The organism is Planomonospora antibiotica (assembly GCF_014647955.1).
Classification (GTDB): Bacteria; Actinomycetota; Actinomycetes; order Streptosporangiales; family Streptosporangiaceae; genus Planomonospora; species Planomonospora parontospora.
On record NZ_BMQE01000025.1, the window covers coordinates 1 to 112,831 of the forward strand.

The 112,831-nt window shown below is 73.3% G+C and carries 97 protein-coding genes (1 of these 97 cut by a window edge); 43 read left to right on the forward strand and 54 right to left on the reverse strand.

What is annotated here, in order from left to right; all coding sequences use genetic code 11:
- Positions 1-103 precede the first annotated feature (103 nt).
- Complete coding sequence (locus IEZ06_RS21780) at positions 104-538, forward strand: pyridoxamine 5'-phosphate oxidase family protein (RefSeq protein ID WP_189238553.1); 435 nt, start codon at positions 104-106, stop codon at positions 536-538.
- A 171-nt stretch (positions 539-709) separates the two neighbouring features.
- Here IEZ06_RS21780 and IEZ06_RS21785 read toward each other — a convergent pair whose 3' ends face one another.
- The 3 genes from IEZ06_RS21785 to IEZ06_RS21795 all read right to left on the reverse strand — a co-directional run bounded on the left by IEZ06_RS21785 (position 710) and on the right by IEZ06_RS21795 (position 4,689).
- A complete protein-coding gene (locus IEZ06_RS21785; RefSeq protein ID WP_189238554.1) occupies positions 710-955 on the reverse strand; it encodes a hypothetical protein in 246 nt (81 codons plus the stop codon).
- Between the two features lie 656 nt (positions 956-1,611).
- Complete coding sequence (locus IEZ06_RS21790; RefSeq protein ID WP_189238555.1) at positions 1,612-3,927, reverse strand: phosphoketolase family protein; 2,316 nt, start codon at positions 3,925-3,927, stop codon at positions 1,612-1,614.
- A 201-nt stretch (positions 3,928-4,128) separates the two neighbouring features.
- A complete protein-coding gene (locus IEZ06_RS21795; RefSeq protein WP_189238556.1) occupies positions 4,129-4,689 on the reverse strand; it encodes a DoxX family membrane protein in 561 nt (186 codons plus the stop codon).
- 169 nt (positions 4,690-4,858) lie between these two features.
- Here IEZ06_RS21795 and IEZ06_RS21800 point away from each other — a divergent pair, with 169 nt between their 5' ends.
- Positions 4,859-5,074, forward strand: coding sequence for a hypothetical protein (locus IEZ06_RS21800; protein ID WP_189238645.1), 216 nt, complete (start codon positions 4,859-4,861; stop codon positions 5,072-5,074).
- A gap of 15 nt (positions 5,075-5,089) precedes the next feature.
- On the opposite strand, the gene IEZ06_RS21805 is transcribed toward IEZ06_RS21800, so the two are convergent.
- Positions 5,090-5,806 (reverse strand): hypothetical protein, encoded by a 717-nt coding sequence (locus IEZ06_RS21805; protein WP_189238646.1) that lies wholly within the window; start codon positions 5,804-5,806, stop codon positions 5,090-5,092.
- On the opposite strand from IEZ06_RS21805, the gene IEZ06_RS36505 reads away from it, so the two are divergent.
- Positions 5,805-5,945: a hypothetical protein gene (locus IEZ06_RS36505; RefSeq protein WP_373293905.1), complete on the forward strand. Its 141-nt coding sequence runs from the start codon at positions 5,805-5,807 to the stop codon at positions 5,943-5,945. The genes IEZ06_RS21805 and IEZ06_RS36505 overlap by 2 nt on opposite strands.
- Positions 5,938-6,408: a hypothetical protein gene (locus IEZ06_RS21815; RefSeq protein ID WP_189238558.1), complete on the forward strand. Its 471-nt coding sequence runs from the start codon at positions 5,938-5,940 to the stop codon at positions 6,406-6,408. Before IEZ06_RS36505 ends, IEZ06_RS21815 begins: the two co-directional genes overlap by 8 nt.
- A 102-nt stretch (positions 6,409-6,510) precedes the next feature.
- Here IEZ06_RS21815 and IEZ06_RS21820 read toward each other — a convergent pair whose 3' ends face one another.
- Entirely contained in the window at positions 6,511-8,517 is a 2,007-nt protein-coding gene (locus IEZ06_RS21820; RefSeq protein ID WP_203872066.1) for an ABC transporter ATP-binding protein, read from the reverse strand.
- Positions 8,514-10,280, reverse strand: a complete 1,767-nt coding sequence (locus IEZ06_RS21825) for an ABC transporter ATP-binding protein (RefSeq protein ID WP_189238559.1) — start codon at positions 10,278-10,280, stop codon at positions 8,514-8,516. The genes IEZ06_RS21820 and IEZ06_RS21825 overlap by 4 nt, the downstream gene beginning before the upstream one ends.
- Before the next feature lie 299 nt (positions 10,281-10,579).
- Here IEZ06_RS21825 and IEZ06_RS21830 point away from each other — a divergent pair, with 299 nt between their 5' ends.
- Both IEZ06_RS21830 and IEZ06_RS21835 read left to right on the forward strand, forming a co-directional pair.
- Positions 10,580-11,653: an ATP-grasp domain-containing protein gene (locus IEZ06_RS21830; protein ID WP_189238560.1), complete on the forward strand. Its 1,074-nt coding sequence runs from the start codon at positions 10,580-10,582 to the stop codon at positions 11,651-11,653.
- 32 nt (positions 11,654-11,685) lie between these two features.
- Positions 11,686-13,140 (forward strand): carboxylesterase/lipase family protein, encoded by a 1,455-nt coding sequence (locus IEZ06_RS21835; protein WP_189238561.1) that lies wholly within the window; start codon positions 11,686-11,688, stop codon positions 13,138-13,140.
- A gap of 10 nt (positions 13,141-13,150) precedes the next feature.
- On the opposite strand, the gene chrA is transcribed toward IEZ06_RS21835, so the two are convergent.
- The 6 genes from chrA to fxsA all read right to left on the reverse strand — a co-directional run bounded on the left by chrA (position 13,151) and on the right by fxsA (position 22,759).
- On the reverse strand, positions 13,151-14,335 hold the full coding sequence (gene chrA, locus IEZ06_RS21840) for a chromate efflux transporter (RefSeq protein WP_189238562.1): 1,185 nt from the start codon (positions 14,333-14,335) through the stop codon (positions 13,151-13,153).
- A gap of 201 nt (positions 14,336-14,536) precedes the next feature.
- The gene (locus IEZ06_RS21845) at positions 14,537-18,775 is read right to left on the reverse strand and encodes a HAMP domain-containing protein (RefSeq protein WP_444544041.1); all 4,239 of its coding nucleotides are present in this window, start codon (positions 18,773-18,775) and stop codon (positions 14,537-14,539) included.
- Positions 18,776-18,798: 23 nt separating this feature from the next.
- Positions 18,799-19,545: a hypothetical protein gene (locus tag IEZ06_RS21850; RefSeq protein ID WP_189238563.1), complete on the reverse strand. Its 747-nt coding sequence runs from the start codon at positions 19,543-19,545 to the stop codon at positions 18,799-18,801.
- 101 nt (positions 19,546-19,646) lie between these two features.
- Positions 19,647-21,632 (reverse strand): nSTAND1 domain-containing NTPase, encoded by a 1,986-nt coding sequence (locus tag IEZ06_RS21855; protein ID WP_229798550.1) that lies wholly within the window; start codon positions 21,630-21,632, stop codon positions 19,647-19,649.
- Between the two features lie 5 nt (positions 21,633-21,637).
- A complete protein-coding gene (locus tag IEZ06_RS21860; protein WP_189238565.1) occupies positions 21,638-22,504 on the reverse strand; it encodes an SIR2 family NAD-dependent protein deacylase in 867 nt (288 codons plus the stop codon).
- A gap of 78 nt (positions 22,505-22,582) precedes the next feature.
- A complete protein-coding gene (gene fxsA, locus IEZ06_RS21865) occupies positions 22,583-22,759 on the reverse strand; it encodes an FxSxx-COOH cyclophane-containing RiPP peptide (protein ID WP_189238566.1) in 177 nt (58 codons plus the stop codon).
- Between the two features lie 305 nt (positions 22,760-23,064).
- On the opposite strand from fxsA, the gene fxsT (IEZ06_RS21870) reads away from it, so the two are divergent.
- Positions 23,065-25,560 carry an FxSxx-COOH system tetratricopeptide repeat protein gene (fxsT, locus tag IEZ06_RS21870; protein ID WP_229798524.1) on the forward strand — a complete coding sequence of 832 codons (2,496 nt, stop codon included), beginning with the start codon at positions 23,065-23,067 and terminating at the stop codon, positions 25,558-25,560.
- 39 nt (positions 25,561-25,599) lie between these two features.
- On the opposite strand, the gene IEZ06_RS21875 is transcribed toward fxsT (IEZ06_RS21870), so the two are convergent.
- Entirely contained in the window at positions 25,600-28,143 is a 2,544-nt protein-coding gene (locus tag IEZ06_RS21875; RefSeq protein ID WP_189238568.1) for an FxsB family cyclophane-forming radical SAM/SPASM peptide maturase, read from the reverse strand.
- A 244-nt stretch (positions 28,144-28,387) separates the two neighbouring features.
- Here IEZ06_RS21875 and IEZ06_RS21880 point away from each other — a divergent pair, with 244 nt between their 5' ends.
- Entirely contained in the window at positions 28,388-29,572 is a 1,185-nt protein-coding gene (locus IEZ06_RS21880) for an FxsB family cyclophane-forming radical SAM/SPASM peptide maturase (RefSeq protein ID WP_229798526.1), read from the forward strand.
- On the forward strand, positions 29,569-30,900 hold the full coding sequence (locus IEZ06_RS21885; RefSeq protein ID WP_189238570.1) for an HEXXH motif domain-containing protein: 1,332 nt from the start codon (positions 29,569-29,571) through the stop codon (positions 30,898-30,900). The genes IEZ06_RS21880 and IEZ06_RS21885 overlap by 4 nt, the downstream gene beginning before the upstream one ends.
- 13 nt (positions 30,901-30,913) lie before the next feature.
- On the opposite strand, the gene fxsT (IEZ06_RS21890) is transcribed toward IEZ06_RS21885, so the two are convergent.
- Positions 30,914-33,472: an FxSxx-COOH system tetratricopeptide repeat protein gene (fxsT, locus tag IEZ06_RS21890; RefSeq protein WP_229798528.1), complete on the reverse strand. Its 2,559-nt coding sequence runs from the start codon at positions 33,470-33,472 to the stop codon at positions 30,914-30,916.
- A gap of 186 nt (positions 33,473-33,658) precedes the next feature.
- On the opposite strand from fxsT (IEZ06_RS21890), the gene IEZ06_RS21895 reads away from it, so the two are divergent.
- The 3 genes from IEZ06_RS21895 to IEZ06_RS21905 all read left to right on the forward strand — a co-directional run bounded on the left by IEZ06_RS21895 (position 33,659) and on the right by IEZ06_RS21905 (position 36,841).
- Positions 33,659-33,847, forward strand: a complete 189-nt coding sequence (locus IEZ06_RS21895) for an FxSxx-COOH-like cyclophane-containing RiPP peptide (protein ID WP_189238572.1) — start codon at positions 33,659-33,661, stop codon at positions 33,845-33,847.
- Positions 33,848-33,944: 97 nt separating this feature from the next.
- On the forward strand, positions 33,945-34,835 hold the full coding sequence (locus IEZ06_RS21900; protein ID WP_229798552.1) for an SIR2 family NAD-dependent protein deacylase: 891 nt from the start codon (positions 33,945-33,947) through the stop codon (positions 34,833-34,835).
- The gene (locus IEZ06_RS21905) at positions 34,832-36,841 is read left to right on the forward strand and encodes a tetratricopeptide repeat protein (protein WP_189238574.1); all 2,010 of its coding nucleotides are present in this window, start codon (positions 34,832-34,834) and stop codon (positions 36,839-36,841) included. Before IEZ06_RS21900 ends, IEZ06_RS21905 begins: the two co-directional genes overlap by 4 nt.
- Here IEZ06_RS21905 and IEZ06_RS21910 read toward each other — a convergent pair.
- The 4 genes from IEZ06_RS21910 to IEZ06_RS21925 all read right to left on the reverse strand — a co-directional run bounded on the left by IEZ06_RS21910 (position 36,743) and on the right by IEZ06_RS21925 (position 41,941).
- Entirely contained in the window at positions 36,743-38,128 is a 1,386-nt protein-coding gene (locus IEZ06_RS21910; protein WP_189238575.1) for an MFS transporter, read from the reverse strand. The two genes, IEZ06_RS21905 and IEZ06_RS21910, sit on opposite strands and share 99 nt — an antisense overlap.
- 435 nt (positions 38,129-38,563) lie before the next feature.
- A complete protein-coding gene (locus IEZ06_RS21915; RefSeq protein WP_189238576.1) occupies positions 38,564-39,976 on the reverse strand; it encodes a dihydrolipoyl dehydrogenase family protein in 1,413 nt (470 codons plus the stop codon).
- 160 nt (positions 39,977-40,136) lie between these two features.
- Positions 40,137-41,240 carry a cellulose binding domain-containing protein gene (locus IEZ06_RS21920; RefSeq protein WP_189238577.1) on the reverse strand — a complete coding sequence of 368 codons (1,104 nt, stop codon included), beginning with the start codon at positions 41,238-41,240 and terminating at the stop codon, positions 40,137-40,139.
- A gap of 140 nt (positions 41,241-41,380) precedes the next feature.
- Positions 41,381-41,941 carry a TspO/MBR family protein gene (locus IEZ06_RS21925; RefSeq protein WP_189238578.1) on the reverse strand — a complete coding sequence of 187 codons (561 nt, stop codon included), beginning with the start codon at positions 41,939-41,941 and terminating at the stop codon, positions 41,381-41,383.
- Positions 41,942-42,204: 263 nt separating this feature from the next.
- Between IEZ06_RS21925 and IEZ06_RS21930 the strand changes: the two genes are divergently transcribed.
- Together IEZ06_RS21930 and IEZ06_RS21935 are read left to right on the forward strand one after the other, a co-directional pair.
- Positions 42,205-42,789, forward strand: a complete 585-nt coding sequence (locus IEZ06_RS21930; RefSeq protein ID WP_189238579.1) for a MarR family winged helix-turn-helix transcriptional regulator — start codon at positions 42,205-42,207, stop codon at positions 42,787-42,789.
- A 162-nt stretch (positions 42,790-42,951) separates the two neighbouring features.
- Positions 42,952-43,674: an NADPH-dependent FMN reductase gene (locus IEZ06_RS21935; protein WP_189238580.1), complete on the forward strand. Its 723-nt coding sequence runs from the start codon at positions 42,952-42,954 to the stop codon at positions 43,672-43,674.
- Positions 43,675-43,732: 58 nt separating this feature from the next.
- Here the strand turns inward: IEZ06_RS21935 and pgm are convergent, their stop codons facing one another.
- A complete protein-coding gene (pgm, locus tag IEZ06_RS21940; protein WP_189238581.1) occupies positions 43,733-45,370 on the reverse strand; it encodes a phosphoglucomutase (alpha-D-glucose-1,6-bisphosphate-dependent) in 1,638 nt (545 codons plus the stop codon).
- Positions 45,371-45,439: 69 nt separating this feature from the next.
- On the opposite strand from pgm, the gene IEZ06_RS37270 reads away from it, so the two are divergent.
- The 4 genes from IEZ06_RS37270 (at position 45,440) to IEZ06_RS21955 (ending at position 47,921) form a co-directional block, all read left to right on the forward strand.
- On the forward strand, positions 45,440-45,571 hold the full coding sequence (locus IEZ06_RS37270; protein ID WP_268245620.1) for a hypothetical protein: 132 nt from the start codon (positions 45,440-45,442) through the stop codon (positions 45,569-45,571).
- A 75-nt stretch (positions 45,572-45,646) separates the two neighbouring features.
- Positions 45,647-46,564, forward strand: a complete 918-nt coding sequence (locus tag IEZ06_RS21945; protein ID WP_189238582.1) for a diacylglycerol/lipid kinase family protein — start codon at positions 45,647-45,649, stop codon at positions 46,562-46,564.
- 53 nt (positions 46,565-46,617) lie between these two features.
- On the forward strand, positions 46,618-47,229 hold the full coding sequence (locus IEZ06_RS21950) for a TetR/AcrR family transcriptional regulator (protein WP_203872069.1): 612 nt from the start codon (positions 46,618-46,620) through the stop codon (positions 47,227-47,229).
- The gene (locus IEZ06_RS21955; protein ID WP_189238583.1) at positions 47,226-47,921 is read left to right on the forward strand and encodes a VC0807 family protein; all 696 of its coding nucleotides are present in this window, start codon (positions 47,226-47,228) and stop codon (positions 47,919-47,921) included. Before IEZ06_RS21950 ends, IEZ06_RS21955 begins: the two co-directional genes overlap by 4 nt.
- 93 nt (positions 47,922-48,014) lie before the next feature.
- Here IEZ06_RS21955 and IEZ06_RS21960 read toward each other — a convergent pair whose 3' ends face one another.
- Positions 48,015-48,200, reverse strand: coding sequence for a hypothetical protein (locus tag IEZ06_RS21960; protein WP_189238584.1), 186 nt, complete (start codon positions 48,198-48,200; stop codon positions 48,015-48,017).
- Between the two features lie 17 nt (positions 48,201-48,217).
- Between IEZ06_RS21960 and IEZ06_RS21965 the strand changes: the two genes are divergently transcribed.
- Positions 48,218-48,853 carry a hypothetical protein gene (locus IEZ06_RS21965; protein WP_189238585.1) on the forward strand — a complete coding sequence of 212 codons (636 nt, stop codon included), beginning with the start codon at positions 48,218-48,220 and terminating at the stop codon, positions 48,851-48,853.
- On the opposite strand, the gene IEZ06_RS21970 is transcribed toward IEZ06_RS21965, so the two are convergent.
- Entirely contained in the window at positions 48,840-49,427 is a 588-nt protein-coding gene (locus IEZ06_RS21970; RefSeq protein WP_203872070.1) for an ATP-binding protein, read from the reverse strand. The genes IEZ06_RS21965 and IEZ06_RS21970 overlap by 14 nt on opposite strands.
- A gap of 160 nt (positions 49,428-49,587) precedes the next feature.
- On the opposite strand from IEZ06_RS21970, the gene IEZ06_RS21975 reads away from it, so the two are divergent.
- The 4 genes from IEZ06_RS21975 (at position 49,588) to IEZ06_RS21990 (ending at position 53,205) form a co-directional block, all read left to right on the forward strand.
- A complete protein-coding gene (locus tag IEZ06_RS21975) occupies positions 49,588-49,824 on the forward strand; it encodes a DUF397 domain-containing protein (protein WP_068903031.1) in 237 nt (78 codons plus the stop codon).
- A gap of 116 nt (positions 49,825-49,940) precedes the next feature.
- A complete protein-coding gene (locus IEZ06_RS21980) occupies positions 49,941-50,846 on the forward strand; it encodes a Sco1979 family transcriptional regulator (protein WP_189238586.1) in 906 nt (301 codons plus the stop codon).
- A 203-nt stretch (positions 50,847-51,049) separates the two neighbouring features.
- Entirely contained in the window at positions 51,050-51,589 is a 540-nt protein-coding gene (locus IEZ06_RS21985; protein ID WP_189238587.1) for a DinB family protein, read from the forward strand.
- A gap of 125 nt (positions 51,590-51,714) precedes the next feature.
- Positions 51,715-53,205, forward strand: a complete 1,491-nt coding sequence (locus IEZ06_RS21990) for an SDR family oxidoreductase (protein WP_189238588.1) — start codon at positions 51,715-51,717, stop codon at positions 53,203-53,205.
- Positions 53,206-53,245: 40 nt separating this feature from the next.
- Here the strand turns inward: IEZ06_RS21990 and IEZ06_RS21995 are convergent, their stop codons facing one another.
- Positions 53,246-53,881, reverse strand: coding sequence for a TetR/AcrR family transcriptional regulator (locus tag IEZ06_RS21995; protein WP_189238589.1), 636 nt, complete (start codon positions 53,879-53,881; stop codon positions 53,246-53,248).
- 74 nt (positions 53,882-53,955) lie between these two features.
- On the opposite strand from IEZ06_RS21995, the gene IEZ06_RS22000 reads away from it, so the two are divergent.
- A complete protein-coding gene (locus IEZ06_RS22000; protein WP_189238590.1) occupies positions 53,956-54,861 on the forward strand; it encodes an SDR family NAD(P)-dependent oxidoreductase in 906 nt (301 codons plus the stop codon).
- Positions 54,862-54,918: 57 nt separating this feature from the next.
- On the opposite strand, the gene glyA is transcribed toward IEZ06_RS22000, so the two are convergent.
- From glyA to IEZ06_RS22015, 3 genes are all read right to left on the reverse strand, one after another.
- On the reverse strand, positions 54,919-56,229 hold the full coding sequence (glyA, locus tag IEZ06_RS22005) for a serine hydroxymethyltransferase (RefSeq protein ID WP_229798530.1): 1,311 nt from the start codon (positions 56,227-56,229) through the stop codon (positions 54,919-54,921).
- 151 nt (positions 56,230-56,380) lie between these two features.
- A complete protein-coding gene (locus IEZ06_RS22010; RefSeq protein WP_189238592.1) occupies positions 56,381-56,989 on the reverse strand; it encodes a dihydrofolate reductase family protein in 609 nt (202 codons plus the stop codon).
- A gap of 122 nt (positions 56,990-57,111) precedes the next feature.
- Complete coding sequence (locus tag IEZ06_RS22015) at positions 57,112-58,569, reverse strand: RNA polymerase subunit sigma-70 (RefSeq protein WP_189238593.1); 1,458 nt, start codon at positions 58,567-58,569, stop codon at positions 57,112-57,114.
- Positions 58,570-58,684: 115 nt separating this feature from the next.
- Between IEZ06_RS22015 and IEZ06_RS22020 the strand changes: the two genes are divergently transcribed.
- Together IEZ06_RS22020 and IEZ06_RS22025 are read left to right on the forward strand one after the other, a co-directional pair.
- Positions 58,685-58,876, forward strand: coding sequence for a hypothetical protein (locus tag IEZ06_RS22020; protein WP_189238594.1), 192 nt, complete (start codon positions 58,685-58,687; stop codon positions 58,874-58,876).
- Between the two features lie 3 nt (positions 58,877-58,879).
- Positions 58,880-60,316, forward strand: coding sequence for a WS/DGAT/MGAT family O-acyltransferase (locus IEZ06_RS22025; RefSeq protein ID WP_189238595.1), 1,437 nt, complete (start codon positions 58,880-58,882; stop codon positions 60,314-60,316).
- Here IEZ06_RS22025 and IEZ06_RS22030 read toward each other — a convergent pair.
- The 4 genes from IEZ06_RS22030 to IEZ06_RS37275 all read right to left on the reverse strand — a co-directional run bounded on the left by IEZ06_RS22030 (position 60,281) and on the right by IEZ06_RS37275 (position 62,107).
- Complete coding sequence (locus IEZ06_RS22030) at positions 60,281-60,733, reverse strand: ATP-binding protein (RefSeq protein WP_189238596.1); 453 nt, start codon at positions 60,731-60,733, stop codon at positions 60,281-60,283. The two genes, IEZ06_RS22025 and IEZ06_RS22030, sit on opposite strands and share 36 nt — an antisense overlap.
- A 142-nt stretch (positions 60,734-60,875) precedes the next feature.
- Positions 60,876-61,097: a DJ-1/PfpI family protein gene (locus IEZ06_RS22035; RefSeq protein WP_229798532.1), complete on the reverse strand. Its 222-nt coding sequence runs from the start codon at positions 61,095-61,097 to the stop codon at positions 60,876-60,878.
- Between the two features lie 67 nt (positions 61,098-61,164).
- Positions 61,165-61,449, reverse strand: a complete 285-nt coding sequence (locus IEZ06_RS22040; protein WP_189238597.1) for a DUF4031 domain-containing protein — start codon at positions 61,447-61,449, stop codon at positions 61,165-61,167.
- Between the two features lie 106 nt (positions 61,450-61,555).
- Positions 61,556-62,107 carry a TetR/AcrR family transcriptional regulator gene (locus tag IEZ06_RS37275; protein WP_189238598.1) on the reverse strand — a complete coding sequence of 184 codons (552 nt, stop codon included), beginning with the start codon at positions 62,105-62,107 and terminating at the stop codon, positions 61,556-61,558.
- Positions 62,108-62,239: 132 nt separating this feature from the next.
- Between IEZ06_RS37275 and IEZ06_RS22050 the strand changes: the two genes are divergently transcribed.
- Positions 62,240-63,832, forward strand: coding sequence for an MDR family MFS transporter (locus IEZ06_RS22050; RefSeq protein ID WP_203872071.1), 1,593 nt, complete (start codon positions 62,240-62,242; stop codon positions 63,830-63,832).
- Positions 63,833-63,941: 109 nt separating this feature from the next.
- Here the strand turns inward: IEZ06_RS22050 and IEZ06_RS22055 are convergent, their stop codons facing one another.
- Positions 63,942-69,317 (reverse strand): non-ribosomal peptide synthetase/MFS transporter, encoded by a 5,376-nt coding sequence (locus tag IEZ06_RS22055; RefSeq protein ID WP_189238599.1) that lies wholly within the window; start codon positions 69,315-69,317, stop codon positions 63,942-63,944.
- Between the two features lie 55 nt (positions 69,318-69,372).
- A complete protein-coding gene (locus IEZ06_RS22060) occupies positions 69,373-74,292 on the reverse strand; it encodes a non-ribosomal peptide synthetase (protein WP_189238600.1) in 4,920 nt (1,639 codons plus the stop codon).
- A 229-nt stretch (positions 74,293-74,521) separates the two neighbouring features.
- On the opposite strand from IEZ06_RS22060, the gene IEZ06_RS22065 reads away from it, so the two are divergent.
- Positions 74,522-74,665: a GNAT family N-acetyltransferase gene (locus IEZ06_RS22065; protein ID WP_229798534.1), complete on the forward strand. Its 144-nt coding sequence runs from the start codon at positions 74,522-74,524 to the stop codon at positions 74,663-74,665.
- Positions 74,666-74,759: 94 nt separating this feature from the next.
- Here IEZ06_RS22065 and IEZ06_RS22070 read toward each other — a convergent pair whose 3' ends face one another.
- Positions 74,760-75,023, reverse strand: coding sequence for a hypothetical protein (locus IEZ06_RS22070; protein ID WP_189238601.1), 264 nt, complete (start codon positions 75,021-75,023; stop codon positions 74,760-74,762).
- Positions 75,024-75,194: 171 nt separating this feature from the next.
- On the opposite strand from IEZ06_RS22070, the gene IEZ06_RS22075 reads away from it, so the two are divergent.
- The gene (locus IEZ06_RS22075) at positions 75,195-75,452 is read left to right on the forward strand and encodes a hypothetical protein (RefSeq protein WP_189238602.1); all 258 of its coding nucleotides are present in this window, start codon (positions 75,195-75,197) and stop codon (positions 75,450-75,452) included.
- Between the two features lie 206 nt (positions 75,453-75,658).
- Here the strand turns inward: IEZ06_RS22075 and IEZ06_RS37900 are convergent, their stop codons facing one another.
- The gene (locus tag IEZ06_RS37900) at positions 75,659-75,760 is read right to left on the reverse strand and encodes a YwqG family protein (RefSeq protein WP_189238603.1); all 102 of its coding nucleotides are present in this window, start codon (positions 75,758-75,760) and stop codon (positions 75,659-75,661) included.
- A 306-nt stretch (positions 75,761-76,066) separates the two neighbouring features.
- Here IEZ06_RS37900 and IEZ06_RS22085 point away from each other — a divergent pair, with 306 nt between their 5' ends.
- From IEZ06_RS22085 to IEZ06_RS22095, 3 genes are read left to right on the forward strand one after another with little or no spacing between them, the layout of a single operon-like run.
- Entirely contained in the window at positions 76,067-76,408 is a 342-nt protein-coding gene (locus tag IEZ06_RS22085) for an ArsR/SmtB family transcription factor (RefSeq protein WP_189238604.1), read from the forward strand.
- A gap of 3 nt (positions 76,409-76,411) precedes the next feature.
- Complete coding sequence (locus IEZ06_RS22090; protein ID WP_189238605.1) at positions 76,412-76,918, forward strand: SRPBCC family protein; 507 nt, start codon at positions 76,412-76,414, stop codon at positions 76,916-76,918.
- The gene (locus IEZ06_RS22095; RefSeq protein WP_189238606.1) at positions 76,918-77,538 is read left to right on the forward strand and encodes a dihydrofolate reductase family protein; all 621 of its coding nucleotides are present in this window, start codon (positions 76,918-76,920) and stop codon (positions 77,536-77,538) included. The genes IEZ06_RS22090 and IEZ06_RS22095 overlap by 1 nt, the downstream gene beginning before the upstream one ends.
- A 742-nt stretch (positions 77,539-78,280) precedes the next feature.
- Here IEZ06_RS22095 and IEZ06_RS22100 read toward each other — a convergent pair.
- Positions 78,281-78,856 (reverse strand): ArsR/SmtB family transcription factor, encoded by a 576-nt coding sequence (locus tag IEZ06_RS22100; protein ID WP_229798536.1) that lies wholly within the window; start codon positions 78,854-78,856, stop codon positions 78,281-78,283.
- 74 nt (positions 78,857-78,930) lie between these two features.
- On the opposite strand from IEZ06_RS22100, the gene IEZ06_RS22105 reads away from it, so the two are divergent.
- Entirely contained in the window at positions 78,931-80,193 is a 1,263-nt protein-coding gene (locus IEZ06_RS22105; RefSeq protein ID WP_189238607.1) for an MFS transporter, read from the forward strand.
- Positions 80,194-80,529: 336 nt separating this feature from the next.
- Here IEZ06_RS22105 and IEZ06_RS22110 read toward each other — a convergent pair whose 3' ends face one another.
- Positions 80,530-80,937 carry a YkvA family protein gene (locus tag IEZ06_RS22110; RefSeq protein ID WP_189238608.1) on the reverse strand — a complete coding sequence of 136 codons (408 nt, stop codon included), beginning with the start codon at positions 80,935-80,937 and terminating at the stop codon, positions 80,530-80,532.
- A 246-nt stretch (positions 80,938-81,183) separates the two neighbouring features.
- On the opposite strand from IEZ06_RS22110, the gene IEZ06_RS22115 reads away from it, so the two are divergent.
- Positions 81,184-82,170, forward strand: a complete 987-nt coding sequence (locus tag IEZ06_RS22115; RefSeq protein ID WP_189238609.1) for a GNAT family N-acetyltransferase — start codon at positions 81,184-81,186, stop codon at positions 82,168-82,170.
- A gap of 206 nt (positions 82,171-82,376) precedes the next feature.
- On the opposite strand, the gene IEZ06_RS22120 is transcribed toward IEZ06_RS22115, so the two are convergent.
- Positions 82,377-83,762: an MFS transporter gene (locus IEZ06_RS22120; RefSeq protein ID WP_189238610.1), complete on the reverse strand. Its 1,386-nt coding sequence runs from the start codon at positions 83,760-83,762 to the stop codon at positions 82,377-82,379.
- Between the two features lie 101 nt (positions 83,763-83,863).
- On the opposite strand from IEZ06_RS22120, the gene IEZ06_RS22125 reads away from it, so the two are divergent.
- Positions 83,864-84,871: a helix-turn-helix transcriptional regulator gene (locus tag IEZ06_RS22125; RefSeq protein WP_229798539.1), complete on the forward strand. Its 1,008-nt coding sequence runs from the start codon at positions 83,864-83,866 to the stop codon at positions 84,869-84,871.
- Positions 84,872-84,950: 79 nt separating this feature from the next.
- On the opposite strand, the gene IEZ06_RS22130 is transcribed toward IEZ06_RS22125, so the two are convergent.
- The 4 genes from IEZ06_RS22130 to IEZ06_RS22145 all read right to left on the reverse strand — a co-directional run bounded on the left by IEZ06_RS22130 (position 84,951) and on the right by IEZ06_RS22145 (position 89,958).
- Positions 84,951-86,321 (reverse strand): AAA family ATPase, encoded by a 1,371-nt coding sequence (locus IEZ06_RS22130; protein ID WP_229798541.1) that lies wholly within the window; start codon positions 86,319-86,321, stop codon positions 84,951-84,953.
- Entirely contained in the window at positions 86,318-87,868 is a 1,551-nt protein-coding gene (locus IEZ06_RS22135; protein ID WP_189238611.1) for a hypothetical protein, read from the reverse strand. Before IEZ06_RS22135 ends, IEZ06_RS22130 begins: the two co-directional genes overlap by 4 nt.
- 115 nt (positions 87,869-87,983) lie before the next feature.
- Positions 87,984-89,084 carry a hypothetical protein gene (locus IEZ06_RS22140; protein WP_189238612.1) on the reverse strand — a complete coding sequence of 367 codons (1,101 nt, stop codon included), beginning with the start codon at positions 89,082-89,084 and terminating at the stop codon, positions 87,984-87,986.
- Between the two features lie 70 nt (positions 89,085-89,154).
- Positions 89,155-89,958, reverse strand: coding sequence for a hypothetical protein (locus tag IEZ06_RS22145; RefSeq protein WP_189238613.1), 804 nt, complete (start codon positions 89,956-89,958; stop codon positions 89,155-89,157).
- A gap of 104 nt (positions 89,959-90,062) precedes the next feature.
- Here IEZ06_RS22145 and IEZ06_RS22150 point away from each other — a divergent pair, with 104 nt between their 5' ends.
- Both IEZ06_RS22150 and IEZ06_RS22155 read left to right on the forward strand, forming a co-directional pair.
- Positions 90,063-90,521, forward strand: coding sequence for an NYN domain-containing protein (locus IEZ06_RS22150; protein ID WP_189238614.1), 459 nt, complete (start codon positions 90,063-90,065; stop codon positions 90,519-90,521).
- Positions 90,522-90,681: 160 nt separating this feature from the next.
- Positions 90,682-91,584, forward strand: a complete 903-nt coding sequence (locus IEZ06_RS22155) for a hypothetical protein (protein WP_189238615.1) — start codon at positions 90,682-90,684, stop codon at positions 91,582-91,584.
- A gap of 50 nt (positions 91,585-91,634) precedes the next feature.
- Here IEZ06_RS22155 and IEZ06_RS22165 read toward each other — a convergent pair whose 3' ends face one another.
- Positions 91,635-92,594, reverse strand: a complete 960-nt coding sequence (locus IEZ06_RS22165) for a hypothetical protein (protein ID WP_203872072.1) — start codon at positions 92,592-92,594, stop codon at positions 91,635-91,637.
- Positions 92,591-93,013, reverse strand: coding sequence for a DUF4291 family protein (locus IEZ06_RS22170; protein WP_189238616.1), 423 nt, complete (start codon positions 93,011-93,013; stop codon positions 92,591-92,593). The genes IEZ06_RS22165 and IEZ06_RS22170 overlap by 4 nt, the downstream gene beginning before the upstream one ends.
- Before the next feature lie 222 nt (positions 93,014-93,235).
- Between IEZ06_RS22170 and IEZ06_RS22175 the strand changes: the two genes are divergently transcribed.
- Positions 93,236-94,030, forward strand: coding sequence for an endonuclease/exonuclease/phosphatase family protein (locus tag IEZ06_RS22175; protein ID WP_189238617.1), 795 nt, complete (start codon positions 93,236-93,238; stop codon positions 94,028-94,030).
- 131 nt (positions 94,031-94,161) lie between these two features.
- Here the strand turns inward: IEZ06_RS22175 and IEZ06_RS22180 are convergent, their stop codons facing one another.
- The 9 genes from IEZ06_RS22180 to IEZ06_RS22220 all read right to left on the reverse strand — a co-directional run bounded on the left by IEZ06_RS22180 (position 94,162) and on the right by IEZ06_RS22220 (position 103,865).
- A complete protein-coding gene (locus IEZ06_RS22180; RefSeq protein ID WP_189238618.1) occupies positions 94,162-95,424 on the reverse strand; it encodes a glycosyltransferase family 4 protein in 1,263 nt (420 codons plus the stop codon).
- Positions 95,421-96,743 carry a lipopolysaccharide biosynthesis protein gene (locus IEZ06_RS22185; protein WP_189238619.1) on the reverse strand — a complete coding sequence of 441 codons (1,323 nt, stop codon included), beginning with the start codon at positions 96,741-96,743 and terminating at the stop codon, positions 95,421-95,423. Before IEZ06_RS22185 ends, IEZ06_RS22180 begins: the two co-directional genes overlap by 4 nt.
- Positions 96,744-96,810: 67 nt before the next feature.
- Complete coding sequence (locus tag IEZ06_RS22190; protein WP_189238620.1) at positions 96,811-98,067, reverse strand: glycosyltransferase family 4 protein; 1,257 nt, start codon at positions 98,065-98,067, stop codon at positions 96,811-96,813.
- On the reverse strand, positions 98,064-98,837 hold the full coding sequence (locus IEZ06_RS22195) for an NTP transferase domain-containing protein (protein WP_229798543.1): 774 nt from the start codon (positions 98,835-98,837) through the stop codon (positions 98,064-98,066). The genes IEZ06_RS22190 and IEZ06_RS22195 overlap by 4 nt, the downstream gene beginning before the upstream one ends.
- Positions 98,830-99,525, reverse strand: a complete 696-nt coding sequence (locus IEZ06_RS22200) for an HAD family hydrolase (RefSeq protein WP_189238621.1) — start codon at positions 99,523-99,525, stop codon at positions 98,830-98,832. The genes IEZ06_RS22195 and IEZ06_RS22200 overlap by 8 nt, the downstream gene beginning before the upstream one ends.
- Complete coding sequence (locus IEZ06_RS22205; RefSeq protein ID WP_189238622.1) at positions 99,522-100,790, reverse strand: 2-phospho-L-lactate transferase CofD family protein; 1,269 nt, start codon at positions 100,788-100,790, stop codon at positions 99,522-99,524. The genes IEZ06_RS22200 and IEZ06_RS22205 overlap by 4 nt, the downstream gene beginning before the upstream one ends.
- Positions 100,787-101,701: a glycosyltransferase family 2 protein gene (locus IEZ06_RS22210; protein ID WP_229798545.1), complete on the reverse strand. Its 915-nt coding sequence runs from the start codon at positions 101,699-101,701 to the stop codon at positions 100,787-100,789. Before IEZ06_RS22210 ends, IEZ06_RS22205 begins: the two co-directional genes overlap by 4 nt.
- 26 nt (positions 101,702-101,727) lie before the next feature.
- Positions 101,728-102,465 carry a hypothetical protein gene (locus IEZ06_RS22215; RefSeq protein WP_229798547.1) on the reverse strand — a complete coding sequence of 246 codons (738 nt, stop codon included), beginning with the start codon at positions 102,463-102,465 and terminating at the stop codon, positions 101,728-101,730.
- Between the two features lie 386 nt (positions 102,466-102,851).
- Positions 102,852-103,865, reverse strand: a complete 1,014-nt coding sequence (locus tag IEZ06_RS22220) for a glycosyltransferase family 2 protein (RefSeq protein ID WP_189238623.1) — start codon at positions 103,863-103,865, stop codon at positions 102,852-102,854.
- A gap of 557 nt (positions 103,866-104,422) precedes the next feature.
- On the opposite strand from IEZ06_RS22220, the gene IEZ06_RS22225 reads away from it, so the two are divergent.
- Both IEZ06_RS22225 and IEZ06_RS22230 read left to right on the forward strand, forming a co-directional pair.
- The gene (locus IEZ06_RS22225) at positions 104,423-105,574 is read left to right on the forward strand and encodes an epoxide hydrolase family protein (protein ID WP_189238624.1); all 1,152 of its coding nucleotides are present in this window, start codon (positions 104,423-104,425) and stop codon (positions 105,572-105,574) included.
- 73 nt (positions 105,575-105,647) lie between these two features.
- Positions 105,648-106,670 (forward strand): TerC/Alx family metal homeostasis membrane protein, encoded by a 1,023-nt coding sequence (locus IEZ06_RS22230; RefSeq protein WP_189238625.1) that lies wholly within the window; start codon positions 105,648-105,650, stop codon positions 106,668-106,670.
- 91 nt (positions 106,671-106,761) lie between these two features.
- On the opposite strand, the gene IEZ06_RS22235 is transcribed toward IEZ06_RS22230, so the two are convergent.
- Positions 106,762-107,388 (reverse strand): nucleoside/nucleotide kinase family protein, encoded by a 627-nt coding sequence (locus tag IEZ06_RS22235; protein ID WP_189238626.1) that lies wholly within the window; start codon positions 107,386-107,388, stop codon positions 106,762-106,764.
- 185 nt (positions 107,389-107,573) lie between these two features.
- On the opposite strand from IEZ06_RS22235, the gene IEZ06_RS22240 reads away from it, so the two are divergent.
- Both IEZ06_RS22240 and IEZ06_RS22245 read left to right on the forward strand, forming a co-directional pair.
- Positions 107,574-108,191, forward strand: coding sequence for an RNA polymerase sigma factor (locus IEZ06_RS22240; RefSeq protein ID WP_373293906.1), 618 nt, complete (start codon positions 107,574-107,576; stop codon positions 108,189-108,191).
- Positions 108,184-109,221: a CU044_5270 family protein gene (locus IEZ06_RS22245; RefSeq protein ID WP_189238627.1), complete on the forward strand. Its 1,038-nt coding sequence runs from the start codon at positions 108,184-108,186 to the stop codon at positions 109,219-109,221. Before IEZ06_RS22240 ends, IEZ06_RS22245 begins: the two co-directional genes overlap by 8 nt.
- Before the next feature lie 49 nt (positions 109,222-109,270).
- On the opposite strand, the gene IEZ06_RS22250 is transcribed toward IEZ06_RS22245, so the two are convergent.
- Together IEZ06_RS22250 and IEZ06_RS22255 are read right to left on the reverse strand one after the other, a co-directional pair.
- The gene (locus IEZ06_RS22250; protein WP_203872073.1) at positions 109,271-111,019 is read right to left on the reverse strand and encodes a serine/threonine-protein kinase; all 1,749 of its coding nucleotides are present in this window, start codon (positions 111,017-111,019) and stop codon (positions 109,271-109,273) included.
- Positions 111,020-111,047: 28 nt separating this feature from the next.
- A complete protein-coding gene (locus tag IEZ06_RS22255) occupies positions 111,048-112,346 on the reverse strand; it encodes a glycosyltransferase family 4 protein (protein ID WP_229798548.1) in 1,299 nt (432 codons plus the stop codon).
- Positions 112,347-112,589: 243 nt separating this feature from the next.
- Between IEZ06_RS22255 and IEZ06_RS22260 the strand changes: the two genes are divergently transcribed.
- Positions 112,590-112,831, forward strand: partial view of a TetR family transcriptional regulator gene (locus tag IEZ06_RS22260; RefSeq protein ID WP_189238628.1) — the 5' end (the start) only. It continues 358 nt past the right edge of the window; the window shows 242 of its 600 coding nt (coding positions 1-242); its start codon is at positions 112,590-112,592; its stop codon lies beyond the right edge, outside the window.

The window sequence follows — 112,831 nt, forward strand, 5'->3', positions numbered from 1 at the left end:
GTACCCAGGCCGCGGCTCTGGTCACCCGGCTCAAGGCCGAACGCGGCGAGCGGGGAGACCTTCGTCCCTGGTGAAGGGGAGTGGCCAGGCCGATGCTGGAGACATGAAAGTCGATTCCACGGGCCTGCGGGTGCTCTCACGGGCCGAATGCATGCAACTGCTCGCCTCGGCGCCGCTGGGGCGCATCGTCTTCACCGACCGCGCGCTGCCGGCCATCCAGCCGGTCAACTACGCGCTGGACGGAGAACGGCTGGTGATCCGCACCAGGGCCGGGTCCAAGCTGGCGGCCGCGGTGCGCGATGCGGTCGTAGCCCTGGAGGCCGACGCGTTCGACCCGGCTGGCCGGACCGGCTGGTCGGTGACCGTCATCGGGCACGCACGCGCCGTGCAGGAGGGCCGCGAGGAGTTCAGCCGGCTGGCCCACCTGCCCCTGGCGCCCTGGACGCCCCGGGACGGGCAGCGGCCGGAGCACCAGGACCACTACATCGTGCTCCCGGTAGAGCAGATCTCCGGCCGCCGGGTCGAGGCCTATTCCTGATCCGGGACGGACGCCCGGCACCGTCCACGATCGCCGGTGCGGCACACCGCGCTGACGGCGGGCGGGTCTTGGCGGCGTAGTACGTCGAGGGCGCTCCAGTTCGGCGATCTTCTGGGCGTCGCTGGTGGAGGTGCCGCGCCGCTGCCCGTCGTCGATCTCGGCCTGGCGCACTCAGCCGCGCAGGGCCTTACGGTACACGCCGAGTTGGTCGGCTACGCGGGCGATGGTGCCGGGTGCGCCGCCGGTCTTCCGGCGGCACAGCAGCCTCGACATGCTGACCCCGATAGAGTTCGAGAACATGACCATCGTGGCATGACAATCCAGAAACGCGACTCCACAGGGCCCAGGGCAGACCAGCGTCCACCGACGCCACATGAGGCGGCGAGGTCCGAAGCGGTAGGTGATCGCCATCTCCATACGGGCGACGATGCGATCTACCCTGTAGAGGCCTACATCGCCAAAGACGATTCCTGCGGCTGTGGCCACGGTCGGTGACTGTCAGACGGCTACGCATGCCGGTGCGACGCGGGTGCTGAGTTCCTGCAAGCAAGAGTCGAAGATCTTGCTGACGGTCTGGCTCTCGGCGGCGACCCAGGCTTCGGAATTACGCGGAACGCCGGTCTGGAGGCCGGGCCAGCGTTCCGCACCGTGAAAATGACCTTGGACCTGCAGCCCGTCTACCACCGTCAAAGATGGGCGGCCTCCACGCCTCCGAATAGCCGTTGACCTGAAAAACACTCCACGGAGGCGTGGGCACACGTCCCTGACGGCACGAAATGCCGTGACCCGGCCATGCTGCCGGGGAAGCTGTCGAGCGGGACGAGGCAGCCATAAACACGCAAACGACGATGAGACCAAGCAGACCGTTACGACGCGTCCCAGCGCGCAGCTGCGGCTGGGAGCCGAAGGGAAGGCCTTCCTCCAACTCCCAGCCGCTCCAGCCGCAGGTCTCCGCATAAGCCGGACAGGGGTCACGATGCCCCATCTCCCCGGACTCGTCTCGCCCCGGTCGAGGAGAAGTCAGCTCCCGCGACCGACCATCCGCAGGGCGTAGTCGGAGAGGCTGCTGTCGTTCACTGCGTCCAGGTCCAGTCGCGGATCTCGGGGAGGTCTTCGCCGTGCTCGCGGGTGTGGGCGCGGGCGCGCAGGCGGGCGTCGGACATCTGCTGGCGCAGGTGGGCGGCGCGGGTGCCCAGGCCGGGGACGCGGTCGATGACGTCCATGACCAGGTGGTAGCGGTCGATGTCGTTGAGCATGGCCATGTCGAAGGGGGTGGTGGTGGTGCCTTCCTCCTTGTAGCCGCGCACATGGATGTTGTGGTGGCCGCTGCGGCGGTAGGTGAGGCGGTGGATGAGCCAGGGGTAGCCGTGGAAGTTGAAGATGACCGGCTTGTCGGTGGTGAACAAGGCGTTGAACTCGGCGTCGGGCATGCCGTGCGGGTGCTCGGTGGGCTGCTGCAGGCGCATCAGGTCCACCACGTTGATGACCCTGACCTTGAGGTCGGGCAGGTGGCGGCGGAGCAGCTCGACGGCGGCGAGGGTCTCCAGGGTCGGCACGTCGCCGGCGCAGGCCAGGACGACGTCGGGCTCGCCTCCGGCGTCGTTGCTGGCCCATTCGATGATGCCCAGGCCGCGGGTGCAGTGCACGATCGCCTCGTCCATGGTGAACAGGTCCAGGACGGGTTGCTTGCCCGCGACGACGACGTTGACGTAGTCGTGGGAGCGCAGGCAGTGGTCGCCGACCGAGAGCAGGGTGTTGGCGTCCGGCGGCAGGTAGACGCGCACCACGTCGGCCTTCTTGTTGACCACGACGTCGAGGAAGCCGGGGTCCTGGTGGCTGAAGCCGTTGTGGTCCTGGCGCCAGACGTGGGAGGAGAGCAGGTAGTTGAGCGAGGCGACGGGGCGGCGCCAGGGGATCTTCTTGGAGGCCTGCAACCACTTGGCGTGCTGGTTGAACATGGCGTCGACGATGTGGATGAAGGCCTCGTAGCAGTTGAACAGGCCGTGGCGGCCGGTCAGCAGGTAGCCCTCCAGCCAGCCCTGGCACAGGTGCTCCGACAGCACCTCCATGACGCGGCCGCCGGCGGCCAGGCCGGTGTCGGTCGGCAGGATCTCGGCGTTCCAGGCACGGCCGGTGGTCTCGAAGACCGCGCCGAGCCGGTTGGAGGCGGTCTCGTCCGGGCCCATCAAGCGGAAGGTCTGCGGGTTGGCGGCCATGACGTCGCGCAGGAACGCGCCGAGCACGCGGGTGGGCTCGGTCAGTTGCGCGGCCGGGGCCTTGACCTCCACGGCGTAGGTGCGGAAATCCGGGATCGCCAGCGGGCGCAGGATTTCCCCGCCGTTGGCGTGCGGGCTGGCACTCATCCGGCGCGGACCCTCGGGCACCAGTTGCAGGATCTCCGGCAGCGGGCGGCCGTCGGCGTCGAAGAGCTCCTCGGGCCGGTAGGAGCGCATCCACTCTTCGAGCAGGCGGCGGTATTCGTCGTTGCCGCGGACGTTGGACAGGGGGACCTGGTGGGAGCGCCAGGTCCCCTCCACCGGCACGCCGTCGACCTCGCGGGGCCCGGTCCAGCCCTTGGGCGACCGCAGGATGATCATCGGCAGGCGGTCGGCACGGCCGTCCTTGAACTCGGCGATCTGGTCGAAGACCGTGCTCAGCGTGTTCTGCATGAGCTCGTGCATGACGGCGGGGTCGTCGCCGGAGACGATGTGCGGGCGGTAGCCGTAGCCCTCCATGAGCTTGAGGAGTTCTTCTTCGGGGATGCGGGCCAGCACCGTCGGGTTGGCGATTTTGTAGCCGTTGAGGTGCAGGATGGGCAGGACGACGCCGTCCCGGTAGGGGTCGAGGAACTTGTTGGAGTGCCAGCTGGCGGCCAGTGGTCCGGTCTCGGCCTCGCCGTCTCCGACGATGCAGGCCACCACCAGGTTCGGATTGTCGAAGGCCGCGCCGTAGGCGTGGGCCAGGGCGTATCCCAGCTCGCCGCCCTCGTGGATGGAGCCGGGGGTCTCGGGAGCGACGTGGCTGGGCACGCCGCCGGGGAAGGAGAACTGCCGGAACAACTGGCGCATCCCGGCCGCGTCCTGCGGAATGTCGGGGTATTTGTCGGTGTAGGAGCCCTCCAACCAGGCGTGCGCGACCGCGGCGGGGCCACCGTGCCCGGGACCGGCAATGTAGATCATCTCCTGGTCACGCTCGATGATGACCTGGTTCAAGTGGGCGAAGCAGAAGTTCAGTCCCGGTGTGGTGCCCCAGTGCCCGAGCAGGCGCGGTTTGACATGCCCGGCGGCCAGGGGTTCGGTGAGCAGGGGGTTGTCCAGCAGATAGATCTGCCCCACCGAAAGGTAGTTGGCCGCTCTCCAGTACGCGTCGATCCGCTGCAGTTTCTCCATGAATCCGACTCTTCCCGCATCTTTCTTGATCATCTAGGGGATTTGGTCCCCACCCCGGATGCCATGGGGCCCATGACATCTCCGACGTGCTTTCCGATCGGTCTCCCGGTCTCGCCCGAGGCTCCCGCCGCACGGCGGCCCTTTCCGAAAAAAGCGAACGCCCGCCCCCGGTCTTTCAGGGGACGGGCGTGGTGCGGGCGGTCACTTCAGGATGGGGAATCGCTTGACCAGGGCGGTCTTGCCCCACCGGGCGCCGATGCCCAGGGTGTCGCCAGCGTGGGCGGCGGCCAGGCCGATCAGGACGATGGCGTAGACGATGTGGTCGTCCATGAACGGGTTGGTCTCCAGCGGCAGCTGGGCCGCCCACATCAGCAGCATCATCGTCGCGCCCGCGCCGGCCGCGATCCGCAGGCCCGCGCCGAGGATGAGGGCGGCGCCGACGCCGAGCAGGCCGAGCATGAACAGCCAGTCCACCCAGGCCTGCCCGGCCAGGCCGCTGAAGAAGCCGCCGAGGGCGTTCTCGCCGCTGCCCTTGAGGAAGCCGGTGGTCGGGCTGCCTCCGTTGACCCACGCCTTGGCGGCGGGGGTGGCGAAGCCGAGGCCGAACATCTTGTCGACGAAGGCCCACAGGAACACCCAGCCCAGAGCGATACGGGCGGCGGCCCAGGCGTAGACGACGGGGGTACGGTCCTGTACGGCGGGGGTGGTGATGGGGGTGGTGACGTGGCCGTTGACCGGCTTGCGTCCGTGGATGACGGCCATGACTGGCTCCTGTTCCGCTTTCTTTTCTCTGTTACGTCACCCAGTACATCGGCTGGCCCCGCCCTTTCCGCAGAGCCGTACGGCTCGTGTCCACGTCTCCAAGGTCTTGCGGCCGGTGGGACTTCCGTCCCGGTCCCGCCCGCAGGGATTACCGGTGCCCTGACGCGGCATGCGTTACGTGCTGGAGAAGCCGCCGGTGCGCGCTGACCAGCTCGCCCACCCGGAACCCCGTTACTACATCACCAGGATGAAGAGCTACGGCCGCGCCTCGACCTTCCTGATGGCTACCGGCTATGAGCAGGTCCGCTCCGTCGGCGTTCCCGCTCGGCTGGAGGTCATGGCTGGTCATGGTCGCTGCGTTTCATATCCATTCTCGCCCTATTAAGTCCTATTTAGGAAGTTAATCCCTGTTCGTCTCAGTTGGGCCTGGCATAGAGGGGAGCGGCTGCGAGGCGACATCCCGGCCACCCGGATCCTGCTGGGCCTGCGTTATCCGTTCCATCCTGTTCCTGATGTCGTGCTCTTTCCCGAGGCTGTCGATCTGGCCGGGATCATCGGCGATCTCGCTTGGCGCCGTCACGTCGCCATGGTCGATTGCAATGCGCAACTCGGCATGTTCTACCGCTACGTTGGCCGTCGGCTTGGCCAGCCGGACATCTTCGCTCAGAAGCTGCTCAACCCCTACATCAGAGACGACCCGCTCCGTCACTGGGTCAGGCGTCATCGTAAAAGTCACGCCGAGATGCGTGTTGAGCTCTGGCAACGGCATCACGCGAACCCTGACCTGCGGTTGCCCTTCCCGGAAATCCGCCACTTCAAATGAGAAACGGCGCGCGGCGATCCACGGGATCGAGGTGGCGAACCGCAGGTCAGGTAGGTAGCGGTACGACAGGTCAAGTGAGAACCCACAGATGTCGAGGGACGGGCCGGCCGCGGTCCTCTCGAAAGCCCGCGGCCGCGCCGAAAATTCGGCGCGTACAGTGGGAAATGTGTGAAAAATAGGAACGGGTGCACATGGAGCCGAATTGACGCCACCGCCACCACCAGGGAAGCTCGCCGGGACGGCGAAAGTCGGGGATCGCGGCCAGATCGTCATCCCTAAGGACATGCGGGACATGTTCGGGATCGTTCCCGGAGACACGTTGCTGCTGCTGGCGGATGTGGGGCGCGGTATCGCGGTGCTGCGCAACGACGACTTCGTCCACCTCGCCGAGACCGTGCTCGACGCGCGGAAGGACCGGAACGACGATGCGTGAAGACGCCGTCCCGACCACAGCGGGGAATCCTCGGCGGAGCCGCGCACCATGGCATCTGTGGGTCGCCGGGCTGTTCATGCTCGCGCTCTACATCGGCGGTGCGCGGGACCAGGTGCTCACGCTCACGCTGAACCCGGACTACCTGGCCGCCCAGGGCTACGCCGAGCCCCAGATCGGCTACTTCGCCGACTATCCGTTCGCTCTCGGCGTCCTGTGGACCCTCAACATCGTCGGAGGCCTCGCCTCGGCGACGGCTTCGATCCTGCGCTCCCGCCGGGCGGTGCCGCTGGCCCTGACGACCGCGCTGGCTCAGCTGGTGCTGCTGATCCTCACGTTCGCCTTCCGGGACCGGTGGGACATCCTCGGGCCGTCGATGAGCCTGTTCGACATCGGCGTCGGCGTCCTGTCCCTCGCGTTCTGGTGGTACTGCCGGGTGATGCTGAGCCGGGCCGTTCTGCGGTGAGCCGGGCGGTGGGACCCGTCCGGCTCACCGGCGGGGCCACGGCCTCCTGGCCCGACCCCGCACCCTGCAGCCTGCGGGGTTCGGACCAGGTCCCCGTCCTTCCTACCAGCGGTCACCGCCGGGTGACGCCTGATCCTCGCTGATGCTGTCCAGCCAGGCCCGGTGCAGGCCGGCGAAGCGGCCGGCCCGCGCGATGAGCACCTCCGGCGGGCCGTCCTCCACGATCGCCCCGCCGTCCATCACGAGCACCCGGTCGGCGGTCTCGATGGTCGACAGCCGGTGCGCGATGACCAGGGCGGTCCGGCCCGACAGGATCGTCCGCATGGCCCGCTGCACCAGCCGCTCGCCGGGGACGTCCAGGCTGGAGGTCGCCTCGTCCAGGACCAGCACGGCAGGGTCGGCGAGGAAGGCGCGGGCGAACGCCACCAGCTGCCGCTGCCCCGCCGACAGCCGCCCGCCCTGCTTGCCGACGGGCGTGTCGTAGCCCTGGGGGAGCGCCGAGACGAAGTCGTGGGCGCCGACGGACCGGGCGGCCTCGACGACCTCGTCCATGGTGGCGTCCGGCCGGCCGAACCTGACGTTGTCCGCGACCGTGCCGCTGAACAGGAAGTTCTCCTGCGTCACCACGACCACCGCGGCGCGCAGCGCGTCCTCGCCGAGGTCGCGCAGGTCGACCCCGTCCAGCAGCACGCGGCCGGAGACCGGGTCGTAGAACCTGGCGACCAGCTTGGCCAGCGTGGTCTTGCCGGCCCCGGTCGCGCCGACCAGCGCCACGACCTGCCCCGCCGGGATCTCCAGGTCCATCCGGGACAGCACCGGGGTGCCGTCCCGGTAGGAGAACTCCACCCCCTCGAACCGGATGGCGCCCGCCGGGCGCTCCAGCGGGACCGGGTCGCGCGGCTCGGCCACCGCGGGCCGCTCCTCCAGCACGCCGGAGAGCTTCTCCAGCGCCGCCCCGGCGGACTGGAAGGTGTTGTAGAACTGGCTGATCTCCTGCATCGGCTCGTAGAACTGGCGCAGGTAGAGCAGGAACGCGGCGAGCACGCCCACCGTCACCGAGCCGCCGGAGGCCAGCAGGCCGCCGTAGAAGAGCACGGCGGCGGTCGTGACGTTCCCGATCAGCTTGACGCCGGGCATGAAGACCGCGATCAGGCGCATGCTCCGCACGTTGGCGTCCCGGTAGTCGGCGTTGAGCCGGGAGAAGATCTCCTGGTTGCGGGGCTCCCCGCGGAACGCCTGGACCGCCCGGATGCCGGTCATCGACTCCACGAAGTGGACGATCACCAGCGCCACGGTCTCCCGGGTCCGGCGGTAGGCCAGGCTCGACTGCCGCCGGAACCAGCGGGTGAACAGCAGCAGGACCGGCATCGGGAGGAGGGCGACCAGCCCGAGGCGCACGTCCAGGAAGAGCAGCACGACCGCGGTGCCGACGAGGGTCAGCACGGCCGTGACGAGGCCGTCGAAGCCCGACTGCAGCATCTCGGAGATGGCGTCGATGTCGGAGGTCAGCCGGGAGACCACCCGTCCGGAGGTGTAGTCGTCGTGGAACGACAGCGACAGCCGCTGGAAGTGGCGGAAGACCCGCCGCCGCAGCTCCAGGATGATGCGCTGGCCGATCCGGCCGGACATCCCGAGGAACGCCTGCCGGGTCACCGCCTGCACGACCGCCGCGGTCAGCAGCGCCGCGACGACCGTCACCAGCACGGCCGGCCCCTCGCCCGCGACCATGGGCGGGATGCCGTCGTCGATGCCCACCTTGACCAGGTAGGGGATGGCGAGCGAGGCCGCGGTGCCGACCACGATGAGCGCGACCAGCACCGCGATCCGCCTGCGGTACGGCCGGAGCAGCTCGCCGAGCAGCCGCCGGGAGCGGTCCCGGAGCAGGAGCGACACCTGCTCCGGGATCTCGTCCCGGTCCTCCGAGGCGACGCCGCGCCAGTCCCGCACCGTGCCCGCGGCGCCCACGGTGCCCGCCGTACTCGTCGCGCGGGCCGGGTCCGTCGTGCCTGCCGGGTCCGTCGCGCGGGCCGGGTGCGCCGTGCCTGCCGGGTCCGTCGCGCGGGCCGGGTGCGCCGTGCCTGCCGGGTCCGCCGTGTCCTGTCCGCTCATCGCAGTGCCCCCTCCGCGTCCACGTCGTCGTCGAAGTCGTCATCGAGACCGGCCCGCCCGCCCGGGTCCTCCTCCAGGTCGGCGGAGAGCAGCGCGCGGTACTCCGGCACGGCCGCCATCAGCTCCTGGTGGCGGCCGACGTGCGCGATCGTGCCGCCGGACAGCAGGGCGACCCGGTCGGCGAGCAGCACGGTGGAGGCGCGGTGCGCGACCACGATCCCGGTGGTGTCCCGCAGCACGTGCCGGAGGGCCTCCTCCACCAGGGCCTCGGTCTCGACGTCGAGCGCCGAGAGGGTGTCGTCCAGCACGAGGACCCGCGGCCGGGACAGCACCGCGCGGGCCAGGGCGAGGCGCTGGCGCTGGCCGCCGGACAGGGACATGCCCTGCTCGCCGATCCTGGTCTCCAGCCCCCACGGCAGCCGGTGGACGAACTCCGCCTGGGCGACCCGCAGGGCCGCCTCGACCTCCTCCTCTGTGGCGTCCGGCCGCCCGAGCGTGAGGTTCTCCCGGACGCTCATGGAGAACAGGGTCGGCTCCTCGAAGGCGGTGGCGACCATCGAGCGCAGCGCGGGCAGCGACAGGTCGCGCACGTCGTGGCCGTCGATCGTGACCCGGCCCGCGGTGACGTCGTGCAGCCGGGGGACCAGAGCGGTCAGCGTGGTCTTGCCCGAGCCCGTCGCGCCCACGACCGCGACCGTCTCACCCGGCCGCACCTCCAGCCAGACGTCGCGCAGCACCGGCTCCGCGGCGCCCGGGAAACGGAACTCCACGCCCTCGAAGCGCAGGTGCCCGCTCGGCCGCCCGACCGTCCGGACGCCCCCGACGATGGCGGGCTCGACGTCCAGGACCTCCATCACCCGGTCCGCCGCGGTCATCGCCTCCTGCGCCATCGCCAGGATGAAGCCGAGGGCCGAGATGGGCCACACCAGCTGGAGCATGAGCGTGGTGAAGGCCACCAGCGTGCCCAGCGACAGCGCGCCCGAGCCGACCGCCAGCGCGCCGAGCAGCAGCACGGCGGCGAGGGTGACGTTCGGGATCACCTCCAGGAAGGTGAAGAACCTGGCCGAGAGCCGCACCTTCTCCATCGCGGTCCGGTAGACCTCGCCGGCCCCGGCGTCGAAGGCGCCGTAGACGTGGCGGCCGCGGCCGAAGGCCTTGATCGTGCGGATGCCGGCCGCCGACTCCTCGACGACGGTGGCCAGGTCGCCCTGCTGGTCCTGCACCCGGCGCGAGACGTCGATGTAGCGGCGCTCGAAGCGCAGCGAGGTGACCACGACCGGCACCGCCGACGCGGCGACCAGCAGGCCGAGCGGCCAGTACATCTGCAGCAGCAGGACGGTCACCGTGAGGATCTGCACGGTGATCAGCACGAGGAAGAGCATGCCGAAGCCGAGGAACCGCCGGATCGTCGACAGGTCGGTCGTCGCGCGCGAGAGCAGCTGGCCGGACTGCCAGGCTCCGTGGAAGGCCATCGGCAACCGCTGCAGGTGCCGGTAGAGGTCGTCGCGGATCCGGGTCTCCAGGCCGATGACGGCGTCGGCCAGCAGCCAGCGGCGCACCAGGATGAGCAGCGCCTCGACCGCGCCCAGCGCGAGGGCGAGCAGCGCCAGGGGGAGCAGGCCCGAGTCGTCGCCCCGGGCGACGGGGCCGTCGACGACCTCCCTGCCGACGAGCGGGATGACGATCCCGATCCCGGTTCCGAGGAAGGAGGCCGCCCAGATGACGGCCAGGCGGGTGGAGTAGGGGCGGAGATAGGACTTCATCCGCCACAGCGAGCGCATCCCGGCGAGGGGCCGGTTGCGGGGTCGTGGCCGCCGGGTCGCGGTTTCCGGCTGGGGGGCGGCGGTATCCGGAGGTTCGGGGGACATCGTCAGGCAGCACGCTCCTCACGGGTCTCGGTTGACGCCGGTCACCACGGACGGTGAAGGGCCCGTTAAGGCTAAGCACCTCGTCAACAGGTTTTCCGCAGGAGAAAAGGGTCCATGCCCGACAATGAGTGACTTTATGTAATCAGGGAACTACATAGAGTATGAAAAACGGGGTGAACGGTTCGGGACTCCGCTTGTTGATCATAATTGGCGAAGGTCCCGCGAACGATGACATCAAGTATCTGGAGGAGGGGGCGCGGCAGCGGGGGCACCTGCCGCTCGTCGTCTCCTGGCACGAACTGAGCGTGGCCCTCGACGATCGGGGACCGAGGCTCTGCGCCGGCGGGCTCCCGCTGGCGGTGGACGGGATCATCCACCAGCTGTCCACCGACGCGCTGCCGGGCCTCACCGTCCTCGGCGCGGTGGAGGACGGGATCGCGCACCTGAACTCCACCGCCGCCGTGCTGCGCTCGGCCGACAAGTTCGCCACGCACGTGCGCCTGGCCGCCTGCGGCGTCCCGACGCCCGCCACCGCCTTCTGCCCGGGGGACCGCGAGCTCAGGATCTTCGCCCGGGCCTACGGCTACCCCGTCGTGCTCAAGCAGCCGGACGGGGCGCGGGGCTCGGAGGTCGCCCTCGCCGGAGGGGAGGACGACCTGATCGCCAGGGCGGAGTCGATCCGGGGCCGGGGGAGGCCGCTGCTCGTCCAGCGGTTCGTCGCCGAGGCGGCCGGGCGCAACCACCGGGTGGTCGTCGTCGGCGGGAGGTTCGTCGCCGCGGTCGAGCAGACGGGCCGGCCGGGAGATTTCCGCTCCAACGGGCCGGGGGACGTGTGCCGCCCGGTGGCCCTCACCGACGAGGAGGTGGCCGTCGTGGAGCGTACGGCCCGCGCGGCGGGGCTCGACCTGATGAGCGCCGACCTGCTGCGCGGCCGCAGCGGCCCGGTCATCCTGGAGACCAACTCCTTCCCCGCCTTCGGCGGGTTCGGCCACGTGGACCTGCGGGACCCGATCCTGGACCTGATCGAGCGTAAAGTGGCCGCCCGCCGGGCCGGAACGGGCGTCCCGGTCGCGGTGCCGGGGCACCGGCCGCTCGCGCGGGAGGACCTCGCATCGTTCGTTCCCCCGGTGCCCTCCGCGACCTTCGTGGAGGAGCGTCCGGCCGCGGTGGAGGCGCCCCTCGCAGCGGACGGGCTCCGCGTGCCGGACGGAGCCCCCGCGGCCGGGAGGTCCCCCGCGGGAGAGGAACCCGTCACCGCCCCGAACTGATCCGCCGCCCGCCGGGCGGGTAGACAGCGGGCATGGACCCCCAGGCGGTGACCACGAGCGGGCGGGTGCGCGGGCGCTGGAGCGGCGGGGTGGCCGAGTTCCTCGGCGTGCCCTACGCCGCACCCCCCGTCGGCGCGCTGCGCTTCGCGCCCCCGGTCCCCCCGCCGCGCTGGGACGGGGTGCGGTCCTGCCGGACCTGCGGGCCGACCGCCCCCCAGCCGCAGGACGGCGCGGGCGACGTGCCCGAACCGCTCGTCGAGGGCGACGGCTTCCTCAACCTCAACGTCCGCACGCCCGACCCCGGGGCCGCCGGACTGCCGGTGCTGGTGTGGATCCACGGCGGGGCCTTCAACATGGGCGGCAACGCCGGCCCGTGGTACCGCGGCGCCTCCTTCGCCCGAGACGGCCTGGTGTTCGTCGCGATCAACTACCGCCTGGGCGTGGAGGGGTTCCTGCCCCTGGACGACGCCCCGGCCAACCTCGGCGTGCTCGACTGGATCCGGGCGCTCACCTGGGTCCACGACAACATCGCCGCCTTCGGCGGCGACCCCGGCGACGTGACCGTCGGCGGGCAGTCCGCCGGCGGCCAGGCGAGCGTGACCCTGCTCGCGGCGCCCGCCGCCGCCGGGCTCCTGCACCGCGTGATCGACATGAGCGGCGGATCGGTGACCTGGGAGCCGGTCGAGCCCGCCCGGGAGGCGGCCCGCGCGCTCGCCCGCCGCCTCGGCGCGCCGCCCACGCGCGAGGCGTTCTCGGCGTTCACCCCGGCGGAGCTCGCCGCGGCGTACCGCTCGCTCGGCTCGGGCGAGCCGGATCCCGGGCCCCTCGGCGCGGTCTTCGGACCGGGACCCAAGGGGTTCAACCCGGTCAACGACGGCGAGATCGTGGCGCGCAGCCCGTACGACATGATCCGCGACGGCTCGGCCCACCCGGCCGCGCTGCTCGTCGGCACCACCCGGGAGGAGTTCAACGCGCTGGTGCGCTCACGGCCCGGCCCCCTCGGCGAGCGGGAGTACGGCGACGCCCTGCGCGCGCTCGGCGCCGGCCCCGACGCCCGGCGGTTCTACGAGGAGCGGCTGCCCGCCGGCCCCGAGGTGCTCGGGCAGATCCTGACCGACCGGCTCTTCCGGGTGCCGGCCCTGCGCCTGGCCCGGGCCTGCGCGGCCGCCGGCAGGTCCGTCCACGCCTACGAGTTCCGCTGGCGCTCGCCCGCGCGCGGCGGCGCCGTCGGGGCCGGCCACTGCGTGGACCTGCCGTTCGTCTTCGACGACCTGGACGCGGAGGGGGTGGAGCGCGTGTGCGGGCCCGCGCCCCCGCCCGGCCTGGCCCGCGCCATGCACGCGGCCTGGACGGGGTTCGCGGCCACCGGCGATCCCGGCTGGCCGCCGTACGGCGGGCCCGGCGGACCGGTCCGGGTCTTCGACGACCCCGGGGGTGTCGCCTGCGATCCGCTCGCGGCCGAGGGGCGCCTGTGGCGGGAGTCGTGAGCCCGCGGCGTCATCCGGTGACGAGCGCGTGGACCAGGCCGACCGCGGCGGCGGCGGCGATGAACCAGGCGGTGTTGAGCCTGGTGCGCCACTGCAGGAGCAGGGCCGCCCCGGCCAGGCCGACGGTGAGCGGGTCGACGAACGCCTCGCCCGCCAGCTCGACCGTGACCCCCGCCATCAGGGCCAGCGCCGTCGCGTTGACCCCGTCCAGGAACGCCGAGGACCAGACGCGGTCGCGGATGCGGTCGACGATCCGGGTCAGCAGGGCGACGAAGGCGAACGAGGGCGCGAAGATCGCCACGGTCGCCAGGACCGCGCCGGGCAGCCCGGCGATCACGTATCCGAGGAAGGTCGCGGTGGTGAAGACCGGCCCGGGGGTGACCTGCCCGATGGAGACGGCGTCGAGCAGCTGCGTCCGGGTGATCCATCCGAGCCGCTCCGCGAAGTCGCCCTCCAGGAAGGCCAGCAGCACGTAGCCGCTGCCGTACAGCACCGAGCCGATCTTCAGGAAGGTCAGGAAGAGCTGCGCGAGCTGGCCGCCGGTCGGGTCGGGGAAGTACGGCCCCGCGGGCAGCAGGGCGATCCCGCCGAGGCCGGTCCGCCCGCCGCCCGGCGGGCGGACCGGCAGGGTGCGCACGGCCATGACGAGCACCCCGCCGGCCGCCAGCACCAGGAGCTCGTCGGCCCCGAGCAGGTAGGCCGCGAACGCGGCCGCGGCGGCGGCCGCCGTCAGCGGGCCCTTGACCGCGGTCCGCAGCAGGCCGACCAGGGCCCACACCACGATCGCCACGACCACGGGCTTGATCCCGTAGAGCAGCCCCTCGACCGCCGGGGCCCGCCCGTGGCGGACGTACGCCCAGACCAGGGCGAGCACGACGGCGAACGCCGGGAGGATGAAGCAGACCCCGGCCACGACCAGCCCCTTCCCGCGGGCCCGCTCGTGGCCGAGGTGGATGGCCAGCTCGGTGGAGTTCGGGCCGGGGATGAGGTTGGTCGCGCCCATCAGGTCGACGAAGCGCTCGTCGGAGACCCAGCCGCGCCGCCGTACCAGCTCCTCGCGCATCATCGCGATGTGCGCGGCCGGCCCGCCGAACCCGATCACGCCCAGCTTCAGGAAGACGGCGGCCACCTCGGCGAGCCGCCGGCCCCGCCGCCCGCCGTCACCCTGACCGGGCCCGCCGGCCGGTCCGTCCATCCGCACTCCTCACCGGCAGACCACCTGATCGGGGCAGTGTCCAGCACCCGGATGAACGGCGTGCGGACACAGGGGAAACGGCGCGGGGCGGGCTCCCTCCCCGCTCACCGGCCGCCCCGCTCACCGGCCGCCGCGCTCACCGGCCGCCGGGCCCGCCGGCCGGCCGGTGTAGTGCGCCGGCCCCGTCCACCGGCGGCCGGCTCACACGCCGACCCAGCGCTGCATGCGCGTGAGCAGGTCCTCGGCGTCGACCGGCTTGGTCACGTAGTCGGTCGCCCCCGCCGCCAGCGCCTTCTCCCGGTCGCCCTGCATCGCCTTGGCGGTCACCGCGATGATCGGCAGGTCCGCGAAGCGCGGCATCTTCCGGATGGCCGCGGTGGCCGCGTAGCCGTCCATCTCCGGCATCATGATGTCCATCAGCACCAGGTCGACGTCCTCGTTGCGGGACAGCACCTCGATGCCCTTGCGCCCGTTCTCGGCGTAGAGCACCTGCATGCCGTGCAGCTCCAGGATGTTGGTCAGCGCGAACACGTTGCGGACGTCGTCGTCGACGACCAGGACCTTTCGGGTCGACAGGGCCGTGTCCGGCTCGCCGGGCTCCTGGGGGCGGACGTCCGGGCTGGACTGGACCAGGGGGAGCACGTCGCCGGGCTGCTGCGCCGACAGGTGCAGGGTGATGCGTTCGCGCAGCTCGTCGAGGCTGGGCAGGCGCTCCAGCGGCTGGGTGGCCGAACGCCCCTGGAGCAGGTCCTCCTGCGGGCGCGAGAGCGTGCGGCTGTGGTGGGCGAGCACCGGCACCCCGCGCAGCGCCGGGCTCCGGTCGAGCCCGCGCAGGAACTCCGCCGCGGCGTCCTGCCGCATGCCCAGGTCGAGCACGATGCAGTGGTGGTCCTCCCGGGCCAGCGCCGCCAGGGCGGTGGCCGGGTCGTCCGTGGTGGACACCCGGACCTGCCCGTGCGTCTCGGGCAGGTCCGCCACCACGCTCTCGGCCAGCTGGGACAGGAGCCCGTTGACGCGGGACTCCACGACGAGCAGGCGGCGCACGTCCCCGCCGCCCGGACGCTCGGCCTCCCCGGCGAACCGGACGGATTCGGCCGGGGCGCTCGGCGGCGCCGCGGCGGCGCCGGCGCGGCCCGCCGCGGCGGTCGCGTTCTCCGGAAGCGGCAGGTAGAGGGTGAAGGTGCTGCCCTTGCCGACGGAGCTGACCGCGCGGATCTCGCCGTTGAACAGCGCGGCGATCTCCCGGCTGATGGACAGCCCCAGCCCGGTCCCGCCGTACCTGCGGCTGGTGGTCCCGTCGGCCTGCTGGAACGCGTCGAAGATCTGCGAGAGGTTCTCCTCGGCGATGCCGATGCCGGTGTCCACCACGTGGAAGACGATCACATCCTGGCCTTCCGCGCCGGGCAGCTCCACCCCGGCGGCGCGCTCGATGCGCAGCCCGACCGAGCCCTCCTCGGTGAACTTCACCGCGTTGGACAGCAGGTTCCGCAGCACCTGCCGGAGGCGCTGCTCGTCGACGAGCAGCTCGGCGGGCACGTCGGAGTCGACGGTGACGTCGAACCTGAGACCCTTCTCCGTGGTCAGCGGGCGGAAGGTCGCCTCGACGTAGTCCAGGAGCTGCCGCAGCGGCAGCGGCTCCAGGCTGAGGTTCATCTTCCCCGCCTCGATCTTGGACAGGTCGAGGATGTCGTTGATCAGCTGGAGCAGGTCGGTGCCGGCCGAATGGATGACGTTGGCGTACTCGACCTGCTTGGCGGTGAGGTTGCGGGTGGGGTTCTGGGCCAGCAGCTGGGCCAGGATGAGCAGCGAGTTGAGCGGGGTGCGGAGCTCGTGGCTCATGTTGGCCAGGAACTCGCTCTTGTACTTGGAGGCCAGGGCGAGCTGCTGGGCCCGGTCCTCCAGCTCCTGGCGCGCCTGCTCGATCTCCCGGTTCTTCGTCTCGATGTCGTGGTTCTGCCGGGCCAGCAGCTCAGCCTTGTCCTCCAGCTCGGCGTTGGAGCGCTGCAGCTCCTCCTGGCGGACCTGGAGCTCGGTGGCCAGCCGCTGCGACTCGGTCAGCAGGGCGTCGGTGCGGGCGTTGGCGACGATGGTGTTGACGTTGACGCCGATGGTCTCCACCAGCATCTCCAGGAAGGCCCGGTGCACCTGGGTGAAGCGGTTGAGACTGGCCAGCTCGATCACGCCGAGCACCTGGTCCTCGAAGACGATCGGCAGCACGATCAGGTTGACCGGCGCGGCCCCGCCGAGGCTGGAGGAGACGGTGATGTAGCCGGCGGAGACGTCCTCGGCGAGGATGGGGCGCCGGGCGAGCGCGGCCTGCCCGACCAGCGAGTCGCCGAAGCCGTGGCGGCGGGCGGTCTCCCGGTGGCCGTAGGTCCCGACCACCTGCAGCTCGGGTCCCGCCGGACCCTCCTCGGCCAGCAGGAACGTGCCGTACTGGGCGGAGACCAGCGGGGCCAGCTCGTTCATCACCAGCTCGGCCACGACGGCCAGGTCCCGGTGGCCCTGCATCAGCCCGGAGATGCGCGCCAGGTTGGACTTGAGCCAGTCCTGCTCCTGGTTGGCCAGGGTGGTCTCGCGCAGGGACTTCACCATCGAGTTGATGTTGTCCTTGAGGTCGGCGAGCTCGCCCTCGGCGTCGACGGTGATCGAGCGGGTCAGGTCGCCCGAGGTCACGGCGCTGGTCACCTCGGCGATCGCGCGGACCTGGCGGGTCAGGTTGCCCGCCAGCTCGTTGACGTTCTCCGTCAGCCGCTTCCAGGTGCCCGAGACGCCCTCGACCTCGGCCTGGCCGCCCAGCCGGCCCTCGCTGCCGACCTCCCGGGCCACCCGGGTGACCTCCGCGGCGAAGGACGAGAGCTGGTCGACCATCGTGTTGATCGTCGTCTTCAGCGCCAGGATCTCGCCCCGGGCGTCCACGTCGATCTTCTTGTTCAGGTCGCCCTGGGCGACCGCGGTGGTGACCTGGGCGATGGAGCGCACCTGGCTGGTCAGGTTGTCGGCCATGGAGTTGACGTTGTCGGTGAGGTCCTTCCACGTCCCGGCCACGTTGGGCACGCGGGCCTGGCCGCCCAGCTGCCCCTCGGTGCCGACCTCGCGGGCCACCCGGGTGACCTCGTCGGCGAAGGCGCTGAGCGTGTCGACCATCGTGTTGATGGTCTGCGCCAGCGCGGCGACCTCGCCCTTGGCCTCGACGGTGATCTTCTGGGAGAGGTCGCCGCGGGCGACCGCCGTGGCCACCTGGGCGATGGAGCGCACCTGGCTGGTCAGGTTGGAGGCCATGACGTTGACGTTGTCGGTGAGGTCCTTCCAGGTGCCGGAGACCCCGCGGACGGTCGCCTGGCCGCCGAGGTTGCCCTCGGTGCCGACCTCGCGGGCCACCCGGGTGACCTCGTCGGCGAAGGCCGACAGCTGGTCGACCATCGTGTTGATGGTCTCCTTCAGCTCCAGGATCTCGCCGCGCGCGTCCACCCGGATCTTCTGCGACAGGTCGCCCTTGGCCACCGCCGTGGTCACCTCGGCGATGCTGCGGACCTGGGCGGTGAGGTTGTCGGCCATCACGTTCACCGACTCGGTGAGCGCCTTCCAGGTGCCGGATACGCCCTTGACGTCGGCCTGGCCGCCCAGCCGGCCCTCGGTGCCGACCTCGCGGGCCACCCGGGTGACCTCGTCGGCGAAGGAGGACAGCTGGTCGACCATCGTGTTGATGGTGTTCTTCAGCTCCAGGATCTCACCGCGCGCCGAGACCGTGATCCGCTGGGAGAGGTCGCCGCGGGCCACGGCGGTGGCCACCTGGGAGATGTTGCGGACCTGGTCGGTGAGGTTGCCCGCCATGTAGTTCACCGAGTCGGTGAGGTCGCGCCAGGTGCCGGAGACGCCCTTGACGTCGGCCTGGCCGCCGAGGTTGCCCTCGGTGCCGACCTCGCGGGCCACCCGGGTGACCTCGTCGGCGAAGGAGGACAGCTGGTCGACCATCGTGTTGATGGTGTTCTTCAGCTCCAGGATCTCGCCGCGGGCGTCCACGGTGATCTTCTGCGAGAGGTCGCCCTTGGCCACCGCGGTGGTGACCTGGGCGATGGAGCGCACCTGGCCGGTGAGGTTGCCCGCCATGGCGTTGACCGAGTCGGTGAGGTCCTTCCACGTGCCCGAGACGCCGGGCACGTCGGCCTGGCCGCCGAGCTGCCCCTCGGTGCCGACCTCGCGGGCGACGCGCGTCACCTCGGAGGTGAACAGGGAGAGCTGGTCCACCATGCCGTTGAAGACCGTGGCGATCTCCTGCAGCAGGCCGTCGCCCTCACCGGGCAGGCGGGTGCCGAAGTCGCCGTCGCGCACGGCCGTGAGCCCGGCGAGGAGCCGGCGCAGGTCCAGCTCGTCCACGCCCGAAGCGGTCGCGGTCCCGTTCCTCACGGGACCGTCGGCGATCTCAACCATGTCCACCATCGCTTGTCTCGACCGGCAGGAGGTCAGGCAATGGTAAGGCCGGAACGGTCCGGGCGGGGGTCCGCCCCCGCCGCCCCCGCCCGTTCCCGGGTCCGGGCGCGACCGCGCCGCGAACCGGCGTAGGCCGCCTCGCGCACCCGCAGGAACGGCCTGGGGAGGCTCAGTGCCGGATGGCGGTTCAGCATCGGGTCGAACGCGGCGAACTCCCCGTCCGGGAGCACGGTGTGCAGGCTCAGCCGCGCGAGCGGCCGCCGGTAGCCCTCGACGCCGAGGACGAAGTCCAGCGGGGCCGCCGCGACCGACTCCGCGATCTCGTCGGGGTCGGCGGAGCGGGCGCGGCCCCGGTCGGCCGCCACGGCCAGGAACCGGATCCGCCCGGCCGCGTGCCGGTAGGGGATCAGCGTGGAGAAGACCCCGGAGCCGAACCCCGCGCTCGGGAAGGGCAGCCACCGGGGCCAGCCCATCGTGGCCAGCAGCAGGTCGAGGTCGCCGCCGGGCGCCTGGTCGCAGGGGAGCCGGACGGCCAGGCCGAGCACGTCGGGCAGGGCGCCGGGCAGGGAGGCCCCCTTGGAGAGCCGTACCAGGACCTCCCGCTCGCCGGGCTCGTCGAGCACGGGGATGCCGAGGTAGGGGTCGGTGCGGCCGAGGACGCGGAAGGCGGCGTGGAAGAACCGCCCGCGGGTGTGGACCGCGCGGCCGCCGCGCAGCGCCGCCACCCGGCGGAACAGCGAGGGGACGGGGCCGCTCTGATCAGGCGAGGAAGATGTCATGCCCTCCCACCTACCCCCGCATCCGGATCGCAGCGGGCCGGGCCGGGATCGTGCGGGTCCCGTGACGGTCCCGGCGCGGCCCGGCCTCGGGGAGACCGGGGTCAGGCCGACTCCCGCAGCACCTCCTCGGCCTGCCGCCGCAGATGGGGCGGGAGACCGGGGACGCGGGCGGCCAGCGCGCGGGCGGCCAGCACCGCCGAGCTCGACCGCCGGCCGAGCAGGGCGTGCACGCGCGCCGCCCGCAGCAGCGCCGGGCCGCTGCCGGACTCGGTGGCGACCGCGTCCAGCATCTCCTGCTCGGCGGCGTCGAAACGCCCCTGCAGAGCCAGGGCCAGGGCGCGGGCGGCCACCGTGTCCGGCTGCTGGTCCCGGCGCACCCGGTCCAGGTCGCGCAGGGCCTCGGCCGGCCTGCCGAGGTCGGCGTGGATCGCCCCGCGCAGGGCCAGCGCGTCGGCCGGGGGCCGCGCCGCCAGCGCCACGGCCCCGTTGAGGCAGGCGAGCGCGGCACGCGGCTGCCCCGCGTGCCACAGCGCCTGCCCCAGGGCCAGCCGGGCGGGCAGGTCGTTGGGCGCCCAGGCGAGGGCCCCCTTGAACAGCTCCACGGCCCCGGAGTGGTCGCCCTCCGCCAGCCGGAGCCGCCCGATCCCGGTCAGCACCCGGGCCACCCCGTCGAACTGCTGGAGGCTGGCGAAGGTCTCCGCCGCCTCCTCGAAGCGGCGCCGGGCGCTCTCCGTCTCCCCGCACGCCGCCTCGGCCGCCCCCACGATCTCCTGGGCCTCGGCGCGCACCCACGCCTCGCCGAACTCCGAGGCGCGCAGCGCCTCCTCCGCGAGGCGCTGCGCCGTCTCCCAGCGCCGTCCGGCCAGCGCGGCCCGGGCGTCCGCCAGGTAGGTGGCGGGCCGCTCCGAGCGGCGCACGGTGGCGATCAACCGGTCGTGCTGCAGTTCGTACCAGCGGATGCCGAGCCGGTGCTCCCCCTTGAGGAGGTGGTGGTCCTCCAGTGCCCTGGCCACGGCGTTCGGCATGCCCGCCGTCTCGTGGAGCCCCTCGTAGACCGTGTTGCGGGTGCCGTGCTCGGTGACGAAGGCGTTGCGCAGCCAGAACTGGATCTCCGTGGCCGGGATGCCGTGCTCGGCCGCGACCCGGGCGAGCGCGCGCCGGCAGAAGCCGGTCAGGAACCGGTCGACGTCGGCGTGCAGGCGCACGTGCTCCACGGTGATCTCGGTCAGGCCCGGGGGCAGCGACTCCCACAGCGCGGAGCAGACGACCTGGAGCTGGACCGGTTCGACCGACTCCAGCGCCAGGGTGGCCGTCCGGCCCTCGGCGTCGGAGACCTCGGCGGTGCGCAGGTCGTCGACGAGCAGCTCCGCGGCGCCGGGGGCGAAGCGGCGGCCGGTGGCCTCCAGCGGCCCGGTCACCGCGTCGAGTGCGGCGGCGCGGGCGAGCGGCCGCAGGTGGAACCGGGCCCGCGAACCGCGGCCGAGCGGCCGCTCGTGGGGCAGCACGGCGGCCAGGTGCTCCTCGCGCAGCGACAGCAGCAGGTGGAGGCCGTCGTGCTCCTCCACCGCCTGCGCCAGCTGGGCCAGGAGCTCGGTCCGGTCGGCCTCCTGGTGGGAGGGGCCGCCGAACAGCTCCTCGGCCTGGTCGACGGCGACCAGCACCGGCACCGGGTCGCCGTACCGGTCGCGCCGCTCCGGGCGCCGGGCCAGGAACTCCGCGACCGTCAGCCCGGCGAGCGCCGACAGCGGCTCGTCCGGAGCCCAGGCCGCCAGCAGCGCCAGGACGTGCAGGCCGGTCCGGGCCCGCGCGGGCGGCGCGGCGATCCCGCGCGGCGAGACGCGCGCGACCGGCAGCACGTCGGCGCGCTCGGCCTCGATCCGGGGCAGCACCCCCGCGTGGAGCAGGGAGGTCTTGCCGACGCCGGACGTGCCGTACAGCACGGTGAGCCCGGTCGCCTGCCAGATGGTGGCGATCTCGCGGGCCTCCCGCTCGCGGCCGAAGAACAGCGCGTGCTCGGTCCCGCGGTAGGGACGCAGGCCCACGTACGGCCCGGCCGCCCCGCCGTCTCCGCGTGCCGCGGCCTTCATGGCGCTCACCCCATTCTCCGGCGGAGCTCCTCGCAGAACTCCGCCGCGGTGCCGAGGAAGATCGAGATGTTCCAGCCGTTGAGGTAGTGGACGAGGTAGCGCTTGGCCTTGTCCACCGCGTCGCCCGCCGAGTCGTTGACCTCGGGCATCAGCTGCACGCTCACGTGCCGGCGCTTGTTGCTGCGCGGGGTGCTCCGGGCCAGGCCGTGGAAGAGCACCCGGAACGTCCAGTCCTGCAGGCTGTAGCCGATGAACAGCAGCGGCCGGTGGGTCATCGCCTCCAGGACGGGCGTGGGGAGCGGGTGCCGGCCGTCGCCCGCGGAGGCGTCCACCATGTTCACGAGATAGGACAGGTAGTCGGCCTCGGTCAGCACCAGCGAGGCGGGGCGCGACCAGGTCCCGTGCAGATGGTAGACGAGGGGCCGCTCGGCGGTGGGCTCGGGCAGCGCGGGCACGTCGGCCGGGTTGGCGTCCCACCAGGGGGAGACGGCGCTGCGCGGCTCCTTGCCGGCGGCCCGCAGCGCCTCGTGCAGGAAGTTGTCGTAGTTGGTGGTGAGGAACACCTTGAGCGGGAAACCGGCCAGCAGCGCGTGCGGATCGGCGGGGTCGCCGGGGGGCGGCCGCCCGTGCGACTGGAGGAGCCGGCAGACCTCGTCCTTGAGATCCACCGGATCGCGCACCACCGCCTCGACGTACTGCATCACGCGGGCGAGATTGTGCGAGTCGGCGAAAGGGTAACCGTAACGGGCGGCGTATTCGCGGCTCAGCGCGGTGCCGGTGGGAAGCGTCCGGCAGGCGCCGGCACCGAGAAAGGGCGTGCAGTCACCCCTGCGGAGCTGGTTTATCAGCCGTTGCCAGTCCGCATCGTCCACTGCGCCACCCTGGGTGTTGGGAAAGGACCCCCTGTGACACTTTATGTCCCACGAAGGTGGCGCCGGAGTCAAGATTCTCTATATGGCCGACTGGAATCCCGCCACCGGTCCGATGTTCTCATCGTCCGCCAGGCGCTGCAATGCGCGGTCCAGGTTGGATTCGCCCATCTCGTCGAGATCGTGGAGGTCGAGTCCGCTCACGTCGATCAGGCCGCCGCCGTACTCGGCGGTGGCGGCGGTGATTTCTTCGCTCACGCGGACTCCTTGCCTCGACATGCTCGCGCCGATGACCGGGCGACGCGCGTCCGTGCCCGTCCGCGCGTCCCGTGACATCCGTATCCTTCCACGCTCGACGACTGTTTCCAACGCGGGTGAATGCCGTTTACGGCCTGGCGGGATCGATGGTTCCGTATGGACGGCCTCGCGCCGGGGCGTCGGCCATGGGACGCTGACTTCCGGGTGTATGCATCCGTGCCGGCTGAATCTCTAAGCTGGTCCCGGGCCGGGTCAGTGGAGGCTTTGGTATGTCGATTTCAACGGGTTCGGATATCTCCGGAGCAATGGGACGTCAGCCTCTGATCTGGGGCAAAGTGCCGCAGCGGAATAAGAACTTCACCGGGCGCGGAGAACTGCTCGACAAGCTGCACGACAGTGTCACCTCCGATGTGACGGCGGTGGTCCCGCACGCCCTGCACGGGTTCGGAGGCGTCGGGAAGACCCACGTCGCGATCGAGTACGCCTACCGCTACCGGCACGAGTACGACCTGGTCTGGTGGATCCCGGCGGACCAGCCGATGCTGGTGCGCTCCTCGCTGGCGGGTCTCGCGCCGCATCTCGGCCTGCCGCCCTCCAGCGCGGCGGGCATCGAGGACGCGTCCGCCGCGGTGCTGGACGCGCTGCGCCGCGGCGAGCCGTACGCCAGGTGGCTGCTCGTCTTCGACAACGCCGAGCAGCCGGAGGACATCAACGACATCGTCCCGCGCGGCCCGGGACACGTCCTGATCACTTCCCGCAACCACGCCTGGCAGGGAGTCGTCGACACCATCCCCGTCGACGTCTTCAGCCGGACGGAGAGCATCGAGTTCCTGCGCAAGAGGGTGCTCAAGGGCATCAACCCCCAGGACGCGGGCCGGCTGGCGCAGGAGCTCGGCGACCTGCCCCTGGCGCTGGAGCAGGCGGGGGCCCTGCACGCGGAGACGGGCATGTCGGTGGAGGAGTACCTCCGGCTGCTGAAGGAGCAGACGACCCAGCTGCTCGACGCCAACAAACCGTCCGACTACCCGCTCTCCATGACCGCCGCGTGGGCGCTGTCGGTCTCACAGCTCGACGCGAAGATGCCCGAGGCGGTGGAACTGCTGCGGTGCTGCGCCTTCTTCGGGCCCGAGCCCATCCCCCGTGACGTGTTCGGCAGGCTCGACGAGGAGAGGACGGCCCGGTCGCGTCTGGGCAGGCTGCTGACCAACCCGATCCTGTTGAGCAAGGCGATCCGGGAGCTGGGCCGCTACGCCCTGGTGCGCATCGACTCGGGCAGCCGGACCATCCAGGTCCACCGCCTGGTCCAGGCGCTCCTGCGCGAGGACGTGGACGAGGAGGACCGGCAGGGGTTCCGGGAGGAGGTGCACCTCCTGCTCGCCGCCGCCGCGCCCGACCGCCCCGACGACACGGAGAACTGGCCCCTGTACGCGGAACTGCTCGGCCACGTGACCCCCGCGCAGGTGAAGACGGCAGGAGACCCCGCCGTGCGGCGCTTCGCCCTCGACACCGTGCGCTACCTCTACTCCTCCGGCGACTACCCGTCGGCCCGCGACCTCGCACGGGAGTTCCTGGAGGAATGGCGGGCCGCGGGGGAGTCCGATCCGTGGGTGCTCTCCGCGCAGCGGCATCTCGGCATCGTCCTGCGCGAGCTCGGCGACTACGCGGAGGCCTTCGCGCTCAACCAGGCGACCCTCCAGCTGATGAGGACGTCCCTCGGGCCGGAGCACGAGGAGACCCTGCTGCTCACCAACAGCCACGGCGCCGACTTCCGGACGCGGGGCGACTTCACCGCCGCGCTCGAGCACGACCTGGAGTCCCTGCACCGGCACCGGGAGAGGTTCGGCCCGAAGAGCTCCCGGACGCTGCGGGCGCTGAACAACCTCGCCGTCGACTACCTGCTGGTCGGTGACTACGGGCGCGCCTTCGAGCTGCAGAACGAGGCGTTCACCGAGCAGCGGCGCAACCGGAAGTCGAGCGAGGTCGAGGAGCTCAGCTCGTGGAACGGCCTGGCCCGGATCGTCCGGCTGCGGGGTGAGTACTTCGAGGCCTGCGACCTGGGGGAGGACGCCTACGAGTTCGGGGTCCAGGCAGTGGGCGCCGACCATCCCTGGACCCTGCGCACGGCCAAGGACCTGTCCATCGCCAAACGCCGGGCCGGACTGATCGAGGAGGCGTTCGAGATCGCGCAGCGGACGTTCGAGAGGGTGGAGCGCATCTTCGGCCGCGACCACCCCGACACGCTCGCGGCCGCCCTCTGCATGGCCAACACGCTGCGCGCCATGGGGGAGACCGCCGAGGCGCTGGAGCTGCTGCAGGACACCGCCCGCCGCTATCCGCGGATCTTCGGGGAGAGCCACCCGTTCAGGTACGGCTGCGACATGAACCGCGCCCTGCTGCTGAGGGTCAACGGCGACGTCGAGGGGGCCCGCCGGCTCGATCAGGAGTCCCTCGACGGCCTCGACCTCCGGCTCGGCCGCGACCACCACTACTCGCTGACCTGCGCCATCAACCTGGTCAGCGACCTCGCGACCCTGGGAGACGGGGAGCAGGCCAGGGTGTTCGGCGTGGACACATTGGGCAGGCTGCGCAACCTCCTGGGCGAGGACCACCCGCTGACGCTGGCCTCGGCGGCGAACCTGGTGGTGGACCTGCGCGCCGCGGGAGCGGGGGAGGAGGCCGACACCCTGGCGGCGGACACCTTCGACCGCTACCGGAGGGTGCTGGGCGAGGACCACCCCGACGTGCAGGTCGCGAGGGCCGGGGAGCGGCTCGACTTCGACTTCGACCCGCCCGTCCTCTGACCGCCGGCGGTGTGCGCAGACCGGCCGCGGAGCCCGGGGTCAGCCGTTGCGTTCGAGCCAGAGGGCCCAGTGCCGGTCCGCGCGCTCGCGGCCGAGCGCGCGGGCCCCGGCCGTAACCGGTTCCTGCGACCAGTGGTCGAGGCGCCGCGCCATCGCGGAGACGAAGACCTCGCCGGGCGGGGTCAGCCTCCCGCTGCCGAGGAGGGTCCCGGCGACCAGGCTCGCGGCCTCGCGCCACCGGAAGAACTCCGCCTCCGCCTCCAGCGCGGCCTCACCGCTCACGAGGCGGCGCTGGCGCCGCCAGAAGCCGGTCACCCCCACGTAGGCGTACGCCCCCTGCAGCAGGCCGGGGACGGGACGGGGATCGGGCCGCCAGGGGGCGTAGTGGCGGGAGCCGTCGTCGGGCTCGGTCAGGGGCACGACGTCGAGCAGGGCCGAGAGCTTGGCGTGCTGCGTCTCATGGGTGAGGGTGACCGCGAACGTGGTGGCGTCCGGAGGGGTGGACAGCGCCACGCAGCCGAAGGTCTCCCGGGACGAGGCGCTCGACTGCCCCTGGGGCGGGGCCGCCAGGGGGGTGAGCACGGAGATCGCGGTGCCCACCTCCTCGGCGACGGTCCGGTGGTGGCGTACGAGCAGGCTCCACGCCTCTTCCAGACCCGCCTGCCAGCGCCCGGCCTCGGCCTCGGTGAGCCGCCCGCCGATGTTCGCCGTACCCGGCATGCGGTAGGGATCGAGGTCGTCGACGACGACGCGGAACGGTGCGCCGTCCGACTCCGCCGACAGGCTGCGCAGCCCCCTCCATCCGGGGGCGTCCGACCGCGGGTCGCGCGGGACCCGTACGGCGAGGCTGCCCCCCACGACGTCGGCACCGTCGGAGAAGGACTGGACCGTCGCCTCCGAGACGGTGGGGGACAGCACCGCCTGTCCCAGTGAGGGCAGGGTGACCACCCCCTCCACCGCGGGCACGTCGATCTCGCAGACCGTGCCGGACCGGATCGCCGCGGCGGCCGCGAGGGCCGCGAGCTGCGCCGGCGTCGCCCGGTCGTCCCCGGCCCTGAGCGCCGTGATCGTGTGCCGGGACCAGGCGCCCACCGACGGATGGCGCAGGACGGCGTCGACGGCGCCGGGATGGTCGCGCTGGACGGCGGCGAGCAGGTCGTAGGCGCGGCGGGCGAGGGAGGCCTGCGGGTGACCGGTCGTCCGCGCCGTCTCCAGCACGCCCCGTACGAGGAGCACGTGCTTGCTGCGCTGCGCGGCGGCGAGCCGGGCGACCGCGCCGGCGCCGCCGCCGCCCGCCGCCAGCTCCGAGAACACCTCGGCCGGGATGCGGTGCTCACGCAGTTTCATGGGCGTTCCTTGGTCCGTGCCGACGGGTCGGCTACGAGGGTGCGCTCGGGTCCGTGCCGCCAGGTCGGCTTCGACGGTGCGCCTGACGTGCTCGATGAGGCGGAGGAGGTCGGGGCAGTAGACCGAGGGGTTGGCGAACCCGCTTCCCTCCCGGTAGCGGTGGGCGTACAGCCCGCCGCCGCAGACCCGGCCGACGGGGCAGCGCCGGCAGGCGGCGGACAGGGCCAGCTCGCCGATCTGGCGGGCGGCGACGGCGGGCAGGAGCAGGACGTCGTCGAAGGAGTCCCGCGCCACGTGCAGCCCGGTCTCGGGGGCCCCCTGGTAGGCCGACTTCAGGAAATCGGACTGCTCGATGCCGCCGTCGGTCTCCACCACCACCATGGCCGCGGGGGACAGGCCCACCGCCTCGCTCGACGACGCGCCGCCGAGGAGGAGGTGGATGATCTCACCGAACAGTCGGACCCGGGTGGACCGCCGGGGCGAGCGGTACCAGCGGTCGAAGACCGGGATCAGCCAGTCGGCGTACGGCGTGGCGTCCGCCCGCGGGTCCCGGCCCGGAGGAGGCGCCGACCAGTTGCCGTGCGGGAGCAGGAAGTCGACGGCGGGCGGGTCGAACGCGAGCAGGGCCTCGTAGGCGCCCAGCGGATCGTTCCTGAGGTCGACGGTGCACAGCAGGCCGCCGAAGAGGTGCCGGTAGGCGGGTGAGGTGAGCAGGGCGAGGGCCTTCACGACCGCGGCGTGGCTGCCCTGCCCGTTCGCGCGCCGGCGGCTGCGGTCGTGCATCGCCTCGTCGCCGTCGAGGCTGACCCCGACGCGCACGCCCAGCTCGTCGAAGAGACCGAGGTAACCGCGGTCGAGCAGGGTGGCGTTGGTCTGCAGCGTGACGCGGACGGCCGTGCCGCCGCCGACCGCGGAGCGGACCCGGGTGACGAGGTCGCGGATGGCCTCCCGCCCGGCGAGCAGGGGTTCGCCGCCGTGCAGGACGACCTCGACCTGGTCGAGGTCGTGGGCGCGGGCGTGCTCGGCGATCCGCGCGGCCGCGGCGGCGAAGGTCTCCGGCGCCATCCGCTTCGGGCGGCCGCGCCAGCTGGTGTCGGCCATCTCGTACATGTAGCAGTACGTGCAGGCGAGGTCGCAGCGGCTGTGGATCTTCAGGACGAACTGCCGGAACGGAGTCGGCCGCCAGCCTCCGGCCATCAGTTCCCCGACATCGAGGGTCGACGGCCACTCGTGCACCGCTGATCAGCCTCCGAGTTGAGACCACATTACGTAGCGCAGGATAGGGGAACGACGTCCATAACGCAGGAGAAAACGGTCGGCGGCGGGTGCGCGCTCCGTAACGATTCCGGCGCCTGCGGATTGGAATCTTGACTATCGACCAGAAGTCAGGCGAAATGGTAAATGGCGCAAGAGAGGTGTGCCGCGGTTGCCAAAAGAACCCAAAACCGAAAATCTGCCACCCGAAAACATGTTTCCGGCAATGCTCGACGTGGACGGATTGCTGGCCTCGGGATGGCGGCCGTCGGCCTTCCAGCAGTTCATCCTGAAGATCCACAGTCGCTGCGACCTGGCCTGCACGTACTGCTACATGTACGAGATGGCGGACCAGTCGTGGAAGGCCCAGCCGCGCCGCATGTCGGAGGCGATCGCCGACCGCGCGGCGCTGCGGATCGCCGAGCACGCGCTGGACCACGACCTCGCCGAGGTGGAGGTGATCCTGCACGGCGGGGAGCCGCTCCTGGCCGGGCCGGAGTTCATCTCCCACGCCGTGCACGCGATCAGGGCGGCGGCCGCCGACGTCGGGACGCGGGTCCACCTGGCGGTGCAGACCAACGGCGTGCGGCTCGACGAGGCCTTCCTGCGGCTGTTCGACACCCTGGAGGTCCGGGTGGGGGTGAGCCTGGACGGCGACGAGGAGGCCCACGACCGCCACCGGCGCTTCGCCGGGGGGCGGGGGAGCCACACGGCGGTCTCCCGCTCCCTCCGCGGGCTCGCCTTCGGCCGCTTCCACCACCTCTTCAGCGGCCTGCTCTGCACGATCGACGTCCGGAACGACCCCGTGGCCACCTACGAGGCGCTGCTCGCCTTCGACCCGCCCGCCGTCGACTTCCTGCTCCCGCACGGCAACTGGTCGGCGCCGCCGCCCTTCCGCGATCCGGAGTCGGACGCCACGCCGTACGCCGACTGGCTGATCCCGATCTTCGACCGCTGGTACGGCTCCCCCGCAGAGGAGACGGAGATCCGGCTGTTCACCGAGATCATGCGCCTGCTGACCGGGCGGCCCTCGCGGACGGAGACGGTCGGGCTGTCCCCGGTGCGGATGGCCGTCGTCGAGACGGACGGCAGCATCGAGCAGTCGGACATCCTCAAGTCCAGCTACCACGGCGCCACCGCGACCCGCATGCACGTCCTGCGCAACTCCTTCGACGAGGTGCTCGCCCACCCGGCCATAGCGGCCCGGCAGATCGGCGAGCTCGCGCTGGCGCGGACCTGCCTCGAATGCGACCTCGTCCGGGTCTGCGGCGGCGGGCTCTACGCACACCGCTACAACACCGGCACCGGATTCCTCGCACCCTCGGTCTACTGCCCCGACCTCTACCGGCTCATCACCCACATCCACGCCACACTCGCCCGGGACGTCGCCCTGCTGAAGGGAAGCAGATGAGACTCTTCACCCAGCCGCTCTCCGGGACGGTCCTGGCGGAACTGGCGGCGGGAGGGGGCGGGGCCGCAGCCGTGCGCGAACTGGCGGCGGCGCAGCGCCTGAAGAACCTGCTGCTGCTGCGCGGGGTCGTCGAGGAGGCGGCGGCGGCCGGGCACCCCCACGCCGAGCTGGCGGCCGAGGCCTACGGGCTCCTGTCGGACATGGAGAACCGCGCGGCGGACCGGGTCGGGCGGGTGCTGCGCCACCCGGCGGCCGGGGCGTGGGCATGGCGGACCTACCGGTCGCTGAGCCGGCGGACCGGTGAGGAGGATCCCGGGAGGCTGGGCGCGCTGGCGCTGTCGGCCGCGGTCGGATCGCGGACCGCGTGCGAGCTCCGGCTTCCCGTCGCGGGCAGGGACGTCATGCTGCCGTCCCTGGGCCTGCTCACCCTGCCCGCCGAGATCGGGGCGGTGGCCGACGTCGCCGTGCGGCCCGACGCCACCGGTGCCGGCGGTGGCACCGGGGACGGCGACGGAGCCGAACTCCGCTTCGGCCGGTTCACGGTCCGGGTCGACCCCCACCGGGACGGACCGGGCTGGCAGGCGCTGCACCGGCTGGCGGTGAGGCCGGGCTTCAGCCTGGTCGTCGACGACCTGGACCCGTACCGGTGGGCGGTGGCCGACGTCGTCGAGCCGAGGCTGAGCGCGGAGCGGCGCCGCTGGTGGCAGTCGTGCCTGCGGGACGCCTGGCGCATCCTGGCGGCCCACCACGGCACCGTCGCCGAGGAGGTCGCCGCTGCGACCTGCGTCCTCACCCCGATCCAGGCGCCCGCCTCCGGCCAGAACAGCGCGACGTCCCGGGAGACGTTCGGGACCATGGCGCTCTCGGAGCCGCGCCACGGGCTCGGATTCGCGGAGACCTTCGCCCACGAGGTCCAGCACGCCAAGCTGACCGCCCTGACCGACATGGTCGACCTCACGCTGCCGGACGACGGGCAGCGCCACTACGCGCCCTGGCGGCCCGACCCGCGGCCGGTCTACGGGCTGCTGCAGGGCGCCTACGCCTACCTGGGCGTGGCGGGGTTCTGGCAGCGGCAGCGGCGGTTCGAGAGCGGGGAGGCGGGTTTCCGGGCCCAGGTGGAGTTCGCGCGCTGGCGGGAGGGCGCCCACCTCGTCACCGGCACGCTCCAGGCCAGCGGGTGCCTGACCGAGCGGGGGCAGGAGTTCGTCGCCGTGATGAGGGGGACGCTGGAGCGGCTCCTCGCCCAACCGGTGGACCCCGCGGCGGCGGCGCAGGCGCGCCGCGAGGCCGACCGGCACCGCGAGGAGTGGACCGGGCGGAACACCTGACCGCGGCGGCCGGTCAGATCGGCGGCGGGTCGAAGTCGGTGTCGATGCGCAGGCCGGCGACCGCCGCGAGGATGTCGGGCTGGACCGACGACAGCGGGCTGTGCTCGTAGCGCTCCAGGGTCTCGGTCCGGAGCCGCTCCGCCTCCTTCTCCGCGCCGGCGGCCCGCAGGTCGAGCGAGAGGTTGGCGGCGCACAGCAGCGAGAGGTAGTGCTCCTCGCCGAAGAGCGCGTGGAGCCGTTCGAGGGTGTCCTCGCCGAGCTCCCGCGCCCTGGCGGTCTCGCCCAGGATCGCCAGGTCCGTCGCGAGGTTGACGGCGCAGGCCAGCGAGTAGTTGTGCGTCCGGCCGACCGTGGCGGTCAGCCTCTCCAGAGCCGCCTCGTTGACCGCCCTGGCGGTCTCGGCGTCTCCGCGCAGCCGGTACAGGATCGCGAGGTTGCTCCGGCAGGCCTGGGTGTACGGGTGGTCCTCGCCGTAGACCCGGGGGTAGCGGAGCACGGTCTCCTGGGCGATGGCGAACGCCTCGTCGAGTTCGCCGGTCGTGCGCAGGACGTTGGAGAGGTTGACCGCGGCGGCCATGGTGTCGGGATGCTCGTCGCCGAAGAGCCGCTGGAACCGCGCGTGCGCGTCGCGTGCCATGTCCAGCGCCTCGGTGAGGTCACCGGCCCTGCGCCGGGCGATGGACAGGTCCTTGGCGGTGAGCAGGGTGACGGGATGGTCGGGACCCAGTTCCTGGACGCCGTAGGCATGGGCCTCGTCACCCAGGTCGCACGCCTCCGCGTAGTCCCCGCAGAGCCGCACGACGCGGGCCAGGCCGTTCCACGACAGCAGGAGGGAGGACTTGCTGATCCCCTGGGTCGCGTCGCTCTGCTCGAGGTAGGTCTCCTGCTGCAGCCTCCGGGCGAGCATGTAGTCGCTGGTGAGGCCGTAGTCGAGGGCGAGGTTGTTCATCACGCGCAGGGTGGACGGGTGGGTCGGCCCCAGGGCCTGCTCGTGGGCCTGCCGGGACTCCTCGTCGAGCTCGCGGGCCCTCATGAACTCCCCCCGGGCGCGCAGGGCGGCGCCGAAGGTGTTGGTCATCGACAGGGTCTCCGGATGCTGCGGCCCGAGGACCTCGCGCATGAGCTCCACGGTCTCCCTGCCGAGCTCGTAGTCCTCGGCGTATCTGCCGAGCCCGCGCAGCACGTTGCCCAGGTGCTTGCGCGCGACCAGCACGTCCGGGTGCCGGGGCCCGCTGTTCTCGGACCACCTGCCGATGAAGTCCTCAGAGAAGGTGAGGGCCGACTGGTAGTTGCCCGCCTGGTACAGGTAGCGGACGATGTTCAGGGCGAACCTGCGCACGACGGGCTCGGTGCTCTCGGCGAGCTCCGAAGGGGCGACGTGGCCCACCAGCTCCTCGAACAGGCGCCATCTCGTGCTGTCGTCCGGGTCGGCCGGTGCGCCGCCGGCCAGCAGCAGGTGGACCTCCCGCCGCGCCGTCCGCTGCTCCTCACCGGACAGGCCGTCGCGCAGGAGCGCCTGCACGAGGCGGTGGACCTGGATGGTGCGTGTCTCGGGCTCGATCCTGGCGAGGGCGAAGCGCCGCAGCTCGCTCAGGGCCTTGGTCAGCAGGATGGGATCGGACAGGATCGCGCTGAGCAGCGGGTCGGCCTTCTCCCCGGCGCCGCGGCCGATGGTCCTCCCGCCCCGGCGGAAGATGTCACGGGGGATGGGCTCGGGGCCGAAGAACGCGCAGCACCGCAGGATCCTGACCGCCTCGGGGAGCCGGTCCTGCAGCATGGAGACCGAGACCTGCCAGGCGGCCGTCATCGACAGGGGGTAGCCCGACGCCTTGTTCGCGCCGAGCAGCCGGCCGGCCTGCTCCTCGAGCTGCTCGATGTACTCGTCGACCGACATGCCGGTCTCGTACTGCAGCGCTCCGGCCTGCTCCAGCGCGAGCGGCAGGTCGCCGAGCTTCTCCGCGAGCCGGGAGGCGTCCTGGTCCGAGATCTCCCTGCGCAGACGCCTGCGGAGGAACTCCACGCTCTCCTCGCGCTCGAACACGTCGACCTGGAGCGTCTCGAAACGGTCCTCCCAGTCGGGGTTGCGCGAAGTGATCAGCACGTGTCCGGGCCCGAGCGGGATGAACTCCTCGATCCTGGCGGGGTCCTCGGCGTTGTCGAAGATCAGCAGCCAGCGGCGGTACGGCTCGCCGCTCTGCAGCGCCCTGCGCACCGCCTCGGCCGCCTCCTCGACGCCGGTGGCCGCGGCGCTCGGCAGGCCGAGGTGGGGCGCCATCATGGCCAGCGCCGACGGCACCAGCACGCGCTGGTCGGCGGGGATCCACCAGACCAGGTCGTAGTGGGACCGGTAGCGCCAGGCGTACTCGATGGCCAGGTGGGTCTTGCCGACGCCGCCCAGGCCCTGGAGCGCCTGGGGCTGGGGGACGACGGCGGTCACGGTGCTGATGCCCCGGCGGAGCCGGGTGAGGAGCTCCTCGCGTCCGGTGAAGTTCCTGTTGCGCGGCGGCACCTTCTCCCAGACCTCGGGCGACCGCTCGGGCACCGCGTTCACCGTGTGAGAAAGCTCCGCCACCTGAGGCCTCCACCCTGTGAGCCGAAACAATCCTGCGGTCATCCTAAAGGTTGATTCACGGGGTGGGGTATCCCAGAATGATTTGAACACCGGTATCAAGGTCCCGGGATCGGAGGGCAGGGCGGCCGCACTGTTTCCGGGCCGTCCGTAACTCCGGAGCGGACCGGGAAAAGTGGAGGAGTGCTCATGCGCGAGGGCGAGGCGGGCTCCGAAGCCGCGGCGGTTCTCATCGATCTCGACGGGATTTCCCTGGAAGACGTCCGGGAAATCGGGAATGACGGCCTGAACAGGATGCTGCAGTCGCTCCTCCTGGACGACCGGCCTCCGCTGGCGGGATTCTCGGCCTCCATCGGGGCCCGGTCCGGAGCGGCGTGACCCCTGCCGGGCATTGACCGGGCCAATAGAGTCGTACGGCATCGGCCCGTGATCCGCCGGGCCGGCGGTCGACGAGGTGGTGCCGTGCGTGTACGACATGGGTGACGCCGAATGGGAGCGCCTGATCTACCAGCTGAGAAGCGGGGACTGCACGCCGTTCCTGGGGTCGGGAGCGTGCGTGGGAACCCTGCCGACGGGAACGGCGCTCAGCCGGGAAATGGCCCGCCGCTGGGGATATCCCTACGGCGACGACCACGACCTCCCCCGGGTGGCGCAGTTCGGGGCGATCAAATACGGCGACGCCGTGCACGTCAAGAGACTGGTCTGCGACGAGCTGGACGCGGCGGATCCTCCGGATTTCCTCCATCCGCTGGAACCCCACGGACTGCTGGCGGAGTTTCCCCTCCCGGTGTATCTGACGACCAACTACGACGACTTCATCTTCCGCTCCCTGAAAGCGGTGGGGAAACGCCCGAACACGGCCGTCTGCCCGTGGAACAAGGACATCGCCTACGCCGAGAAGCTGTTCAGCAACGAGGCCGGGTGGAACCCCCAGCCGGACACGCCGCTCATCTACCACCTGCACGGCAACCTGCAGGACCCGACGTCGATCGTGCTGGCCGAGGACGACTACCTGGAGTTCCTCACCAGCCTCGCGGCCGAGGGCGTCGCGGGCAGCCAGCGGATGCTGCCCACCTCGATCCTCGCGGCGCTGACCCGGCGGCCCCTGCTGTTCATCGGCTACAGCCTGCAGGACTGGACGTTCCGCGTCCTGTTCCGCGGGCTGCTGAGGGCGGTCCCCGGCATCAACCGGCGCAGGCACATCAGCGTGCAGCTCGCCCCCTCGCTCGACACCAGCAAGGCGGACGTGAAGGACGTGCAGCGGCAACTGGCCAGATACTACGAGGACTGGCGGATCTCCATCTTCTGGGGGACCGCCGAGGAGTTCTGCATGGAGCTGCGGCGGCGGATGGGGTCGATGCCGTGAACCCGAACGATGCCCGCCCGGCGCCGGCGGCCGAACCGTACGTCGGGCTGCGGGCGTTCCGGCGGGAGGACAGCGCCCGGTTCTTCGGGCGGGCCAGGGAGTCGCACGAGATCGCCGACCTCTGGCAGGCCAACCGCCTGACCATCCTCTACGGCCCCTCGGGGGTGGGCAAGACCTCGCTCATCCAGGCCGGCGTGCTCCCGCTGATGGACCCGACCACGGTCGACATCCTGCCGGTCGGCCGCGTGTCGCACGGCTCCCCCTTCCCCTCGGCCGCGCTCTCGCAGCACAACCCGCACGTCTTCGCCCTGCTGTCGTCCTGGTCGCCGGAGGAGACGCCCACCCGGCTGGCCGGCCTGACGCTCCGCGGGTTCCTGCGGCGCAGGCCGTCCCGGCAGGACCCGTACGGGGACCCCGTGCTGACCCTGGCCGCGATCGACCAGGCGGAGGAGCTGTTCGGCGACCTCGCCCACCGCCAGCCGTACCGGGAATGGTTCATCGACCAGCTCGCCGAGGCGCTGGAGGCGGATCCGCACCTGCGCCTGCTCGTGTCGATCCGCGAGGACTACCTGGCCGCGATCCTCCCCCACGAGCCCAGACTGGCCGGCCCGTCCAGGGGCCGCTTCCCGCTCGCCGCGCTCGACACGGCGGCGGCGGTGCGGGCGACGGAGGGCCCCCTGGAGGGCACCGGCCGGTCCTTCGCACCGGGAGCCGCCGAGGGGCTGGTGGAGGACCTGCGCAGGATCCGGGTGGGAAAGGCGCTCGGGGAGGAGGTCGTGGCCGACGCGAAGGTGGTCGAGCCCGTCCAGCTCCAGGTCGTCTGCTCCGCCATGTGGCGCTCCCTCCCCGCCGGCGTGCGGGTCATCACCGCCGAGCACGTGCGCCGCTTCGCCGACGCCGACCGGTCGCTCACCGGCTTCTTCGAACGGATGATCGCCGAGGTGTCCCGCGACCACCTCGACGGGGACACCGACCGCCTGCGGACCTGGCTGCGCCGCAACTTCATCACGGAGCACGGCAGGCGCGAGATCGTCTACCAGGGCGAGACCCTCACGGCCGGGGAACCGAACCGCGTGGTCAGGGCGCTGGTGGAGCGCCACATCCTGCGGGAGGACCTCCGGGCGGGCGCGCGCTGGTGCGAGCTCTCGCACGAGCGGCTCATCCAGCCCATCCTCCAGCACGGCCACGCCGCCGAGCCGGTCGAGAGCCGGGCCACACCGGACGAGTACCTGCGCGCCGCCGAGCTCGCCTTCCGCGACGGCGAGTTCGGGCTGGCCGCCAAACAGGCGGAAGAGGCGCTGAGCAGGTGCGGGGACGACACGTGGCTCCGCGCGGAGATCGAGTCCTTCCTCGGCAACGTCGCGCACCGGCGCGAGGACTTCGAGAAGGCGGTCGCGCACTACCGCACGGCCGCGGTCCTGTTCGAGACGCTGGGCGCGACCACCGCGGTGGGCCGGCTGCTCGCCGGGATCGGGCGGCTCCGGCTGGCGCAGGGGCGGCCCGCGGTCGCGGTGCAGGAGCTGTACTCCGCGATCCGCCGCGTCCCCGGAGACACCGCCATCCAGACCGAACTCGCCTGGGCGCTGTGGCACGGCGGGCACCCCGACGCGGCGAGGGACGTCCTCAACGACGCCCTCGCCCGGGAGGGGGACGCCGCGGAGGCGCTGCGGGCGCGGGGCGAGATCCTGGCCGATCTCGGCCGGACGGCGGAGGCCCTGCACGACCTCGAACGGGTCCGGCCGCTGCAGTGGCCGTCCACCCGGGCGGCGTACGCCCTCGCGCTCGCCTCCGAAGGGCGGGCCGCCGAGGCGGACCGGGAGATCACGGCCGTGCTGGCCGAAGCGGGCGACCACGGCCCCGTCCTGCTGTACGCGGCCAGGGTCAGGGAACTGGCCGGTGACGTCCCCTCAGCGGCCGGTCTGGCTCGGCGTGCGAAGGCCGCGGTGGCTCCGCGGCTTCCTCCGCACCTGACCGCAGAGGCGGACCGCCTGGCGGAACAGGTCTGACCGGCGGCAGACCGGTCCGGGGACGGGCGGGCCGAGGTCCTCCGGCCGCCGGATCCGGCCGGGGACGGCCGAAGCGGCGGTGGTCCCGCTCCGGAGGACCCTCCGGAGCGGGACCACCGCGGCCACGGACAGGGCGATGCCGGACATGACGAGGAACAGGCTCCTCGTCGCCGCCGGCACCCCCACCGCGGAGACGAGGAACCCGCCGAGCGGCGCCGCCAGGCACACGGCGCCGTGGGTGGTGAGCCGGTGCACGCTGACCACCCGGGCGAGTTTGCCCTCGGCGACCCGGTCGATCTCGAAGGCCCGGACGGACATGTTGCTGAGCGCTCCGGCGCACCCCATCAGGAACAGCGCGGCGCCGAAGAAGACGGGGGACTCGCCCACGACCGGGATGAGGAGGGCGAACGCCCATATCCACATGTGGGCGAAGAGCAGGATCTCCCGGGGAGGCCCGAGCGGTGCCAGTCGCGGTTCCAGCAGCGGATGCCGGAGCAGGCGCCGCAGCGCAGGCGCCAGAGCCGACCCGAGCACACCGCCCAGACCGCTGGCCGCGAGGACCAGGCCGACCTCTAGCGGGGAGTGGGTCACCGAGCCGGCGACGAAGACGATGATCAGCATATTGATCATCAGGTTCGTGACCGTGGTCAGCGCCATGGCGTTGCGCAGGAATCGATGGCTCCTGAGCTCCCCGACGCCGGCCGTCATCTCCTGGAGGAACGACGCCTTCCCGCGGCCGGGGGCCGCCGTCCGCAGGACGCGGCGCCTCCCGCCGCCCGGCAGGGTCAGCACGGCGAGGAGCGAGGCGAAAAAGAGGAGCGTGTTCATCACGAACGGCACGCAGTGGCCGAGCCCGAACAGGAACCCCCCCACGGGCCTGGCCGCCATCACCGCGACGTGGGAGCTCGTCTCACTCGTGGCCAGCATGCCGACGAGACTCGCCCGGGGGACGGCGGACCGGATCAGGGCCGTCTCCGCCAGCGAGTAGACGACCCAGAAGGTCCCCTCCACGAAGGCGGCCGCCAGCAGATGGGGAAGGGTCACGCCTCCGAAGACCACGGCCAGGAACACGCTCGCCACCGCCAGCAGGCGGGCCGCCTCGGTGGCCGCCATGACGGCGCGTGCGGTCATCCGGTCGACGAGGAGACCCGCCGGGACGTAGAAGAGCAGGGTCGGAAGGGTCAGGGCGAAACCGGCCCAGCCGACGTGCACCGGCGAATTCGTCAGCGACAGGGCCAGCAGCGGGTAGGTGACCCCGAGGGTCCGGAACCCCACGGTCGAGGACATCGAACCCGCGCAGATGCGCAGGAGGTCCCACCGCGACCGGATCCCCGCCCCGCGGGGCCCGCCGGAGGACGGCGGGGCCTCCTCCCGCGGGCGGGGCGCATCGGATCGCGGGACGTCCGGAGCCGCCAGGGGCACCCCAGGCTCCGCTCCCACGATCCGTTCGTCCCCTCTGCTCCTGCCAGCGTCGTCGGGAACAGCCCATCGTGAAGAACGGAGGGGAGAGCTGCAGCGACCCTCGTTGCCGGAGGGAAAATGGTGGCTTTTTGGGCAGTCGACTACCAGGGGAACCCGTGCCCCGATGATCACCCTGGGTCGTCCGCGGGCAGCAGCATAGCGCTGGTCGTGGTCTTCTGCGACGCCGTCGGCCGGCTCCCCTTCCTCCGGCGCCTTACGGGGGAGCGGGAGCGGCATGCCGTACCGGCCGGGAGGTCACAGTCACAGGCCGTAGGCCTCCAGCAGGCGCAGCCAGACCTCGCTGACCGTCGGGAACGACGGCACCGCGTGCCAGAGCCGCTCCAGCGGCACCTCGGCGGTGACCGCGATCGTGGCGGCGTGCAGCAGCTCGGCCGCGCCGGGACCGGCGAAGGTGACGCCCAGCAGCACCCGCCGCTCGGTGTCCACCACGGCCTTGGCCCGGCCCCGGTAACCGTCCCCGAGCAGGTAGGCGCCGCTCACCGCACCCAGGTCGTACTCGACCGCGCGGACCGGGAGGCCCTCCTCGCGGGCGCGGGCCTCGGTCCGGCCGACCGCGCAGACCTGCGGGTCGGTGAAGACCACCTGCGGCGCGCCGTAGCCGCCCGCGAGGTCCCGCAGCGCGGGCAGGTCGTCGGGTTCGCCCTTGGCCCGGGCGGCGATGACGTCACCGCAGACGCGGGCCTGGTACTTGCCCATGTGGGTGAGCAGGTCGCGGCCGTTGACGTCGCCCACGGCGTACAGCCAGCCGCCGTCGACGCCGGTGGCGCGCATGCTGCCGTCGACCGCCACGGGCCGGTCGCCGGCCAGCCCCACGCTCTCCAGGCCCAGGCCGGCGACGGCGGGCCGGCGGCCGGTGGCCACCAGCAGCTCGTCGGCCTCGACCGGCGGGCCCGACGACAGGTGCACGGTCACCGGCCCGCCCGGCGCGGGCCGCTCCACCCGGGTCACCTCCGTGCGGGTCCGCACGGTGATGCCGGAGGCGGCGAACGACTCGGCCACCAGGTCGGAGGCGAACGGCTCCAGCCGCTCCAGCAACCGGCCCCCGCGCACCAGCACGGTGGTCCCGGCCGCGCCGAGCCCGTGCATCGCCTGCGCCATCTCGCAGGCGACCACGCCGCCGCCGATCACGGCCAGCCGCTCCGGGACCGCCTCGGCCGCGGTGACCTCGTGGCTGGTCCACGGGCCGGCCTCGGCCAGACCCGGGACCGGCGGGACCGCGGCGCGGCTCCCGGTGGCCAGCACCACCGCGTGCCGCGCGGTCAGCGACCGCGAGGTGCCGTCGGGCAGGTCCACCCGGACCCGCCGCGGGCCGTCCAGCCGCCCCCGTCCCCGGACGAACTCCGCCGGCACGCCCTCGATCCACTCGACCTGACCGGCGTCGTCGTAGCGGGAGACGGCCTCGTCCCGGCGCGCCAGCACGGCGGCGGCGTCGATCGGGCCGACGTCCAGGCCCGGCACCCGGCGGGCCTCGGCGGCCAGTTCGACCGGGCGGAGCAGGGCCTTGCTGGGGATGCACGCCCAGTAGGAGCACTCGCCGCCGGCCAGGTTCTCCTCCACGACCGCGGCGCTCAGCCCGCCCCGCACGGCCCTGTCCGCGACGTTCTCACCGGCCGGTCCGGCACCGATCACGATCACGTCGAACTCGTCCGCCACCACTGCCTCCTGTCGGGAACGCGCGCCGGAGATCCCGTGTCACCGCGCCGGTTCCACCGTCCCCGTATCTTCCCCAGCCGCGCGGAACCATCGCAACGCGGGTGCGCCGCGGACCGCACGGGCGCGGGGCCGCTCCCCTCCGGGGCGCCCGCCGGAGCGGCTATCCGGCCGTGCAGGACACGGCGGGGGCGGCGGAGGGGGTCCCGGAGGCCAGGAAGCCGAAGGACGTGCTCGCCCCGGCCGCCAGGGAGCCGTTCCAGGAGGCGTGCTTCGCGGTCACGGCGGAGCCGGTCTGGGTGACCGCGGCGTTCCAGGCCTGGCTGACCCGCTCGCCTCCGGAGGTCCAGTCCACGGTCCAGCCGCTGATCGCGGAGGCTCCCGCGTTCCGCACGGTCACCTCGCCCTGGAAGCCGCCGGACCACTGGTTCACGACCCGGTAGGCGGCCGTGCAGCCGCTCCCGGCGGTGGGGGTCGAGGTCGGGGTGACCGTGGGCGTGACGGTGGGGGTCGAGGTCGGGGTGACCGTGGGGGTGGCGGTCGGTCCGGCTCCGAGCAGCGCGGTCAGGGCGGGGAACCACCGGTCGGCGATCTTCCGGTCACCGGCCGCGTTGGGGTGCACCCCGTCGCCCGTGTCGGTGGCGGTGTCGAAGCCCGTCCACTGGTCGACCACCACGACGGGCGAGCGCGCGGTCGTCCTGCCCGCCGCCCAGCCGGGGATCGCCGCGTTGAGCGCCGCGACCCGCCGGCCGCACTCGCCGCACGAGCTCGGGTTCATCGGGATGATCTGGGCGACCAGGATCTTCATGTCGGGGTTGCTCTCGCGCATCTGGTCGACCAGCTTGCCGTAGGCGGCCAGGATGGTCGCGGTGGAGCGGTTGCTCCACACGTCGTTGGTGCCGAAGTGCATCATCACGATGTCGGGCCGCGTCGCCGAGAGCCAGGCCGGAAGCTGGTTCTGGTCGGCCACGTTGGTCGCCAGGAAGCCGCCGTGCCCCTCGTTCTCGCCGTCGTAGGCGAAGCCGCAGCCCTGCGGCGGCAGCGTCCCGACGAAGTCCACCGAGGTGGCCGACCCGGCCTCCTGGAGGCGCTGCCAGAGCAGGGCCCGCCAGCAGCCGGGGGAGCCGGTGATCGAGTCCCCGAGGGCCATGACCCTGGTCGGCGCGGCCCGCGCCGACAGCGCGGCGCCCGCCGTACCCGCCAACATGAACCCCAGGGCGGCGGCCACCGCCGCCAGCACCGCCAGCACCGTCTCGCCTCTGCGCATCGCCCGCTCCCGTCGTAGCCCGGCGCGATGCTAGGCATCCGCGCCGGTCCGCGGGAAGCGGGCCGCCCCCGGCACGGCGCCGACCTGCGGCGCCACCGGTGCCGGGGATGTAACTTTCAGCCCGCGGTCCGGTCTCCGGCTCAGTCCTCCGCCGGGTTGAGGCGGACGATCGCGGTGTTGAGGGCGGTGGCGAACAGCGTCCACGCGCCGTAGGGGAGCAGCACCGCCCCGGCGGCCCGGTCGGTCGCCCACGCCTGCCTGATCAGGTCCGCGTTCGAGGCGTTGAGCGCGGTGATCTCGGCCAGGGCGAGCTTGGGCGAGCGGCCGCGGAAGAAGGACAGGCTCCAACCGGCGTTGAGGACGAGGTTGGCCGCGAAGCGGGCGGCGAACGCGGTGCGGTCGGCCCCCTCCCGGCGGTCGAGGACGCGGGCCGCCCCGACGGCGATCAGTCCGTACAGCGGCGTCCACACCAGGCCGAACGCCTGCGACGGCGGCTGCCAGGACGGCTTGCGCAGCCGCCGGTACCACAGGGAGGCGGGCCTGGTGGCCAGGCTCCCGACGGCGGCCGCCGCGCTCACGGCGAGCAGCGTCCTGGCCAGGGTGCGGCCGCGGACGCCCGCTCGTGCCCGGACGATCTCCTCCGTACGGCGCTCCGTGCCCGCCCGCGTGGAGGACGGGGTGGTGGATGGTGTCGTCTTCATGGCTGGCTCCTACCCCGGCCACCGGTGATATGCCGCGTCCGGGACGACTCGCCGACGCCCGGGTGAGAGGACGCCCGGCCCGGGAGGGTGCCCGGGTGAGAGGACACCTGGCCCGGGGGTGCGCGGGTGGGACGACGCCTGGCCCGGGGGTGCGCGGGTGGGACGACGCCCGGCCCGGGAGGCGGTTCGCGCTCCGGCGCGCGTTGCCGTGAGACGGGACGGCCCGAGGGGAGACAATCCAACAGCGCTGTTATGTTGGTGGGATGCCTTCCCTCGACTCCGGGCCGGGCCTGCTCGGGACCCGCCTGCGCCACCTGCTCGAACTGCTGGACGCGGACGTCGCGGCCGTCTACGCCGAGCTGGGGGAGGCCGGGTTCCGCCCCCGGTTCACCCCCGTCCTGCGGGCGCTGGCCGCGTTCGGTCCCTCCTCCATCCGTGAACTGGCGGACGCGATCGGGGTGACCCACTCCGCGGCGAGCCAGACGGTGGCCCATATGGCGGGGGAGGGCTTCGTCGTCCTGGCTCCGGGAGCGGACGCCCGCCGGCGGATCGTCCACCTCACCGCGAAGGCCGAGGCGCTGCTCCCGATGCTGGAGGCGGAATGGGCGGCCACCGCCGCGGCGGCCGCCGAGCTCGATGCCGAGCTGTCGTTCCCGCTGAGCCGGCTCGTCGACGAAGTGCTGGAGGCCCTGAGCCGGCGGCCGATGAGGCAGCGGATCGCCGACGTGGCACCGGATCTGGCCGCTCGCGCCCGTTCCGGGCGGGAAGGCGGGCGGGAGGGGGCGGCGGGGGACGCCGGCGCCGGGGCCGAGGTGGGAGGGGCCGCGGAGGGCGGGCACCGGGGCTGACGGCCGGTCTGCGGTGCACGGTTCACCAGGGGCGACATCTGTCGCATATGCACCTTTGCTACGAAATAGCAACTTCATGCACTATCGGTACGCCGATCATGTTCGTCGCCTCATTCCTCGGGCACAAGCGCCGTGACGTCGCTCAGGGGAAGGGGTTCGGGGATGAAGATCGTGGGGATCGCGGGAAGCCTGCGGCCGGCGGCACACGTCGGCAGGCTGCTGGAGGCGGTGGCGCGGGAGCTGCCCGTCTCCGCGGACTTCACGGTGTGGGAAGGGCTCGGGGAGATCCCGCCCTTCACGGACGGCCCGCTTCCGGGGCCCGCCGGGGAGTTCTGCGATCTCCTGTCCGGTGCGGACGGCCTGCTGATCACCGCCCCCGAGCACAGCGTCCTGCCGGTCCAGTTGCTCCACGCGCTGGAGTGGGCGTCCCGGCCCGGGGCGGGCGCCGTCCTGCTGGGCAAGCCCGTCGCCGTGGTCACGGCCTGCGTCCGCCCGCACGAGGCGATGTGGGCGCAGACCGCGCTGCGGCGCCCGCTCGGTGTCGCCGGCGCCGTCGTGTACGGGGCCGACCTGTCCGCCTCTCCGGCTCTGCGGCAGTTCGACGCCGCCGGCCGCCTCGCCGACCCGGTGGCCCGCGACCGGCTCGGCGCCGTGATGGAAGCGCTGTGCTCGCGGGCGAGGACGCACTCGCGGGAGGTCGTGCCCGGGAAGGCGGCGCTGGAGAGCACGACCGGGAAGATGCTGGAGACCCTGTCCGGCAGGGTTCCGGACAGGCTCTCCCTGGACAGGGTCTCGGGCACGGCTCCGGTGGCGCTCCAGGGCAAGACCCAGGCGGCCGTGCCGGTGATGATGCCGGAGAAGGCCGTGGAGAGGATCCCCGTGTGACCGCACGCCCGGTCCCGGTCCGGGAGGAGCCGGGCCCCTGGCCCGGCTCCCGGGCCTCTCAGCCCAGAGAGGCCGAGACCAGGGCCCTGGCCTCCCGCTGGACCTCGGCCAGGTGGTCCGGGCCCTTGAAGGACTCGGCGTAGATCTTGTAGACGTCCTCCGTGCCGGAGGGCCGGGCGGCGAACCAGGCGCTGCCGGTGCAGACCTTGACGCCGCCGAGGGCGGCGCCGTTGCCGGGCGCGGAGGTGAGCACCTGGGTGATCGGCTCGCCCGCCAGGGTGCCGGCGGTGACCTGCTCGGCGGAGAGCCTGGACAGCACGGCCTTCTCCTCCCGGGTCGCCGGGGCGTCGACGCGGGCGTAGGCGGGGTCGCCGAACCGCGCCACCAGGTCGGCGTAGTGCTCGCTGGGGGAGCGGCCGGTGGTCGCGATGATCTCCGAGGCCAGCAGGGCCAGGATCAGGCCGTCCTTGTCGGTGGTCCACACCGAGCCGTCGCGGCGCAGGAAGGACGCGCCCGCGCTCTCCTCCCCGCCGAAGCCGAGCGAGCCGTCGAGCAGGCCCGGCACGAACCACTTGAACCCGACGGGCACCTCGACCAGCCGCCTGCCCAGGTCGGCGGCGACCCGGTCGATCATGCCGCTGCTCACCAGGGTCTTGCCGACCCCGGCGCCGGCCGGCCAGTCCGGACGGTGGGAGTACAGGTAGGAGATGGCCACGGCGAGGTAGTGGTTGGGGTTCATCAGGCCGCCGTCGGGGGTCACGATCCCGTGCCGGTCGGCGTCGGCGTCGTTGCCGGTGGAGACGTCGAAGGCGTCGCGGTTCGCGATCAGCGAGGCCATCGCGTGCGGGGAGGAGCAGTCCATGCGGATCTTCCCGTCCCAGTCGAGCGTCATGAAGCGCCAGGTGGGATCGGTCAGCGGGTTGACCACGGTCAGGTCCAGCCGGTGCCGCTCGGCGATCTCGCCCCAGTAGGCCACGCTCGCCCCGCCCAGCGGGTCGGCGCCGATGCGCACCCCCGCCGCGCGGACCGCGTCCAGGTCCACCACCGAGGGCAGGTCGCCGACGTACGAGCCGAGGAAGTCGTACCGGACGGTGGTGTCGGCGGCCAGCGCCCGGGCGAGCGGGATCCGCCGGACCTCCTTCAGCCCGTCGGCGATCAGCGTGTTCGCCCGGTCCTGGATCCAGGAGGTGGCGTCGGTGTCGGCCGGTCCGCCGTGCGTCGGGTTGTACTTGAAACCGCCGTCACCCGGGGGGTTGTGCGAAGGGGTCACGACCACGCCGTCGGCCAGGCCGGTCGCCCGCCCGCGGTTGTGGGAGAGGATCGCGTGCGAGACCGCTGGCGTCGGGGTGTAGCCGTCGCGGTCGTCGATCATGACCGTCACCCCGTTGGCTGCGAACACCTCCAGCGCCGAGACCCGGGCGGGCTCGGACAGGGCGTGCGTGTCGGCCCCGAGGAAGAGCGGCCCGTCCACGCCCTGCGCCGTCCGGTACTCCACGATGGCCTGGCTGGTGGCCAGGATGTGGTCCTCGTTGAACGCGGCGTTCAGCGCCGAGCCGCGGTGCCCCGAGGTGCCGAACGCCACCCGCTGGCCGACCTCTCCGGGATCGGGGCGCAGCGCGTAGTAGGAGGTCACCAGCCGGGCCACGTCCACCAGGTCGGACGGCCGGGCGGGCTGCCCGGCGCGCTCATGCGTCATCGAAGTCTCCTCAATATCGTCATCGACAACGCTACATACCCGTCATTCGGGGATTCCGACGGGCACGCCGTGATCATCTCGCGGATCTTCGTCGCCGTCGCCGTCGCCGTCGCCGTCGTCGCCGCCGCCGCCGCGGCCGCAGGACCCGGCGGGTACGGCTCCGCCCGGCGGGGCCGTACCCGGGAGGGCCGGGGAGCGTGACCGCCGCTCCCGGGGGCAGGGTCCGGCCGGGGTGACCGGAGGAGCCGGTGCCGAGCCGAGGGCGGAGGGGCGGTAATGGCCGAGCTGCTGGCGATCTGCAACAGGAGGGCGGGCGGTGCGGGCGAGGCCGCGCTGGAGGCGGCCCTCGGCACGCTGCGCCGGGGGGCGGACGTGGTGGAGGCCGAGGCCGGCGGGGGGCTGGACGGGGTGCTCGGCGCCCACCCCGGCCGGGACGTGGTCGTGCTCGGCGGGGACGGCTCGCTGCACGCGGCGGTCGCCGCCCTGCACCGCCGGGGCGAGCTCGGCGCCCGCACCGTGGGCCTCGTCCCGCTGGGCACCGGCAACGACTTCGCCCGCGCGCTCGGGCTCCCGTCCGATCCCGGGGCCGCGGCCCGCGTGGTGCTCGCCGGGCACCGCCGTCCGATGGACCTGCTGGTGGACGACGACGGAGGGATCGTCGTCAACGCCGTCCACCTCGGCGCGGGCGCGGAGGCCTCGGAGCGGGCGGCGCCGCTCAAGCCGGTGCTCGGGAAGCTGGCCTACCCCCTCGGCGGGCTGCTCGCGGGCGTGCGGAGCCGGGGGTGGCGGCTGCGGGTGACGGTGGACGGGCGGCCGCTCGCGCACGGGCGCCGGGTCCTGATGGTCGCCGTCGGCAACGGCGTCACGATCGGCGGCGGCACGCCCCTCACCCCGCGCGCCCGGCCCGACGACGGGAGGGTGGACGTGGTGGTCGCCGCGACAACGGGCCCGCTGGCCAGGCTGGCCTACGCCCTGCGGCTGCGCCGCGGGACCCATCTCGGCCTGCGCGACGTGGTCGCGGACCGGGGCGGGGAGGTGGCGGTGTCGGGCGATCCCGTCCCGGTGAACGCCGACGGCGAGCTGACCGGCCCGGTCACCGGCCGCCGCTGGACGGTCCTGCCCGCGGCCTGGCGGATCTACGCCGCGGAGGCGCCGCCCGCAGGGACGTCCACGGGGACGTCCGGTCCGGGCTGAGGTCCCGGTTCCCGTCTTGTCACCGAGTTACTCGCATGAGTAATATTTTACTCATGCGAGTAACTCGGCGGACGTCGGCGGCCGCGGTGGCCAGGCGCTCCCAGATCATCGAGGCGGCGATCGAGACGATCGCCGAGCTGGGCTACGGCCAGGCGTCCTTCGCCCGGATCGCGGAGCGGGCGGGGCTGAGCAGCACACGCCTGATCTCCTACCACTTCGAGAACAAGGACGAGCTGATCGGCCAGGTCGTCCAGGAGATCTACCAGCGGATCTCCCGGCACATGGCCGAGCGGGTGGGGGCGCAGGCCACGGCCGCCGGGGCGCTGCGGGCCTACATCGAGGGCAACGTCGAGTTCATCGCGGCGAACCGCGCCCGGATGCGGACGCTGTACGAGGTCTTCCTCAACCACCGCGCGGAGGACGGCGGCCGGTCCCGCGACGCGGGCATGGATCTGGGCGTCCTCTCCCACCTGGAGGCCGTCCTGCGCCGGGGCCAGGAGAGCGGGGAGTTCCGCGGATTCGACGTCCGGGTGATGGCGGTGGCCGTCCAGCGGGCCGTGGAAGGGCTGCCCTTCCTCCTGGAGGCCGATCCGGGCATGGACCCGGAGGTCTACGCGCGAGAGACGGCGGAGATCTTCGAGCTGGCCACGCGGGGGTCCGGATGAGCGCGGGCACGGCCTCCGCGGCCGCCCGGCCGGGAACGTCGCGGCGCACCGCCCTGGTCCTGATGCTGGTGGACTTCGTCCTGCCCGTCGTCCTCTACTACGTCCTGCGGGCGGCGGGCGCCGACTCCTTCACGGCCCTGCTGGCGGGCTCCCTGCTGCCCGGCGCGAGCACGGCCGCCATGCTGCTGCGCGAGCGCAGGATCGACTCCGCGGGCGCGTTCATGCTGGTCTCCATGCTCGCGGGCGCCGGTCTCGCGCTCGTCACGGGAGACCCGCGCCTGCTGCTGCTCAAGGGCGCCCTGCTGATGGCCGGCGCGGGCACGTGGTTCGTCGTCACCGCCCGGGGCGACCGGCCGCTGAGCGCGGCGTTCTCCCGCCCGCTGGTGGAGGGCCGCGTCGTCCCCAGAGGGGAGACCTGGGAGGACGTGTGGGAGCGGTCCCCGGCCTTCCGCCGGGTGTGGCGGGTCTCCACGGTCATCTGGGGGGCCGGGGCCCTGGTCAACGCGGCCGTCCGCGCCTGCGTCGTCCTGCTCGCCCCGATCGACCTCGCCGTCGGCCTCGGCCCGGTCCAGCACGGCGCCTTCGGCGTCGCCGTCCTGGTGGTCCTCAACGTCTACCACTTCCGGGTGGGATTGTACGACCGCCGGTCCGGGCTCCTCGGGGGCGGGCCCGGCGACGCCTCACCGCGCTGAATTCCGGCGGCCCCGTCCCCGGTCCCGGTGGCGTGCGGATCCGGTCCGCGCTCCCGCCCGGCCGGCGGACCGGGCCGCCGGGGAGAGGTGTCCCTACTCCGCGTCGGTCCCCTGCCCGTCGGGTGCGTCCGCCGAGGCCTCCTCCAGGCGGGAGCGGAGCCGCATGCGGATCTCGTCGGGAGTGTAGGCGCGGCGGCGCCGTTCCGCCCGGGCGACCACCGCTCCGGTCGCCGCGACGCCCGCGATCCCTGCCAGGCCGAGTATCTTCCACCAGCGCATGTACTTAGAGTATGGGAATGTCCGCTACGAGCATCAGCCTCGACGAGGCACTGGACCTGACCCGAACCGGCGACGTGTGGCTGTTCCGCGGGCGCTCGGTGCCGGACCGGGCCATCCAGACCGTGACCAACAGCCCGGTCAACCACGTCGGGATGTCCGTCGTCATCGACGACATGCCGCCGCTGATGTGGCACGCCGAGCTCGGCAGGTCGCTGCCCGACATGTGGTCGGGCGGCCACCAGCGCGGGGTCCAGCTGCACGACCTGCGCGAGGCGGTGCAGGTCTGGGCCACCCGGTACGGCCAGCGCGGCTGGCTGCGCCAGCTCGAACCGGAGACGACCGCCGAGATGGAGGAGGCCGTCCTGCGCACGATCGCCCGCCTGGACGGCACGCCGTTCCCCTCCACGGCCCGGCTCGCCGGGCGGTGGGCCCGCGGGCGGCTGCCGAGGGTCCTCAAGCGCGGCGGGGAGCAGAGCGCCCTGGAGAGCGCCTACTGCGCCGAGGTCGTGGCCGTCACCTACGAGGCGATGGGCCTGCTGCCCGGCGGGCGCCGCCCGAACTGGTACGACCCGGGCCGGTTCTGGAGCGGGGACGACCTCGAGCTGAGCGGCGGCTTCCACCTGGGCGGGGAGATCACCGTCAAGATCGGCTGAGGTGGCAGGACTCCAGGTGCCGGGCGTGCGCGGCGGAGGGCAGGAACGCCGCCCACACGGCCTTGCCCCCGGTCTCCAGCGGGGACCACCCCCAGGTGTGGCTGACCCCCCGCACGATCTGCAGCCCGCGGCCGCTCTCCGCCTCGTCGTCGAAGTCCCGCAGCCGGGGCCCCTGGTCGCAGGGGTCGGTGACCGCGCACAGCACCGAGCGCTCGGTGCTGCACAGCACGATCCTGGCGTGCCTGCGGGAGGGGGTGTAGGACGCGTTCACGACCCCGTGGCGCAGGGCGTTGGTCACCAGCTCCGAGACCGCGAGGGTGACGTCGTCGACCAGTGCGGCCAGTCCCCAGGACCGCAGGGAGGCCGAGGTGAAGTCCCGGGCCGTCCGGGTGGCGCACGGCTCGTCGCGCAGACTCCGGACAGCCATCTGCAGCTGGTCGAGCTGGCTGTCCCCGTCCGACCAGGGCGGCAGGCCGCTGGGCGGGAGCAGGTGGTCGAGCATCGACAGCCAGCGCTCCCATCCGCAGATCTCTGCCCGGACGGAAGCGACGTCGTGCCGTGGATAACCAGTCATCGGCGACCTTGGGGGAGAGGCGGCGATCGCGTAACGAGGGGTCTCGCCCAGTCATCTTGCCTGGGCGAGATGTGCAAACGCAAGTACAGATGCACGTGCATCTGCACATCGGTCTATGCTGCTTCTAATGTTCCCCTGCCTGATTCGGTGAGAGGCGAGGATGGATCAGCTGCGTAACGGCATGGCGGCGGCCCTCCTGGGCGAGGCGGAGTGGCGCAAGAGCCGCTTCAGCAATCCCAGCGGGAACTGCGTGGAGGTGGCCGGGCTGCCCGGCGGCGCGGTGGCCGTACGGAACTCGCGCGACCCCGAGGGGCCGGCGCTGATCTACACGCGCGCGGAGGTCGACGCCTTCGTCCGGGGCGTGAAGGACGGCGAGTTCGACGACCTCATCGACTGAGGTGGTTGAAGAATAAAGTTCCATCTGGTCCGGAGCGGTCCGCCGGAGTACCGTGAAGGCCGCGACGACCACGAGGGGTGGGCGCAGACTCGCACTCCGTGCACGAAGGACCGCCGATGACCAGATCCCACGCCCGCGACGAGCCCGCCGATCCCATCCCGATGACCGGGCCCCGGGGGAGTTCGACGGTGCTGCGGATCGTGCTCGGCGCCCAGCTGCGCCGGCTCCGCGAGGCGCGGCACATCACCCTGGAGCAGGCGGGCCGGACGATCCGCGCCTCCCACTCGAAGATCAGCCGGATGGAGCTCGGCCGGGTCGGCTTCCGGATCCGGGACGTGGCCGACCTGCTCACACTGTACGGCGTGCTGGACGAGGGCGAGCGCGGGGCGCTGCTCGGCCTCGTCGATCAGGCCAACCGGCCCGGCTGGTGGCACAACTACGGCGACGTCCTGCCGAGCTGGTTCGAGACCTACGTGGGCCTGGAGGAGTCCGCCTCCGTCATCCGCAACTACGAGGTCCAGTTCGTCCCGGGCCTGCTGCAGAGCGAGGACTACGCACGCGCCGTGATCAGGCTGGGCCACGCGGACGCCTCCGAGGCGGAGATCCGCAGGAGGGTGGGGCTGCGCACGGCGCGCCAGCGGCTCCTGCGCGCCTCCGATCCGCCCCACCTGTGGGCGGTGCTCGACGAGGCCGTGCTGCGCCGCCCGCTCGGCGGGCCCGAGGTCATGCGCGGCCAGATCGACCACATCCTCGAGGCGATCGAGCTGCCCAACGTGACGGTCCAGATCGCGCCGTTCAGCATCGGCGGCCACGCCGCGGCGGGCGGGCCCTTCAGCATCCTGCGCTTCGCCCAGCCCGACCTGCCCGACATCGTCTACATGGAGCAGCTGACCAGCGCCGTCTACCTGGAGAAGCGCGACGAGGTCGAACGCTACCTGGAGGTGATGGAGCGCCTGTGCATCGCGGCCGAGCCCGTGTCGGAGACCGTGGCGATCCTCACCCGGATCCGGGAGGAGCTCTAGCCCCGCCCGGCCCGCGGAGACCGGTCGGTCCGCCCGTGACCGGGCCCGGTGCCCGATGACCGGAGGCGGCACAGCACCCGGTCCCCGTCGAGTGCGTGGACATCGTGGGAAGCGGTACCGGTCTGATCCAGGAGTACCGCCCGTAGACCGGCCGGCGGTCTTCTCCCTGGTGCCGTGGCCCGCCGGTGCCTAGACTCCCGCGCATGACTCAGCTGGACGATCAAGGCCGACCGGAGCCTCCGCTGGAGGCCGACGAGGCCGGCACCCTCGTGGGCTTCCTGGACTTCCAGCGCGCGACCCTGGCGTGGAAGTGCGCGGGACTGGACGCCGCCGGTCTGGGGGCGACCGTCGGCGCCTCGTCGATGACCTTGGGCGGCCTGCTCAAGCACATGGCCTACGTCGAGGACGCCTGGTTCTCCCGGTGGCTGCACGGGCGGGACCGGCGGCCCCCGTGGGACACGGTGGACTGGGAGGCCGACCCCGACTGGGACTGGCACTCGGCCGCCGGGGACCCGCCCGGAGAGCTCCACGCGCTCTGGCAGGACGCGGTGGCCCGCTCCCGCGTCCTGACCGGGGAGGCGCTGGCCGCCGGCGGCCTGGAGCAGCGGGCCCGGCGCAGCTGGCCCGACGGCCGGGCGCCCAGCCTGCGCTGGATCCTGGTCCACATGATCGAGGAGTACGCGCGGCACAACGGCCATGCCGACCTCCTCCGGGAGTCGGTGGACGGGCTCACCGGGGAGTAGCCGCCGCAATCGGGCCGCGCCGGCCTGCGGACGGGATCCGTGCTCGCAACGCGCCGGAAACCATTGAAACGTCATGAAACGGTCAGGTGGGCAACCTCCGGTATCCGCCGTACGAAGATGACCGTGTGAGATGCCTCGTCACGGGAGCCACGGGATACATCGGCGGGCGGCTCGTTCCGGAACTGCTGGCCGCGGGCCACGACGTGCGGTGCATGGTGCGCGAGCCCGGGCGCCTGCGGGACCAGCCGTGGGCCGGGCGGGTGGAGGTCGTCCGGGCCGACGCGGCGGACGCCGGGGTGACCCGGGCGGCGCTCGAGGGGATCGAGATCGCCTACTACCTCATCCACACCATGGGCGCGGGGAAGGACTTCGCCGCTGCGGACCGCCGGGCCGCCGGGACGTTCGCGGCCTGCGCGGAGCGGGCGGGGGTCCGGCGCATCGTCTACCTCGGAGGCCTCGCGCCGGACGAGGACCTCTCGCCGCACATGCGCTCCCGCGCCGAGGTGGGAGAGATCTTCCTGCGGTCGGCGGTGCCCGCCGTGGTGCTGAGGGCGGCGGTGATCATCGGGTCGGGGTCGGCCTCGTTCGAGATGCTGCGCCACCTCACCGAGCGCCTCCCCGTGATGACGACGCCCCGCTGGGTCCGGACCAGGACCCAGCCCATCGCCATCCGCGACGTCCTGCGCTACCTGGTGGGCTGGGCGGACGTGGCGGAGGAGGTGAACCGCTCCTTCGACGTCGGCGGCCCGGACGTGCTGAGCTACGCCGGCATGATGCGCGTGTACGCCGAGGTCGCGGAGCTGCCCCGGCGGGTGATCATCCCGGTTCCGCTGCTCAGCCCCGCCCTGTCGAGCCACTGGGTCGGGCTGGTCACCCCGGTGCCCGCCGCCCTCGCCCGCCCGCTGGTGGAGTCGCTGCGCAACGAGGCCGTCTGCCGGGAGCACGACATCGCCGCCTATCTGCCCGGCCCGCCCCAGGGTCTGATCCCCTTCAGGGAGGCGGTCGCCCTGGCGCTGCGGCGGATCCGGGAGGCGGAGGTCGCCACGCGCTGGTCGTCCGCCTCGACTCCGGGTGCGCCGAGCGACCCGCTGCCCACCGACCCCGACTGGGCGGGCGGCACTCTCTACACCGACCGGCGGGCCCGCCGCGTCGACGCCCCGCCGCAGGCACTGTGGGAGGTGATCGAGTCCATCGGCGGCGAGAACGGCTGGTACTCCCTGCCCGCCGCCTGGCGGCTGCGAGGGTTTCTGGACCGGCTGGCGGGCGGGGTGGGGCTGCGCCGGGGGCGCCGCGACCCCAGGAGGCTCCGCGTCGGCGACGCGGTCGACTTCTGGCGGGTGGAGGAGGTCGAGCCGGGACGGTTGCTCCGGCTCCGCGCGGAGATGCGCCTTCCCGGCCTCGCCTGGCTGGAGCTGAGCGTGCACCGGGTCGGCGGCCGGACGGTGTACGGCCAGCGCGCGCTCTTCCACCCCCACGGCCTTGCAGGTCACCTCTACTGGTGGGCGGTCTCGCCCTTCCACACCCTGATCTTCGGCCGGATGCCGCGCAACGTGGCGGTGGCCGCCGAGCGCGGCGTCTGCCGCCGCATCCTCTCCAGCAGTGAATCTACAATGTAAAGTCGACTGGTCGGGACCTACCCCTCCCGCCGCACCCCCGTCACGGGGCGCAGCCGGAGAAGAGTGCGGCCCGGACCTGCTCCGGGGTGAGCGGAGGCGCGGGGAGGGGGTGCGCGGCGGGGGCGCGGAAGGCGTCAAGGAGCAGCGCCAGGTGCCGCCGCCATAGCTCGGGGGCGATGCCGGCGGTGGCCTCGACGGTGCGGGCGTGCCCCCAGATCACGAAGACCATGTCCTCCAGGACCACGTCGGGGCGGAGGTCGCCGCTCTCCCGGGCCCGTTCGACGATCCGCCGCATGAGGGCGTAGCCGTCGGCCAGGGCCCGCTCGGTCGCGGGGGAGCGGGGCCCGCGGCCCGCGGCCAGGTCGTTGTAGCCGCGGTCGGCCGCCTGCAGCGCGCAGACGCCCTCCAGGAAGTGGACGAGCCCGTCCCAGGGGCGGGGGCGGGCCAGCGCCTCCTCGGCGAGCAGCCGGGTGGCCTCCACCCGGTCGGCGAACACGGCGCCGACCAGCTCGGCCCGGTCCGGGAAGCGGTTGTAGAGCGTGCCGATGCTCACCCCGGCGCTGCACGCGACCTCCTCCAGCGGGACGTCGAGGCCCTTCTCGGCGAAGAGCCGCCGGGCCGCGGCGACGAGCAGGTCGCGGTTGCGCTGGGCGTCCTTGCGGAGCGGTTTCGCCATGCCCCCATGCTAACTAACTTGAGGGCTTCCTCAACTTCAGTTAAGTTGAGGTCTGTCTCAACTCAAGGAGAGCGATGAGGACGATCGTCATCACCGGCGGCACCGGCGGCACCGGCGGCACCGACGGCATCGGCCGGGCGCTGGCGCTGCGCCGTCTGCGCGGCGGGGACCGCGTCGTCGCGCTGGGCAGCGGCCAGGCCAAGGGGGAGCGGTTCCTGGAAGAGGCCCGGCGGCTCGGGGCCGGGGACCGCGCGGTCTTCCACCGGGCGGACCTCGGCTCGGTGGCGGTCTCGCGCGCCGTCGCGGCCGAGCTCGCGCAGGCGTACCCGGTCGTCGACGCCCTCGTGCTGGGGGCCTACCGCCACCACCCCGACCGGGTCGAGACCGCCGAGGGGTTCGAGCGGGCCTTCGCTCTCTACGTGCTCAGCCGGCACCTGCTCGCCGAAGGCCTGCGCGGCTCGCTGGAGCGCGCGGACTCCCCGGTGATCCTCAGCCTGTGCGGCGTCGGCGGGATCAGGGCCGGGAGGATCCACTGGGACGACCTGCAGCAGGCCCGGGGGAGCTACCGCCCCTTGCGGGCGACGATGCAGGGAGCGCGGGCCAACGACCTCCTGGGTGTCTCGTTCGCCGAGCGGCACGCCGGTAGGCGGACCCGCTACGTCCTGTACAACCCGGGTTTCGTGGCGACGGGGATGACGGAACCGCTCCGGCAGCCGATGCGCGGCCTGGTCCGGGTCATGGCCTGGCTGTTCGCCCGGTCGGCGGACGAGACCGCCGGGCAGGTCGCCGAGGTGCTGGACCACCCGCCCGCCGCACCGCTCAGCGGGTTCTTCCGGGGAGGGCCGGTGGACCTCGACCGCCCCGGGTTCGACCGGGAGACCGCGGCACGACTTCACGGGGTGCTCCGGGACATGCTCGGGGAGACCGTACGGAGCGACCGTCCGGGAGGCGGCGGAGCCGGTCGGGAACGTACGGACTGACCGTCCCGGGCCCCGGCCGCCGGGACGGGACGGGGGCGGCCGCCGGGGCCCGGGACGTCAGGGGCGGCGCAGGGCGACGGCGTCGGGCAGGACCCCCGCCGGGTCCTCGGCGTCGATCAGCAGCCGGCGCGCCAAGACCGCGATCTCGCGCATGGCGTCGGGACCGAGACCGCGGCGGGTCACCTCCTGGGTACCGATCCGCAGGCCGCGCATGGGCTCGCCGGGAGCCTGACCGGGCAGGCCGATGCCGCTGAGGAAGACGCCTCCGGCTGCCAGCCGCCGGGCCGCCTCGTCCCCGCCGCCGAACGCGGCGGCGTCCACCGCGACGTGGTGGGAGGCGGTCCAGCCCCGCTCGGCCGCCACGACGGCGAAGCCCTCGCCCGCCAGCGACGCGGCCAGGGCGGCGGCGTTGGCCAGGCACCGGTCGGCGTAGGCGGGGCCGTCCTCGGCGAGCTCGGCCGCGGTGACGGCCAGCGGGGCGAGCCGGGAGGCGTCGTAGTTGGCGGTCAGGCCCGGGTAGGCGGCCTCCGAGACCCGGCGGGCGATCTCCTCGTCCCGGGTGATCACGGCCGCGCCGGGCGGGCCGCCGAAGGACTTGTAGGTGGACATCGTCACGACGTGCGCACCCTCGTCCAGCGGCCGCTGGAACCGTTTCCCGGCGATCAGCCCGGCCACGTGCGAGGCGTCGTAGACCAGCAGCGCGCCCACCTCGTCGCAGGCCGCACGGACCCGGGCGACGTCGTGCGGGAACAGCATCAGGCTCGCCCCGACCACCACCAGCGCGGGCCGGTGCGCGCGCAGGAAGCCCGGCAGCGCCGCGTGGTCGACGTCGAATCCGCCGGCGTCGTAGGGCAGGTCCACCACCCGCAGTCCCCGGACCCCGGCCGCGCCCTGCGCGTGGTGACTGGCGTGGCCGCCCGCGGCCTCCGGCAGCACCGCGACCGTGCCGCCCGGCCGGGCCAGGGCGGTGTAGCAGGCGAGGTTGGCCAGGGTCGCGCTCTGCAACCGGACCTCGGCGAAACCGCCGCCCATCAGCGCCGCGACCTGGAGCGGAGCGAGCACCTCCAGCACGTCCAGCTCCTCCAGCCCGGTCTGGAACTTCTCGCCCGGCCAGCCCATCGACGGCCGGCTCGCCAGGGCGGGCTCGCAGGCCGCGCGGGCCCGCGCGCTCATCGTGTTCGTGCCCGCGTACAGGACGATCCCGTCCTCGCCGAGCCGGCGCAGGTGCCCGGCCAGCGCCTCGCCGACGGCCTTCACGACCCCGTCGGCGTCCAGCCCTGCCAGGGCGGCCTCCAGCCCGGCCAGCCGCCGCCGCGCACGGGGCGGGGCCCAGGGGGCGATCCGGCTGCGCTCGTCCGCGTCGTCCACTGGCGTCTCCTCTCGCGGGCGGCCGGCGGCGGAAGCCGTACCGGCGCCGCGACCGTGATCCCACCACCGATCCATGGCGGCATCATGCGCCCTCCACCGGTCCCGGCGGTAGGGGCGGTCGGTGAGGCGGGTTCGTCCACGGCGCGGAGGGTCAGGCGCGCGGGCCGCCCACCACGTCGTAGACCAGATGGGTGACGGCGGTGCCGGTGATGACGCGCGGGTCGCCGAGGTGGACGGGGGCGGTGCCGAGCCGGTCGAACATGCGGGTGCCGCCGCCGAGGAGCACCGGCACCAGGTCGATGCGCACCTGGTCGACCAGGCCCGCGTCGAGCGCCTGCCAGGCCACGCTGCCCGGGCCGACCCCGACCGCCTTGTCGCCCGCGGCCTGCCGGGCCAGTTCGACGGCGGCGGCGAGCCCGTCGGTGACGAACGTGAACGGTGTCCCTTCCGCCTTCCAGTCCTCGGGCGCGGCGTGGGTCACCACGAAGGTCGGCACGCCCATCGGGTGGGTGCCGTCCCAGCCGTTGGTCATGTCGAACAACCGCCGGCCGACGACCAGGGCCCCGGTGATGTCGTTCAGCTCCCGCACGTGGGCGGCGCTGGCCGCCGAGGTGCGGTAGGCGACCCGCGGGGAGTTCGCGGTCGACGTCGGCACGTCTCCGTTGCGGCACCAGGCGAACAGGTGCTCGAAACCGCTGTTGGAGGGGCCGGCGATGAAGCCGTCCAGAGACATCGACGCCTCGATGTACACGGTCGCCATGAGATCACTCCGTTCCCCGGGTCGTCCGGGTGCCTTGGTGTGCGCGTGGCCGCTGCCCGCGCCGGTCGGTCATTGAGACGCACCGGCCCGCGGAACTGATCGGTCCACCCGCACAGAACACCTCACAGGGTCAGCGGCAGGCCGAACGCGGGGAACAGGTGGGGCTCGAACGCGGTGATCTCGGCGATCATCCCGTTCTCGATCCGCAGCACGTCCAGGACCTGCGCGCGGTACACCGCGGTGCCCGGCCGCTGCACGTACCCGGCCGCGGCCGGCCGGCCGTTCGCCCTGGTGGGCAGGTGCTTCCAGCGCCCGAAGTAGGCCGGTGAGGCGGGGTCGTACGTCCGCGCCAGTGCGGCCTCGATCGCGTCCCGGCCCGCGACCCAGAGCGGGCCCGGCGGCATCGTCACCAGCGCGTCCCGGCGCAGCAGCTCCGCCACCGCCGCGGCGTCGGCCCGGTCGGCCGCGTCCATGTACCGCTGCAGGATCACCCGCTCGTCCCGGCTCGGCGCCGCCGGGGCCGTCCACTGCGTCCGGTGCCGGGGCAGGTGCTCGCGCAGTGTCGCCCGGGCCCGGGCGAGCGCGCTGTTGGCCGAGGCCGTGCTCATCTCCAGCAGCTCCGCCGTCTCACCGGCCGGCCAGCCGAGCACGTCCCGCACCACGAGCACCGCCCGCTGCCGGGGCGGCAGGTGCTGGATCGCGGCCAGGAAGACCAGCTCCACCGTCTCCCGCGACACGGCCGCGTCCTCCGGCGCGGCCGCGGCACTGTCCCCGGCGGCGTCCTCCAGCAGGTGGTCCGGGTAGGGCTGCAGCCAGGTGATCCGCGCCGGAGGTTCGGCTCCGCCCGCGGATCCCTCGTAGCGCTGCGGCCGGCGGGTGTTGCGCCGCAGGAAGTCCAGGCAGGCGTTGGTGGCGATCCGGTACAGCCAGGCGCGCAGCGAGGAACGCCCCTGGAAACCGCCCCGGTTGCGCCAGGCGCGCAGGAACGTCTCCTGCACCAGGTCCGCCGAGTCGTCGTACGAGCCGACCATCCGGTAGCAGTGCAGCTGCAGCTCCGCCCGGTACGGCTCCGCCAGGCCGGCGAACGCCCACTCGTCCCCGGAGTTCACGGCCGCCACCACCGCGGCGTCCTCTCCGGCACCGGCACCGGCACCGGCACCGGCGTCGGCTCCCGCTTCAGGTCCGGTCCCGGTCCCGGGTACGGCCTCCGGTCCGGGCCGTCCGGGCGGGTTTTCCGTCACCGGCGCCGGTGTGACGATTTCACCGGCCCGCCGTGACGTGGGCGAGTCCGCTCCGGCCCGTGCCGCGTCCCGTGCGACGCGGGCGATGCGCCGCAGCCTGCCGACGGAGGACGACAGCTCGGCCACGTCCGCGTAGAACGCCTCGGGCAGCCGCGGCGCCAGTTTTCGGGCCCGCCGCTCGATGTCGGCGATCAGCTCCTGCACCGCGTCACCCGCCGCCGGATCCCGCCGGGACCGGTACGCCCGCTGGCGGCACGCCGCCGAGCAGTACACCGAGGACCGGCCGCGCTGCCCCGTGCGCGGCGGCAGCGTCCCACCGCAGCTGCGGCATCGCGTCACAACGCCTCCATAACGTCACATCATTCGGCGTTACGCATTAACTCACGCTCCACCACCCGCCGCCAGGCCGTTGCGCGTACCGGTGAGAAGTCTGTCCCATCCGTAAAAAACCGGTATGACACTGGATGAATCAGGGCACAGCTCTGCGGTGTGGCAGATGATCAGCGAGATCATGACCATTGTGGTCGTGCTCGGCATCGCCGGGCTGGCGATGCCCGTCCTGTCCGTCGTCGTCCTGGTGGTGCTCGCGGTGCTGGCCTTGACCACCGGGAGGGAGCAGGATGGGAACGGAACCTTCCGGAGGTAGGCGATGCGGCAACTCAGCGCGGTCGACACGCAGTTCCTGAACTTCGAGACCGCGACGAACGTCGCGAACATCGCCGGGCTGGCGGTCCTGGACGGCGTGCTGACCCGGGGGGACCTGCTCTCCCTGCTGGCCGGCCGGCTCCACCTGGCGGCGCCGCTGCGCCGGAGGCTGGCCTTCGTCCCGTTCGGCCTGGACCATCCGTACTGGGTGGAGGAGCCCAGGATCGACCTGGACTACCACGTGCGCGAGCTCGGCCTGGCCCCGCCGGGCAGCGACGAGCAGCTGGGCGAGCAGGTGGCCCGGCTGCACGCCCGTCCCCTGGACCGGCGCCGCCCGCTCTGGGAGATGTACCTCATCCACGGCCTGGCCGGTGACCGGATGGCCCTCTACACCAAGGTCCACCACGCCGCGGTCGACGGCATCACCGGCGCCGACGTGCTCGCCGCGCTGCTGGACACCTCGCCCGAGCCCACCACGACGTCCTCGGTCCCCGTGCCCCGGGCCCAGGAGCGGATCAGCACGGGGGAGATGCTCGCCAAGGGCATGGCCAAGGCCGTCGCCAACCCGGCGAACACCGTCCGGTTCCTCGTCGACGCGGTCCCGCACCTGGACGAGATCCCCGTCGTCTCGCAGCTGCCCGGCGCGGGGCTGGTCTCGCGCGTCACGCGTGATCTGGCGGGCCGGCTGACCGGCCGGGACCCGGCGCCGGCGCTGCCCAGGATGACCCCGCCCCGCACCCCGTTCAGCGGGCGGATCAGCGGCCACCGCAGGTTCGCCTTCACCACCCTGTCGCTGGCGGACGTCAAACGGGTCAAGAACGCCTTCGGCGTCACGGTGAACGACGTGGTGATGACCATCTGCGCCGGGGCGCTGCGGCAGTGGCTGATCAAGCACGACGCGCTGCCCGACCGGCCGCTCGTCGCCGGTGTGCCGTTCTCCCTGCGCACGATGGGCAACCAGAGCGCGGGCAACCAGGTCACCCTCATGATCACACAGCTGGCCACGCAGGTCGCCGACCCGGTGGAGCGGCTGCTGGCCGTACGGGACGCCATGGCGGTGATCAAGAGCCGCTCGTCGCTGGCGCCCGCCCACTGGCTCCAGCAGGTCAGCGACATGATGCCCTCGGCCCTGACCGGGCTGGCCGCCCGGGCGGCCTTCGACCTGTTCGCCGGGACCGCGGGACCGATCAACGTGGTGATCTCCAACGTCCCGGGCCCGCAGCTCCCCCTGTACGTCAGCGGCGCCCGGCTGCTGGCCTACCACCCCGTGTCGGTGATCACCGATATGAGCGGCGGCCTCAACATCACCGTCTTCTCCTACGACGGCTCGCTCGACGTCGGCGTGGTCGCCTGCCGGGAGATGGTCCCCGACGTGTGGACGATCACCGACCACCTGCGGGCGGCCCTATCGGAGCTGGTGCTCATCGTCGAGCAGCAGTGACGCCCCGGGGGCGTCGTCGACGAAGTGCAGCACCTTCTCCAGGCAGACGATCGAGCCCTTCTCCTGCCGCTTGACGAAGTGGATGTCGTCGGCGAGGGCCCGCATGATCTGCAGCCCCCGCCCGGACTCCGAGGTCGGGGCGGCCTGCGGACGTGTCCCGGAGAACTCGAAGCCGCCCCCGGCGTCCACGACCTTGATCACGCACCGGTCCCTGGAGAGCTCGGTGCGCACCATGTAGTCGTCGCTCTCGGTGGCGTGCTTGATCACGTTGGAGCACGCCTCGGAGAGCATGAGCTGGATGTCGTCGCGGATGTGCCCCTGCACGCCCAGTGCGCCCAGCGACGAGTCCAGCATCTGCCTGATTACCGGAACGCTCGCGGCGTCGCGCGGCAGGCGCAACGCGATGGTGGCTTCCACGGTCTCCCCCTTCCCCGGTGGCCTTGCCGACCCCTGCCCCGCAAGGGCGGGCCTAACCGCCCGGAGGGGCGGAGCCGGTCGCGCCGCGAGCTCCCGTCCCGGTCCGGCGGAAGGCGAGAACCCGCGGCGCGGCCGGTGGCGCTCAGCCCGAGAAGGCGTCCGCCGAGACCTCGTCCACCACGGCGTCCACCGGGAAGCGGTCGGCCCGGTCCAGATGGTTGAAGGCCTGGACCTCCCCCGCCCGGGTGGAGACCAGTCTCGGGGTGCCGCCCGCCTGCCGTACGGCCTGCCACGGCTCGGTGAGCTCTGCCTGCTCGATGCCCTCGGGGGCCACCAGGAACGCGATCGTCTTGCCGTTGAGCATGATCTCCCCTTCTGTCCGACGTGCGGATGCGCTTTCCAGCGGCACGTCATGCCCGGTCGGAGGGGACCTATGCGGGCTCTGCGGCCGGGCGGCGGACCTTGCGCCTGCGCAGTCCCGCGGCGGTGAGCCGGGCGACCAGCTCGCGGGAGGAGACCGCCTCGGCGCCCAGTGCGAGGGCCCGCTCGTAGACGGTCTCCGGGACGTCGTAGTGGTCCCGGTCGAAGGCCCGGGGCGGCACGCCCAGCCGGGCGGCGAAGGCGTGCAGCTCCTCGGTCGAGGAGTCGCTGACCAGATGCGACCAGAGCAGGCCGCGGGGGCCCGGCCAGGCCGGCGGGTCGATCAGCACGCTCACCGGCGCACCACCCCGCGTCCGGCGGGCCGGGGACGCCCCCGGAGCACCGCCCCGGCCGTCACCGTCACCGGCCTCACCGGTGCCGTCGCCACCGCCGTCACCGCCGTCACCGCCGGACGAGGTCGAGCGCGACCTCCAGGGCGGCGGCCCTGCGCTCGTCGTCGGACAGGTCGTCGCCGGAGAGCAGGAACCCGGAGGCGTGCAGGGCGAACAGCGCCATGGAGCTCCGCAGCCGGACGACCGCCGAATCGCCGGGCTCGACCAGGAAACCGATCAGGTGGAGCATGCGCTCGCGGGTCTTCTCCATCACCGGGTGGTTCTTCATCGCGGTCTGGTTGCGCTCGAAGAACCGCATGATCTGGTGGTGGCGCTCGTGGTAGAGGCCGTCGGCGTAGCGGTGGAGCAGCTCGCGCCGGGTCTCGTCGGTGCGCGGCCGGGCCTCGGCCCAGGCGATCAGCTCCTCGACGATGCGCAACCGCTCCCCGGCCAGGCTGGCGACGATGTCGTCCTTGGTCTTGAAGTGGTAGTAGAGGGCGGCCTTGGTCACGCCGAGGATCTCGGCGATCTCCCGGAGCGAGGTCGCCTCGTAGCCCTGCTCGACGAAGAGCCGCAGCGCGATCTCCTGGATGCGCGTGCGCGTGTCGGCCTGTTCCCGCATGGTGTCCTTCGTCGCTGTGTCGACTGCTGAGAAATCAACTTGACGGCCGGCAAGTAAGCCGCCTACATTCCTAGCATATCGGACACTTGCCGGTCGGCAGGTAAGACGGATTCTCTCCCTGGGGGCTCACGAGTGAAACAGACCGAAGCAGCACCCGCGCGGCGGCGCGAGGTCATGGTGGTGCTGCCGGGCCTGATGCTGGCGATGGTCCTGGCGATGCTGGACAACATGATCGTCGGCACCGCGCTGCCCCGCATCGTCGGCGAGTTCAACGACCTGGCCCACTTCTCCTGGGTGGTGACGGCCTACGTGCTCGGCACCACCGTCTCGACGCCCATCTGGGGCAAGATCGGCGACCTGTACGGCCGGAAGAACATCTTCCTCGGCTCCATCGTCATCTTCATGATCGGCTCGGCGCTCTGCGGCATGGCCGGCTCCGACCTCCTGGGCGGCCCCGACGGCGGTATGGCCCAGCTCATCGCCTTCCGTGCGCTCCAGGGCCTGGGCGCGGGCGGCCTGATGGTCAACGCCATGGCGATCATCGGCGACCTGGTACCGCCCCGCGAGCGCGGCCAGTACCAGGGCATGATGGCCGGCGTGATGTCCCTGGCGATGATCGCCGGACCGCTCGTCGGCGGGTTCATCACCGACCACCTCGACTGGCGCTGGGCCTTCTACGTGAACCTGCCCGTCGGGTTCGCCGCCCTGGCGCTGCTCGCCGTCAAGCTGAAGCTGCCCAGGCACCGCACCGAGCACCGCATCGACTGGCTCGGCGCGGCCCTGCTCTCGACCGGCATCACCGCCCTGGTCCTCATCACCACCTGGGGCGGGAACGACCACGCCTGGGGCTCACCGCAGATCCTCGGCCTGGCGGGGCTCGCCGCGGCGACCCTCGCGCTGTTCGTCGTCGTCGAGCGCCGCGCCGCCGAGCCCATCCTGCCGCTCGGCCTGTTCCGCAACCGCAACTTCACGCTGATCTCGCTGATCGGCTTCCTGCTCGGCTTCGCCATGTTCGGCGCGATCAACTTCCTGCCGCTGTTCCAGCAGACCGTCCAGGGCGCCTCGGCCACCAACTCCGGCCTGCTGCTGCTGCCCATGATGGGCGCGGCCATGGTCGTCTCCCTGTTCGTCGGCCGGGCCATCACGAAGACCGGGAAGTACAAGGCCTACCCGGTCGTCGGCGGCGTCGGCATGGCCCTCGGCATGTGGCTGCTGTCCCTGATGGGCGTGCAGACCCCCACCTGGCAGACCGGCGTGTTCATCGCCGTCCTCGGCCTCGGCATGGGCTTCCTGATGCAGACCACCATGCTGATCGCGCAGAACAGCGTGGAGGCGAAGGACCTGGGCGTCGCCAGCAGCACCGCCACCTTCTTCCGCTCCATCGGCGGCTCGTTCGGCGTCTCCCTGTTCGGTGCCGTCTTCAACGACCGGCTCGGCGACGAGCTGACGACCCGGTTCGGCCCGGAGGGGGAGAGGCTCGCCACCGCGGGCGGCCAGGTCACCCCGGAGGCGCTGGGACGGCTGCCTGAGGCCGTGCGCACCGGCTTCCTGGAGTCGCTGGCCGCCTCCATCTCCGGCGTGTTCTGGTGGGCGATCCTGTTCGCCGTCGTGGTCCCGCTGCTGGCCGCCTTCATCAAGGAGATCCCGCTGCGCGGCGGCCCCGAGGGGAGCGGGAGGACCGGCGAGGCCGCCGATCCGGCCGCCCCGGTCCCGGCGCTGGACTGACCGCCGCCGATCCGGCCGCCCCGGTCCCGGAGCCCTCCGCCGGGACCACGTGGGGACGCGATCCCCGGACCGTCGCGGCGCCCTCCACCGGGAGGGCGCCGGGACGGGGTCACCGGCTCAGGCCGGCGCCCTCCACCAGCACCGCGTCGGCCTCGGCCTGGACCGCGTCCAGGTCCTCGGCGATCTCGGCGCCCGCGACCGCGTCGGGCAGCGCGTCCTCCATGCGCCGCAGCGGCCGGTACCACAGCCCCAGCGCGCCCCAGAGCATCAGCAGCGCGCCGCAGACGGCCAGCAGCAGCCCGACCCCGCGCCCCGGCCCGACCCCGACGACGTCGCCGACGACCGTGTCCGCCAGCGCCCCGCCGGGGGCCAGCAGCGGACCGAAGACCTCGTCGGCCAGCACCGGTGAGGTGAGGAACGCCAGCGGCGTCATCGACACCGCCAGCATCTGGTTGGTGGCCAGCACCCGGCCCTGCAGCTCCAGGCCGACCTTGAGCTGGATGAGCGCGAGCCAGTGCGCGTTCAGCACGGTCAGGAACGCCCACGACACCAGCCCGCCGAAGGCCGCCAGCACCAGCGAGGGCCGCAGCCCGACCAGCAGCACCCCGGCCCCGAACCCGATCACGAAGCCGACCATGCCGACCGCGCGCCGCTCGGTGCCGCCCCAGAACACCATGACCAGGGAGCCCAGCACCGCTCCCAGGCCCTGCATCGCGGTCACCAGGCCCACGCCCGTGACGTCGCTGAATGACAGCACCGCCGGCACGGTCACGGACAGGGCGAGCATGCCCAGGTAGTTCTCCACGACGAAGAACCCGATCATGATCATCAGCGGGCGGCGCCGTACGAGGAAGCGCCAGCCGCCGGCGACGGCCTGGCCGAAGGACTCCTCCAGGCGGTGGAAGAGCCGGTCGGGGAAGCGGACCAGCAGCAGCGTGCCGAGCCCGGCGAGGAACGTGGCGATGTTCACCGCCACCACGCCGTGCAGCCCGACCACCGTGATGAGCGCGGCGCCGCCCAGCGGGCCGACGAGCATGCCCAGACCGGTGCCGAGGTTCGCCAGCGCGTTGGCCTGCATGAGGTACGGCTTGGGCACCAGCTGCGCCACCGCCGCCAGGTAGGCGGGCCGGTGGAAGGCCGACACCAGCGAGAGCAGCCCGGCGATGACGCCGACCTGCCAGACCTCCAGCCGCCCCAGCCACAGCAGGACCACCAGGGCCGCGGTGGCCGCGGCGGAGACGCCGTCGCAGACCAGCATGACCAGCCGCCGGTCCACCCGGTCGGCGACCGCGCCGCCCAGCGGCGCCGCCAGCAGCGACGGCAGCAGGGCGAGCATGGTGACCAGGGCGTAGTCCAGCACCCGGCCGCTCTCCTGGTAGGCCCACACGCCCAGCGCGAAGGAGGTCAGCGCCGCGCCGAGCAGCGACACGGTCTGCCCGGCCGCGACGGTGTAGAAGCGGCGCAGGTCCCGGCGGGCGCTGCGGCCCGCGACCTCGACCTCCCCGACCGGCTCGGGCAGGTCCCCGCCGGCCCAGCGGCCCAGGTGCCCGTCGACCAGCCGGGCCAGGGCCTCGGCCTGGTGCTTGAGGAAGTAGTGGCCGGCCCGGGGGATCACGGCCAGCTCCACCCGGTCGGCGAACGCCCCCCACTCGCGGTGGCGCTCCCGGTAGAGCTCGGTCGCGCGGTCCCGGTCGCCGATCACGCACAGCAGCGGCGCGGCGAGCCTGCGCTCCTCGCCGGACGCGGGGTCGAGATGGCGGCTGAACCACGCCTGCGCCTCCTGCACGTCGTGCCGCAGGCCGCGCAGCATGACCTCGGTGTCGCCGAAGTCCTCGTCCAGCGCGCCCAGCATGCGCAGGAAGTCGCGCTGGGTCCGGTCGGAGGCCCACCGGTGGGCGGGGAACCTCCGGTTCCACCAGGCCGACAGCCGTCCGGGCAGCCGCGCGTCGGGGAAGCTGCCGCCGACGAAGACGCCGGCGACGGTCCTGCCCGCCGCCTCCAGCCGGAGCGCCACCTCGGTCGCGGCGGCCGAGCCGACGCAGTGGCCGTACAGCGCGATCGGGCCGGAGACCCCGGCCAGCTCGGCCGCGATCCGCTCGGCCAGCTCCGGCAGCGACAGCATCGCCTCGCCGGGCCGGGCCGGGTCGTGCCCGGGCAGCTCCACGGCGAGCACCGCCGTGGCGGGGGAGGTGCGGGCCAGCTCGGCGGCGAGCGGCCGGTAGGCGGCGGCCGAGCCGCCGCCGTAGGGCAGGCAGACGAGCGTACGGCTCGCCGTCCGCGGACCGGCCAGGCGGTGCAGCAGCCCGGAGCCGGCGTCCTCGGAACCCTGTTCGAGGTGGGCGGCCAGCTCGCGGACCGTGGGCCGGGTGAACAGGTCGATCACCCGCAGCGCCGGGTCGATCTCCCGGACCGCCCGCACCGCGCGGAAGGAGTCGCCGCCGAGGGCGAAGAAGTCGTCGTCGACGCCGATCTCCGCCACGCCCAGCACGTCCGCCCACACGGCCGCGATCCGCAGCTCGGCCGGGGTGCCCGGGGCGACCCGCTCGGCGGCGGGCGCCGCCTCGGGGCGCGGCAGGCGGGCCCGGTCGACCTTGCCCAGCGGGGTGAGCGGCAGCTCGTCGAGGACGGTGATCGAGGGCGGGACCATGTAGTCGGGCAGCCGCTCGCGCAGCCCCGCCCGGACCGCGGCCGGGTCCACGCAGGCGGGCGCCACCCAGGCGGCCAGCCGCCGGGAGCGGCCCTCGCCGATCGGCAGCACCGCGGCCTCGCGGACCCCGGGCTGCTCCTGCAGGGCGGCCTTCACCTCGCCCAGCTCCACCCGGAAGCCCCTGATCTTGACCTGGTCGTCGACCCGGCCGAGGAACTCCACCAGCCCGGCGGAGTTCAGCCGGACCCGGTCGCCGGTGCGGTAGCAGCGGCCGGTCCCGGTCACCGGATCGGGCACGAACCGCTCGGCGGTCAGGTCGGGCCGGTTCAGATAGCCGCGAGCCAGGCCGGGGCCCGCCACCCACAGGTCGCCCGGGACCCCGGCGGGCAGCGGACGGCCCGCGGAGTCCACGACGTGGCACTCGACGCCGGGCAGCGGACGGCCCAGCGGGACCGAGCCCGGCCCCGGCGGCCCGTCCGGCACCCGGCCGCCGAGCACCGAGACCGTCGTCTCCGTCGGCCCGCAGTGGATCTGCACCTCCAGGTCGGGCCGGGCCGCGCGGACGCGCCCGGCCAGTTCCCACGACGTCGCCTCACCGGCGAGGATCAGCAGCCGCCGTGGGAGCACCCGGGCCAGGTCGCCGTGGGCGGCCAGCAGCTCCAGGTGGCTGGGCACCATCTTGACCACGTCGACGGGGTGTGCCTCGAGGCGGGCGGCGTACGCCTCCGGGTCGGTGGCGGTCTCCTGGTCGACGAAGTGCACCGCCGCGCCCCGGGTGAGCGCGCCGTACAGGCAGGTCATCACCAGGTCGGAGGCGATCGTGGAGACCACGCCGTAGGAGGCGTGGACGTCGGGCACCAGCTCGGCCACGCCGTGCAGGTAGTGCAGCGCCGAGCGGTGCTCGATCCCGACGCCCTTGGGCCGCCCGGTGGAACCCGACGTGAAGATCACGTGCACGAGGTGGCCGGGGGTGACGCCGGCGTCCACCGGCCCGGCGTCCACCGGCTCGTCCGGCCCGGCGTCCACCGGCTCGTCCGGCCCGGCGGCCAGCAGGTCGGTCAGGACCAGCGTGCCGGGGACCCGGCCGGCGTGCTCGCGGTCGGCCAGGACGACGCGCGCGCCGGCCGTCTCCACCATGTAGGCGAGGCGGTCGTCGGGATAGGCGGGCTCCATCGGCATGTACGCGCCGCCCGCCCGCAGCACGCCGAGCAGCGCGGGCACCAGCCCGGTGTGCCGGCCGGCCAGCACGCCGACCGGCTCGTCCGGCCGCACGCCCGCCGCGACCAGGCGGCGGGCCAGCCGGTCCGCCAGCAGGTCCGCTTCCCCGTAGGTGAGCGACCCGGCGGCGTCCACCGCGGCCACCGCCTCCGGCGCGCTCCGGATGCGGTCGCCGATCACCTCGTGCAGCGGCCGCGACAGGTCCATCCCGATCCGCGGGCCCGCGGCGACGGGCCCGGTCACCGGCTCCAGCGGTACGGCCGCCGCCGGCGCGTCCAGGTCGGCGAGCATGCCCTCCAGCAGGCTCAGGTACCAGCCGGTCAGGCGGCGCGCGGTCGCCTCGTCGAACAGGTCGGTGCGGTAGGTCAGCTCACCGTCGTAGGCCTCGCCCTCGTTGACGAAGGCGAGGTTGAGGTCGTACTTGGCGGTGCGCGGCGCGGCCTGCACGGGCTCGGCGGTCAGGCCGGGGAAGTCCGGCGCCGCGGGGCGGTCGTCCAGGACGTTGAGCAGCACCTGGAAGACCGGTGTGACGGCGGGGCTCCGCTCGGGGTGCAGGTGCTCCACGATCCGCTCGAAGGGCACGTCGCGGTGGGTGAGCGCGTCCAGCACGGCGTCCCTGGTCCGGGCCAGCAGCTCACGCCCGGTCGGCTCGCCGGACCGGTCGCCGCGCAGCACGAGCGTGTTGACGAAGCAGCCGAGCATGCGCGCGGTGTCCGGGTGGATCCGCCCCGCCTCGGGCACGCCGACCGGCACGTCGTCGGTGCCGGAGATCCGGCCCAGCAGCTCCTGCCAGGCGGCGAGCAGCACCATGAACGGCGTGCAGCCGGTCCCGGCGGCGGCCTCGCGGACCCGGGCGGTCAGCGCGGGCGCCAGCCGTACCGGGACGGCGGCGCCCGACCAGCCGGCGACCGACGGCCGGGGCCGGTCCACGGGCAGGTCCAGGACCGGCTCCAGCCCGGCCAGCCGCTCGGTCCACCAGGCGAGGTCGCCCTCCGGCCGCCCGGCCAGCCACGCCGCGTAGTCGGCGTACTGCAGCCGGGGCGGCTCGGGCGGCTCCGCCGACCCGAGCCGGGCCGCGTACAGGGCGGCCAGATCGGCCAGCGCCAGGTTCCGCGACCAGGCGTCGAAGGCGATGTGGTGCACGGTCAACGCCAGCACGTGCTCGTCGCCGCCGGGCAGGCGCAGCAGCAGGACACGGGCGGGCGGCTCGGCGTCCAGCGCGAACGGGCGGGCGAGCTCCTCCTGCAGCCGCGCCTCCAGCAGCTCGGGGCCGTCGAGGTCCTCGACCGCGACCGGCACCCGGTCGGGGCCGACCGGGGTCGCGCCCTCGCCGGTGACCAGGCTGCGCAGCACCTCGTGCCGGTCGGCGAGGTCGTGCACGGCGCCCAGCAGCGCGGCGGTGTCCAGCGGGCCGCGCAGCCGCAGCGCGGCGGGCACGTTGTAGGCGGCCAGGTCGTCGAGCTGGGACAGGAACCACAGCCGCGCCTGGGCGGGGGACAGGGGGGCCGGGCCGTCCGCCGCCTCCCTGGCGGGGATCGCCGGGACGGTCCGGGCGGCGGCCCGGCGCGCGGCCGACAGCCGGGCCGCCAGAGCGCTCCGGCGCTCGTCGCTGACGGTCATGGGGCCTCCTTCACCCGCTCGGTGACCGGATCGGTGGTCTCGGCGGGCGGCTCGGTCACGGGGTCTCCTCCAGATCGGCCAGGAGCAGGGCCTCCAGGCGGGCGGCGTAGTCGGACAGCGTGCGGTGCTCGAACAGCAGGCGCACCGGCACCCGCAGGTCCAGCGCGTCGCCCAGCCGGGCCGCCACCAGGGCGGCGGTCGCGGAGTGACCGCCGAGGGCGAAGAAGTCGTCGTGCGCCCCGATGCCGGAGAGGTCCAGCACGGCGGCCCACACCTCGGCCACCAGCAGCTCGGCCTCGGTGCCCGGCGGCGCCTTGGGGGCCGCGCCGCCGGGTTCGGGCAGCGCGGCGCGGTCCACCTTGCCGGAGGCCGTGACGGGCAGGGCGTCCAGGACCACCCAGCGGCGGGGGACCAGGTAGTCGGGGAGCCGGGCGCTCAGGGAACGCTCCAGTTCGCCGGTGTCGGTCCCGGGCGGTGCGGCGAGGTACCCGACCAGGTGGTCGCCGCCGTGCACGGTCACGACCGCGTCGGCCACGTGCTCCCGGAGCGCCGCCTCGATCTCGCCCGGCTCGATCCGGTGGCCGCGGACCTTCACCTGCCGGTCCCGGCGGCCCAGGAAGTCGAGCGTGCCGTCGGGCCGCCAGCGGGCCAGGTCGCCGGTGCGGTAGCGGCGCCCGCCCGGCGGGTCCAGCGGGTCGTCGGTGAAGGCCGCGGCGGTCGTCTCCGGCCGCCCCCGGTAGCCGCGGGCCACGCCGGCGCCGCCGATCCACAGCTCGCCGGGCGTCCCGGCGGGCAGCACGCGGCCCGCCCGGTCCAGCACGTAGGCCCGTTCCCCGGCCAGCGGCGTGCCGATCGGCACCTGGTCGCCGACCGGGGCCGTGACCCGGGCCATGGTGGAGTAGATCGTGGTCTCGGTGGGGCCGTAGGCGTTCCACAGCTCGGAGACCCGCTCCAGCAGGTCGCCCGCGAGGGAGGGGTCGAGCACCTCGCCGATGCTGACCACCCGCACCCTCCCGCCGCGCCAGCCGGAGGCGACCAGCATGCGCAGCGTCGTCGGGGTCGCGGTCATCAGCGTGACCCCGCTCTCCTCGATCCGCCGCGCCACGGCCCGCGCGTCGAGCGCGTCGTCGCGGCCCAGCAGCTCCAGCCGCAGGCCGTGGCAGAGGCTCACCCACAGGTCGAAGCCGAACACGTCGAACGAGAACGGCGTCAGGCCGAGCATCACGTCGCCGGGCCCGATCCCCGGGGCGACCGTCATCGAGGCGGCGAACGCGGCGAGGTTGGCGTGGGTGACCTCGACGCCCTTGGGACTGCCGGTGGAGCCGGAGGTGTACAGGACGTAGGCGAGGTCGCCGGGATCCACCCGCGGCAGATCACCGGAGCCGGTCTGCTCCGGTACGGCCTGCGCCGACGGGAGCCAGGACAGGTCGGCGACGGTGCCGCCCAGCTCCCGGGCTGCCGCCAGCGCCTCGCCCGCCGCCGCGATGATCTTGATGCCGGCGTCGTCGACCTGGTGGCGCAGGCGTAGGGGCGGGTGGCCGGGATCGAGCGGGACATAGGCGGCCCCGGCGAGCAGCACGCCCAGCAGTGCCGCGGGGAGGTACCGGTCGCGGGGCAGGCACACGCCCACGCAGGCGCCCGCGGCCACCGGGCCGAGCGACGCGGCCACCCGCCGTGCCAGACCTGCCAGCTCGCCGTAGCCGAGGATGCCGCCGGCGTCGGCGACCGCCGGCGCGTCCGGGCGCCGGGCGGCCTGCTCCAGCACCGCCTCCACCACGGTCCGCGGCGCCCCGGCGGGCAGCGGCACGCCGGTCCCCGCGGCCAGCAGCGCGGCCCGCTCCTCCGCGCCGACCACCTCGAACTCCGACAGCGGCCGGTCGGGACGGGCCAGCGCGTCCGCCAGCAGGCGGACGAGGCGGTCGGTGAGGACCTCGGCCCCGGCCCGGTCCAGGTGCTCCAGGTCGTACTCGACCTGGAGCTCGGGCCCGTCCGCGGTGGCGTTGACGTAGACGATCAGCGGCGCCTGCGCGCCGCCCGCGTCCAGCTCGCCGAGCAGGTCCACGCCGACGCCCCCGCGCTCCACGGAGACGGGCACCTCGGGCGGCTGGACGGAGAGCGTGACGGGCGTCAGGACCGCGCCGGGCGGGCGCTCGACGCCGCCGGCGTCGGCCCGCTCCCGCGCGGGCAGCGCCCGGTGGTCCATCGCGCGGGCGGTCGCGGCCCCCGCCCGCCGTACCGCCTCGCGCAGGGACAGTCCGTCCTCCAGGCGCAGCCGTACCGGCACCACGTCGACCAGCAGGCCGACCACGGACTCCAGGCCGGGGGCGGCGCGGTCGGCCACGGCGGCGCCGAGGAGGACGTCGCGCCGGTCGGTCAGCCCGGCGACCAGCATGCCGAGCACGGTCAGGTGGACGGCGAACGGGGTGGTGCCGCACTCGGCCGCGAGCTCGCCGGCCCGCGCGGCCGTCGCCGGATCGATCCGGCGCACCAGGCGCTCGCCGCGCAGCCGGCTGGGACGGTCGTCGGCGCGGGGCAGCAGCTCGTACGGCGGGACCGCCCCGGCGAGCTCCTCGGCCCAGAAGGCGCGCAGCTCCTCGGCGTCCGGGGCGCCCTCCTGCTCGCGCAGCGCGGCGTCACCGAGCTGGAGCGGCGGCCCCGGGAGGTCGCCGGGCAGGGTGAGCCCGTCGAGGAGCTCCCGCATGACCACCCCCAGCGACCAGCCGTCGAACGCGGTGTGGTCGGTCAGCAGCACCAGCTCCGCGCTGTCCGGCCCCCACCACAGCAGGGTGGCCCGCAGCAGCGGCGACTCCCGCGAGACGTCGAAGCCGCGGGCGACCGCGGCCCGCCGCAGCTCGCCGGCCTCCGCCTCCGAGGCCGGGCGGTGCTCGGCCAGCGGGACCGGCGACGCCGGCCGGACCTCGGCGGCCTCGCCGTCCACGATGACGGAGCGCAGCGCCTCGTGGCGGCGCACGATCCCGTCCAGCGCGGCCCGCAGCGGCTCCGCGGAGGTGAGGCCGCGCAGCCCGAGCCGGAAGGCGATGGCGGTGGCACCGGGGTTGTGGCTGACCTCGCGCAGCAGGGACATGCCGCGCTGGACGCCGGTCAGCGGATAGCGGGTCCGCCCGGCGTGGCGGACCAGCGGGGCCGTCCCGGCCGGGGCGGCCCCGGCGACGTACGGCGCCAGCTCGGCGACCGTGGGCCTGGCCAGGAACGCCGTCAGCGGGACCCGGACCCCGAACTCGTGCTCGATCCTGGCGCAGATCCTGGCGGCGGCCAGGGAGTGCCCGCCCAGGTCGAGGAAGTGGTCGTGGACGCCGACCCGCTCGACGCCGAGCACCTCGGCGGTGACGGCGGCCAGCCGCCGCTCGGTCTCGTCCCGGCCTCGTCCGGTCCCGCCGGAGGCCTGCCCGGTCCCGCCGGGGGCGGGGGAGCCGTGTGCGGAGGGATCCCGGACCGGAGCGCCGTCCTGGGCCGGGGGATCCTGGGGGGAGGAGTCCCGGGCGGGGGAGGGGAACGTCACCGCGGGCAGCCGGGAGCGGTCGGCCTTCCCCGTGGGGCCCACGGGGATGGCGTCGAGGAACACGATCCTGGCGGGGATCATGTAGTCGGGCAGCCAGCCGCGCAGCCAGGACCTCAGCTCCCCGCCGTCGAGACCGGGACCGGCCGGCTCGACGTAGGCGACCAGCCGCCGGGTGCCCTCCTCGTCGGTGGGGGCGAGCACGACGGCGTGGTTCACCAGCGGGTGGCGCACCAGTCTGCCCTGCACCTCGCCGAGCTCGACGCGGAAGCCCGCGACCTTCACCTGGTCGTCGATCCGCCCCTCGTAGAAGTGGACCCCGCCCTCCCTGCGGACCAGGTCGCCGGTGCGGTAGTGGCGCACGCCGGCGGCGTCGGTCACGAACCGCTCGGCGGTCAGCTCGGGCCGGTTCAGGTAGCCCCGGCCGACCAGCGGGCCGGCCACCCACAGCTCGCCGAGCTCGCCGTCGCCGAGCTTCCCTCCGTCGGCGTCGCGCACCGACAGCTCCGACCAGGCGTACGGCGTGCCTATCGGCGGCTCCCCCTCCTCGTCCCGGGAGATCTCGTGGGCGCAGCAGTGCACGGTGCACTCGGTCGGCCCGTACAGGTTCACCATGCGCCGCACGCCGGGGTTGGCGAAGACGCGGTCGGCCAGCGCCCGGCTCACCGGCTCGCCGCTGGACAGCACCGTGCGCACGTTCGGCGGCAGCGGCTCCCGCAGCAGCGAGGTCAGCGCCGAGGCCGCCGCGCTGATCATCGTGACCTCGTCCCTGGCGGGCAGGGTGTGCAGCGCCAGGGGGTTGTCGGCCATGATCACCGTGCCGCCCACCAGGAGGGGCAGGTAGAGCTGGGGGACCGACGGATCGAAGCAGACCGAGGTCGAGGCGAGGAAGCCGGCGAGCTCCTCGGCGCCGAAGTGCCCGGAGTCCCAGCGCAGCAGGGTCATCACACTGCGGTGCTCGATCACGACGCCCTTGGGGCGGCCGGTCGATCCGGAGGTGTACATGACGTAGGCCGGATCGCCCGGGTCGCTCGGCAGCCCCGGATCGTCGCACGGGCGGTGGCCGACCGTCTCCACCGGGACGAGGCCGCGCTCCGGCAGCCGCCCGGCCTGCTCAGCGGAGGCCACCGTGTGCGACACCCCGGCGTCCTCGATGACGAATCCCAGGCGGTCGGCCGGGAAGGCCGCGTCCAGCGGGACGTAGGCGGCGCCGGTCTTCCAGACCCCGAGGAGCGCCGCGATCAGCGTCTCGTCGCGGTCCAGGCACACGCCGACGGTCGAGCCCCGCCCCACTCCCCGGGAGGCGAGCTCGTGGGCGATCCGGTTGGCCAGGGCGTTCAGTTCGGCATAGGTCGTGCGGGTCGTCCCGGTGATGACCGCGGTGTGCTGCGGAGTGCGTCGTACCTGCTGCTCGAAGGCCTTGTGGACCGGTTCGAGCAGCGCGAGGCTGCCAGCCACCCTTTGCTCTCCTCTGGTATGCGGAAAAAGGGTGTACGGGGTCGTACGCGGGCAAGGGTGGCAAAAGGCGTCCGGCGGAGATAGGGCAAAGATCGCTCTGTTACCCTAAAGATATTTAGCAGAACTAATTATCTCGGGTGTCTCTCCGGGGGGTCCGCGACGTTCCGCCGGTGCCCGCGCTCCGTGTTGCGCACTCCGGTGAGCCTGCTCCGCTTCGGCGGACTTGTTCGTGAACGCGGAAGTCCGGCGGCGGGGTATCGCGACGGCGGTGATCGAGTGGGTGGCGCGGGACGCCAAGGAGCACGGCTCCCCAGGCCTCTACCTCCGCTACCGCGTCATCGAGAGCGGGCCGGAGCCCGGTTCCACGTCGTAGACGGCGACGATGTGTAGTGACATCCCGTGACGTCCGCCGGACGTCCCTGACGCGATCGACGCACTCTCGTGCCGACGTGCGGGTGCCGCCGGTGCTAGGCCTGGTCGAGGTACATCGGTGCCGGATCTCCGTAGTGCACCCGCCGAACGGCACCGGGCAGGGCCTTGGTCAGAGCCTGGGACGCCTCCACGGAACATCCGACGGTGAACTCGATCTCCTCGTCGACCTCACAGGCCAGGCACCAGGCTTGATCTTCGGGCCACACGAGGTGCGGGTCTGGACCGCCCAGCGCAGAGCCGTACCAGGCGAGGGCGGGCGCGTCGCTCAGTACTTCGACCGGGCCGGTGAAGAGCAGCATCTCTCGATTCGGAATGTCCACCCGTGGCGCTTCGGGAGCCGGCGGGTGTCCGCCCCACCCCTCCCAGATCGCCGCGTATCCGCTGGAAGGCGTGGTCGTGCATGTCGCGAGAGTCGCGAGTGCCACGTGAACGGCGCGATCTTCTCCCTGCGGGTAGACACCCTCCGCCCCATGGGCGAAGGCGATACGCACGTACACGTCGAAGCCCGGTGGGCCGTAGCGAACAAGATCCCACCACTCGACATCGGCCCGGAGCAGCCATCGAGCCGCGTCGGCATCCGGAGCGGGTCGCACCTCGTTCATGTCCTCAGTTTGCCGCAACCGCAGGCGGTAACCGAGACCGGATGGCCGCTGGGCGAAGTCGCCCGCCGCGTCGCCGCCCTGGCCCGCCGCCTGGACGCCGAACTCGCCGAGGTGGACCTTGGCTAGTCCACCCGGGCGGCCTGGGCCACCTCTGAAACGAGGCCACCCGGGGCAGGAGCTGAGCCGTCCGCGCGTCGCCGGCGAGGAGATCTCCCGCCCCGGTCGCGTCCCGGACGTACGCCGGAGGTGTCCGTGTTGCGCGCGGAGAAACTGGGTCCTGGCTCGCTTCCGATGATCGGCTACTCAGACTGACGTCGAGCCCGGGTGGGACGTCAGTGGCCCTGGAGGTCGAAGAGGGTCTTGGAGAAGTCGCGGGCAGCGAGATAGTCCCGGAGTATGCCCCAGATGATGTGCCCCCCGTCGCCCCAGCCCATCTGCTCTGTTCCTCAGGCGGGGGACAGCGGGGCTCCTGGCGTGCTTCGACGAATGCGACGACCGGCAGGCCGCCGTGGACCTGTTCGGCGTCTTCGGCTCCGAGGAGAAGACACCGCACGCCGATCTGGGCGGGCACGCCGGTGTCCCGTGGTTCGCGGGGCCGCGGCCCGGTTCTCCACCCGGTATGCAGGGCGGTCGCCGACCATCCCGCCGTCAGGCCGGCGAAGGGTCACGATCGTCACCTGGCAGGACTCGCCTGATTCCTCCGGCTTGACGCATTCCCATATAGGAATATGATGGCGGGCATGGCCCGAGCAGCGACGACGTCGGACGTCTTCAACGCGATCGCCGAGCCGCAGCGCCGGGAGATCCTGGTGCTGCTGCGGGCGGGTGAGCGGCCGGTGACCGAGTTGGCCGGGGAGCTGGGGATGACCCAGCCGGGGGTGTCCAAACACCTGCGGGTGCTCCGGGAGGTCGGGCTGGTACGGGACCGCAGGGCAGGCAAGCAGCGCCTGTACAGCCTTGACGCCCGCGGGCTGCGGCCGGTCCACGAGTGGACCGGTGGGTTCGAGCGGTTCTGGAACGAGAGCTTCGACCGGTTGGACGCATACGTGCAGGACCTGAAGCAGGCAAGGCAGGAGGAGTAGCCGATGAGCGCGATGGGACGGCGAGCGCCGGCGCGGTCCGCGACGGCCGACCGCGAGATCGTCATCTCCCGGGTCATCGACGCCCCACGAGAGCTGGTGTTCGAGGCGTTCACCGAGGTCCGGCACCTGTCTCGATGGTGGGGACCGGAGGGGTTCACCACCACCACGCAGTCGTTCGAGTTCCGCGTCGGCGGGGAGTGGGACTTCGTGATGCACGGACCGGACGGGACGGACTACACCGAGTGGATCTCCTGGACCGAGATCGCCCCGCCGGAGCGGATCGCGCTGCTCCACGGTGAGTCCCGCGATGACCCGAACGCCTTCGAGTCGGTCCTGACGTTCGAGCCCGACGGTACGGCGACCCGGATCGAGATGCGCACGGTCTTCCCCACCAAGGAACTGCGCGACGAAGCGGTCGAGAACTACCACGCGATCGAGGGCGGCCGGCAGACCCTGAACAACCTGGCCGCCTACGTCACCGGGACCGTTCGGAAGGGAGCGGAGGGCTGATGGCCGGGAAGGTGTTCTTCAGCGTGTCGATGTCGCTGGACGGGTTCATCGCGCCCGAGTCCGTCGAGGACTTGATGGGGCGGCAATGGATGGAACTGCAGCAGTGGGTCTTCCCGCAGCGGTTCTTCCGGGAGAACCTGAAACTCGGCGAGGGCGGCGAGGAGGGGCGCGACAACGACATCCTGCGGGAGACGTTCGAGCGCACCGGTGCGAGTGTGATGGGCAAGCGCATGTTCGACGCCGGCGAGCAGGCGTGGCCGCAGGAGGCACCGTTCCACACGCCGGTCTTCGTCGTGACGAACGAGAAGCGCGACCCCTGGGAGCGGCCGGGCGGGACCGTCTTCCACTTCGTCAACGACGGCATCGAGTCCGCGCTGGAGCAGGCCCGCCAGGCCGCCGGCGACCGGGACGTCCGCATCGCGGGCGGCGGCGCGACGATCCTGGAGTACGTGAACGCCGGCATGGTCGACGAGTTCTCGATCGCGCTGTCGCCCGTGCTGTTCGGCTCAGGAATCCGCCTGTTCGAGGGTGTGGACGCGGGCCGCGTGGCCCTGGAGCCGCTCCGCGCGGAGTCCTCCCCGAGGGTGACGCACCTGACCTACGCCGTCCGGGAGCGGTAGGCGCACGATCGACGGCGGAGACGAAGGACCACCCACGCGATTCGCGCGCGGACGGTTCTCCCGCCGGGGTGGCCAGCCCGCCTACTGGATGGCGAGCCGGGAGGACCCGGCGCCGCCCTTCAGATAGCAGGGTGCTGGGAGTTCCTCGTTCATCTTCCACCGCCAGGACGACCCCGTCAGCCGCGCAGCGTCCAGCAGCGGCTCGGGGACTGTTGCGCGCGGAGGAATCGGGCTCTGGCCCACTTTCGATGATGGGGTGACCGTGAGTGAGGCAACCGACGTGCGGAACGCCACCAAGCCGCCTCCGATGTCCTGCCGGCTTACCTCCAGCCGACCGCCTTGTGTCACCGTCCGCTACCGAGTCATCAAAAGCGGGCCAGAACCGGTTGATGTCAGTAACGTGCGCCCGGTTGTTGTCAGTGGCTGCCAGGCAACTGGCCGGAGGATGTCCGGTCAGTTGATCACTTCGGCGCGAGGCTGGTGTCCGGTTGTCGACCCGCTGTGAGGTCGGAGCCGTCGGCGGACATGGTGATCTTGCGCTGGGAAGCGGTGGTCTCCGCGTGAAAAGTGCCTCGTGAACTGGCGGGGACGGGACCTTGGACAAGTCCGATCCTGCCAGGTCACAGGCACTTTTCTCTTGCAAACGATCACGCTCGGCGAAATTCACCGTGAAAGCCCGAGGCTAGGACTGAGTGATGACGGTACGGTCGGCCCTCCGGACACGGGAAGGGTCGACTGTGCCTCACTGGGCGGCGAGCCGGTGGAGGACGACAATGCCGCCGTAAGCCGGTTCGTCGAGGCGTTCATCATCCGTTGCGATGTATTCGTCGAGGATTGCGAGGATCCGCCGTTCCAGTGCGATGGCGTCCTCGGGTGACAAGTGCAGCATGAACCGCGCGAACGTCTGGATGGATTCCGGACCTGCCTCGTGAAGCTCATCCTGGAATGCTTCGATCGGAGCGAGTTTGGCCTGTGAGTCCTCGTCATCCACCTGGGAGCTCAGCCACCATGACAGTCGGGTGGATCGGTAGGGCTTCTCCAGCGCGCCGCTGGCGCCGGTGCGGATCGGTGCCGGCTCCAGGAATCCCGCCTCGGCGAGTTGCCGCACGTGGTAGAGAATCGTGCCCGGATCCCGGCCGAGCCGGTCGGCGAGCTGTTTGTTCGTCAGCTCTTGCTCCGTGCACAGGCGCAGGATGCGCACACGCAGAGGGTGGGCCAAGGCTTTGGCCTCGCGAACTGTCGCCGCGCGGCGTTCCCGTTTCGCCGACGGAGGGTTGCTCTGCGGTTGTCCCTGTTCTACGCCGACCTGATTGCCCACGTCCATCATCGTAGCGGGCCATGGATTAAAATGCATCGATTGAATTTTCTCCACTGATGGAGGAAAGTCCAATCATGACAGATGACACCCCTGGGAACATCCCTTCGACACGACGATCATCTCTGGGTGCCTCCTACTGGAGACTGTGGGCGTCCAGTGGTCTGTCCAACCTCGCCGACGGCATCGTCCGCATCGCGCTGCCGCTAGTGGCCGTACAGCTCACGCGGTCTCCCTCGCTGATCGCGGGTCTGACCATCACGCTGACGCTCCCCTGGCTGCTGTTCGCGCTGCACGCCGGCGCCTTGGCCGACCGGCTCGACCGGCGGCGGGTAATGCTCGCCGCCAACGGCACGCGTATCACGCTGCTCGCCGGGCTCGCACTGCTCACCGTGCTCGATGCCGGTTCGATTTGGGCACTGTACGCCGTCGCGTTCTGCCTTGGCACCGCCGAAACGGTCTACGACACCGCAGCCCAGTCGATCCTTCCGCAGATCGTGCACCGCGACCAGCTGTCACGCGCCAACGGGCGGTTGTATGCGGCCGAGCTGACCGCGAACGAGTTCATCGGTCCACCTCTGGCCGGCTTCCTCACAGCGGTGGGCGTTGCCTTGGCCTTCACTGCTCCCGCAATCATGTGGATCTTCGCGGTGGTTGCGCTCCTGCTGGTGCGCGGGTCGTTCCGGATCGAGCGGAAGGGAAGCACCAGTCTGCGCGCCGATATCGCTGAAGGGCTGCGTTTCCTGTGGCACCACAGGTTGCTGCGCACGCTCGCGGTCATGGTCGGCGTGTTCAACTTCGCCACCAATGCGGTGCTGGCCGTCTTCGTCCTGTACGCGGTCGGGCCGACGTCCCCGATGGGGTTGTCGGGGCCGGCCTTCGGCCTCCTGCTGACCGCCATCGCCGCCGGGAGCCTGTGCGGATCGCTGGTCGCTGAGCGGATCGAGCGGCTGCTTGGCCGGGCGCGTTCCCTGATATTGGCTTTCGTGTGCGGTGCCTTGCTACTCGGCATACCGGCTGCGACGACTCATCCTCTCCTAATCGGTGCGGGATTCTTCATCGGGGGCGTCGGGATCGTCATCTGGAACGTGGTTACGGTCTCCCTGCGGCAGCGGATCACTCCCGACCGGCTACTCGGCCGCCTCAACAGCGGCTACCGGCTCGTCGCCTGGGGCACCCGCCCGCTCGGTGCAGCGGCGGGTGGCCTGCTGGCATCGGCCTTCGGGCTCCGTGCGGTGTTCGCCATCATGGCCATGCTGACCTTCCTCCTCATCGCCAGCATGAGGACGGTCACCAACGACCGCATGGACGCCGCCGAACGCGAGGCCGGCCACGCCTGAACCCGCATCGGGTCACGGTGAGGATGCGGTTCCACTAGCCCACGAACGCGCACTCCATGGACTGCCGTGTAGTCGCAAGTCCTGATGTGCCTACCAAGCGGGGGCAACTCCACACTGACAACAATCGGACGCACGTTACTGACATCAACCGGTTCTGGCCCGCTTTTGATGACTCGGTAGCGGATGGTGACACAAGGCGGTCGGCTGGAGGTAAGCCGGCAGGACATCGGAGGCGGCTTGGTGGCGTTCCGCACGTCGGTTGCCTCACTCATGGTCACCCCATCATCGAAAGTGGGCCAGAGCCAGGAATCGTCAGCGGTCTGCGCGGAATCGATGTCAGTGGCTTCTGCCGACCAGGCGGCGTACGGCGGCGAGCCCGTCGCCGGTCCCGGGCCAATGGCGCTCCAGTGCCTGGGGCCCGGCGACTCGGACAACCGAGCGCAAGACCACGGCGACCACGATGGCGTCGTCGGCGTAGCCGAGAACCGGAATGAAATCGGGCACCAGATCGATCGGCAGGGCCAGGTACCCCAGCAGCAGCCACAGCCGGATGCGGACCCCGCGCGGCAGGGCGCGGTCGCAAGCCAGCCGGGAGGTGAGCCGCAGCAGGTCGGGCAGCAACCGGATCGCCTCGGTGAGCAGGCCGGCGCGCGGCCGGGCGATCGCCAAAACGGCCAGGGCCGCCAGCCACAGCACCACCAGCCCGCCGACGGCGGAAAGAGCGGTGGTGAGCCAGATGTTCACAAGTCGTCCTCAGTCGTCACGCGCAGATGCCGACTGCGATCGTCCCATGCCACTCTCCTCTCAACGGGTGGCACAAGAATCCAAGAACCCGCCTCCACAAGACCAGGGACACACCAAGCGCTCTCCGAACTCACGCCGAGTCATCGATCATCGAGAGTGAGCCGGAGCCCATCGGCTGGGCGCTCAACATTCCGGGCCAAGCCACGACCCAGCCGATCCCAAGTCGGGCCGGGCACGCTCCCATACATGAACACCACCACACCGGACGCCGCCGCGACCCCCACCGCATATGCGCCTCCCGCCGGGTACACGGCCCGGCGGCCCGAGGCGGCCGACGCCGCCGCCGTCCACGGGCTGATCTCCCTGTGCGACACGCAGGTGATCGGCAAGGCCGACATGACCCTGGACGACGTCGCCGACCAGTTGAACGACCCCGCCTTCGACCGGGAGCGGGACGGCTGGCTCGTCCACGACGCCGGCGGCCGCCTCGTCGCCTGGGCCTGGGCCTGCCGGAAGGGCGCCAGCGACAACGTCGACGTCGACGTGGTGGTCCACCCCGACGCCCAGGCCCTCACCGGCGGGCTCTGGGACGCCGTGACCGAGCGGGCGCGGCGGATCACCGCCGGGCTCGGCCACGACCGCGCCGTGCTGGACATCGGCCTGTACCGGGAGGACAGCGGCAAGCGCGCCGTCGCCGCCGCCCGGGGATTCGCCCCCGCCACCAGCTTCATCCGGCTCCTCGCCGACCACGTCGGCCAGGTCGCCGAACCCGCGCCGCCCGCCGGGCTGACCCTGCACGACGGCCTGACCGAGGAGGTGCGCCGCCAGGGCCACGCGGTCCAGCAGGCGGGTTTCGCCGACCACTTCGGGTTCACCCCCAAGGGGTTCGGCGAGTGGTCCGCCGACCTGGACGCCTCGGCCAGCACCGACTGGTCCCAGCTGCTGGTGGCCCGGATCGACGGTGAACCGGCCGCGATGCTGCTGGGCACCGACATGTTCGCCGGTGACGAGAACTGCGGCTACGTCCGCCAGCTCGCCGTCCTGCCCGCCCACCGCGGCCGGGGCCTGGGCCGGTTCATGCTCCGCACGGCGTTCGCCGCCGACGCGCGGCGCGGCCGGGTCGGCACCTACCTGCACGTCGACGCCAACAACAGCACCCCCGCGCTGGACCTCTACCTCTCGGTGGGCATGCGCCAGGTGCTGGCCATCGACGTGTGGCGCCGCACGGTCTGAGCCCGCCCCCTCCGGCCGGGACCGGACCCGGAAGGGACCCGGTCCCGGCCGCCCTCACGCCCTCGGACGCCGGGCCGCACGAGCCGTGCCCCGGGCACCGGGCCGCACGGCCGGAGACCCGCACTCCCGGCCCGGAGGACGCGGCCGGCGTCCGCGAGGCGCTGGACCTCGGGCACGCCGACCGGGAAGCGCCGGGTGACCGCCTCTCAGCGGCCGGGGCGTGCCCGGAGCAGCGGCAGCGCGCACGCCCCGGCGGCCAGGGCCGCGACGGCCAGAGCCGCCCCCGTCTCCGCGGCCGAGCCGCGACTCAGGTACAGCGTGCCGAACGTCGCCACCCCCAGGACCTGACCCAGCTGCGTGACCATCACGAACAGCCCGCTGGCGTCGGCGGCGTCGGAGGGCGCGACGCGGGCGAGGGCCACCGCGAGCACCGGGCTGAACGTCCCGCCCAGCCCCAGTCCGGTCACCGCCATCGCCGCGGCCAGCAACGGTTGCCCGTGCCCGCCGCCGCTCAGCGCCGCCGCCAGGCCCAGGTAGCCGAGCGCGGCCACGGCGAACGACGCCACGATCATCCGCCGGTGCAGGTGCTGGGGCACCCGCCGCCAGTTGAGGCTGGCCACGGTGAAGGTGACCATCCCCGGCAGGAACGTCAGCCCCGCAGCGATCGGGCTGTCGCCCAGCCGACCCTGCAGGTGCAGGGCGACGGCGAACAGGAAACCGCCGTAGGTCGCCATCGCCCCGAACACCGCCAGCGCCGACGCGAGCACCCCCGGCGCGCCGAACACCCGGCCCGGCACCAGCGGGGCCGCGGCCCGCCGTTCCACCAGTGCGAAGACCCCCGCCATGACCGCGCTCGCCGCCATCGCCGCCCAGCCCCACAGCGGCCAGTGCTGCTCGTGACCCAGCACCAGCGGGACGACCAGGAGACCGACCGTCAGGGAGAGCGTCACCAGGCCGGCCAGATCGAGGGGGCGGCGGGCGGCGGGCGCACCGCCCGCGGCGGGCAGCAGCCGGACGCCGGCGACGAGCAGGACCAGGCCGATCGGCACGTTCACCAGGAACACCGGCCGCCACCCGCCGCCCAGCAGGTCGGCGGAGACCAGCATCCCGCCCAGCACCTGACCGGCGATCGCGGCCCCGGAGATCACCGCGGCGTAGAGGCTGAGCGCGCGGGCGCGGGCCGCCCCCTCGAAACCGGTCTGGATCATGCTCAGGACCTGCGGCACCATCAGGGCCGCCCCCGCCCCCTGCAGCAGTCGGAAGGCGATCAGCTGCCCGGCCGAGACGGCCAGGCCGCAGGCGAGCGAGGCGGCGGTGAACAGCGCCAGCCCCGACAGGAACAGCGGCCGCCCGCCGTGCCGGCCGCCGAGGCGGGCGCCGGTGACCAGGAGCATGGCGTAGGCGACGGTGTAACCGGAAATGATCATTTGGAGCCCCGAGCCGGACGTGCCGAGATCGGAGCGGAGCACCGGGGAGGCGACGTTGACTATGGAGACATCGAGGACGGCCATGAACTGCCCGGTCAGCAGGATCGTCAGCAGCCATGGCGTACGCAGGGCCGGAGCCCTGCTCGGAGTGGAGATCGCGGTCATGGCACGAGCCTGGCGGCGGGGGGATCATGGTGGTGAGAGCCTGCTGATCCTGGTACCACTGGCACCTGGCAGACCGGCCGCTCAGCGACCAGCATGGAGGGGTGACCGTGACCCGGCCCGACGCCCGGCCCGATGCGTGGACCGGCGCCCGGCCCGATGCTCAACCCGACGCCCGGACTGATGCGTGGACCGGCGCCCGCGCCGGGGGACCGGAGAAGCCCCGCGCGGACGTCCGGCCCGGAGCGCCGGAGCGGATCCCGCCGGGGGACCGGCGCGCCGAGCTCGCCGCCTTCCTGCGCACCCGCCGCGGCCGCATCACCCCCCAGGACGTCGGCCTGCCCCCCGGCTCGCGCCGCCGTACCCCCGGACTGCGCCGCGAGGAGGTCGCCCAGCTCGCCGGCGTCGGCGTCACCTGGTACACCTGGCTGGAGCAGGGCCGGCCGATCAACGCCAGCACGCAGGTCCTCGACGCGATCTCCCGCACCCTCCGCCTGGACCAGGCCGAGCACGAGCACCTCTACCGGCTCGCCGACGTACCCGCGGTGGCCGAGACGGAAGGCGACCGGGGCCTGGAGCCCGAGACCCGGACCATCCTCGACCAGCTGGGGCCGCTTCCCGCCGCCGTCTACAACGCCCGCTACGACCTGATGGCCTGGAACGCCACCTACGAGCGGCTCTTCCCCGGCACGACGACGCAGCCGCCCGCCACCCGCAACGCGCTCTGGCAGCTGTTCACCACCCGCGACTGCTGCAACCCGGTGGTCAACCGGGAGGAGGAGTTGCCGCAGATGGTGGCCACCCTGCGCGCCGGGTTCGGCCGGCACCTCGGCGAACCCGCCTGGACCGACTTCGTCCGGCGGCTGTCGGCCGCCAGCCCCGACTTCGCCCGCATGTGGGCCACCCACGACGTGGCCAGACCCGGCAGCCGGATGAAGATCTTCCAGCACTGCGCCGCCGGGCTGATCCGCACCGTCTCGACCAGCCTGGCCCTGCCGTCACCGCCCGAGGCGCGGATGGTCGTCTACACCCCGCTCGACGACGAGAGCCGCGAGCGCATCGCCTGGCTCCGCGCGCACCCCGACGTCCCCGCAGCCGATCACACCCACTGACCGGCCGACCGCGCCCGCTGGCCGGCCGATCACATCCACCGGCCGGCCGACCGCGACCGCGAACCCGCCGGGCCGCCGCTCAGTCGGAGGCCACCCGGTGCTCGGCGAGGTGGGCCAGCACCGCCTGGTTGGCCTCCCACCCGTCGGGGAACTTCACCGGCACGCCCAGCTGCACCGGCTCCGCCGACGGGTGGGCGTCCAGCAGCTCTGGGATGCCCGCCCGCGCCACCACGATGCACGCGTGCCGGTGCCGGGAGGTGAGCACGCACAACCGCCCCGACTCCAGGTGGAACGCCGTGGCATCCCGACGCCCCGACAGCGGGTGCAGCACGATCGTCACGTCGTACTCCCGCCCCTGCAGCCGGTTGGCGGTGTCCACCGTGATCTCCTCCGGCACCCCCGCCGCCCGGATCGCCGCCACCTGGTCGCGGTGCGCCGCCCCGATGGCGATCCGGTCGGCCGTCACCGGGTGGCTGCCGCGCTCCGAGTGCGCGACCGGCGCCCGCTGCAGCAGCCGTACGGCGAGCAGCGCCACCGCCTGCACCGCCTCGGCGTCCGTGCGGACCGTGTGCCGGCTCGGCAGCTCGTACAGCGCCCAGCCCGAACCCGCCGCCTCCTCCAGCGCGCGGTCGTAGGAGGTCCGCATGCCGTCCACCGTCAGCTCCAGCGACCGGTCGGCGTGCCCCGTGCCCGCCCGGAACCCGGTGAACGGGTAGAACGCCTCCGACACCACCGGCGCCGCCGACGCCGGCAGCCGCCACGACACCGGCAGCCGGTGCACCGGCAGGTCCGGGTTGTGCCGGAGCAGCACCGAGACCGCGCTCTGCACCGGATCCCACGACAGGCCCGCCCACCGGTCGCCGTCCACGATCGAGAACGGGTCCAGTTGCCCCGGGTCGCCCACGAACAGCGACCGCTCGAACAGCGAGGCGATGCGCAGCAGCTTGTCCGAGCGCATCTGGTACGCCTCGTCGACGATCGCCCACGGCCAGGTCCGGTCCCCGACCCAGGCCCACTTGTCGGCCGTGGCGACCACCACCGCCGGATCGCCCAGGTCCGGCAGTTTCCCCGCCACCGAGACGTTGGCGTGCGCCAGGATCCGCCGCGGCGTGACGTACCCGCTCGCCGACAGCCGGCCGATCGTCAGATCCGGATGCTCGGCCGCGAGCCGCTCCACCAGGTCGTCGACCTGCTCGTTGGTCTGCGCGACGATCATCAGGGGCTCGCCGGTCTCCGCGATGTGCCCGGCGGCCCGCACCACCAGCGTCGACTTGCCCGCCCCCGGCGGGGAGTCCACGACGACGCCGCGATGGCGCGGCAGGTCCGCCAGCACGCCCGCGACCACCCCCGCGGCCTCCTGCTGCGGGGTCGGCACCGGCACCGGCACCGGCGTCCGCGGCCCGGCCGGGACCGGCTCGGGGGCCGGGTCCCGCACGACCTTGAGCGTCACTGCCAGTCCTCCTGCGCGTCGTCGTCACCGGGCACGTACTCCTCGGGCGGACCGCCGTGGGTCCACGGCGTCTCCTCCGGATCCGGAAGCGCCGCCGAGGTCTGGAAGTCATCGGTCAGCGAGGTGTAGCAGACCCGCTCGCCCGGTTCGGGCACCGCCCCCGGAGCGGGCGTCTTCCCGCGCCCCATCCCCTTGGTCACCTTGAGCACGACCTCGACCGCACCGCCGACGACCCCGCCCGTCCCACCGCCGGGCACCTCGACCGCGCCACCCGCTCCGCCGCCTGGCATCGTGACCACCTCGACCACCTCGACCACCTCGGCGCCGTGGCCGCGCCGCTCCGGGCTGCCCACCGCCGCGCCCGGAGCCAGCCGTACCGGGTCGTCGGTGCGGACGGTGACCAGCGGCCGGAGCTTGCGCGAGCGGCCCTCGCCCTCGAAGTGCTCCGGCTCCACCGCCGTCACCACCCCGGCGAACGCCTCACCGGTCAGCCGGTACTCGGCCATGACCAGCGGATCGTCGTAGGCCCGCTGCACGTCGTAGGAGGCTCGGGCCCGTTCCAGCCCCGCCAGCCGCGCCGCCGCGCTCACCGCCCCGTCCCGGCGCGCCTGCGGCGGACCGCCCTCGGCGATCCGCTCGACGAACCGGGTGAACGAGCCCCGGTCGGCCTCCCAGCGCCCGGCGACCCGGGAGCCCTCCGGCAGCGCGCGCAGCAGCTCCACCGAGCGCCACATCAGCCGCCACGTCGGCTCCAACTGGGTGCGCAGCGCCTCGGCCACGCGCTCCACCGCCCGGTCCGTCGGCGCCTCCTCGTACGCCTGCACGGCGGGGGCGAGCACCTCGTTGTCGAACCCCGGGTCGGTGGCCGGTCCCGCCGGCGGCCACAGCAGCGGATCCTCGGCCTCCTCGGCGGCCCGCCGCCCGGTCGTCCCGGCGGGCGGGTCGATCCAGCCCAGCAGCGCCGCGAGGTTCGCGTCCTCCAGCGCGCTCTGCCCGGTCGCCCAGTGCGTGCCCAGCGCCTCGGTCGCCGCCAGCAGCAGCGACGACCCCGGCTGCCGCGACCGGTCGGCGAAGTAGGTCAGCCAGCGCCCCAGCAGCGGCACCGACGGGTGCACCGGATACGGGCCGTCGGCCCGCCGGAACCGGGTGGACCGGCCCAGCAGCCCGGTGAACTCCGCCGCCGGGCGGTTCGGCACCAGGAGCTGCGGCGCCTCCAGGCACCGCTCGTACGGTTCGCCGCCCTTGCGCTCCACCGTCTCCGTCCGCTTCTGGAAACCCTCGACGTACGGCAGCAGCACCTCGGCCAGCTCGGCGGCGAACGCGAACCGCAGGTCCCGGTTGCGCGGCTGCGGCACCACCAGCAGCCGGGGGTGGTCCGGGTCGGTGCCGACCATCGCGCCGAGCGGGGCGGCGGCCTCACCGGCCATCTTCAGCGGGACGAACACCATGGGGCGGTCCGAGACGTGGCAGTGCCGGACCGTGGTGATCCGCTGCGCCACGCCCTCCCGCATCGCCCGCAGCCGTGCCAGCGCGGTCAGCGCGCTCATGGGACCCGCTCCGCCGGGCTCGCCGACGGGGCGCGGCCGCATCCCCGGGCCGGCCCGCTCATGAGGCCCTCCGCGGGCCCGCTCGCCACGGGCGCAGGCCTGCTCGCCGCGGGACTCATGCGACGCACTCGCGGCGCAGGCGGTCCGCCAGGCGGAGCAGCCGGGCGATCTCCTCCTGGCCCTCGCCCGGCTCACGCGTGCCCTCGGCCAGGCCCAGCGCCTCGTCCATCCCGGACACGCCGCCGAGCTGGTCGCGGACCTGGCGGCCGAGCAGGTCGGTGGAACCGCAGCCGCGCGCCTCGTCCCGGCAGAACATGCACATGTCACACGCCGCCAGGCAGTCCGGCGCGTACCGGGCCGGCACCCGGCGCAGCGCCTCGGCCAGCTCGCCCGCCGAACGGGTCGGCACGCCGTCGGCGTCCGGCTCCAGGGAGAAGGTCAGCCCCTCCGGCAGGTCCTCCAACAGCCGGTCCACCCGGGTCATCCGGGCCAGCTGCCGCCGGAGCACCGCCAGCTGCCTGCGCACGTCCACCAGCGAGGCCACCGGGCGGTTGGCGAAGTTCTCCGGGCAGACGAGCACCACGTCGTGGGAGACTCGCTCCGGGTCGTGCCCCAGCTCCTCCATGAGCGCGCGCAGCGCCAGCACGTAGACCGCCGCCTGCCGCGCCGCCGCCGCCACCTTCTCCGGCTCGGCCTGGCCGTCGATCACGGAGAACGACTTGATCTCCACGATGTGGAAGCGCCCGCCGAGCTGGAACGCCACCACGTCCGGCTCCAGGTAGGAGGTGTGCCCGGCGATCCGCAGGCTCAGCAGCGGATGGTCGTAGAAGACCGCCGAGTCCTCGCTCTCCCGGGCCGCCCGGTCGATCAGGGTCCGGGTGTGCGAGGCCCGCAGGTGCGCGCCGACGTTCTCCACGTCCTGGTAGCCGACCTGCGCGACCGGCAGCCCCATCAGCTCGCGCAGCAGCCGCAGCAGCTCGGCGCAGCCGTTCTCCTTCACCAGCGACTCGAAGACGTTCCCGCGGGTGATCGCGAACTGCGACTGGCCGAAGGGCGCCGGGAAGCCGACGTGCCGGGCCGCGGCGTCCTTGTCGACCCCGGCGGCGTCCAGCAGCGACCGCCGGGCGCATCCGGGGTTGGCGGCCAGCGCCGCGATGGCCCGGGCGTCGTGCGCGCGGGCCGGCCCCGGCCCGCGCAGATCGTCCAGCCGGCTCACCGCACGCCTCCGCAACGGCCGTGGAGGACGTCCCCGGAACGGTCCCGAAGGTCCTCGTGATGCCCGCCCATCAGCAGGCCCCCCTCAATGTGCTCAGTGCGGCCGCGCCGAACAGGCGCTCCACGTCGGTCAGCTGATCGCCCGCCCGGGCCGCCACCTCGGCCCGCTGCGCGGTGTCGGCGGGCAGGTGCACCTCCAGCTCCGCCCGGGCCGCCCCGACCACGGTCGCCGGATCGGCCGGGCCGAACCCGCCCTCCACGGCCCCCGGGATGTTCTGCGCCATCCGCGAGAGCAGCCGCACCGCGCCCGGCGGGGGCTCGGCCAGCCGGGTCAGGTGCTCGGCGATGCGGATGGCGGCGGTGAGGAAGTCGACCCGCGGGCTCAGCGGCCCCACCACCCGCGCCTCCAGCGGCCAGGTGCTGTCGGCCAGCAGCCCCCGGGCAGGGGAGAGCCGGTCGGTCAGCGCCGCGCACAGGTAGTACGGCCTGGCGTAGGGGTCGCTGCGGAAGGAGCGTTCCTCGTCGCGGCGGAGGCTGGACAGCTGCGGGCTGCGCAGCCCTCCGGCGAAGAACGCCTCGTTGACCGCCACGACCAGTTTGGCGGCGGTCGGCACCCCCAGCAGGAGCAGCGCCTGGTGCACCTGCTCCCGGATCGGCATCAGCGCCGCCCCGGACTCGCGGAGGGCCGCGCCCGCCGTCTCCTCGGCTCTCCCGGCATCCTCGGTGACGACCGCCTCGTCCCAGGCCCGCTCGGCCCGGCGCAGGTCCGCCCGCAGGAGCCGGGCCAGCGAGGTGTCGCGGGCCTTGACCGCCCGCCGCACCTCGGCGCGGAGCTCGGTGATCCGCCGCTCCAGCGCGTCCAGTGGTTCACTCACGGCCCGGATCGTAACAGGAGTTCCACCCGTCTCCCTTGAATTCCAGCGATTTCCAGCATTAAAGTGCATGACATGTGGTGATATATGGGCGAAAGGGGCATTTCATGCGCAACTTGTCGCAGGGGCGAACCGTCCACCTGCTGGACGTGGAGAACCTGGTAGGAGCCCCGCGCCCCGCCCTCGGCGAGGTCGTCACCATGATGCGCCTCTACCGCCGCCGCGTCCCCGCGGGCGGCATGGACCAGTACGTCGCCGCCGTCAACCACGGCGCCCTGCTCCCCGTCGGCCTCGCCCTGACCGGCATCCAGCTCCTGGTCCGCTCCGGCCGCGACGGCGCCGACGAGGCGCTGCGCGAGGTGATCCGCCTCGACCACCTGCACATCCGGTTCGAACGCGTGGTCATCGGCTCCGGCGACGGCACCTTCACCGACCTCGCCGACTGGCTCCGCGGCCGCGGCGTCCAGGTCGTCGTGGTCTCCCGCCCCGGCGCCCTCAGCCACCGGCTCCGCCGTACGGCGGGCCAGGTCATCTCCCTCGAACCGCCCCTGGACCTGGCCGCCTGACCGCCTCGCCGTGGGACCCGTCCGGTCCGGGGGCCGTGAAGCCCGCCCAGTCCGGCGGTCATGAGTGGCCGAGGCCCGGCCAGCCCGGCGGTCATGAGTGGCCGAGGCCCGTCCGGTCCGGCGATCATGCGTGGCCGTGAATCCGTTTAGTCTGGCGGTCATGAGCGCGGGGAACGCCCACTACGTCGTCGTCGACCGCGGAGGACACCGGGTCTGGTCGCAGCGCGGCGGCGCCGCCACCTTCCACCGCGACCTGCTCTGGGGTCCGGAACGCACCCTCGACTTCATCCGCCGGCAGCAGGGCGGCCACGCGGCCTTCTGGATGAACTCCGTGTGGTGGCGGGCCGTGGCCCTGCTCGACCTGCGCGAACGGCGGCTCCTCGTGCACACCGAGCACGAGATCGCCGGATACCGCCGCACCGGTCTGCGGGAGATCCGCGCCTGGCTCAGGATCATGGCCGCCCTGTGGCCGGGCTGGACGGTGACGTGGGTGCCGCGCGGCCTGTACCAGGTCATGGAGTATCTCGGCCTGCCGTACGACACCGTGCTCTACCTGGACGAACCACCGTCTCCGCTGGCGGGCCAGTGGGCCCTGGCGCCCGCCGAGGAGGACGATCTGGCCCGGGTCGCCCCCACCCTCGTCGCCGTCCGCGACGAGGGCGGCCGCCTGTCCTTCGGTGGCTGCTGGGCCAGCGGGATGGCCGAACCGCTGCTGACCGGGCCCGCCGTGCTCGCCTCTCCCCAGGAGGAGGCCACCGGGTTCGCGGCACTGGAGTCGGTCCCCTGGAACGGGGCCTTCCTGGACGTCCCCGGCCGCCGCCTGGACTGGTGGTCGCTGGACTGCCTCCTCGATCCGGCGTGGCCGGCGCACCACTGGCACGGCTGGACGCTGACCGATCACGGAGACGCCTTCGAGGAGGTCGCCGCCCTCATCGGCCCCGAACTGCTGCTGGACGCGGGCACGGACGACGACGCCCTGCGGGGGCTCACCGACTGGTTCGCCCGCGGCACCGCCGACCCCCGCGACCGCGAACGCCTGCTCCGGATCCCCCCGACCGGCTGAGCGGATCGGCGCGGTGGGGCCGGACTCCGCGACGGCCGGGGGAGGGGAGGTCAGGGCCAGGTGTTGGCCTGGGCTTCGAAGACGTCCGGGTCGCTCTCCACCGGCAGGACGCAGACCAGGTGGCCGCCGGGCGCGCGGAGCACGCGGCACTCCTGCCACTGCGAGACCTGCACGGCGCCCAGGGCGAGCGAGCGCAGCCAGGACCGGGTGAAGGACGGTTCCGCCGCGATACGGCGGGCGAGGGCGTCGCGCACCCGGCGGCTGCGGCCCAGTTCCACCAGGGCGACCGCCTGGGCGAGGGCGCTCAGGGTCTTGTCGTCGCGGCGCGGTACGGTGACCGCCTCGTCGGCCCAGAGCGTCCGCCGGAACGACGGGGTGAGCTTGTGCTGATCGTCGCCGAGGTAGCTCCAGAACCGCGGTTCGACGGACACGCTCGTCACGGCTCTTCGCGGCAGGGACCCGGTCCAGGGGGCGTTCTGCCACCATCGCCAGGTGTTGGGACTGGTCTTCTCCCGTGCGGTGATGCCGAGGAAGCGCAGCTTGAGACGGATGACGTCCCAGGTCTCCCGCTCGTCGGAGATCCAGTCGCGCAGCAGGCCGTACAGGTGATTGAAGGTGGCTCCGCCGTACACCAGGTCGGTGAAGACGATCGGGCGCTCGCGGCGGGCCAGGCCGTACGGGGTGATGCCCAGCGCTTCGAGGTTGGCCCGCAGCTGCCGGACCTCGGCGGTCCGCAGCGGGCCGTCCAGGCGGTAGGAGAAGGGCAGCAGGTGCAGCCGGTCGCGGTGCGAGGTCCGGGCCAGGGCGCCGGAGAGCAGGTCGTGGACGCTGTCGGCGGAGCGGCCGACGAAGTACAGGTCGCCGGCTGCGCTGCGGGCCACCACCTTGGTGGCGCAGCCGACCAGTTCGTCCACGTAGGGGAACTTGTTTCCAGGGTGGTCACGCAGGAGACCGCCGAGCCGGTCGCGACGGACCAGATCCCAGCGGAACGGCCGGTTCGGAACCGTCATGGGCCGTGCTCGCCGCGGGGTTCGGTCGTCCCGTCCGGACGTCCCCGGAGCTGTCCTGCATCGTCGGGCGGGGTGCGGACCGGGCTGCGGCGGAGCCGGCGTGCCCAGGCGTCGCGGTCGGCGTCGCCGGCGTCGCGGCCTGGGTGACTCGGGCAGGAGCGGGCCAGCGCCCACTCGAAGCCCTCGCGGGTGATCTCGATCGCCAGGACCCGGGACTGTCCGGGCTTGGCGGCCCAGCCGCAGCGGTACATCATCCACAGGAACGACGGCTTGATCCAGGTCATCCGCTCCCGCTTGAACGGCGGGACGAACCGCTGCGCCGCGACCGCGGACCCGGCGATGGGCGGGTCATAGGCCTGGTAGACGGTGAGGGAGTCGTCGGTGTACACGGCGCGGATCTGCCGGTAGGGCGGGGGCACGCCCACCAGCGTGGCGAAACCCGTCCCTGCCGGGCAACAGGATTACCGGTCCCGGCGCGGGTCCCACCACGTGCCGGACGGCGGGGTGGCCGAGGTCGAGCAGGTGCTCGGTGGTCAGGCGCGTGCCTGCCGCCTGACCCGCTCCGTCCGTCGCCCCGCCGTACGGAGCATCCGGGTCCGCCGATGCCCGGTACCCGGCGGGCTTGTGGGAACGTCTGAGGCATGAAGGTCATGTCTTTCAACGTGCTCGTCGGGGGCGAGGAGCGGTTCGACGAGATCCGCTCGATCGTGGCGGCCGAGCGGCCCGACCTGCTGGTGCTGCAGGAGTGCGTCGGCTGGGAGGACGGCGGGCGGCTCCGTGAGCTGGCCGGGGCGATAGGCATCCCCGGAGGGGACGGGCACCTGGTCGTCGGGACGGCGAACCGGCGGCCGAGCGGCCGGCGGTACGACGTCTGCCTGGCGTCCCGCGCGCCGATCCTGCGCCGGGCGGTGCACGCGCCGCCGTTCATGGCGCACTGCGCCGTCGAGGTGGAGCTGGCCTCCCCCGGAAGGGGCGACCCGCTGCTCGTCCTGGGCACCCACCTCGTCGCCAGCGACGAGGACGCGCGGCTGGCCGAGGCGGACGAACTGCTCCGCCTCCTCCCGCCCGAACTGCTGGCCGTGCGCGACTGCCTGCTGGTCGGCGACCTCAACGGGCTCTCCCGCCACGATCCCTACCCGGACGACCTGGCCGACCGCCTGGCCGGGGCCGGGATCGACAAGTACGGCCGGCCGCCCCGGTTCGAGGTGATGGACCGGCTGGAGAAGGCCGGCTGGGTGGACGCCCTGCGGGCCCGGCCGCGCTCGTCGCGCTGGGCCACCGCGCCCCGCGGCGGCGCCGGCGTGCTGGTCGACACCCGCAGCGACTACATCATGCTGTCGCAGCCGCTGGCCGCCCGCCTGGAATGGGCCGACGTGGTGGAGACCGGGACGGCCTCCGACCACCACGCGGTGGTGGCCCTGCTGGACGGTCACTGACTCCGGGGGCGGGTCCGGTCTCCGGCCGCCACGCGGTCCAGCACCGACCCCCGAGGTGCCATCGTGACCTACGCGGCGGGTCCCGTCTCCAGCCGCCACGCGGTGGTGGCCCTGCTGGACGGGCGGGACGGCTACCGGCTGCGGGGGACGGCCCCCTTCAGCGCCGACCGGTACACCGCGAGCGTCTCCTCGGCGGCCCGGGCCCAGCTCAGCCGCTCCCGCACGAACCGCTCGCCGTTCTCGGCGAGCGCGCGGCGCAGCTCCGGGTCCGTCATGACGTCGATCACGCTGCGGGCGATATCGCCGGGGTCGGCGGTGCGCACGAACCGCGCCGCGGGCCGATCCGGGTCGCCGAGGAAGATCCGGGAGAACCCGTCGCCGAGGATCGTCGGCCTGGCCAGGGCCATGGCCTCGGTCGCCACCAGGCCGAACGGCTCGAACAGGGAGGGGAAGACGCAGGCGTCGGCCATCGTGTAGTACTCCAGCAGGGCCCGGCCGTCGACGAACCCGTCCGAGGTGAGGACGCGTCCTTCCAGCCCGGCCTCGGCGGCGATGCGCTCGATACCGTCCCGGTCGCCCTCCCCGACGAGGACCAGCCGCAGCCCGGGGACGGCGGCCGCGATCCGCGGCATCGCCTCCAGAAGCTGGTAGACGCCCTTCTGCCGTTCCAGGCGGCCGACGAACAGCAGGACCGGGTCCCCGGCTGCGATGCCGAGCCGGGCGCGCAGGGCGGCGGCGCCCGCACGGAGCCCGTCCCGGTCGAGGCCGGGGTCGGCGAGCACCCGTTCGAACGTGCCGCCCAGGCACACGACGTCCAGCGCCGCCGGATCCCAGCCGGCGGCGGTGAGCTGCTCGCGCACCTCCGGGGTGGCGACCACGACGCGGCGGGCGATCCGCCCCAGCCACCGCTCGACGGCGGCGAACACGCCGAGCGGGTCGGTGATGCTGCGCTGCGGGGCCACGCCGTACTCGGTGGTGTGCACGTGCAGGACGACCGGGAGCCGCAGCACGTAGTGGCAGAGCAGTCCGGCGAGGAAGTTCGTCGAGTCGTGCACGGCGACCAGGTCGGGCCGCCCGCTGCGGCCCGCCCGCAGCAGTCGCAGGAAGTACCGCCAGTTGCTGGCCACGACGTTCGCCGCGAGCAGGGCGAACTCGGCCCGGCGGGTGCGGTTGAGGCGCCGCCTGCGGCCGAGCGCGCCGAGGATCCGGCCCGGGGGCCGGTAGACGGTGACGGCGCCGCGCCGCTCGTGCACCGGCCGGTCACCGGTGTCGTTGAGGGTGAAGACCGCCAGCGGCCGGTGGCCGGCCAGATGCGGGACGATCTCCTCGGCGTAGCGGCCGAGCCCCGCGGTGATGTTGGGCGGGAACTGGTTGATGACGTGGACGATCTTCACGGTGCGGTCTCCTGGGACGGTGCGGTCTCCTGGGAACGGTCCGCGCCCGCCGGGACCGCCCGCCGGTACGTCCGGGTCGCGGCGGCGGCCACGAGGGCGACGAGGATGAGATTGCTCAGCGCGAACGCCACCAGCGCCCCGGTCAGGCCGTGCCAGGCGGTGAGCGCCGCCTGGCAGGCGAGTGCGACGGGCGTCCCGGCGACCATGCAGGCGATGAGCACCTTGGCGCCGCGCACCCCGTCCATCAGCAGGGCGGTGGAGTAGAGGTTGAACACCATGTGGGCGCCCATCCCCGCGGCCGACAGCGCCATCAGGTCGAGTTCGTACGGGTACTGGTCGCCGAGCAGGAGGAAGAACACGGTGCTGCCCGCGAACGACAGGAGCACCGTGGCCGCGGCGACCATCGGGGTGATCCGGCCGATGCGCCGCAGCAGGGCGGGCTTGTCCATGGTAGCCAGCGTGGGCAGCAGCACCAGGCCGATCCCGTCGGTGAACAGCACGCCGAACAAGCGCTTGGGAAAGCCATTGTACACCGAGTACACGCCGACGTCGGCCGGACCCGCCCAGTGGTTGAGGAAGATCACATCGACCCCGAACACCAGGGCGGTGAACACGGCGAGGACGGTCACGTAGGCGCCGTGCCGGTACAGCGAGCGCGCCAGTGCCGGCGACCAGGAGCGGGGGACCACCTCGAGGCCCGCCACGGCCGCGACGGCGAAGGCGGCGTTCGTGGCGATGAGCGCGACCAGGTAGAACTCGGCGTCCCGGATGCCCAGGACGAGCAGGCAGTAGGACGAGCCGCCCAGGTAGGCGACGGCGACGGCGAGCTTGAGGACGGCGGTGAGCACGTACCTCTTCAGGCCGCGCAGGAGGCTCTCGGTCAGCTGGTTGGCCGTCATCGCCGCCGCCAGCGCCAGGGAGAAGCACAGCGTGCGGACGTCGACGCCGAGCAGGGCGGTCAGCGGCCCGGCGGCCAGCAGCCCGGCGGCGGTCAGGGCCGCGGTCAGCCCCAGCGCGGACAGCAGCGCCGTCGTCACCAGGGCCGGGCGGTCCGGGGGCTCGGCCCGGGGCAGTTCCTGGTACATGACGTAGTGCAGGCTCATCAGCATGCCGACGGTGAGGATCGTGGCGATCGTCAGGACCACGGTGAAGTGGCCGAACGCCGCGGCGCCGATCTCCCGGGCGATGACGAGCCCGGTCGCCGCGGTCACCCCGCTGGCGGCGGCGCCCGTCACCGTCGGCCCGACCGCCCAGCCGCGGCCGTGCAGCAGCTGCGCGGCCCGGGCGCGCAGGCCTCCGGCCGTCCCGCGGGGCGTCATCGGACGGCCTCGCGGTCCGTCATCGCGAGCGGTGCGGGCGCCGCGGGCGCCGCGGGTGCCATGGCCGTCACCGGGCGGCCTCGCCGTACGCCGCCAGGGTGAGCTCTGCGGTCCGCGACCAGGTGAACCGCTCGCGCACGTGCGCGGCGCCGCGCGCGGCGAGCCGGGCGGCGGCCTCCGGGTCGCCGAGGCAGCGCAGCAGGGCGGCGGCCAGTTCCTCCGGCGAGTCGCGCCCGCACCGGACCGCCCCGTCCCCGACCACCTCCGGGGAGTAGCCGGGCCCGACGACCACCGGCCGGGCCAGCGCCATCGCCTCGACGGCGACCAGCCCGAACGGCTCGTAGACGGACGGGAAGACGCACACGTCGGCGGCCAGGAAGTGCGCGAACACCTCGGGGGAGTCCAGGAACCGGTAGCCGGCGACGACGTGCCGGCCGACGCCCTCCTTCTCGATCAGCCGGGCCACCTCCGCGTTGTCGTCGGTGCGCGGGGCCTGCGCGCCGAGGAGCACGATCCGCACGTCGTCGTGTTCCCGCGCCACCCTGGACGCCGCCCGGATCAGCGTGCGGACGCCCTTGTGCGGCGACAGGCGCCCGGCGAAGACGACGAGCCGCCCCCGCCCGCCGGGCAGGTGGCGGCTCCGGACCTCCGCGCGGAGGCGGTCGCGGTCCGCGCCGGGCAGCCCGGCCAGCCGTACCAGGTCGGGATCCTCGAAGCCGTGCGGCACGACCCGCAGCCGGTCGCGCGGCCAGCCGCGGGCCGCGAGGTCGGCGCGCATGCCGTCGCTCGGCACCACGATCAGCCGCGCCGTGCGGGCCTGGAGCGTCTCGAGCGCGGCGATGCCGGCGGCCACCGGCGACCGGCGCCGGGACGGGCCGGTGTCGAACTCGCGGCTGTGGACGTGGAACACCACCGGAGTACGGCCGAGCACCCGGCACAGGATCCCGGCGAGGCAGCCCATCCAGTCGTGCACGGCGACGACCGAGCCGGGCCGGCCGGCGCCCGCGCGCAGGACGCGGGCCGCGACGCGCACGTTGAACAGGACCAGCCCGGCGATCCGGGCCAGTCGCCGGACGGGCAGCGGCGCCCGCGAGTCCCCGGCGCGACCGGCGCCGATCGTTCGCACCCGGTGCAGCGTGACGTCGCCGGCCCGCTCCGTCCGCGGGGACCGGGAGCCCGGCCCGGCGGTCCCGAACACCTCCACCGGGACGCCGGAGCGCTCCAGCGCGGCCGTCATCCGCTCGGCGTACCGCCCGAGCCCGCCGACGACCTCGGGCGGGAGCTCGGAGCAGACGACGTGGACCCGGTGCGGCCGGTCCGTCATTCTGGGCTCCGCAGGAACGCCCGCCTGGCGAACGCGAGGTCGGCCTCGGTGTTGACGCCGCGTGCCTCGACGGGGTCGGCGACCGGCACCGCCGTCACCCGCCAGCCGCAGGACCGCGACAGGTGGGGCAGGAACGGCAGGAAGTTGACCTCGCCGGTGGCCGCCCCGGGGACGGCGCCGGCCAGGTAGTGCTCCCACGCCGCGGCCAGCCCGTCCGTGCTCAGGCAGAACACGCCGACGTCGCTGAGCCCGCCGGGGCGGCACTCGTCGCCCTCCCGGGACTGCCGCACCCGCACCAGGCGGGACCCGGCCAGCTCGTACTCGACGTACGGGTCGGGCATCGGCACCAGGGGGAGGGTGAGCCCCGGCCGCCCCTCCGGGTCGTCCCGGCGGTGGGCGTCCACGACCCGGCGCACGGTCTCCGGTGACAGGTTCGCCTGGTCCCCCCAGACGACCAGGGCCGCGTCGTACGGCTCCCAGTGCGCGGCGGCGCCGAAGACGGCGTCGCCCATGCCCCGCGGCTCGTCCTGGACACCGACCGTGACCGTGCCCCGTTCGATCTCCTCGGCCACCAGGTCCCGGAACGGGCCCTCGCCGGCGGGGGAGACCACGACGTGGACGTGGTCCGTCCACGGCCGCAGCCGCCGGTGCAGCAGGTGCCACACGGTGACGCCGTCGGCCACCTCGATCATGATCTTCGGGATGTCCAGTCCGAGGCGGCTGCCCCGCCCGGCCGCAGGGATCACCGCGCAGACGCGCCGGTCACTCACCGTCGCCGCCCTCCGTCTCGAACAGGGACACGATCTCGTCCAGGTCCCGCACCGGGACCGCTCCGGCGGCGGGCTCGGCCGCGTGGACCTGGAGCGTCACCAGCCCGGCGCCGACGGCGGACGCCACCCCGTGGACGGAGTCCTCCAGGGCGACGGCGTCGGCGGGGCCGACGGCCCAGTCGCGGCAGGCCTGGAGGTAGAACCGCGGGTCGGGCTTGCTCCACGGGACGTCGTCGGCGGTGAGCACGGCGCGGAAGCACCCGCCCAGCGAGCAGGCCGCCAGGACCCGCTCGACCGACCCCCGGCTGCCGCCGGTGACCAGGTACGGCGTGCGACCGCGGTCGGCCAGCAGGTCGAGGAGCCGGCGGGCGCCGGGGAACGGGGCCACCATCCCCGCGTCGACGTAGCCGCGGTACAGCTCCTGCTTGCGCCGGACCAGCCGCCGGGCGACGCCGCCGGCGGCGCCCAGGCCGGCCACCACCTCGCGGGTGCCCGTCCCGGCGTGCGCGTCGTACCGGAAGGAGCCGAGCAGCTCGGGGGCGATCTCGGCGATCGCGTCGCGGAACGCCGCCTCGTGGACCGGGGCGGAGTCCACGAGCGTGCCGTCGAGGTCGCAGAACCACACCCGCCGCCCGGTGATCGTCCCGGCGGAGGCGGAGGCGGAGGCCGGGCCCGTAGGCGGGCTCATCCGGCACCCACCAGGGACGCCTCGGCGGCGATGCCGGTCAGGGCCGAGACGGTGCGCCGGCCGCAGTGCGCGCCGGGGCGCCCGGGGTCCTCCAGGTCTCCGGTGATCCAGCGCACCCCCGCCCGGCCGCGGCCGGCGGCGCCCGCCGGAGCCGCCGGGCCGCCCGACGCCGTCGCGGCCCGGTGGCAGAGGACGTGGGTGACGGTGCGCCGCTCGTTGAGCGGGTCCCCGAGGTAGGCCAGGGTGCGGTCCACCAGGTCGGCCGCGCCGAGGCCCCGGACGTCGTGGTCGTCGCGGATGTTGACGACGAAGACCTTGGCCGCGGTCCGGTTCGCCGCGATCGCCTCCGCGAGGCCCGGAGTCAGGTAGCTGGGCAGCAGCGACGAGTGCGGCGTGCCGGGGCCGTACACGATGAGATCGGCGTGCCGGAGCGCGTCCCCGGCCTCCGGGTTCAGCGAGATCGCGGCGCGGGCGCGGGCCAGCGTCCGCCGCAGCCGGTCGGCGGGCTGCGCCTCCAGGGCGGCCCGGCACTCCGGGACGACGGGTTCGCCGAGCAGGAACAGGTCGGTGATGGCGGCGGTGTCCTGCGGCGCGACGATGTCGGCCTCGTCGGTCAGGAGGCGGCCGTTCTGCTTGAGCGCGACCAGGAAGGCGTTCTCACCGCCCGTCACGTTGACGAGCCGGGCCGGTGAGCCGAACGTGCGCGCGCACGAGCGGACCGCGGCGTTGAAGTCGCCGCCCAGCCGGAGGTACGCGCCGGCGAGCACGAGGTTGCCGAGCGCGCAGTCGGAGAGGTCGAACCCGCGCGGGTGCCCGTCGAGCCGGCGCAGGAAGACGGTCAGGTCCCGCACGATCGGCGTCCGGGACTCCGGCGGCAGCGCGGCGAACACCCGGTGGCCGCGCCGCCCGGCCGCGGTGGCCGCGCCGGGGTCCTCCGGCGCGGCGAGCGCGGCGACGAGGGCGCCGAGGTCCTCCCGGGTGCTCCCGGCGGGGAGCCGGTGGTCGAGGACGCTCATCAGCGCGGCCTGGCGCGGGTCGCCGCCGTCGAGGTGCAGCAGCAGGTTCTTGCGGAAGTCCGAGGGGCCCAGCATTCCGGGCAGGTAGCGGCGGAGGGCCCCGGTGGACTGGCCGTTGTCGTAGCCGTTGATCAGCAGGGAGAGGTCGACGCCCGGGGTCCGCAGGAGCCCGCGGGCGATGCTGGCCCCGCCCCGCCCGCCGCTGAACAGCACCACGGACGCCCGGCGGCCGGGGTACGGCGGGCTCATCGGACCTCCTCCGCTCCGGACGCGTCCGGCAGGCGCAGCACGCCCCGGCGCAGCAGCCACCGCCGGTAGCCGAGGTAGCCCACGAACAGGGCCCGGTCGCGGGCCCCGCGCCAGAACCGCCACCCGCGGCTGCCGCCGCCGCGTTCCCGGTGCTCGATCGGGATCTCCACCCAGGTGTGGCCGACCTCGGCGACGCGGGCGGTGATCTCGGTCGAGCAGTTCATCCCGCCGGACTCCAGCGGCAGCGCCCGCAGCAGCGGACCGCGCACCACCTTGAAGATCGAGTTGAAGTCGCGGTAGCGGGTGCGGTGCAGCAGGTTGCTGACCGCGCCGCTGGCCGCCGACCCCCACCGGTACGCCAGGCCGTCGGCCTTGCGGATCCGGGCTCCGGAGAAGGCGATCTCGTCACCGGCCTGGAGGCGCGGGAGGAACCGGTCGAGGTTGGCGATCGGGAACTGGCCGTCGGAGTCGAGCAGCACGACCCAGTCCAGCCGGGTGGCCGCGATCGCGGCGGCGATCGCGGCGCCCGCGCCGCGGTTGCGGTCGAAGCCGACGACGACGAGCTCGGGGCACTCCCGCTGCAGGTCCGCCAGGACGGCGCGGGTCGCGTCGGTGCTGCCGTCGTCGCACACGACGATCTCCCAGGCGCCGACCGCCGGATGCCGCCTCAGGTAGTCCCGCCATTCCGTCACCGCCGCCGCGATGTTCTCCGCCTCGTTGTAGGCGGGCGCCGCCACCGATATGCCGACGGGGGCGCCGGCGGCCGTGCCGGGGTCCGTATCGGGGGCCGTGCCGAAGACTCCGCCGGAGGCCGTGCCCGGGGCCGTGTCGAGAGCGGTGTCGGGGGCGGCGTCGAGGGCGGGGCCTGCGGCGGTGCCGCCGGCGCGGGGGATGCCGTGGGCGTGCGGCACGCTTCGCCTCCTCGTGGTGGTCCCGGTCACCGGACCGTGGTCTCCCCGGCCCCGAGCAGGCGGCCGATCCAGCGGTCCAGGGGGAGCAGGTTGACCGCGACGACGACCGGGACGTGCGCCAGGGTGAACAGGATCGCCGCGCCGAACGAGATCGGCCCGCCGGTGAACAGGTTGATGTGCGGGGCGTCGATGAGCTCGGGGATCTCGACCGGGTTGACCACCTGCCACATGACGTCGAGCAGGCCGGAGAACACGATGAGGATGCCGCTGACGGCGACCTGCAGGCAGCGTCCCGGGGTGCCGCCGCCGATCCGGTAGGCGGCGGCGACGGTGAGCACGATCCCCGGGTAGAGCAGCAGGTACAGGTGGGTGTAGAAGCCGTCGCCCTGGGCGCGGGCGGCGTCGCCGTAGTAGAACCAGCTGACCCGGGGGATCACGTACGCGGTGAAGAAGACGAACGGGATGTACAGCAGCCAGTGCAGGCGCCGCGACACCCACGGGAAGAACGCGATCGCACAGCACAGGCAGGCGAACGCGAGCAGCTTGACCACCAGCTCCCAGGCCGCCTGGATCTCCCGGCCGTGGGGGGCCAGCCATGAGATCGCGGCACCGGCGGTCCCGGCGGCCAGGGCGATCCACCACACGTGGGGAGCCCAGCCGCGCCGGGCGGCCAGGACGACGTCGCCGCCGCCGGCCCGGAGCTCCGCGGCGGGGATCCCGCCGCCGGGCGGTGGTGCGGACGACCTGCCGTCCTGCGTGGTCATGAGGTCCGGTCCCTTCTCTGAGGTCCCTGCACCGCGGTGGGGGACACCCCGGCGGGCCGGTGGCCGCCGACCGCGGTCTCTCCGGCCGGAACAGGCGGGGCCGTTCTCGTCTCCCGCCTCACGGAATCCGGCATCGGGGTACGTGATTTCGGTCCTGTTCTTTTCTGTGACTGTTCCGCCGTGATTTCGGACACTGCGCGCACAATGGCTGTCCGAGGTCGGATCCCGGCGGCCGGGCCGGTGCCGGGACGCCCCTTCTTCGTATTCGGACGCGATGCATTCGCAGTCGTCGTTTCGCTTCGGTGAGTTTCGGCGCAGGGCATGCCGCGCTTCTCCATATTCTTCATGTGAACGTACTGTCCGGTGGATGATCTCCGATCCCGCGGTCATCGGCCGGGAATCGGTTTCCTTTTCCTGGCCAGGGCGCCGAGCGAGGGGAGCGCCCGTGGGGAGCCGGCGGCCAGGCCGGCGATGAGCACCACGTGGACGGCGAAGTGGACGGCCATGAAGTAGGCGGTGAAGGCCGTCCCGCGCTGCCGGCGGACGAACCTCAGCAACCCGGGGTCGGCGAGGACGAACCCCGTGACCAGGGTCGCGGGCACCGCGAGCAGGACGGGGTGCAGCACGGTCAGCGGGAGCGACGCCAGGGCGAGCCCGCAGGCGAGGATCCCGGCGGACCGGTTCGCCCGCGCCGGCCTGGCGTCGCCGGAGGTGCCCCGCGCCGCGGCCACCGCCATCAGCGGGATCACGGGCAGGGCCCGCCGCCACTGCTCGGCGAGGATCGGCAGCAGCCGGCTCCCGTCGTCGTGGCGGCCCACGACCGTGTCGGTGAGCACGATGCGGCACTGGAGGGCGAGCCGGCTGCTGTACTCGACGTCTTCGGAGTCCCGTAGCCTCTCGTCGAATCTTCCCGCCGCGAGCAGCGCCTCGCGGCGGACGGCGGCCAGGGCGAACACGGCGCTGCTGACCTCGCCCAGCTGGCGGCGGCGCCAGTGGACGGCGTGCAGGATGCGGTACCGCTCGATCGGCCCGTCGTCGATGAGCGGCTCGGTGTCGTAGATGCCGTGCACGCAGCCGTAGCCGGGATCGCGCCGGAGGACCTCCACGGCGTTGGCGACCGCGTCGGGCCGCAGCGCCACGTCGGAGTCCAGGAAGAAGACGACGTCCCCGGTGGTGTGCTCGACGCCTGCGTTCCGGGCGCCCGAGACCCCGCGGTTCTCGGGCAGCCGGAAGACACGGCAGCCGAGTTCCTCCGCGATCGCCGCGGAACCGTCGGTGCTCGCGTCGTCGACCACGACGATCTCATCGGGCCGGAGGGTCTGGGACAGCACCGACTCCAGGCACAGGCGCAGGGTCCTGGCCGCGTTGTAGCACGGAACGATCAAGGAAATCGTGGTCATGGATCCAGCCGCTCTGGCGGCCGAGAATGGCGGGGGCATCGTCGGCCGCGAATTTCAAGCACTCATCGCCGTACGGTCCGCGGGATTTTCCGCGGAGCGACCGACGGGGAATCTCCGGACGCATCGCCGGTCGCACGCCGCGGAAGTGCGACGGAATCCGTCTCGTGCGACGCGGCGTGCCGCCGAGGACGAGTTTCGAATGGGAGTTCCGTCGGCCGCGCGGTTCTTACTGTAAAGAGTCTTTTCTTGTCAGGGACTTCCCTCTCGGGGATGCGAGGGTGCCCCGTACGACGGGTTCACTTTCATTTGCGCCCACCGTAGTAGGGCTTGATCCGATATTCAATACGTCTGGACCAAAAATTGGGAGCGCTCCCACAGAGACGTTCCGGCCACCGGGAGAGGCCGCCCCGGACGCCGGCGCCGGCAGGGAGGCGACCGGGGGTACGGCGGTGGTGGCGCGCGTCGGACGGCTCGGCCGACCCGGAGGCGGTGACCGCGGAGGGCACGGCCGTCCGGCGGGCGAGCCCCCCGCCGCGCCGGATGGCAGTGTGGTGGCCATGAGCGACGACGCCGCGATCCGGCCCTTCCGCATCGACATCCCCCAGGCCGACCTCGACGACCTGCGCGACCGGCTGCGCCGCACCCGGTTCCCCGACGGGCTGCCGGGTGCGGGCTGGGACCTGGGGGTGCCGCCGGACTACCTCAGGGAGCTCGCCGACCACTGGGCCACCGCCTACGACTGGCGGGCGCACGAGGCGCGCATCAACTCCTTCCCGCAGTTCACCACCGTGATCGACGGCCAGAACGTGCACTTCCTGCACGTCCGCTCACCCGAACCCGGCGCGCTGCCGCTCGTGCTCACCCACGGCTGGCCCGGCTCCGTCGTGGAGTTCCTGGACGTCATCGGCCCGCTGTCCGATCCCCGCGCGCACGGCGGCGACCCCGCCGACGCCTTCCACCTCGTCATCCCGTCCATGCCCGGCTACGGGTTCTCCGGCCCGACCACCGAGAGGGGCTGGGGCGTGCGCCGCATCGCCCGGGCGTGGGCCGTGCTGATGGACCGGCTGGGCTACGACCGCTACGGGGCGCAGGGCGGCGACTGGGGATCGATGGTCTCCCGCGAGCTCGGCCTGGCCGATGCCGGGCACGTCGTCGGTGTGCACCTCAACTTCCTGCTGACCGTCCCGACCGGCGCGCCGGGGGAGCCGGACGACCTGACCGCGGCCGACAGGGCGCGGCTGGAGGGCCTCGGCCGCTTCCTGGACGACATGTCCGGCTACCTGAAGATCCAGTCCACCCGGCCGCAGACGCTCGCCTACGGCCTGGCCGACTCCCCGGCCGGGCAGCTGGCCTGGATCGTGGAGAAGTTCAAGGAGTGGACCGACTCGGAGCGGGTCCCCGAGGACGCCGTCGACCGCGACCGGCTGCTCACCAACGTGACGGTGTACTGGCTGACCAACACCGCGGGCTCCTCGGCACGGCTGTACTACGAGTTCGCGCGCGAGCGGAACCGGCCGGAGGTCTCCGCGACCCCGACGGGGGTCGCGGTCTTCCCCCGCGAGATCGCCCCGCCCGTTCGCCGGCTCGCCGAGCGGAGCGAGAACATCGTGCACTGGACCGAGTTCGACCGCGGCGGCCACTTCGCCGCGCTGGAGCAGCCCGAACTCCTGGTCGGGGACGTGCGGGCGTTCTTCCGCCGGTTCCGCTGACCCGGGGTACGGCGGGCGGCGGCGGGGAAGACGAGAGGGGTGGTGTTCGTGTAGCGGACGGAAGCAGGACGAGATGACCATCGACTCGCTGGGGGCCTGGGCCATCGTCGTGGGGATCGTGGTCGTCCTGCTCGTCCTCGACTTCATGGTGGCCGCCCGCCGCCCGCACGCCGTGGGGATGAAGGAGGCCGCCCTCTGGTCGGTGTTCTACCTGGGGGCGGGCGTCGTCTTCGGGCTCGCGCTCTGGCCGCTGGCGGGCCCGCACATCGCGACCGAGTACTTCGCGGGGCTGATCGTCGAGAAGAGCCTCTCGGTGGACAACCTCTTCGTCTTCGTGGTCATCATGAGCCGGTTCGCGGTGCCCGCCCGCCACCAGCAGAAGGCGCTGCTGTTCGGCATCGCGGCCGCCCTGGTCATGCGGGTGGTCCTGATCACCGCGGGCGCGGCGGCGATCTCGTTCTTCTCGCCGACGTTCCTGCTGTTCGGCCTGCTCCTGCTCTGGACCGCCGTGCAGCTCTTCCGGCACCGGAACGACGACCCCGACCCCGGCGACAACCCGCTGCTGCGCTGGGTCCGCCGCGTCCTCCCCGTCACCGGCGACTTCCACGACGGCCGGCTCCTGGCCAGGGAGGACGGCCGGCGCGTGATCACACCGATGTTCCTCGTCTTCGTCGCCATCGGCAGCACCGACCTGCTCTTCGCGCTCGACTCGATCCCGGCGATCTTCGGGATCACCCAGCACCCGCTCCTGGTCTTCTCCGCCAACGCCTTCGCCCTGCTCGGCCTGCGCGCCCTCTACTTCCTCCTCGAAGGGCTGCTGGAGCGGCTGGTCTACCTGTCGATCGGGCTCTCCGCGATCCTCGCGTTCATCGGCGTCAAGCTGATCCTGGTCTTCCTGCACCGGGAGGTGTCGGCGGAGATCCCGGAGATCCCCACCCTCGCGTCGCTCGGCGTGATCCTCGTCGTGCTGCTCGTCACGGTCGTCCTGAGTCTCAGGCGGGTCCGGCGGCATCCGGAGGAGCGGGCGCACGCCGGAGCGGTGTACCTGCGCCCCGAGCGCGACGGCGACCCGGGCGGGAACCCGGACGGGAAGTGACCCGCAGACCGCACGCGGGGCAGGGGCGCCGCGACGGGCGGCGTTCCGGCGGTCGTCCGGTCCGGCACGGCCCGGCACCGGCCCCGCCGGGCTACCCGATCACGACCGCGGGGTGCCGCGGGTCGTCCACCCGGACGACGACGTCGGCCGTCCCCGCCGGTTCGGCCTCCTGCTCGTAGCGCTCGTAGGCGGGCAGCGTCCAGTGCAGCTCCGGGTCGGTACGGCGGGCCAGCGCGCCGGAGGAGAGCCGCAGGTGCACGGTCAGGTCGAACGGGAGCCACCGGCCCAGCAGCAGCGCCCCGTCCAGCAGCAGCACCGCCCCCGGCGGCAGGGTGACGTACGGCGCGCGCGTCGCCCGGTCGGTCGCCTTGTTCCACAACGAGGGCAGGACCCTGCCCGAGCCGCCCGGGTCCAGCGGCGCCAGCACCTCGCGGGTCAGGCCGCCCGCGTCCAGCCAGTCCTCGTAGAAGGCGTCCGGGTCGGTCCTGCCGTGCTCGAAGCGGAGTGAGGCCGGACGCAGGAAATCCCACGCGGACACGCGCATGGCCTCGCGGCCGCGCAGCCGGAGCGGCCCGGCCAGCGCGTCCGCGAGGTCACCGGGCCGGGCGGCGGGCGCGCCGTCGACCGCCACCCGCACCCAGGAGTCCGCGGGCGCCGCGGCGATCCGGTCGGCGAGTTCCTCGGCCAGAGACGACATGGAGATGGGGCGTACACGCATCCCGCCATCCTGCCAACGGCGGACGCCGCCCGCGGACCGGTGGGCCCGCGGACTCCCGGCGGCTCCCGGCAGTACGGCACGGCGGCCGGGAACCGGCCGTGAACCCTCAACGGCGTATCGGGTGAGAGGAAGGTGAACACCATGGACGGACCCCGGGGATCCGGGGCCGGACGATCGGAGCCGGATTGATCGCGCACACAGACCGCGCCGGGGCGGCCGAGGACGCCGGTGACGTCGGCGACGCCGAGGTGATCCGGAGGTCCCTGGAGGAGCCGGAGGCGTTCGCGCTCCTGTTCGACCGGTACGCCCCGGAGATCCACCGCTACGCCGTCCGGCGGCTGGGCGACTCCCTGGCCGACGACGTGGTCGCCGACACGTTCCTGGCGGCGTTCCGGCGGCGCGACCGCTACGACCTGACCCGGCCGGACGCCCGCCCCTGGCTGTACGGCATCGCCGGGAACCTCATCGGCAGGCACCGCCGGGTGGAGATCCGGTCCTACCGAGCGCTGGCCAGGACCGGAGTCGACGAGGTGGCCGAGAGCTACGCCGACCGGGTGGACGCCCGGGTGAGCGCCTCGGCCGTGCAAGAGGACCTGGCCGGGGCGCTGGCCGGGCTCTCGGCCGGGGACCGGGAGGTGCTGCTGCTGGTCGCCTGGGCCGACCTCACCTACGACGAGGTCGCCGAGGCGGTGGGGATCCCCGTCGGCACGGTCCGCTCACGGCTCCACCGGGCCAGGAGGAAGTCCCGCGCCGCGCTCGGCGGCGCCGACCCGACGGCTATCGAGGAGGAGCGTCATGGATGAGCTGAGCGCGCTGCGCGAGATGCGCGCGCAGGCGCCGGAGGCGGACGCCGACCGGCTCGGGCCCGCCCGGGAGCGCCTCATGGCGGCCGCGCGGACCGCTCCGGCAGGGACGGCCACCGGCCGTCGCCGGCTCCGGTCCGGCCGTCCGGCACGCCCGCGCTCCGGCGGACTGGGAAGGATCGTGCCGGCCGGGATGATCGGCCTGGCGGCCGCCCTCGCGCTGGTGGCCGTACAGGTCGCGCCGACCGGTCCGCCCGGCGGGGACGGCGCCCCCGCGACGCCCGCGGTGGCCGCGCGGTACGCCGAGACGGCCGTGGTGCTGGAGCGGGCGGCGCTCGTCGCCGAGTCCCGGCCGGCGGCCGCGGCCCCCCGCGCGGACCAGTGGCAGTACCGCAGGTACGTCACCGTGCAGCCGAACGGGGACGGCGAGGTGCAGGAGCACGAGGAGTGGCTCCGCTACGACGGCCGGCAGAACGCCGGATACGACCTGGACGGCGCTTTCCGGGTCCAGGACGTGCCGCCGGACCCGGGCGACGACGACCTCTCACCGGAGAAGTACGCCGAGAGGCTCCGCAGGCTGCCGACGGACCCGGACGAGCTCCTGGCGCACGTCACCGGGGACCGGCACTGGATCGACCTGCCGAAGGAGGACCCGGGCGGGGCCGAGCCCCCCGACGCCCGTGCCTTCCGGGTGCTCTCCGTCTACCTGGGCCAGCGGGCCGTCATGCCGCCGGAACTGGAGGCGGCGATCTACCGCGCGCTGGCGAGGATCCCCGGGGTGGCGGTGGAGCTCGGCGTCCGCGACGCGGCGGGCCGGGCGGGACTGGGCGTCTTCCACCGTCCCGCGGGAGAGGAGCGGGAGCGCCGCTACCTCATCCTCGAACCGGACACCTTCCGCTACCTGGGGAGCCGGACCGTGTGGCTGCGCGACGAGGTGATCGGCGGGGAGGTGGCGTTCACCGCGGGCAGCGCCTACGTCACGGCCGAGCTGGCCTCGACGATCGTGGACCGGCCCGGGCAGCGGTCCTGACCGCCCGCGGCGGGCCCGCCACCGGGGGCCGGGCCCGCCGCGGCGCCGATCAGTACGGCCGGAAGAGCGTGCCCGTCTCCTCCGGCCCGAGGATCCCCCCGAGGCAGCGGTAGGTGCGGTCGCCGTCGGCGAACTGCTGCTTCGAGGGCGGCAGCACCGTCGAGCGCCACTTCCCGGCGGCGATCTTGCGGGCGTCGCCGTACCGGGAGGCGAGCATGATCCGCGACGCGCACACCTTCTTCACGGTCGGGTTCTTCTCCACCACCTGCTGGACGTGGGTGGAGACGTCCGACGGCAGGGTGGCGACCGCGTAGGTCTCCCAGTAGTGCGCCTCCTCGCAGCCGACCCGTCCCGCGCTCGCGTCGCCGGCCATGACGAGCAGACCGCTCCAGCACTCGGCCTCGGCCACGCACGCGGCCCCCGCCCCGGAGACCCCGGCGGCGGGGCAGCCCGCGGTGACGGTGTCGACCCCCTCGATCGCGGCGGACTTCGCCGGAGCCTCCTCCCCGGCGGAACCCTCGCTCCCGGCGGAGGCCGGGCCCCCGTCCGCCGCGGGGCCGTCGGTGCTCTCCCCGGTGGAGGAGAACCCGGCCGACAGGCCGCCCCCCACGCCGCCCTCCATGTACATCAGCCCGACCCCGGCCAGCAGCAGGATGACGAACGCCACCGCCACGGCGGCGAACACCTTGCCGTTGGACCCGCCGGACGCCGCGGGGACCGCGGGGGCCTGGGTGTGCGCGAGTTCCCGCAGACCAGGCGAGGTCGGATGCGCGCGCACCGGTTCACCACCGGGCCCGCCCCCCGTTCCAGACGGACCGGACGGACCGGGCGGACCGGACGGCGGCCGTCCGGGCGGCATGCCGTACGGCGAGGGCCCGGTGGCGGACGGCCCTCCCGCGGGGAGCCCCGTCGCGAACCCGGACGGGGTCGCCGAGGGGGTCGCGGGGGAGAAGGGGAGGGGGGCTGCGGCGTGCCGGGCCAGGCGCAGGTCGGTGAGAGCGTCGCGCAGGGCCGCGACCGAGGGGGTGCGCCGGGCCGGATCCGAGGCCATCGCCTGCCGGAGCACCTCGGTCAGCTCCGGCGGCACCCCCGGGATCTCCGGGATCGGCTGCCGGTGCAGGGCCATGATGACCGCGAGGTTGGCCACGCCGTTCTCCGGGAAGCGCGGCGGGCGGCCCGACAGCAGCGCGTACAGCGTGGCGGCGAGGGAGTAGACGTCCCCCGCGGCGGTGGGCTCGCTCAGCTCGAACGCCTCGGGCGGCGCGTAGGCGGGCGTGAGCGACTCGCGCGTCACCGACATCTCACCGCCCGCCGACGGCATGGTGGCCAGCCCGAAGTCCGACAGCACCACGTTGCCGTAGCGGTTGACCAGGATGTTGGCGGGCTTGATGTCGCGGTGCAGCACGCCGACGGCGTGCGCGGCCGAGAGCGCGTCGGCGATCCGGACGCCGATGTCGGCGACCTCGGCGGGGGCCAGCCGCCCCTCGGCGCGCAGCCGGTCCAGCAGCGACCCGCCCGGGCACAGCTCCAGCACCATGTACGGCCGGCCGTCGGGCAGCACCCCGGCGTCGTAGACGTGGGCGACGTGCGGGTGGCCGGACAGCGCCCCGGCGGAGGTGACCTCGCGCATGAAGCGGCGCCGGTCGCGCTCGGAGACCAGGACCCGGTTGTCGACCTTGAGCGCGACCTCCCGCTCCACGGCCAGCTGCCGGGCCCGGTAGACGATCCCGAAACCGCCCTGACCGAGCACGCCGGACACCTCGTAGCCCGGGACCGCCACGGCACCTGCTTCGGCCACCTGCCACCTCCTGGAGAGAGCGGCAAGATTACCGGAAGTTCGCTTTCATCCCGGTTGAATTGCGTTCCGTCAGGTCGTCCAGCAGCTCGTCCCACATCGCGCCGACCGTGTCGAGGTCGTAGCCGGCGGCCGTCACCAGGGCGTTCCCGCCGAGCCTGCGGCGCAGCTCCCGGTCCTCGATGAGCCGGCAGACGGCCTCGGCCAGCGCGGACGGCTTCTTGGGACCCACGAGCAGCCCGTCGTGCCCGTGAGTGATGATCTCCCCCGGCCCGTGCGGGCAGTCGAAGCTGACCACCGGCACGCCCTTGCTCATCGCCTCCAGGATCGTCATGCCGAACCCCTCGTAGCGCGAGCTGACGACGTAGACCGACGCCTTCGACAGCTCCACGCCGAGCTCCGCCGCCCGCCCCATCAGGAACACGCTGCCGGACAGGCCCGCCTCCTCGATCCTCGCGCGCAGCCGGTCCTCCGCCTTCCGCGTGCCCGCGCCGTAGATGCGCAGCACCCAGTCCGGATGCTCCGCCGCGACGTGCTTCCAGGCCGCGACCAGGCGGTCGAAGCCCTTGGCGTGCACCAGCCGGCCGGCGGCCGCCACGACCTTCTCCTCCAGCCCCGAGACGTCGCCCGCGAGGTCGGGAAGGGCGTTGGGGATGCGGACCAGGCGCCGCGGCGGGGCGGCACTCAGCAGCCCGGCGTACTGGTCGCGGTCGGCGCGGGTGAGGGTGACGAAGGCGTCGAGCCTGCCGTACCTCCGCTTGGCCAGGCGCAGGACCTCCGGGGCGTGCACGCCGTACGTGACGTGCTCCTGGCCGACGGTGACGATCTCGGGCGGCGCGAACAGCGCGGTGACGAGGTTGAACGCGGGGCGGGTGGAGACCACGACGCCGGAGCGGAACGAGCGCAGGCGGCGCACCAGGCACAGGTCGGTCCAGAGGTTCAGGGCATGATGGACCCGCTCCTGCTCGGGCACCAGGAGACTGGGGAAGCGCGACAGCAGCCGGGCGAGCGGCCCGGCGGGCACGGTCCGGTCGTCCAGGAACGACACCCGCACACCGGGCGGAACGGGGAAGAACGGCTCCCTGGCCGTCCGGACCACGCTGACGATCTCCACGTCGCGCTCCCTCGCGAGGTAGCCGGCGAGGTTGAACACGGTACGGATCGTCCCGCCCATGCCGTAGGCGTGCTGCAGCAGGATCCGGACCGTCCCGGCGTCCGGCGCCGGAGCCCGGCGCGCCCGCCTGGCGTTGAGCACCTGCAGCAGCCGCAGCGCCACCCGCGCCGTCAGCCCGCGAATCCTCCCCGTCGCCTTCCTCGCCGCTTTCCCCATCGAATCGCCCGCCACCAGAAGAGTCCCCTGCCCGACCGGTCCGCCCGCCCGAAGGCGCGTTCTGCGAAGCTGGCCCTGCCCGGGATGCAGGGAAATATCCGTCGGAAACCGCCATGAGACCTTTAAGAGAGACAGGACCTCCATGACGGGGCCCTCGGGCGGCGTCCTCCGGCGGGACGGGAAGCGGCGGGCCCGGGATCGGCCCTCCCGCTTATCCTGATCTTTCTTCCGAAAGGGGCATTCGTGAGCGGACGGGATCCGGAGCGGCGGCGGGCGCTCCTGGACGCCGCGGACCGGGTGATCCGGCAGGAGGGCCCGGAGGCGTCCATGGCCGCGATCGCCGCCGAGGCCGGGGTCACCAAGCCCATCCTCTACCGGCACTTCGGTGACAAGAGCGGGCTCTACCAGGCGCTGGCCGGCAGGCACGTCCGGAGCGTGGTCGGCCTCCTGCGGCCCGAGTTCGACAGGGCCGGGACCGACCTGCG

Coding starts and splice junctions, on each gene's coding strand:
- IEZ06_RS21780 (WP_189238553.1), top strand. CDS start 104: ATGAAAGTCGATTCCACGGGCCTGCGGGTGCTCTCACGGGCCGAATGC.
- IEZ06_RS21785 (WP_189238554.1), bottom strand. CDS start 955: ATGGAGATGGCGATCACCTACCGCTTCGGACCTCGCCGCCTCATGTGG.
- IEZ06_RS21790 (WP_189238555.1), bottom strand. CDS start 3,927: ATGGAGAAACTGCAGCGGATCGACGCGTACTGGAGAGCGGCCAACTAC.
- IEZ06_RS21795 (WP_189238556.1), bottom strand. CDS start 4,689: ATGGCCGTCATCCACGGACGCAAGCCGGTCAACGGCCACGTCACCACC.
- IEZ06_RS21800 (WP_189238645.1), top strand. CDS start 4,859: ATGCGTTACGTGCTGGAGAAGCCGCCGGTGCGCGCTGACCAGCTCGCC.
- IEZ06_RS36505 (WP_373293905.1), top strand. CDS start 5,805: ATGTTCGGGATCGTTCCCGGAGACACGTTGCTGCTGCTGGCGGATGTG.
- IEZ06_RS21805 (WP_189238646.1), bottom strand. CDS start 5,806: ATGTCCCGCATGTCCTTAGGGATGACGATCTGGCCGCGATCCCCGACT.
- IEZ06_RS21815 (WP_189238558.1), top strand. CDS start 5,938: ATGCGTGAAGACGCCGTCCCGACCACAGCGGGGAATCCTCGGCGGAGC.
- IEZ06_RS21820 (WP_203872066.1), bottom strand. CDS start 8,517: ATGAGCGGACAGGACACGGCGGACCCGGCAGGCACGGCGCACCCGGCC.
- IEZ06_RS21825 (WP_189238559.1), bottom strand. CDS start 10,280: ATGAAGTCCTATCTCCGCCCCTACTCCACCCGCCTGGCCGTCATCTGG.
- IEZ06_RS21835 (WP_189238561.1), top strand. CDS start 11,686: ATGGACCCCCAGGCGGTGACCACGAGCGGGCGGGTGCGCGGGCGCTGG.
- chrA (WP_189238562.1), bottom strand. CDS start 14,335: ATGGACGGACCGGCCGGCGGGCCCGGTCAGGGTGACGGCGGGCGGCGG.
- IEZ06_RS21845 (WP_444544041.1), bottom strand. CDS start 18,775: ATGGTGGACATGGTTGAGATCGCCGACGGTCCCGTGAGGAACGGGACC.
- IEZ06_RS21850 (WP_189238563.1), bottom strand. CDS start 19,545: ATGACATCTTCCTCGCCTGATCAGAGCGGCCCCGTCCCCTCGCTGTTC.
- IEZ06_RS21855 (WP_229798550.1), bottom strand. CDS start 21,632: ATGAAGGCCGCGGCACGCGGAGACGGCGGGGCGGCCGGGCCGTACGTG.
- fxsT (WP_229798524.1), top strand. CDS start 23,065: ATGGGACGTCAGCCTCTGATCTGGGGCAAAGTGCCGCAGCGGAATAAG.
- IEZ06_RS21880 (WP_229798526.1), top strand. CDS start 28,388: ATGCTCGACGTGGACGGATTGCTGGCCTCGGGATGGCGGCCGTCGGCC.
- IEZ06_RS21885 (WP_189238570.1), top strand. CDS start 29,569: ATGAGACTCTTCACCCAGCCGCTCTCCGGGACGGTCCTGGCGGAACTG.
- IEZ06_RS21895 (WP_189238572.1), top strand. CDS start 33,659: ATGCGCGAGGGCGAGGCGGGCTCCGAAGCCGCGGCGGTTCTCATCGAT.
- IEZ06_RS21900 (WP_229798552.1), top strand. CDS start 33,945: ATGGGTGACGCCGAATGGGAGCGCCTGATCTACCAGCTGAGAAGCGGG.
- IEZ06_RS21910 (WP_189238575.1), bottom strand. CDS start 38,128: ATGTCCTCGACCGTGGGGTTCCGGACCCTCGGGGTCACCTACCCGCTG.
- IEZ06_RS21920 (WP_189238577.1), bottom strand. CDS start 41,240: ATGCGCAGAGGCGAGACGGTGCTGGCGGTGCTGGCGGCGGTGGCCGCC.
- IEZ06_RS21925 (WP_189238578.1), bottom strand. CDS start 41,941: ATGAAGACGACACCATCCACCACCCCGTCCTCCACGCGGGCGGGCACG.
- IEZ06_RS21930 (WP_189238579.1), top strand. CDS start 42,205: ATGCCTTCCCTCGACTCCGGGCCGGGCCTGCTCGGGACCCGCCTGCGC.
- IEZ06_RS21935 (WP_189238580.1), top strand. CDS start 42,952: ATGAAGATCGTGGGGATCGCGGGAAGCCTGCGGCCGGCGGCACACGTC.
- pgm (WP_189238581.1), bottom strand. CDS start 45,370: ATGACGCATGAGCGCGCCGGGCAGCCCGCCCGGCCGTCCGACCTGGTG.
- IEZ06_RS21945 (WP_189238582.1), top strand. CDS start 45,647: ATGGCCGAGCTGCTGGCGATCTGCAACAGGAGGGCGGGCGGTGCGGGC.
- IEZ06_RS21950 (WP_203872069.1), top strand. CDS start 46,618: ATGCGAGTAACTCGGCGGACGTCGGCGGCCGCGGTGGCCAGGCGCTCC.
- IEZ06_RS21955 (WP_189238583.1), top strand. CDS start 47,226: ATGAGCGCGGGCACGGCCTCCGCGGCCGCCCGGCCGGGAACGTCGCGG.
- IEZ06_RS21960 (WP_189238584.1), bottom strand. CDS start 48,200: ATGCGCTGGTGGAAGATACTCGGCCTGGCAGGGATCGCGGGCGTCGCG.
- IEZ06_RS21965 (WP_189238585.1), top strand. CDS start 48,218: ATGTCCGCTACGAGCATCAGCCTCGACGAGGCACTGGACCTGACCCGA.
- IEZ06_RS21970 (WP_203872070.1), bottom strand. CDS start 49,427: ATGACTGGTTATCCACGGCACGACGTCGCTTCCGTCCGGGCAGAGATC.
- IEZ06_RS21975 (WP_068903031.1), top strand. CDS start 49,588: ATGGATCAGCTGCGTAACGGCATGGCGGCGGCCCTCCTGGGCGAGGCG.
- IEZ06_RS21980 (WP_189238586.1), top strand. CDS start 49,941: ATGACCAGATCCCACGCCCGCGACGAGCCCGCCGATCCCATCCCGATG.
- IEZ06_RS21985 (WP_189238587.1), top strand. CDS start 51,050: ATGACTCAGCTGGACGATCAAGGCCGACCGGAGCCTCCGCTGGAGGCC.
- IEZ06_RS21995 (WP_189238589.1), bottom strand. CDS start 53,881: ATGGCGAAACCGCTCCGCAAGGACGCCCAGCGCAACCGCGACCTGCTC.
- IEZ06_RS22000 (WP_189238590.1), top strand. CDS start 53,956: ATGAGGACGATCGTCATCACCGGCGGCACCGGCGGCACCGGCGGCACC.
- IEZ06_RS22010 (WP_189238592.1), bottom strand. CDS start 56,989: ATGGCGACCGTGTACATCGAGGCGTCGATGTCTCTGGACGGCTTCATC.
- IEZ06_RS22020 (WP_189238594.1), top strand. CDS start 58,685: ATGACACTGGATGAATCAGGGCACAGCTCTGCGGTGTGGCAGATGATC.
- IEZ06_RS22025 (WP_189238595.1), top strand. CDS start 58,880: ATGCGGCAACTCAGCGCGGTCGACACGCAGTTCCTGAACTTCGAGACC.
- IEZ06_RS22035 (WP_229798532.1), bottom strand. CDS start 61,097: ATGCTCAACGGCAAGACGATCGCGTTCCTGGTGGCCCCCGAGGGCATC.
- IEZ06_RS37275 (WP_189238598.1), bottom strand. CDS start 62,107: ATGCGGGAACAGGCCGACACGCGCACGCGCATCCAGGAGATCGCGCTG.
- IEZ06_RS22055 (WP_189238599.1), bottom strand. CDS start 69,317: ATGACCGTCAGCGACGAGCGCCGGAGCGCTCTGGCGGCCCGGCTGTCG.
- IEZ06_RS22070 (WP_189238601.1), bottom strand. CDS start 75,023: ATGCTGCTCTTCACCGGCCCGGTCGAAGTACTGAGCGACGCGCCCGCC.
- IEZ06_RS22075 (WP_189238602.1), top strand. CDS start 75,195: ATGGGCGAAGGCGATACGCACGTACACGTCGAAGCCCGGTGGGCCGTA.
- IEZ06_RS37900 (WP_189238603.1), bottom strand. CDS start 75,760: ATGGGCTGGGGCGACGGGGGGCACATCATCTGGGGCATACTCCGGGAC.
- IEZ06_RS22085 (WP_189238604.1), top strand. CDS start 76,067: ATGGCCCGAGCAGCGACGACGTCGGACGTCTTCAACGCGATCGCCGAG.
- IEZ06_RS22090 (WP_189238605.1), top strand. CDS start 76,412: ATGAGCGCGATGGGACGGCGAGCGCCGGCGCGGTCCGCGACGGCCGAC.
- IEZ06_RS22095 (WP_189238606.1), top strand. CDS start 76,918: ATGGCCGGGAAGGTGTTCTTCAGCGTGTCGATGTCGCTGGACGGGTTC.
- IEZ06_RS22105 (WP_189238607.1), top strand. CDS start 78,931: ATGACAGATGACACCCCTGGGAACATCCCTTCGACACGACGATCATCT.
- IEZ06_RS22115 (WP_189238609.1), top strand. CDS start 81,184: ATGAACACCACCACACCGGACGCCGCCGCGACCCCCACCGCATATGCG.
- IEZ06_RS22120 (WP_189238610.1), bottom strand. CDS start 83,762: ATGACCGCGATCTCCACTCCGAGCAGGGCTCCGGCCCTGCGTACGCCA.
- IEZ06_RS22135 (WP_189238611.1), bottom strand. CDS start 87,868: ATGAGCGCGCTGACCGCGCTGGCACGGCTGCGGGCGATGCGGGAGGGC.
- IEZ06_RS22150 (WP_189238614.1), top strand. CDS start 90,063: ATGCGCAACTTGTCGCAGGGGCGAACCGTCCACCTGCTGGACGTGGAG.
- IEZ06_RS22155 (WP_189238615.1), top strand. CDS start 90,682: ATGAGCGCGGGGAACGCCCACTACGTCGTCGTCGACCGCGGAGGACAC.
- IEZ06_RS22165 (WP_203872072.1), bottom strand. CDS start 92,594: ATGACGGTTCCGAACCGGCCGTTCCGCTGGGATCTGGTCCGTCGCGAC.
- IEZ06_RS22175 (WP_189238617.1), top strand. CDS start 93,236: ATGAAGGTCATGTCTTTCAACGTGCTCGTCGGGGGCGAGGAGCGGTTC.
- IEZ06_RS22185 (WP_189238619.1), bottom strand. CDS start 96,743: ATGACGCCCCGCGGGACGGCCGGAGGCCTGCGCGCCCGGGCCGCGCAG.
- IEZ06_RS22190 (WP_189238620.1), bottom strand. CDS start 98,067: ATGACGGACCGGCCGCACCGGGTCCACGTCGTCTGCTCCGAGCTCCCG.
- IEZ06_RS22200 (WP_189238621.1), bottom strand. CDS start 99,525: ATGAGCCCGCCTACGGGCCCGGCCTCCGCCTCCGCCTCCGCCGGGACG.
- IEZ06_RS22205 (WP_189238622.1), bottom strand. CDS start 100,790: ATGAGCCCGCCGTACCCCGGCCGCCGGGCGTCCGTGGTGCTGTTCAGC.
- IEZ06_RS22215 (WP_229798547.1), bottom strand. CDS start 102,465: ATGACCACGCAGGACGGCAGGTCGTCCGCACCACCGCCCGGCGGCGGG.
- IEZ06_RS22220 (WP_189238623.1), bottom strand. CDS start 103,865: ATGACCACGATTTCCTTGATCGTTCCGTGCTACAACGCGGCCAGGACC.
- IEZ06_RS22225 (WP_189238624.1), top strand. CDS start 104,423: ATGAGCGACGACGCCGCGATCCGGCCCTTCCGCATCGACATCCCCCAG.
- IEZ06_RS22230 (WP_189238625.1), top strand. CDS start 105,648: ATGACCATCGACTCGCTGGGGGCCTGGGCCATCGTCGTGGGGATCGTG.
- IEZ06_RS22235 (WP_189238626.1), bottom strand. CDS start 107,388: ATGCGTGTACGCCCCATCTCCATGTCGTCTCTGGCCGAGGAACTCGCC.
- IEZ06_RS22245 (WP_189238627.1), top strand. CDS start 108,184: ATGGATGAGCTGAGCGCGCTGCGCGAGATGCGCGCGCAGGCGCCGGAG.
- IEZ06_RS22255 (WP_229798548.1), bottom strand. CDS start 112,346: ATGGGGAAAGCGGCGAGGAAGGCGACGGGGAGGATTCGCGGGCTGACG.